99 protein-coding genes, 5 tRNA genes, 3 rRNA genes and 3 pseudogenes (2 of these 110 running past the window's edge) are annotated in these 115,343 nt (G+C 44.0%); 16 read left to right on the top strand and 94 right to left on the bottom strand.

All coding sequences use genetic code 11. From position 1 onward, the window contains the following. Window positions 1–7: the 5' portion of a MarR family winged helix-turn-helix transcriptional regulator gene (locus tag DYE66_RS03375; protein ID WP_002999270.1), read on the bottom strand. It extends 452 nt beyond the left edge of the window; the window shows 7 of its 459 coding nt (coding positions 1–7); it begins with the start codon at window positions 5–7; the stop codon falls past the left edge of the window. Between the two features lie 137 nt (window positions 8–144). On the opposite strand from DYE66_RS03375, the gene DYE66_RS03370 reads away from it, so the two are divergent. Beyond that, a complete protein-coding gene (locus DYE66_RS03370) occupies window positions 145–1,182 on the top strand; it encodes an SDR family oxidoreductase (RefSeq protein WP_002999388.1) in 1,038 nt (345 codons plus the stop codon). A 236-nt stretch (window positions 1,183–1,418) separates the two neighbouring features. Here the strand turns inward: DYE66_RS03370 and DYE66_RS03365 are convergent, their stop codons facing one another. From DYE66_RS03365 to rsgA, 11 genes are all read right to left on the bottom strand, one after another. Further along, the gene (locus DYE66_RS03365) at window positions 1,419–2,615 is read right to left on the bottom strand and encodes a phosphoglycerate kinase (RefSeq protein ID WP_002999384.1); all 1,197 of its coding nucleotides are present in this window, start codon (window positions 2,613–2,615) and stop codon (window positions 1,419–1,421) included. A gap of 199 nt (window positions 2,616–2,814) precedes the next feature. Next, complete coding sequence (gap, locus tag DYE66_RS03360; RefSeq protein ID WP_115324914.1) at window positions 2,815–3,828, bottom strand: type I glyceraldehyde-3-phosphate dehydrogenase; 1,014 nt, start codon at window positions 3,826–3,828, stop codon at window positions 2,815–2,817. A gap of 234 nt (window positions 3,829–4,062) precedes the next feature. Then, complete coding sequence (gene fusA, locus DYE66_RS03355) at window positions 4,063–6,144, bottom strand: elongation factor G (RefSeq protein WP_002999338.1); 2,082 nt, start codon at window positions 6,142–6,144, stop codon at window positions 4,063–4,065. Window positions 6,145–6,457: 313 nt separating this feature from the next. After that, entirely contained in the window at window positions 6,458–6,928 is a 471-nt protein-coding gene (rpsG, locus tag DYE66_RS03350) for a 30S ribosomal protein S7 (protein ID WP_002960941.1), read from the bottom strand. 20 nt (window positions 6,929–6,948) lie between these two features. Further along, window positions 6,949–7,362 carry a 30S ribosomal protein S12 gene (rpsL, locus tag DYE66_RS03345; protein ID WP_002999284.1) on the bottom strand — a complete coding sequence of 138 codons (414 nt, stop codon included), beginning with the start codon at window positions 7,360–7,362 and terminating at the stop codon, window positions 6,949–6,951. Between the two features lie 238 nt (window positions 7,363–7,600). Next, entirely contained in the window at window positions 7,601–8,416 is an 816-nt protein-coding gene (gene purR / locus DYE66_RS03335; RefSeq protein ID WP_002999420.1) for a pur operon repressor, read from the bottom strand. 96 nt (window positions 8,417–8,512) lie between these two features. Continuing rightward, window positions 8,513–9,451, bottom strand: a complete 939-nt coding sequence (locus DYE66_RS03330; RefSeq protein ID WP_002999212.1) for a 3'-5' exoribonuclease YhaM family protein — start codon at window positions 9,449–9,451, stop codon at window positions 8,513–8,515. Beyond that, window positions 9,441–10,718, bottom strand: a complete 1,278-nt coding sequence (locus DYE66_RS03325) for a DNA recombination protein RmuC (protein WP_002999394.1) — start codon at window positions 10,716–10,718, stop codon at window positions 9,441–9,443. Before DYE66_RS03325 ends, DYE66_RS03330 begins: the two co-directional genes overlap by 11 nt. Further along, entirely contained in the window at window positions 10,715–11,350 is a 636-nt protein-coding gene (locus tag DYE66_RS03320) for a thiamine diphosphokinase (protein ID WP_002999344.1), read from the bottom strand. Before DYE66_RS03320 ends, DYE66_RS03325 begins: the two co-directional genes overlap by 4 nt. After that, window positions 11,343–12,002: a ribulose-phosphate 3-epimerase gene (rpe, locus tag DYE66_RS03315; protein ID WP_115324912.1), complete on the bottom strand. Its 660-nt coding sequence runs from the start codon at window positions 12,000–12,002 to the stop codon at window positions 11,343–11,345. The genes DYE66_RS03320 and rpe overlap by 8 nt, the downstream gene beginning before the upstream one ends. Before the next feature lie 12 nt (window positions 12,003–12,014). Next, entirely contained in the window at window positions 12,015–12,887 is an 873-nt protein-coding gene (gene rsgA / locus DYE66_RS03310) for a ribosome small subunit-dependent GTPase A (protein WP_002999234.1), read from the bottom strand. Between the two features lie 473 nt (window positions 12,888–13,360). Here rsgA and DYE66_RS03305 point away from each other — a divergent pair. Both DYE66_RS03305 and DYE66_RS03300 read left to right on the top strand, forming a co-directional pair. Continuing rightward, window positions 13,361–13,443 (top strand) — tRNA-Leu (locus tag DYE66_RS03305). Window positions 13,444–13,571: 128 nt separating this feature from the next. After that, a tRNA-Ser gene (locus tag DYE66_RS03300) sits at window positions 13,572–13,661 on the top strand. Window positions 13,662–13,698: 37 nt separating this feature from the next. Here the strand turns inward: DYE66_RS03300 and DYE66_RS03295 are convergent. Genes DYE66_RS03295 through DYE66_RS03285 form a run of 3 tightly spaced genes read right to left on the bottom strand, consistent with a single transcriptional unit; the run spans window position 13,699 to window position 15,686 of the window. Further along, entirely contained in the window at window positions 13,699–14,106 is a 408-nt protein-coding gene (locus DYE66_RS03295) for a hypothetical protein (RefSeq protein ID WP_002999359.1), read from the bottom strand. 36 nt (window positions 14,107–14,142) lie between these two features. Next, window positions 14,143–15,018 carry a 16S rRNA (adenine(1518)-N(6)/adenine(1519)-N(6))-dimethyltransferase RsmA gene (gene rsmA / locus DYE66_RS03290; protein ID WP_115324910.1) on the bottom strand — a complete coding sequence of 292 codons (876 nt, stop codon included), beginning with the start codon at window positions 15,016–15,018 and terminating at the stop codon, window positions 14,143–14,145. 53 nt (window positions 15,019–15,071) lie between these two features. Next, entirely contained in the window at window positions 15,072–15,686 is a 615-nt protein-coding gene (locus tag DYE66_RS03285) for a nitroreductase family protein (RefSeq protein WP_002999415.1), read from the bottom strand. A 98-nt stretch (window positions 15,687–15,784) separates the two neighbouring features. Between DYE66_RS03285 and DYE66_RS03280 the strand changes: the two genes are divergently transcribed. Further along, window positions 15,785–16,099, top strand: coding sequence for a winged helix-turn-helix transcriptional regulator (locus tag DYE66_RS03280; protein WP_002999428.1), 315 nt, complete (start codon window positions 15,785–15,787; stop codon window positions 16,097–16,099). Between the two features lie 68 nt (window positions 16,100–16,167). On the opposite strand, the gene DYE66_RS03275 is transcribed toward DYE66_RS03280, so the two are convergent. The 3 genes from DYE66_RS03275 to DYE66_RS03265 all read right to left on the bottom strand — a co-directional run bounded on the left by DYE66_RS03275 (window position 16,168) and on the right by DYE66_RS03265 (window position 17,960). Then, on the bottom strand, window positions 16,168–16,761 hold the full coding sequence (locus DYE66_RS03275; RefSeq protein ID WP_002999378.1) for a glutathione S-transferase N-terminal domain-containing protein: 594 nt from the start codon (window positions 16,759–16,761) through the stop codon (window positions 16,168–16,170). Between the two features lie 131 nt (window positions 16,762–16,892). Then, entirely contained in the window at window positions 16,893–17,411 is a 519-nt protein-coding gene (locus DYE66_RS03270; RefSeq protein WP_002999320.1) for a methyltransferase family protein, read from the bottom strand. A 21-nt stretch (window positions 17,412–17,432) separates the two neighbouring features. After that, entirely contained in the window at window positions 17,433–17,960 is a 528-nt protein-coding gene (locus tag DYE66_RS03265) for a DUF1697 domain-containing protein (RefSeq protein ID WP_002999382.1), read from the bottom strand. Window positions 17,961–18,081: 121 nt separating this feature from the next. On the opposite strand from DYE66_RS03265, the gene DYE66_RS03260 reads away from it, so the two are divergent. Beyond that, window positions 18,082–18,360, top strand: a complete 279-nt coding sequence (locus DYE66_RS03260; RefSeq protein ID WP_002999354.1) for a putative quinol monooxygenase — start codon at window positions 18,082–18,084, stop codon at window positions 18,358–18,360. A 133-nt stretch (window positions 18,361–18,493) separates the two neighbouring features. Here DYE66_RS03260 and DYE66_RS03255 read toward each other — a convergent pair whose 3' ends face one another. The 17 genes and pseudogenes from DYE66_RS03255 to DYE66_RS03175 form a co-directional block, all read right to left on the bottom strand. After that, entirely contained in the window at window positions 18,494–19,114 is a 621-nt protein-coding gene (locus DYE66_RS03255; RefSeq protein ID WP_002999268.1) for a DJ-1/PfpI family protein, read from the bottom strand. Window positions 19,115–19,179: 65 nt separating this feature from the next. Continuing rightward, window positions 19,180–19,563 carry a DUF2513 domain-containing protein gene (locus DYE66_RS03250; RefSeq protein ID WP_019788005.1) on the bottom strand — a complete coding sequence of 128 codons (384 nt, stop codon included), beginning with the start codon at window positions 19,561–19,563 and terminating at the stop codon, window positions 19,180–19,182. A 34-nt stretch (window positions 19,564–19,597) separates the two neighbouring features. Next, window positions 19,598–20,374, bottom strand: a complete 777-nt coding sequence (locus DYE66_RS03245) for an abortive infection family protein (RefSeq protein ID WP_002999413.1) — start codon at window positions 20,372–20,374, stop codon at window positions 19,598–19,600. Further along, window positions 20,374–20,946: a ribonuclease M5 gene (gene rnmV, locus DYE66_RS03240; RefSeq protein ID WP_044123902.1), complete on the bottom strand. Its 573-nt coding sequence runs from the start codon at window positions 20,944–20,946 to the stop codon at window positions 20,374–20,376. Before rnmV ends, DYE66_RS03245 begins: the two co-directional genes overlap by 1 nt. Continuing rightward, complete coding sequence (locus tag DYE66_RS03235; protein WP_002999368.1) at window positions 20,939–21,709, bottom strand: TatD family hydrolase; 771 nt, start codon at window positions 21,707–21,709, stop codon at window positions 20,939–20,941. The genes rnmV and DYE66_RS03235 overlap by 8 nt, the downstream gene beginning before the upstream one ends. Before the next feature lie 641 nt (window positions 21,710–22,350). Further along, window positions 22,351–22,851: a DUF1307 domain-containing protein gene (locus DYE66_RS03230; protein ID WP_002999441.1), complete on the bottom strand. Its 501-nt coding sequence runs from the start codon at window positions 22,849–22,851 to the stop codon at window positions 22,351–22,353. 391 nt (window positions 22,852–23,242) lie between these two features. Next, window positions 23,243–24,511 (bottom strand): D-alanyl-lipoteichoic acid biosynthesis protein DltD, encoded by a 1,269-nt coding sequence (gene dltD / locus DYE66_RS03225; protein ID WP_002999231.1) that lies wholly within the window; start codon window positions 24,509–24,511, stop codon window positions 23,243–23,245. After that, a complete protein-coding gene (gene dltC / locus DYE66_RS03220; RefSeq protein ID WP_002962085.1) occupies window positions 24,504–24,743 on the bottom strand; it encodes a D-alanine--poly(phosphoribitol) ligase subunit DltC in 240 nt (79 codons plus the stop codon). The genes dltD and dltC overlap by 8 nt, the downstream gene beginning before the upstream one ends. 75 nt (window positions 24,744–24,818) lie before the next feature. Further along, window positions 24,819–26,081, bottom strand: coding sequence for a D-alanyl-lipoteichoic acid biosynthesis protein DltB (gene dltB / locus DYE66_RS03215; RefSeq protein ID WP_002999409.1), 1,263 nt, complete (start codon window positions 26,079–26,081; stop codon window positions 24,819–24,821). Next, window positions 26,078–27,604: a D-alanine--poly(phosphoribitol) ligase subunit DltA gene (gene dltA, locus DYE66_RS03210; protein WP_044123900.1), complete on the bottom strand. Its 1,527-nt coding sequence runs from the start codon at window positions 27,602–27,604 to the stop codon at window positions 26,078–26,080. The genes dltB and dltA overlap by 4 nt, the downstream gene beginning before the upstream one ends. Before the next feature lie 28 nt (window positions 27,605–27,632). Then, window positions 27,633–27,755: a teichoic acid D-Ala incorporation-associated protein DltX gene (locus DYE66_RS03205; RefSeq protein WP_040804393.1), complete on the bottom strand. Its 123-nt coding sequence runs from the start codon at window positions 27,753–27,755 to the stop codon at window positions 27,633–27,635. A 581-nt stretch (window positions 27,756–28,336) separates the two neighbouring features. Beyond that, entirely contained in the window at window positions 28,337–28,471 is a 135-nt protein-coding gene (gene rpmH / locus DYE66_RS03200; protein WP_002885866.1) for a 50S ribosomal protein L34, read from the bottom strand. A gap of 108 nt (window positions 28,472–28,579) precedes the next feature. Further along, window positions 28,580–28,993 carry a DUF3021 domain-containing protein gene (locus tag DYE66_RS03195; RefSeq protein WP_002999437.1) on the bottom strand — a complete coding sequence of 138 codons (414 nt, stop codon included), beginning with the start codon at window positions 28,991–28,993 and terminating at the stop codon, window positions 28,580–28,582. 8 nt (window positions 28,994–29,001) lie between these two features. Continuing rightward, entirely contained in the window at window positions 29,002–29,457 is a 456-nt protein-coding gene (locus tag DYE66_RS03190) for a LytTR family DNA-binding domain-containing protein (protein WP_002999258.1), read from the bottom strand. Between the two features lie 55 nt (window positions 29,458–29,512). After that, a pseudogene (locus DYE66_RS03185) lies at window positions 29,513–30,117 on the bottom strand (DUF998 domain-containing protein). Between the two features lie 41 nt (window positions 30,118–30,158). Further along, window positions 30,159–31,007 carry an ABC transporter permease gene (locus DYE66_RS03180; RefSeq protein WP_002999453.1) on the bottom strand — a complete coding sequence of 283 codons (849 nt, stop codon included), beginning with the start codon at window positions 31,005–31,007 and terminating at the stop codon, window positions 30,159–30,161. 14 nt (window positions 31,008–31,021) lie between these two features. Continuing rightward, window positions 31,022–31,876, bottom strand: coding sequence for an ABC transporter ATP-binding protein (locus DYE66_RS03175; RefSeq protein ID WP_002999228.1), 855 nt, complete (start codon window positions 31,874–31,876; stop codon window positions 31,022–31,024). Window positions 31,877–32,193: 317 nt separating this feature from the next. Here DYE66_RS03175 and DYE66_RS03170 point away from each other — a divergent pair, with 317 nt between their 5' ends. The 3 genes from DYE66_RS03170 to DYE66_RS03160 all read left to right on the top strand — a co-directional run bounded on the left by DYE66_RS03170 (window position 32,194) and on the right by DYE66_RS03160 (window position 34,705). Next, complete coding sequence (locus DYE66_RS03170; RefSeq protein WP_044123889.1) at window positions 32,194–33,057, top strand: IS982 family transposase; 864 nt, start codon at window positions 32,194–32,196, stop codon at window positions 33,055–33,057. Between the two features lie 268 nt (window positions 33,058–33,325). Then, window positions 33,326–34,252, top strand: coding sequence for a helix-turn-helix transcriptional regulator (locus tag DYE66_RS03165; RefSeq protein ID WP_002999392.1), 927 nt, complete (start codon window positions 33,326–33,328; stop codon window positions 34,250–34,252). A gap of 84 nt (window positions 34,253–34,336) precedes the next feature. Beyond that, on the top strand, window positions 34,337–34,705 hold the full coding sequence (locus DYE66_RS03160) for a nuclear transport factor 2 family protein (RefSeq protein WP_002999401.1): 369 nt from the start codon (window positions 34,337–34,339) through the stop codon (window positions 34,703–34,705). Between the two features lie 360 nt (window positions 34,706–35,065). Here the strand turns inward: DYE66_RS03160 and jag are convergent, their stop codons facing one another. The 3 genes from jag to rnpA all read right to left on the bottom strand — a co-directional run bounded on the left by jag (window position 35,066) and on the right by rnpA (window position 38,116). Then, window positions 35,066–36,196 (bottom strand): RNA-binding cell elongation regulator Jag/EloR, encoded by a 1,131-nt coding sequence (gene jag / locus DYE66_RS03155; RefSeq protein WP_115324908.1) that lies wholly within the window; start codon window positions 36,194–36,196, stop codon window positions 35,066–35,068. 127 nt (window positions 36,197–36,323) lie between these two features. Beyond that, the gene (locus DYE66_RS03150; RefSeq protein WP_002999237.1) at window positions 36,324–37,124 is read right to left on the bottom strand and encodes a YidC/Oxa1 family membrane protein insertase; all 801 of its coding nucleotides are present in this window, start codon (window positions 37,122–37,124) and stop codon (window positions 36,324–36,326) included. Window positions 37,125–37,780: 656 nt separating this feature from the next. Further along, on the bottom strand, window positions 37,781–38,116 hold the full coding sequence (gene rnpA / locus DYE66_RS03145) for a ribonuclease P protein component (RefSeq protein WP_019783749.1): 336 nt from the start codon (window positions 38,114–38,116) through the stop codon (window positions 37,781–37,783). 394 nt (window positions 38,117–38,510) lie between these two features. On the opposite strand from rnpA, the gene DYE66_RS03140 reads away from it, so the two are divergent. Next, the gene (locus DYE66_RS03140; protein WP_044123884.1) at window positions 38,511–41,018 is read left to right on the top strand and encodes a bifunctional 2',3'-cyclic-nucleotide 2'-phosphodiesterase/3'-nucleotidase; all 2,508 of its coding nucleotides are present in this window, start codon (window positions 38,511–38,513) and stop codon (window positions 41,016–41,018) included. Window positions 41,019–41,361: 343 nt separating this feature from the next. Here the strand turns inward: DYE66_RS03140 and argH are convergent, their stop codons facing one another. The 7 genes from argH to DYE66_RS03095 all read right to left on the bottom strand — a co-directional run bounded on the left by argH (window position 41,362) and on the right by DYE66_RS03095 (window position 50,819). Beyond that, window positions 41,362–42,741 (bottom strand): argininosuccinate lyase, encoded by a 1,380-nt coding sequence (gene argH / locus DYE66_RS03135; RefSeq protein WP_002999396.1) that lies wholly within the window; start codon window positions 42,739–42,741, stop codon window positions 41,362–41,364. 328 nt (window positions 42,742–43,069) lie between these two features. Next, complete coding sequence (locus tag DYE66_RS03125; RefSeq protein WP_002999356.1) at window positions 43,070–44,260, bottom strand: argininosuccinate synthase; 1,191 nt, start codon at window positions 44,258–44,260, stop codon at window positions 43,070–43,072. Window positions 44,261–45,369: 1,109 nt separating this feature from the next. Beyond that, on the bottom strand, window positions 45,370–46,119 hold the full coding sequence (locus DYE66_RS03115; protein WP_115324904.1) for a response regulator transcription factor: 750 nt from the start codon (window positions 46,117–46,119) through the stop codon (window positions 45,370–45,372). 411 nt (window positions 46,120–46,530) lie between these two features. Continuing rightward, complete coding sequence (locus tag DYE66_RS03110) at window positions 46,531–47,265, bottom strand: NUDIX hydrolase (protein ID WP_019770841.1); 735 nt, start codon at window positions 47,263–47,265, stop codon at window positions 46,531–46,533. After that, complete coding sequence (gene pnuC, locus DYE66_RS03105; RefSeq protein WP_115324902.1) at window positions 47,262–48,062, bottom strand: nicotinamide riboside transporter PnuC; 801 nt, start codon at window positions 48,060–48,062, stop codon at window positions 47,262–47,264. Before pnuC ends, DYE66_RS03110 begins: the two co-directional genes overlap by 4 nt. 670 nt (window positions 48,063–48,732) lie before the next feature. Further along, the gene (gene gltX / locus DYE66_RS03100; protein ID WP_115324900.1) at window positions 48,733–50,187 is read right to left on the bottom strand and encodes a glutamate--tRNA ligase; all 1,455 of its coding nucleotides are present in this window, start codon (window positions 50,185–50,187) and stop codon (window positions 48,733–48,735) included. An 86-nt stretch (window positions 50,188–50,273) separates the two neighbouring features. Beyond that, the gene (locus tag DYE66_RS03095; RefSeq protein WP_002999095.1) at window positions 50,274–50,819 is read right to left on the bottom strand and encodes a cysteine hydrolase family protein; all 546 of its coding nucleotides are present in this window, start codon (window positions 50,817–50,819) and stop codon (window positions 50,274–50,276) included. 111 nt (window positions 50,820–50,930) lie between these two features. On the opposite strand from DYE66_RS03095, the gene DYE66_RS03090 reads away from it, so the two are divergent. Beyond that, window positions 50,931–51,323 (top strand): Lrp/AsnC family transcriptional regulator, encoded by a 393-nt coding sequence (locus tag DYE66_RS03090; RefSeq protein WP_002999148.1) that lies wholly within the window; start codon window positions 50,931–50,933, stop codon window positions 51,321–51,323. Window positions 51,324–51,372: 49 nt separating this feature from the next. Here DYE66_RS03090 and DYE66_RS03085 read toward each other — a convergent pair whose 3' ends face one another. The 12 genes from DYE66_RS03085 to DYE66_RS03030 form a co-directional block, all read right to left on the bottom strand. Then, entirely contained in the window at window positions 51,373–52,026 is a 654-nt protein-coding gene (locus DYE66_RS03085; RefSeq protein ID WP_002999118.1) for a hypothetical protein, read from the bottom strand. A 390-nt stretch (window positions 52,027–52,416) separates the two neighbouring features. After that, window positions 52,417–53,163: a TIGR00266 family protein gene (locus DYE66_RS03080; RefSeq protein ID WP_002999170.1), complete on the bottom strand. Its 747-nt coding sequence runs from the start codon at window positions 53,161–53,163 to the stop codon at window positions 52,417–52,419. 113 nt (window positions 53,164–53,276) lie between these two features. Continuing rightward, window positions 53,277–53,771 carry a beta-class carbonic anhydrase gene (locus tag DYE66_RS03075; protein ID WP_115324898.1) on the bottom strand — a complete coding sequence of 165 codons (495 nt, stop codon included), beginning with the start codon at window positions 53,769–53,771 and terminating at the stop codon, window positions 53,277–53,279. 442 nt (window positions 53,772–54,213) lie between these two features. Further along, entirely contained in the window at window positions 54,214–55,926 is a 1,713-nt protein-coding gene (locus DYE66_RS03070) for a CHAP domain-containing protein (RefSeq protein WP_002999161.1), read from the bottom strand. A 108-nt stretch (window positions 55,927–56,034) separates the two neighbouring features. Then, window positions 56,035–56,472 (bottom strand): Fe-S cluster assembly sulfur transfer protein SufU, encoded by a 438-nt coding sequence (gene sufU, locus DYE66_RS03065; protein WP_002999093.1) that lies wholly within the window; start codon window positions 56,470–56,472, stop codon window positions 56,035–56,037. Beyond that, entirely contained in the window at window positions 56,459–57,685 is a 1,227-nt protein-coding gene (locus tag DYE66_RS03060; RefSeq protein WP_002999142.1) for a cysteine desulfurase, read from the bottom strand. Before DYE66_RS03060 ends, sufU begins: the two co-directional genes overlap by 14 nt. A gap of 21 nt (window positions 57,686–57,706) precedes the next feature. Further along, entirely contained in the window at window positions 57,707–58,969 is a 1,263-nt protein-coding gene (gene sufD / locus DYE66_RS03055; protein WP_002999188.1) for a Fe-S cluster assembly protein SufD, read from the bottom strand. Between the two features lie 134 nt (window positions 58,970–59,103). Further along, entirely contained in the window at window positions 59,104–59,874 is a 771-nt protein-coding gene (gene sufC / locus DYE66_RS03050) for a Fe-S cluster assembly ATPase SufC (protein ID WP_002999103.1), read from the bottom strand. Between the two features lie 806 nt (window positions 59,875–60,680). After that, a complete protein-coding gene (locus tag DYE66_RS03045; protein ID WP_002999179.1) occupies window positions 60,681–61,844 on the bottom strand; it encodes a glycosyltransferase family 4 protein in 1,164 nt (387 codons plus the stop codon). 3 nt (window positions 61,845–61,847) lie between these two features. Continuing rightward, complete coding sequence (locus DYE66_RS03040) at window positions 61,848–62,648, bottom strand: adaptor protein MecA (RefSeq protein WP_002999097.1); 801 nt, start codon at window positions 62,646–62,648, stop codon at window positions 61,848–61,850. 251 nt (window positions 62,649–62,899) lie between these two features. Beyond that, window positions 62,900–63,742 carry an undecaprenyl-diphosphate phosphatase gene (locus DYE66_RS03035; protein WP_002999109.1) on the bottom strand — a complete coding sequence of 281 codons (843 nt, stop codon included), beginning with the start codon at window positions 63,740–63,742 and terminating at the stop codon, window positions 62,900–62,902. Between the two features lie 212 nt (window positions 63,743–63,954). Beyond that, window positions 63,955–65,874 (bottom strand): DUF2207 domain-containing protein, encoded by a 1,920-nt coding sequence (locus DYE66_RS03030; RefSeq protein ID WP_115324896.1) that lies wholly within the window; start codon window positions 65,872–65,874, stop codon window positions 63,955–63,957. An 813-nt stretch (window positions 65,875–66,687) separates the two neighbouring features. On the opposite strand from DYE66_RS03030, the gene DYE66_RS03025 reads away from it, so the two are divergent. From DYE66_RS03025 to brnQ, 3 genes are all read left to right on the top strand, one after another. Beyond that, window positions 66,688–68,232: an ABC transporter permease subunit gene (locus DYE66_RS03025; RefSeq protein WP_002999167.1), complete on the top strand. Its 1,545-nt coding sequence runs from the start codon at window positions 66,688–66,690 to the stop codon at window positions 68,230–68,232. Then, window positions 68,232–68,972 carry an amino acid ABC transporter ATP-binding protein gene (locus tag DYE66_RS03020; RefSeq protein ID WP_002999176.1) on the top strand — a complete coding sequence of 247 codons (741 nt, stop codon included), beginning with the start codon at window positions 68,232–68,234 and terminating at the stop codon, window positions 68,970–68,972. Before DYE66_RS03025 ends, DYE66_RS03020 begins: the two co-directional genes overlap by 1 nt. A gap of 372 nt (window positions 68,973–69,344) precedes the next feature. Next, on the top strand, window positions 69,345–70,760 hold the full coding sequence (gene brnQ, locus DYE66_RS03015) for a branched-chain amino acid transport system II carrier protein (RefSeq protein ID WP_115324894.1): 1,416 nt from the start codon (window positions 69,345–69,347) through the stop codon (window positions 70,758–70,760). A 133-nt stretch (window positions 70,761–70,893) separates the two neighbouring features. Here brnQ and DYE66_RS03010 read toward each other — a convergent pair whose 3' ends face one another. The 5 genes from DYE66_RS03010 to polA form a co-directional block, all read right to left on the bottom strand. Continuing rightward, window positions 70,894–71,784 carry an SPFH domain-containing protein gene (locus tag DYE66_RS03010; RefSeq protein WP_115324892.1) on the bottom strand — a complete coding sequence of 297 codons (891 nt, stop codon included), beginning with the start codon at window positions 71,782–71,784 and terminating at the stop codon, window positions 70,894–70,896. Between the two features lie 291 nt (window positions 71,785–72,075). Beyond that, window positions 72,076–73,326 (bottom strand): threonine ammonia-lyase IlvA, encoded by a 1,251-nt coding sequence (gene ilvA / locus DYE66_RS03005; protein WP_002999106.1) that lies wholly within the window; start codon window positions 73,324–73,326, stop codon window positions 72,076–72,078. A 251-nt stretch (window positions 73,327–73,577) separates the two neighbouring features. Beyond that, window positions 73,578–74,033, bottom strand: coding sequence for a peroxide-responsive transcriptional repressor PerR (gene perR, locus DYE66_RS03000; RefSeq protein ID WP_002999111.1), 456 nt, complete (start codon window positions 74,031–74,033; stop codon window positions 73,578–73,580). Between the two features lie 520 nt (window positions 74,034–74,553). Then, a complete protein-coding gene (locus tag DYE66_RS02995; RefSeq protein ID WP_002999182.1) occupies window positions 74,554–74,994 on the bottom strand; it encodes a CoA-binding protein in 441 nt (146 codons plus the stop codon). A 149-nt stretch (window positions 74,995–75,143) separates the two neighbouring features. Then, entirely contained in the window at window positions 75,144–77,777 is a 2,634-nt protein-coding gene (gene polA, locus DYE66_RS02990) for a DNA polymerase I (RefSeq protein ID WP_044123879.1), read from the bottom strand. Between the two features lie 517 nt (window positions 77,778–78,294). Here polA and DYE66_RS02980 point away from each other — a divergent pair. Beyond that, window positions 78,295–78,480: a hypothetical protein gene (locus DYE66_RS02980; protein WP_044123880.1), complete on the top strand. Its 186-nt coding sequence runs from the start codon at window positions 78,295–78,297 to the stop codon at window positions 78,478–78,480. An 84-nt stretch (window positions 78,481–78,564) separates the two neighbouring features. Here DYE66_RS02980 and DYE66_RS02975 read toward each other — a convergent pair whose 3' ends face one another. The 20 genes and pseudogenes from DYE66_RS02975 to DYE66_RS02885 all read right to left on the bottom strand — a co-directional run bounded on the left by DYE66_RS02975 (window position 78,565) and on the right by DYE66_RS02885 (window position 101,202). Continuing rightward, window positions 78,565–80,301, bottom strand: coding sequence for an ABC transporter permease/substrate binding protein (locus DYE66_RS02975; protein WP_115324889.1), 1,737 nt, complete (start codon window positions 80,299–80,301; stop codon window positions 78,565–78,567). Further along, a complete protein-coding gene (locus DYE66_RS02970; protein ID WP_002963228.1) occupies window positions 80,302–81,498 on the bottom strand; it encodes a quaternary amine ABC transporter ATP-binding protein in 1,197 nt (398 codons plus the stop codon). A 325-nt stretch (window positions 81,499–81,823) separates the two neighbouring features. After that, window positions 81,824–83,350, bottom strand: a pseudogene (locus DYE66_RS02965) (IS1182 family transposase). Window positions 83,351–83,788: 438 nt separating this feature from the next. Continuing rightward, window positions 83,789–83,911: pseudogene (locus DYE66_RS02960) on the bottom strand (transcriptional regulator); the annotation flags it as partial. Between the two features lie 353 nt (window positions 83,912–84,264). Next, window positions 84,265–84,338: transfer RNA gene (locus DYE66_RS02955), tRNA-Asn, on the bottom strand. Window positions 84,339–84,343: 5 nt separating this feature from the next. Then, window positions 84,344–84,459: ribosomal RNA gene (rrf, locus tag DYE66_RS02950) — 5S ribosomal RNA — on the bottom strand. A gap of 156 nt (window positions 84,460–84,615) precedes the next feature. Then, window positions 84,616–87,516, bottom strand: a 23S ribosomal RNA gene (locus tag DYE66_RS02945). Window positions 87,517–87,711: 195 nt separating this feature from the next. Continuing rightward, window positions 87,712–87,784, bottom strand: a tRNA-Ala gene (locus tag DYE66_RS02940). 204 nt (window positions 87,785–87,988) lie between these two features. Continuing rightward, window positions 87,989–89,546: ribosomal RNA gene (locus tag DYE66_RS02935) — 16S ribosomal RNA — on the bottom strand. The 16S, 23S and 5S rRNA genes sit together here with 2 tRNA genes alongside, the layout of an rRNA operon. 549 nt (window positions 89,547–90,095) lie before the next feature. After that, window positions 90,096–92,597, bottom strand: coding sequence for a leucine--tRNA ligase (gene leuS / locus DYE66_RS02930; RefSeq protein WP_115324887.1), 2,502 nt, complete (start codon window positions 92,595–92,597; stop codon window positions 90,096–90,098). A 277-nt stretch (window positions 92,598–92,874) separates the two neighbouring features. Beyond that, on the bottom strand, window positions 92,875–93,897 hold the full coding sequence (gene ilvC / locus DYE66_RS02925) for a ketol-acid reductoisomerase (protein WP_019788521.1): 1,023 nt from the start codon (window positions 93,895–93,897) through the stop codon (window positions 92,875–92,877). 174 nt (window positions 93,898–94,071) lie between these two features. After that, the gene (ilvN, locus tag DYE66_RS02920) at window positions 94,072–94,554 is read right to left on the bottom strand and encodes an acetolactate synthase small subunit (protein WP_003000695.1); all 483 of its coding nucleotides are present in this window, start codon (window positions 94,552–94,554) and stop codon (window positions 94,072–94,074) included. After that, window positions 94,547–96,250 carry an acetolactate synthase large subunit gene (locus DYE66_RS02915; protein ID WP_115324885.1) on the bottom strand — a complete coding sequence of 568 codons (1,704 nt, stop codon included), beginning with the start codon at window positions 96,248–96,250 and terminating at the stop codon, window positions 94,547–94,549. Before DYE66_RS02915 ends, ilvN begins: the two co-directional genes overlap by 8 nt. Window positions 96,251–96,502: 252 nt before the next feature. Beyond that, window positions 96,503–98,173, bottom strand: a complete 1,671-nt coding sequence (locus DYE66_RS02910) for a DAK2 domain-containing protein (protein ID WP_003000705.1) — start codon at window positions 98,171–98,173, stop codon at window positions 96,503–96,505. Then, window positions 98,173–98,538, bottom strand: coding sequence for an Asp23/Gls24 family envelope stress response protein (locus DYE66_RS02905; protein ID WP_003000699.1), 366 nt, complete (start codon window positions 98,536–98,538; stop codon window positions 98,173–98,175). Before DYE66_RS02905 ends, DYE66_RS02910 begins: the two co-directional genes overlap by 1 nt. A 192-nt stretch (window positions 98,539–98,730) precedes the next feature. Further along, window positions 98,731–98,919, bottom strand: coding sequence for a 50S ribosomal protein L28 (gene rpmB, locus DYE66_RS02900; protein WP_002960104.1), 189 nt, complete (start codon window positions 98,917–98,919; stop codon window positions 98,731–98,733). 102 nt (window positions 98,920–99,021) lie between these two features. After that, window positions 99,022–99,282: a CPBP family intramembrane glutamic endopeptidase gene (locus DYE66_RS10960; RefSeq protein ID WP_003000727.1), complete on the bottom strand. Its 261-nt coding sequence runs from the start codon at window positions 99,280–99,282 to the stop codon at window positions 99,022–99,024. Window positions 99,283–99,305: 23 nt separating this feature from the next. Further along, window positions 99,306–99,701 (bottom strand): hypothetical protein, encoded by a 396-nt coding sequence (locus DYE66_RS10955; protein ID WP_244914162.1) that lies wholly within the window; start codon window positions 99,699–99,701, stop codon window positions 99,306–99,308. Between the two features lie 346 nt (window positions 99,702–100,047). After that, window positions 100,048–100,929 carry a class II fructose-bisphosphate aldolase gene (locus DYE66_RS02890; protein WP_003000703.1) on the bottom strand — a complete coding sequence of 294 codons (882 nt, stop codon included), beginning with the start codon at window positions 100,927–100,929 and terminating at the stop codon, window positions 100,048–100,050. Window positions 100,930–101,116: 187 nt separating this feature from the next. Then, a tRNA-Leu gene (locus DYE66_RS02885) sits at window positions 101,117–101,202 on the bottom strand. Window positions 101,203–101,600: 398 nt separating this feature from the next. Here DYE66_RS02885 and DYE66_RS02880 point away from each other — a divergent pair. Continuing rightward, complete coding sequence (locus DYE66_RS02880) at window positions 101,601–101,750, top strand: hypothetical protein (protein ID WP_003000664.1); 150 nt, start codon at window positions 101,601–101,603, stop codon at window positions 101,748–101,750. 428 nt (window positions 101,751–102,178) lie between these two features. Here the strand turns inward: DYE66_RS02880 and DYE66_RS02875 are convergent, their stop codons facing one another. The 3 genes from DYE66_RS02875 to tig all read right to left on the bottom strand — a co-directional run bounded on the left by DYE66_RS02875 (window position 102,179) and on the right by tig (window position 106,361). Continuing rightward, window positions 102,179–103,783 carry a CTP synthase gene (locus DYE66_RS02875; RefSeq protein WP_003000739.1) on the bottom strand — a complete coding sequence of 535 codons (1,605 nt, stop codon included), beginning with the start codon at window positions 103,781–103,783 and terminating at the stop codon, window positions 102,179–102,181. 292 nt (window positions 103,784–104,075) lie between these two features. After that, entirely contained in the window at window positions 104,076–104,657 is a 582-nt protein-coding gene (rpoE, locus tag DYE66_RS02870; RefSeq protein WP_003000729.1) for a DNA-directed RNA polymerase subunit delta, read from the bottom strand. Between the two features lie 420 nt (window positions 104,658–105,077). Beyond that, window positions 105,078–106,361: a trigger factor gene (gene tig, locus DYE66_RS02865; RefSeq protein ID WP_003000680.1), complete on the bottom strand. Its 1,284-nt coding sequence runs from the start codon at window positions 106,359–106,361 to the stop codon at window positions 105,078–105,080. A 424-nt stretch (window positions 106,362–106,785) separates the two neighbouring features. Between tig and DYE66_RS02860 the strand changes: the two genes are divergently transcribed. Next, window positions 106,786–107,634 (top strand): mechanosensitive ion channel family protein, encoded by an 849-nt coding sequence (locus DYE66_RS02860; RefSeq protein ID WP_003000741.1) that lies wholly within the window; start codon window positions 106,786–106,788, stop codon window positions 107,632–107,634. Window positions 107,635–107,796: 162 nt separating this feature from the next. Here the strand turns inward: DYE66_RS02860 and DYE66_RS02855 are convergent, their stop codons facing one another. From DYE66_RS02855 to hrcA, 9 genes are all read right to left on the bottom strand, one after another. Then, window positions 107,797–108,360 (bottom strand): TIGR01440 family protein, encoded by a 564-nt coding sequence (locus DYE66_RS02855; protein WP_003000752.1) that lies wholly within the window; start codon window positions 108,358–108,360, stop codon window positions 107,797–107,799. Beyond that, window positions 108,360–108,839, bottom strand: coding sequence for an ECF transporter S component (locus DYE66_RS02850; protein ID WP_003000692.1), 480 nt, complete (start codon window positions 108,837–108,839; stop codon window positions 108,360–108,362). The genes DYE66_RS02855 and DYE66_RS02850 overlap by 1 nt, the downstream gene beginning before the upstream one ends. Further along, on the bottom strand, window positions 108,829–109,590 hold the full coding sequence (locus tag DYE66_RS02845; RefSeq protein WP_003000715.1) for a bifunctional hydroxymethylpyrimidine kinase/phosphomethylpyrimidine kinase: 762 nt from the start codon (window positions 109,588–109,590) through the stop codon (window positions 108,829–108,831). The genes DYE66_RS02850 and DYE66_RS02845 overlap by 11 nt, the downstream gene beginning before the upstream one ends. After that, entirely contained in the window at window positions 109,583–110,329 is a 747-nt protein-coding gene (gene truA, locus DYE66_RS02840; protein WP_003000709.1) for a tRNA pseudouridine(38-40) synthase TruA, read from the bottom strand. The genes DYE66_RS02845 and truA overlap by 8 nt, the downstream gene beginning before the upstream one ends. 223 nt (window positions 110,330–110,552) lie before the next feature. Next, complete coding sequence (gene dnaJ, locus DYE66_RS02835; RefSeq protein ID WP_003000678.1) at window positions 110,553–111,692, bottom strand: molecular chaperone DnaJ; 1,140 nt, start codon at window positions 111,690–111,692, stop codon at window positions 110,553–110,555. Between the two features lie 215 nt (window positions 111,693–111,907). Next, window positions 111,908–112,150 carry a hypothetical protein gene (locus DYE66_RS10765; RefSeq protein WP_142744371.1) on the bottom strand — a complete coding sequence of 81 codons (243 nt, stop codon included), beginning with the start codon at window positions 112,148–112,150 and terminating at the stop codon, window positions 111,908–111,910. A gap of 17 nt (window positions 112,151–112,167) precedes the next feature. Then, entirely contained in the window at window positions 112,168–113,994 is a 1,827-nt protein-coding gene (gene dnaK, locus DYE66_RS02830) for a molecular chaperone DnaK (RefSeq protein WP_115324881.1), read from the bottom strand. Between the two features lie 369 nt (window positions 113,995–114,363). Then, window positions 114,364–114,915: a nucleotide exchange factor GrpE gene (gene grpE, locus DYE66_RS02825; RefSeq protein ID WP_003000713.1), complete on the bottom strand. Its 552-nt coding sequence runs from the start codon at window positions 114,913–114,915 to the stop codon at window positions 114,364–114,366. Window positions 114,916–114,936: 21 nt separating this feature from the next. Then, window positions 114,937–115,343: the 3' end of a heat-inducible transcriptional repressor HrcA gene (hrcA, locus tag DYE66_RS02820; protein WP_003000694.1), read on the bottom strand. The gene runs 628 nt beyond the window's last position; 407 of the gene's 1,035 nt are visible here — the last part of the coding sequence; its start codon lies beyond the right edge, outside the window; the stop codon is at window positions 114,937–114,939.

Below are 115,343 nucleotides of genomic sequence, written 5' to 3'. Positions count from 1 at the left end.
TTGACATAAGTTTTCCTTCTTTTTTGATCTCTTACTATTCTACACCAGAATCAGTAAATTATTGACAAAAACATACTAAAAGGCTAGACTAAGTTTTATTAAATGACAAGTCATTTAATAAAACTTTTCTAAAAGGAAAACTATATGAAGACATCACTCTCATCTTATAATATTAGCCACGCTTTTGTTACGGGCGCAACGGGTCTCTTGGGGAATAATCTTGTCCGCGCCTTATTAAAAGAAGATATCCAGGTTACCGCTCTTGTTCGGTCACTAGATAAGGCCAAAAAACAATTTGGAAATCTTCCAATTCACTTTGTCCAAGGAGATATTTTGGAGCCTAAAACTTACCAGTCTCATCTTTCCGGCTGTGATAGTCTTTTCCATACAGCAGCTTTCTTTCGTGACAGCCATAAAGGTGGCAAGCACTGGCAAGATCTCTACGATACCAATATTACAGGTACAAAAAATCTATTACAGGCTGCCTATAATGCCGGAATTCGCAGAATCGTTCACACTTCTTCTATTGCTGTTCTTACAGGCCAGCCAAATCAACTTATTGATGAGACCATGTCTCGTAGTCCTGATACCAAAATAGAGTACTACCGCAGTAAAATTCTAAGTGATCAAGTTGTTCGCGACTTTCTCAATAAACATTCCGACGTTTTTGTTACCTTTGTTCTTCCGGGCTCTATGTACGGCCCTGGTGATATGGGACCAACGTCCACAGGTCAGATGATTTTAAATTATATGCGACAAAAGCTTCCTGGGATTATCAAGGCCAGCTATAGCATAGTTGATGCTAGAGATGTGGCCGATATCCATATCCGAGCTATGAAATATGGACGCAAGGGGGAGCGCTATTTAGCTGCTGGTCGATACATGACCATGCAGGAATTAATGAATACCCTAGAGGCAGTTACCGGTATTCCTGCACCTAAAAGACAAATTCCTCAACCACTACTCCGAGCTTTCGCTTCTTGGAACGAATTTTACCATAGGGTTACTGGAAAGCCGGTCCTAGTTAGTAGGGATTTAGTCCATCTATTCGCTGAGGAATACCAGCGCACTCATTTTGACCCTACTAAGATGGAAAAAGAACTCGGTGGTCATTTTCGTGCCGTAGACGAGACAATGACAGATACCATCAAATGGTATCGCAACAATGGGTATTTGAACTAATAAAAACAGTATCAATTCACGATGGATTGATACTGTTTTTATTAGTGAATTCACTACCTCTATTACACAAAACAATGATTTTCAGAGACTGACAGACTTAGCTTATTTTTCAGTCAAAGCAGCGCTCCTCCAAATTTCTTAGGCAAATTCTTGCTAGAAAAGCTATGGTCAGCACTAGGCACTAAAGTGTCTTAGCAAGACCTGTCAATACTTTATACCTTGCTAGAGTTTCTAGTTTATTTTTCTGTCAAAGCTGCAAGTCCTGGAAGTTCCTTACCTTCAAGGAGTTCCATTGAGGCTCCCCCGCCGGTAGAAATCCAAGAGAACTTATCAGCACGGCCAAGGTTGATGGCGGCTGCTGCTGAGTCACCACCACCGATGATTGACTTCACGCCTGGTTGCTTAACAATGGCATCCATAACACCGATGGTACCAGCTTGGAAGTCAGGGTTTTCAAAGACACCCATAGGACCGTTCCAAACGACTGTTTTAGCACCAGTCAAGGCTTGGTCAAATTTAGCGATTGATTTAGGACCGATATCAAGACCAAGGAAACCAGGGTCTACAGCTTCACCTTCAGTATCTTTAACTTCAGTATAGTCTGCAAAAGCATTCGCTTCTTTAGAGTCAACTGGCAAGACTAATTTACCATTTGCTTTTTCAAGGAGAGACTTAGCGACATCCAACTTATCTTCTTCGACCAAGGAATCACCAATTTCAATACCCTGAGCCTTGTAGAAGGTATAGGTCATACCACCACCGATAAGGACCTTATCAGCCTTCTTAAGTAAGTTTTCGATAACACCGATCTTGTCTGAAACCTTAGATCCACCAAGGATAGCCACGAATGGGCGTTCTGGTGTTTCAACGGCTTCTTGGATGTAAGCAATTTCGTTTTCAAGAAGGAATCCAGCAACAGCCTTTTCAACATTAGCAGAGATCCCAACATTTGAAGCGTGAGCACGGTGAGCTGTACCGAAGGCATCATTGACAAAGATACCATCACCAAGGCTAGCCCAGTACTTACCAAGTTCTGGATCGTTCTTAGATTCTTTCTTACCATCAACATCTTCAAAACGAGTATTTTCTACCAAGAGAACTTGACCGTCTTGCAAACCATTAATAGCTTCTTCCAATTTAGGACCGCGAGTTACACCTGGGAAGACAACATCTTGTCCCAATTTTTTAGCCAAATCTTTAGCAACTGGTTCAAGAGACTTACCTTCCTTGTCTGCTTCTTCCTTCACACGACCAAGGTGAGAAAAAAGAACTGCACGGCCACCATGTTCAATGATGTATTTAATGGTTGGCAGAGCCGCAGTAATACGGTTGTCGTTAGTGATGACGCCATCTTTTACAGGTACGTTAAAGTCAACCCGAACGAGGACTTTCTTGCCTTTCAAATCAACATCTTTAACAGTTAATTTAGCCATTGATAGGACTCCTTAAAATTTATTTTTTACTCCATCATTATAACATAATTTCAAGCCTATATCTAAAATTGCTTGGAAAAAGTGAGGTTTATCACTAATTGATAATAAACCAATTCTTATCATTAAAGGGTTTCTCAGCTACCCAGGAGGACAAAAAAAGACTAGCCAAAGCCAGTCCTTTCAATCATTAAATAATAACTTATTTAGCGATTTTTGCGAAGTATTCAAGAGTACGAACCAATTGTGAAGTGTAAGACATTTCGTTATCGTACCATGAAACTGTTTTAACCAATTGAGTTCCATCTGCTGCTTCAGTTACTTCTGTTTGAGTTGCATCAAACAATGAACCAAATGACATACCAACGATATCAGAAGAAACGATTGGGTCAGTATTATAACCGTAGCTTTCAGTTGCAGCAGCCTTCATAGCAGCGTTAACTTCGTCAGCAGTCACCTTCTTGTCAAGAACTGAAACGAATTCAGTCAATGAACCTGTTGGAACTGGAACACGTTGAGCATGACCTTGCAATTTACCGTTCAATTCTGGCAATACAAGACCGATAGCTTTAGCAGCACCAGTTGAGTTAGGAACAATGTTTGCTGCAGCAGCACGTGCACGACGGAAGTCACCCTTACGGTGTGGACCGTCAAGGATCATTTGGTCACCAGTGTAACCGTGGATAGTTGTCATTGTACCAGCTTTAACACCGAAGTTCTTGTTCAAAGCGTCAGCCATTGGAGCCAAACAGTTTGTAGTACATGAACCAGCTGAGATAACTGTTTCAGAACCGTCAAGAACGTCATGGTTAGTGTTGAAAACAACAGTCTTAACATCTGATCCACCAGGAGCGGTGATAACAACCTTCTTAGCACCACCAGCATGCAAGTGCTTTTCAGCTGCTTCTTTAGTAGCAAAGAAACCAGTTGCTTCAAGAACGATTTCTACGCCATCGTTAGCCCAGTCAATTTGTTCTGGATCACGTTCAGCAGAAACTTTAACGAATTGGCCGTTAACTTCGAATCCACCGTCTTTGACTTCAACAGTACCGTTGAAACGACCTTGAGTAGTATCGTATTTCAACAAGTGTGCAAGCATTGCTGGGTCTGTAAGGTCGTTGATACGAGCAACTTCAACACCTTCAACGTTTTGGATACGACGGAATGCAAGACGTCCGATACGACCGAAACCGTTAATACCAACTTTAACTACCATGTGTGATTTCCTCCTTATGAAAATCATAAAAAATTTATTAAGGGCAAGCCCTTCTACGATTGTGAAAAGGTTAACTTGTGAGGTTCCACATACCCCTTCAACATGATTATTATATAACCTTTTTCTGTAAATTGCAACCACTTACCATTTTCAGAAAGTTACAAATTCTAGCTAAAAATAGAAAAAACTAGCAAGACCAGCTTACTAGTTTCTTTGTTTTCAAGTTAGCAATAATTATGCTTGGCCTGAATTTTTCTTAATGATTTCTTCTTGAACAGATTTTGGTACATCTTCGTAGTGGTCAAATACCATCATGAAGGTACCGCGACCTTGAGAAGATGAACGAAGGACGGTAGCATAACCAAACATTTCAGCAAGTGGCACGTAGGCACGAACGATTTGGCTGTTACCATGAGCTTCCATACCATCAACACGTCCACGACGAGCTGTTACGTGACCCATAACGTCACCAAGGTTTTCTTCTGGAACAGTGATAGTCACCAACATCATTGGTTCAAGGATAACAGGTTGGGCTGCCTTAGCTGCTTCTTTAAGAGCTAGGGAAGCTGCAATCTTGAAGGCTGTTTCAGATGAGTCGACATCGTGGTAAGAACCATCGTAAAGTTTAGCCTTAATGTCAACCAATGGATAACCAGCAAGGACACCATTAGCCATAGCTTCCTCCAAACCTTTTTCTACGGCAGGAATAAATTCACGTGGGACAACACCACCGACGATGGCATTTTCAAATTCAAAGCCTTTACCTTCTTCGTTTGGTGTGAATTCAATCCAAACATCACCAAATTGACCTTTACCACCAGATTGGCGTTTGAAGAAACCACGAGCTTGGGTAGAAGCACGGAAGGTTTCACGGTAGGATACTTGAGGAGCACCAACGTTTGCTTCAACCTTGTGTTCACGTTTGAGACGGTCAACAAGGACATCCAAGTGCAACTCACCCATACCAGAGATAACAGTCTCACCAGTTTCAGGGTTAGTTTCAACACGGAAGGTTGGGTCTTCTTCAGCCAGCTTTTGCAGACCGATAGCCATCTTGTCTTGGTCAGCCTTAGTCTTAGGTTCAACCATAAGTTGGATAACGGGTTCTGGAACTTCGATGGACTCAAGAATAACCTTGTGTTTTTCATCTGTCAAAGAGTCACCAGTTGTGGTATCCTTCAAACCAATAGCGGCAGCAATGTCACCAGAGTAAACCGTTTCGATTTCCTTACGGCTGTTGGCGTGCATTTGCAGGATACGTCCGATACGTTCCCGTTTGCCCTTGGTTGTATTCATAACGTATGAACCAGAGTTCATGACACCTGAATATACACGGATGAAGGTCAGACGACCAACGAATGGGTCAGTCATGATCTTGAAGGCAAGAGCTGCGAATGGTTCCTCATCAGATGCTGGACGTTCTTCTTCTTCGTCTGTATCTGGGTTCACACCCTTGATGGCTGGGATGTCAAGTGGGCTTGGAAGATAGTCAATAACGGCATCAAGCATCATTTGAACACCCTTGTTCTTGAAGGCAGAACCACAGAGAACTGGGAAGAATTCAACATTGATAGTTGCACGACGGATAGCAGCCTTCAATTCGTCGTTAGTAATTTCTTCACCTTCAAGATATTTCATCATCAGGTCTTCATCTGTTTCAGCTACGGCTTCAATCAGTTTTTCCCGATACTCTTGAGCTTGTTCAAGATATTCAGCTGGAATTTCTTCTTCAAAAATATCTGTACCAAGGTCATTGGTGTAAACTTCAGCCTTCATGGTAATCAAGTCAATGATACCTGAGAAGTCATCTTCAGCACCGATTGGCAATTGAATTGGGTGAGCGTTCGCTTGCAAACGTTCGTGCAAGGTTGACACTGAGTAAAGGAAGTCAGCACCAATCTTATCCATCTTGTTAGCAAATACGATACGTGGAACTCCGTATTCAGTAGCTTGACGCCAAACGGTTTCCGTTTGAGGTTCAACACCTGATTGAGCATCCAAAACGGTTACAGCACCATCAAGAACCCGAAGGGAACGTTGAACTTCGATAGTGAAGTCCACGTGTCCTGGGGTGTCAATGATGTTAACACGGTGACCATTCCATTGGGCAGTTGTTGCCGCAGATGTGATGGTGATACCACGTTCTTGTTCTTGTTCCATCCAGTCCATTTGTGAAGCCCCTTCGTGAGTTTCACCAATTTTGTGGATACGACCTGTGTAGTAAAGAATACGCTCTGTAGTAGTTGTTTTACCGGCATCGACGTGAGCCATGATACCGATGTTACGAGTTTTTTCCAATGAAAATTCGCGAGCCATGAATGATTCTCCTATAAATCTATAATTTTTTGAAAAAACGGATAGGCAGGGACCTACCCGTTTTATTTATTCGCTTAGGTTTGGATACGAGACTTAGCAAACTCGGGCTAAATGCCTTTGTTCCTTAAATAATTGAGCACAGGCTAAACGCTGTGTGAATCTTATTTAATTGAGTTCAGACTACATTGTTTTTAGCCGAATTGAACTCGACTCGAGAGCGACCAGTCCAAAAAGATATAAATTCCTAGAAACTGAAGTTTCTTCGTCATTTTTCCTATTTTGTCCTTGCTCTCTTCGTCTCTGTATCTTAATCTTACCAGCGGAAATGTGCGAAGGCACGGTTGGCTTCTGCCATACGGTGAGTATCTTCGCGTTTCTTAACAGCAGCACCTGTGTTGTTTGAGGCATCCAAAATTTCTTTTGCCAAACGGTCTTGCATAGTATGTTCACCACGGGCACGTGAAGCATTTACCAACCAACGAAGGCCAAGTGTAGTTCGGCGTTCTGGACGAACTTCAACTGGGACTTGGTAGTTAGACCCACCGACACGGCGAGCACGGACTTCAAGTACAGGCATGATGTTTTCCATCGCTGTTTCAAAAACTTCAAGAGCATCGTTGCTAGTTGCGTCTTTGATTTGGTCAAAGGCACCGTAAACGATGGTAGCAGCTGTACCACGTTTACCGTCAAGCATAACACGGTTGATAAGACGTGTTACAAGTTTTGAATTGTACAATGGATCTGGCAATACTTCGCGCTTAGGCGCTTGATTTTTACGACTCATTAGTTCTTATCCCCCTTCTATTATCCTTTAGGACGTTTAGCACCGTATTTAGAACGGCCTTGTTTACGGTCGGCAACACCTGCAGTATCAAGGGCACCACGGACGATATGATAACGAACCCCTGGAAGGTCTTTAACACGTCCACCACGGATAAGCACAACACTGTGTTCTTGCAAGTTGTGGCCGATACCTGGGATATAAGCTGTGACTTCGATCAAGTTGCTCAAACGTACACGAGCGAATTTACGAAGGGCAGAGTTAGGTTTTTTAGGTGTCATAGTACCAACACGAGTGGCAACACCACGTTTTTGTGGTGAAGAAACGTTTGTTGGAACTTTTTTGTGTGAGTTGTAACCAACGTTAAGTGCTGGTGAGTCAGATTTCTCAACTTTAGATTTACGCGGTTTACGTACCAATTGGTTGATTGTAGGCATCTACATTTTCTCCTGTAAAATTTTATTTTTGGTTGATAGAGCGCTTGGTGACAGTCTCCATCAGAGGTGTACTTTGCAACATTTGTCAGCACGTCTCTGTACACTTTGGAGAGACCAAAAGTAAAAAGTACCGTTTATTATAGTACCAATATTAACAGGCTTTGTCAACGAAAAATGGCTGTTTTTTCAGTCTTCAAAAGAAAAACTAACCCGCTTGAATCGAGTTAGCTTTGAGATTCTATTGAAAAATATTTCCTAGTTCTACCTTGACTAGGTTGTTTTTGACATCAATCTCTGAAACCGTCAAGAGGGACTTATAGTCAAAGAGGTGCTCGCGCTCCTTTTGTGAGTTCTCAGCAAAGACAGCGACACCGACCAAGTCACTTTCAAACTCTCTGAGCAGACTAATCATCCCACTGATGGTTCCACCACCCTTGAGGAAGTCATCAACAATTAAAACACGGCTCTTGGGTTTGAGGCTACGCTTGGACAGAAACATCTTCTCGATACGATCACTAGAACCGCTGACATAATTGACAGAGACTGTTGATCCTTCGGTAATCTTCAAATCCCGCCTTACGATAACGAAGGGAACATTGAGGACGTTTGCGACAGCATTGGCCAGAGGAACACCCTTGGTGGCCACCGTCATGACAGCATCAACCTTTTGACCAGCAAAGGCACTAGCAATAATCCGACCAACACTCTGTAAAATGCTAGGCGTGCTGAGAAGATCAGATAAATAGATATAGCCTCCTGGCAGAATCCGATCACTCTCTGATAAACGTTGGCAGAGCTCTTGGACAATACCTCTAGCCTCCTCTTGAGAGATGCTAGGGGTAAAAATAACACCGCCACTAGCCCCTGTTACCGTCTCAATATGGCCAATATTGCTATTTTCGAAGGCCCGCTTGATGATAGCAATGTCCTCGGAAATTGAGGATTTAGCAGCTTGGTACTTTTCGGCAAAGGTATTTAAACTGGTTAAGCTGTAAGGATTGTTAATCAGATAGTTGGAGATAACCACCATCCGCTCACTTCTTCTTAATTTCATTAGTCTTTCCATTTCTTATTGTTTTAAGAAAATTGTATCATAAAATACAGCAAAAAACGAACATTTACACCGTAAATATTCATTTTATCCCTTGTTTTATAAGTTTGGCTTGTAAAAAGAACGATTTTCTAGGGCAAAGACGCGACTGGTCATCTCACCCTCCTCCACCTGGGCCAGAGCCGTTGTCATCATCATCATTTCAGCATCAATATTATCAATCATGTGAATGATTTCTGCCTCCATGACTTGAGGGCGAACAGGGCTGCCATATTCTAATTGGCCATGGTGACTGAGCACCACATGGCGAAGAATAGTGACATCTTCTCGGTCATCCTCAATTCCTAACTCAATGATGGCCTTGGTGATTTCCTCATTGACCAGAGCGATATGACCGATAAGGTTGCCACGAACAGTGTACTCTGTGCCATCAACGCCAGAGAGTTCGATACACTTGGCTAAATCATGTAGCATAATGCCAGCAAAGAGGAGGCTTTTATTGAGATTGGGATAGATGTCACCAATACTATCGGCTAGGCGAACCATGGTCGCCGTGTGGTAGGCCAGCCCATTTTCAAAGGCATGATGGTTGGTCTTGGCGGCTGGATAGGTAAAAAAGGCCTTATCAAACTTACGGTAAAGGGTGCGGACAATCCTTTGCCAGGTAGCATTTTCAATTTTGAACATCATCCCTTCAAGGTAGTCACGAATTTCGGTGATATTGACTGGAGATTTTTCCCGAAAATCGGCTGGATCGCTGGGTTCACCCTCTTTGACATTACGCAGGGTGATTTGATTGACCTGAGGAGTACCATTGTAGACCTCGCGCCGACCTTGCATATGGACAACCTTACCAGCAGTGAATTCTTGGACATTGTGGGGCTGAGCGTCCCAAAGGTTACCTGAAATCTGGCCTGAGTCATCTTGGAAGGTCATGGCTAGATAGTCCTTGCCTGCCCGCGTTTTTCTCAGTTCAGCTTTTTTAATCAGGTAGAAACCTTCAAAAAGCTCATCTTTTTTCATTTGATTAATTTTCATGCGAGTCCTCGCCTTCTTCTATTTGCGGGATATTGAGTAGGGATTGCGTGTTAGAATCTTGATAAGCTTCAACCCTATCTAGGGCTCTGACGATGGCATTGGTCCTAGTTGTCAGGAGGCTATCAACGGTCTTGCTAGCGGTGTTGAGTTGCTTCTGAGCCTTGGTCAGCATGCCACCGAATTTAGTAAACTCAGTTTTGACATTGCCCAAAATTTTGGAAATATCGTCTGCATTCTTTTGGATATTAAGCGTCTTAAAGCCAACCGAGAGAGAATTGAGCAAGGCTGACAAGGTTGAAGGGCCTGCTACAACAATATTTTCCTCCCGTCTTAAGCCGTCAAAGAAGGCCGAATTTCGGACCACTTCCGAGTAGAGCCCTTCTGTCGGCAAAAACATGATGCCAAAATTGGTGGTTTCTGGTGGATTGAGGTACTTCTTTTGGATATCCTTGGCAAAGCGTTTGAGACTGGCCAGAAGCGACTTGCGATAGGCCTCAATCTGCTGGCTATCGCCAGATTCGTAGGCCTCTTCCAACCGATAGTAATCTTCCAAGGGAAACTTGGAGTCTATGGGCAGATAGACATATTGACCATCGTGGTTGCCAGGGAGTTTAATAGCATACTCGACCCGCTCACTAGAGCCCTTAACCGTAGCAAATTCCCGCTCATACTGGCTGTCGGTCATGATGTCTTCGATGATTTGGCCCAGCTGCAATTCACCCATAATTCCACGGGTCTTAGTGTTGGAGAGGACCTTGTTGAGGGTGCCAACATCTTGGGCAACTGTCTTCATTTGTCCAAGGCCTTGGTTAACCGATTCCAATTGTTGAGAGACTGTCGCAAAGGAGGCCTGCAGGCGAGTTTGCAGAGTTTGTTCCAGCTTTTCTTCAACGGTCTGCCGCATTTGGTCCAGCCGTTTTTCGTTGGATTCCTGCATCTCTTTGACGGCCTTGGTCAGAGTCTGGTTCATCAGCTCCAGTCGCTGATCCGAGCGGTCCCGATTATCACTGAGATTCTTGTGGAGGACATCGCGGATGTCAGCCAGTTGCTGGTAGGTTTCTGTCTTTTGTTGACCCAATTCTTGATTGAGGGCTAGAATCTGATCCTTCTTAGCCAAATCCAACTGATAGGAAACCTGCTCAGATAAATTGTCAGCATTGTCATCCAAGGCTTTCCTTAGCTGACTCTGGAGATCGGCTACCCTGATGACAAGATAGAAGGAGAGACCCAGGCTAGCTAGGCCAATAAGCATTAGAATGAGGCTCATGTTTTGTCCTTACTTTGAATAACGACGAGGTAGCCCTGATTTAGACTGACCTCTATCGCTTGATTGCTAAATTCATTGCTAGAATAGATTTTCTTTTGGAAATAATTGCCCGAGGTCAGCTCATACTTGGCACCCTTGATCGTTAGATTGGTAGCACCTTCGGTCATAAAGGAGACGTAAGTCATGCCTGGAATCGCTGAAATCTGGTGCCGACCAGCTGGCAAATAGTCAATGACATTTTGCTCATCCACTAGACTGATTTGCTTCATAAAAGGGGCAATCTCGGGGTCGCCAGGCAGGAAGACATTGCTGAGGGCATGATCTAAACGCCCGCCAAAGGCTCCAAAAATAGTTAGCTGAGCTTGGGGATACAAGTCTAGAACAGTCTTAAGAGCCAGCTCGGTATCTGTATCATTCTTCTGGCTGGAAGCCTGAATTAGCTGACTAGCCTGCTGACCAATCTGCTGTAGTTCTCGGTCTGTCACCGAATCAAAATCACCGATAGCTAAATCTAAAGGGAGACCCTGCTCAAGTAGCCAGAGACAGGCACGGTCAATACCGACATAAGCATCGAAATCTTGGGGAATTTCAACTCGGCAACCACCTGCTAAAAGAGCAATTTTCTTAGGCATCTAGAGCATCCCGTAGAGTTTGAACCTGACTAGCTAAGTCGTCAGCCTTAAAGAGATAAGACCCCGCAACAAAAACATTGGCTCCTGCATCCTTGCAGGCCTTGATGGTCTTGTCATCAACTCCGCCATCGACTTCAATGTCAAAATTATAGCCAGCTTCTTCTCGCCAAGTGGCTACTTTTTTCACCTTTTCTAACATCTCTGGAATAAAGGCTTGACCACCAAAGCCAGGATTAACCGTCATAATCAGCACCTGGTCAACTAAGTTGAGAATTGGTTCCAATGCAGAAACTGGCGTCCCTGGATTGATAACAACCCCTGCCTTGAGACCTGCTTTTTTGATTTTTTGCAAGGCTCCGTGAATATGCTGGGTGGCTTCAACATGGATGGTCATAATATCCGCCCCAGCTTGGGCAAAAGCATCCACATAACGTTCGGGTTCAACCACCATCAGGTGACAGTCGAAGACCAGCTTGCTGTGTTTCCGCAGGCTGGCAACGACATCAGCCCCGAAGCTGATGTTGGGAACGAACTGGCCATCCATAATATCAATATGAACGTAGTCGGCACTGGTTTCATCAATCCGTTTAAGTTCTTGGGCGAAATTAGCGTAATCAGCAGCTAGAATTGAGGGAGCAATTTTATTGACCATAGAAGCATAATCCTACTTTCTTTTGATGACTTTCTTATAGGTTTCTCGACGATTTTCAATCTCACTAAGGAAAACCAGGTAATCATCGTAACGACTGGCCCAAATCTGATTAGACTCTAGGGCAGCCTTGACAGCACAAGCTGGCTCATGGGTGTGGGTGCAGGAGCGAAATTTACAATTCTGGCTCAGTTTGCGAAATTCTGGGAAGGCTTGATTGAGCTGGGCACTATCCGAAACTTCATAATCAATGGAAGAAAAACCTGGGGTATCAGCAATCTTTCCTCCATGAACATTATAGAAGCTGACAGCCCGAGTCGTATGCCGGCCCCGTCCTAAACTATTAGAAATTGCCTTGGTTTCCAGTTCAAGCTCAGGAGCAATTTTATTGAGCAGGGTAGATTTCCCCACACCGGTCTGGCCCATAAAGACCGTGGTTTGGCCTTTTAGCTTGGGTAGGAGTTGATCTAACGACCAGCAAAATTCATAACCGATTGCTTGATAGTGCTGACCAATCGCTTTTATCTGATTCTCGTCTTCAAGGAGGTCGGTCTTGGAGATATAAACCAGCGGTTTAATTCCCTTGTGCTCCAAGAGCACCAAAAAGCGATCCAGGAGGTTGCTGTTAAAATCAGGCTCCTTGGCCGACATGATAACCACGGCCTGATCAATGTTGACAATGGGAGGTCGCACCAGACTGTTTTTGCGCTCATGAATCTTCAAAATATAACCTTGGGAATTTTCCTCGGCCGAAAAATCAACCCAATCACCCACATAGGGGGTCTGGCCTTTTTTTCGAAAATTTCCTCGAGCTCGCGTCTGAAAAATTTGACCGCCTGCTTCCACATAATAGAAACCCGCTAAAGCCTTGATAATTCTACCTTGCAAATGAACTCCTTTGTGAATTTTATGGGCTTATTATACCACAAAAGCAAGGGTCAGATGTGACTAAACTTTATTTGCCAAAGATTGTCCTGAACTTTGACAGGAAGAGCGAAATAGCAGGCCGTATAAAGGGAAAAATTGACAAGTTTTAATATCCACGCTTCCACCTACCTCGAATTTTTTTTGCTAAAAGAACCGCAGACTACCGCTAAATTCCCAGACAAAGTTCTAGTTTTGGACATTAGCTAGAACTTACTTTGAGAACTTAGATTTGTATTTTTGTGATGTCATGATGACCTCTTTCTAACAGAAAAGTCTCAGACTTAATTCCACCACAAAAACACGTTTCAGACTAACTTCTAGTTTTGTCACCTGACTGGAACTTACTTTGGGAATTAACAGGAAACTTAGAACCGCGGACTTCCTGCTAACTTAATCTTGCAATTTTCAGAAAATCCGCTATAATAGTCTTATATGCGGAGGTGGTGGAACGGCAGACACGCATGCTTCAGGCGCATGTGCCCGTACGGGTGTGAGGGTTCAAATCCCTTCCTCCGCATTAGTGACATCGAAACTGATGTCTTTTATTTTTCCTCAATGACAATTGGTCTTAGCCAAGGAGCCTAGTCACAGAGACATTGCCAGACAAAGCAACCAAGACTAGGACTAATTGTCAAGAGGACTTTTGGAAAGGTGGCCCAGCTTGGTACGGCACCGGACTCGAAATCCGGCAAGTGGACTTTTGTTCATGCGCGGGTTCAAATCCCGTCCTTTCCTTAGATAGACAAAAGCCAGCCCGCTTGGGTTGGCTTTTTTAGGTGTGAGTTCGCTGGGGCAAAGAAATTAGCCAGAGACTGAGCAAAAGAATAAAGGCCGTTAAACTTCCAGTCAGATATTTTTCCCAAGGACTGGTGCTAATAAAGAAATTGAAGACTGTTGCTAAGCCTATGAAAACAGTAGCTAATCGGACAATCCATTGGGCATAGCTAGCCTGCCAGCGGCTCTTAACAAGTCCTCCATAAACTAGGTAGGCATAACCAATTGTAGCCCAAACTAGAAACAAGGCAAGGTTGGCCGGCCGCAGCCAAAGCGGAAAGACCTCATAGGTACCTCCAAAGAAGAGCTTGCCTAGTGGAGCTCCAAATAAAATTAGCAGGTGCAAGATGGCTTGAGAAAACCAAACTAGGGCACAAATAAAGGATAAAATTTTTCGTCTTGTCATTAGACTCTCCTTTCTGAACATTACTGAGGTTGATGCCTATTTCACGCCCGCATCCAAGAGGGCATCGGCTAGACGGCCAAAGTCCTGAATGGAGAGGGCTTCGCCACGGATATTCGGTTTCAGCTCTGCCATTTCAAGGGCAGCTTGGAGTTTGGACTTGGTTGCTTCTTCCTTACCGAAGCGATTAGTCAGATTATTCCAGAGGGTCTTGCGGCGATGGACAAAGCTGGCCTTGGCCACATCAAAGAAGAAATCCTCATCCTGGACGGCAATCAGAGGAGCCGGACGCCTGGTCATCTTGAGAATGGCGGAATCGACATTGGGGGCTGGGACAAAGACCGTGCGAGGCACGATAAAAGCCACCTTGGCGCTCATGTAGTACTGGACGGCGATGGATAGGCTGCCGTAGGCCTTGGTGTTAGGTTCCGCCGAAATGCGATTGGCCACCTCTTTTTGCATCATGACCACAAACTCCGCAAAAGGAATCTTGCTCTCAATCAGATGCATGAGAATGGGCGTAGTGATATAGTAGGGCAGGTTGGCTACTACCTTGATGGGCAGGTTGGGATTGGCAAAATTCTTAATCTGGGTCTGCAAATCTGATTTGAGAATATCTTCATTGATGACGGTGACATTATCAAAATCCCGCAAAGTGTCTGCCAAAATCGGAATCAGGCGGTCATCAATTTCAAAAGTCATAACCTCAGCGGCCTGCTCCGCTAAAAACTCGGTCAAGGCTCCGATACCGGGGCCAATCTCAATAACATTGACATTTTGGTCAATCTCAGTCGTATCAACAATCTTCTGCAAAATATTGGTATCGGTCAGGAAATTCTGACCAAAGGATTTTTTAAAAGTGAACCCGTGCCGCTCCAAAATTGCCCGAGTCACACTGTAGTCTGCTATTTTCATACCTTGTATTATACCATAAAGATGGAGATAGGCTTGTCAGGTTGGGGCAGACTTTAATCAATAAATCTGGTAAAGTCTTTGACGGGACGTCTGGCATGGGGATACCCTGGTGTTAAGGCTTTTCCAACCGGCAACATTAGGATAGGTTCCCAATTCTCTGGAAGCTGGAGATAGGCCTTTATGGCTGTGAAATCAGCTCCTCGCATAGGAACACTATCATAACCAAAACTTCTCACCACATGCATAAGATTCATAGCAAAAAGACCAACGTCCAATCGAAGCCCTTCCAAGTCCTTATCCTCTGGATGAAGTTTAAAATAAGCCTCTATTCGGGATAATTTACCAGCAACTTCAGCCCTAGAGATGGCTCCTCGTTGAAGATGAAACTCTTGCCACCAATCTAAATCATAGGCCAATTTATCGCCAAAGACTAGAAAGACCGCTGAGGCATCTTTAACCTGAACCTGCCCTGCTGCTAATTGAGCTAAATGGGCCTGTTTTTCCTTGTCACGAACAACAACGACTCGCCAAGGCTGGAAATTGTTTCCCGACGGAGCCTGACTAGCGTGCTCCAAGATTGATTGTGCTAGGCTTCTAGGGAGAGTATCTCTAGGATTAAAGTGCCGAACCGAACGACGACCATCTAAAAAATCTAAAAAAGTTTCCATCTGATTTTCTCCTTGTCTTCTAAGATAAATTCATTATAATAGAGCCAAATACAAAAAAACAGTAGTCACTTTTTTATGACTATCAGGAAGAGATGCTTATGCAAACAAGAAACAACTGGAACTGCGGTCTGACGAGAGTCATGGACAGCCTAGCAGGAAAGTGGAAACTACAAATCTTTTGGATCATTTCCCAGAAGCAGCCCGCCCGATTTAATCAATTAAAACGGGATGTTAAGGGGATTACAAAAACCATGTTAACTCGCTCCTTAGGTGATCTTATCAAAGAGGATCTCATTATCAAAGAGGATTTTAAGACTTGGCCACTGCACACCCAGTATTCACTCAGCCCCAAAGGGCAAGAGCTTCTAAAACTCATGATGGGTTTAAATGACTGGGGCAGGGAAAATCTGTAAAGCAAACTGTATCCATTTTGGGAAATTTTCAGACAGCGTCTTCCATGTTATAGTCTGCACTTTTTCTCTTATGCTAATGGTGCCCAACTATCTGCCAATTCAGGATAGCGCTGGTTCATTTGGGCTGCCCACTTAATCAGGAACGGGTGCTCGTCTTCAAGGTTAACCCCCAGCACCGACTGTCGCAGCAGCCACCAATCAACTAAACAGACTGCCGTTAGCGTTCCCATATTCAAATCATCTTCAAAAGCATCTAGGTCTTTTTCTAATTGGGCAAAGCTGCGCAGACAGCGCTCTAAGAGCTGTTCTTGACGGCTATGCCACCAGTCTGATTCTTTTCTCATCATGCGCTCAGCAACCACAATCATGGCATTTTCCAAAATCCCATCAGCCAAGCGGCTCTTGGAACTTGGAATCAAGGGACTGTTCTGACCAAAATGATCCAGATAATCCGCAATCAGATAAGAACCGTAAAGCCACTGCCCGCTATCCGTTTGAAAAGCCGGTATACGCCCCAAAGGATTGTCGACATTGTGAGGAGCCTTGGCATCAAAGGCCATGGTTGTCTCAAGCAAACTAACTTTCTGTTCTAAATGATGATGCCTCAGCGTCACAATAGCCTTGCGGGCGTAGGGGCTTGTTTTTGAATACCATAATTTCATAAGTTTCTCCTTTGCCTTTATGATAAAAGTTCTCCGATAATCAGAGATTTCTAAAGTAAAAGCATGACACCCCCAAAATCTCGCGTCACACTCTAGTCTGCGATTCTCATGTATAATAAATTCCTCTATTTTCAAAAATACCGTCTGACAGCTTTCCTGTAGCGGTCATAAGCTTGACCAAACTGTTTCCTGCACCATCTTTCCTCCGACAAAATAATCCAATGGCCGGACACCTGAAAAATGAGCGTCAGCAGTCCGAAAATCAGAGACTGGGCCAACAAAGACATTCCGATCAAAATCACGAAATAGGACAGGTAAATCGGGTTGCGGGAAAATTTATAAATACCCTTTTGGTTAAAGCCTGCTTGATCAGGGAAGGCAAAGTGAACCATGGTAACAGCACACAAAATCAACCCCAAGATATAACTAAAAAGTCCTAGATAAAAGCAGACAGAACCGTCACTTTTGATTGGTAACAGCAGGGACATCACAGCAAGAGCCAGAGTCGCCAGCTGATAAACGATATAGGCAATTCGCTCATTTCCCTTGACAGGTGCAAAATGAGCAGCTCGCTTCAAAGCCTTTTTATTCACAAAAGAAAGCAGACCAAACCGAACCCCAATAAAAGGCAAGAACAAAATAGTTAACATATTTATTCTCCTTTAATCTAGCTACATCTCACTGAGTTTGCTTGTCACACTCAATTTGCGCATAGTAGCTCTGATACCCAATTTCTTTTCTAAAAAATTGGTATTGAGGCGTTTTTTCTTGGCTTCTCGTGGTAAATATAAATAAAGGCATTCGCTGCCAACCACAAAGGCTTCATCACCAAAATCTGTTTCTGTCAAATCTGCTAAAGTTTCTTTAGACCAGTCATCATTGGTAAAAACAAGGTGGATACGTGACGCATCATAAGTCGCATCAAAAGGATCCTCCTGAGCAGCTATCGTCAACTGTTCTGGTAATTTGATAATCACAGACAAGTCAGCACCAAGCTGCTTTAAAATTGTATCATGAACTAATCTTTTGATAGCCTCATCGGACAAGTCTGTATTCAAGATAATATTACCACTTTGAATATAGGTTTTAACTGATAAGAAACCGGCAGCCTCTAAGATTTCTACTAAGTCAGACATTTTCGGAATTCGATTTTTCCCCGTCGGTGTAACACCACGAAGTAAGATAATTTTCTTGGCCATAGTATCATCAACCTCTTTTCTCCCCTATTCTACCATACCCCTATTCAAAAAATTACCCTCATTTGACAGCGACCCCAGAAAGGTATACAATCCTAGCCAGATTAAAGAATAGGAGAATCCCATGAAAACCATCAATGCTACCTTTTTCATTAAAGAAGAAAGTCGCCAAGACTTCCTCCATGCTTTCGCACCTCTGATTGCTTCCTCTAGGCAAGAAGCTGGCAACCGCGGCTACCAACTCTATCAATCCCTTGATGATTCTAATCAATTCTTGATTGTTGAGAAATGGCAGGATCAAGCAGCTATTGATAGCCACAACCAAACATCTGAATTTGTTCACTTCTTTGAACAGTTACCGGATTTCTCATCTGCTGAAGCCATCGTCTCAGTGATGGAATAATTGATTTGAGGCTAAACTAAAACGCTCATTGGAGCGTTTTTTATATTACTGTCTAAAAATAGAGGCCTGTCATGAGGCTGACTTTTGGTAGGTAAGCAAAATCGTTTGCCACAGCCATCCTACATTCCTCCCCTTACTCCGATAGTGAGGCAAGGAGTTGCCCGTAATACTGGGGATCTCCTGTAGAAAAATAGCGATACCAAGCTTCAATCGTCGTTGCCGAATATAAATCCAGTTTTTCGATAATGTATTTGGCCCAGAGCAGAGAACCAGCCGAACTTGCCGTGATGAGATTGTTATCGCTGACTGCCAGATCATCTCGATAGTAGGCTTGTCCACTATAATTTTCACTCATACTGGATAAAAAGAAGGGGGCATTGCTGGTGTGAGGACGATTATTGAGCAAGCCCTTATCTGCCAAGCCCAAGGTAGCCCCGCAAATAGCCGCAACCAGCTTGCCTGACTGCAGAAAATCTACTGCCAAAGTCAGGACATTTTCTTGCTCCTCATCCAACCAAGTATCAGCACCGATGAGCACTAGAGCAGCTGCATCTTCCATAACCACTTCATCGAGGGTGACATCAGGAATAAGAGTCAGGCCACCCGCCGTTTTAATCGCCTGCTTGGTCTTGCCAACTGTTTTTACAGTTAACTGATGAGCTTCCGTCATATTTTGTAAACTTAGGGCTTGCAGGAGATAACCATGCTCCCAGTCAGCCATGGTGTCTAAGAGATAGAGATACATATATTTCATGAGGCCCTCCTTAACATATTAAGATGTAAGTTCCTGGGTGATGCCTTAATAGTTTTCAAGTGTTTTTATATTCTTCCTTTACTTATCTCAGCAATGACATTTGCAGCCGTTTGAGATATAAAATCAAGGGTAAATATACCAACCTTTTCAGCACGTGATTTTGTTTCTCTCCAAACCTTAGGACTCCTGACAGAATTTAAAAACTGATGACCTTGATACGTTAATCCATTTACAAGGCCCATTTGAAATTGATTATTCCCATAGATAGGTTCCCAGTTCAAAAATCCAGCCTCTTCTAACTTGTCACAATGATAAACAATAACGGTTAAATCGTACTTATTTGCTCTATTGAATTTATCAGATGAAGGAAACATAAATGGGGTATTTACTTGGTGTAACTCTTCAATATCTAACAATATATCTCTAGCAATTTCTGGATCGAATTTCATCACTACTCTTCTCCATATATTTTAATATGCTCAACTAAAAAGGTAAGCTCTCATCTTGAACCACTTCAAATTTTAAAAATTTATTTTCGTAAAAGTTTATCCAGAATAATCCAACAGTTACACAGGCATTAACAGCGAAATAAGCATACAGTGGTTGGCCAATGAGATACTTATCAGAATTTTGTCCATGAAATAAAGTTTTATCGCTCCGTAGATCTTCAATCGCTTTTGAAACTGTTGTAAGGGAACTTCCAATACTTTTCATTTCGTCAGGCATTCCTAAACTAGGATCAAGCCCAAACTTCTTTAAAATAGCTTTCACTAATTTCCCATTCGTTAAGTTAGAAGCATTGATATCCGAAAATCTACTATCCTTCAAAATTTCCTTCATGATACTCTCAAGAACTGAATTAGCATAACCTACTGATTCTGCAGGATCTTTTTCAATATTTTGAAAAGCCTTTTCAAAACTTACTGAGGCATTTTTATAATCAGCCTTCAACTTATTTCTAAAAGTTGGGATTGACGGAATAAAATCCGGAGTTTCAAGTCCTAAATCAATAGCTATTTTGATTAATTTATCAGGTATATCTATAGTAATGTTTTCTAGCGTTTTAGCCAAATTAATCTTATCCTTCTTATTTCCATCGGTAAAATAAGAAATATCAAAATCAGCATGTCCAAATCCATCATAAACTTCTTGATTCATTTTTACATATTGGTCAACTTTTTCGTAACTTTTAAATGTATTCCAAATTTCTTTTTCTACTTTTTCCAATAATTTCATTCTATAAACTGGTGAAATGTCCATTATTTGCTGTTAAATCCTTCCATGGCCTCTTCCACTTCTGCCAAGGTCACTCCAAAAAGTTCTAGGCGTTTGAGCAGCTGTTTGCCATTGCAATAGCCGATGCGTAGGCTTTGACCGAGATATTCTCGACGTTGACGACTATCCTGGCCCATAAGAAGGCCCAGTCGCACCAGGTCAAATTTAGAAATGTCAAAATTATTTTCGTCATCATAAGACCCCAGAACTCCTGTCAGGGCTTTCTGCAAATCGTCAAAAGAGGCATGCTCCACCCCTAGGGAGTGGCCTTTTGTTTTGGATTTGGGAATGGCCTCGTCACGATTGAGGAAGGCATGTTTGGCTGTCGGAACAGCCTGCATGATGATTTTGCGAATCCGCTCACCATTATAGTCTGGGTCAGTAAAAACAATAACCCCCCGTAGGTCGTTGAGATAGGAAATCCGCTCCAAATCTTCATCCGTGATGGCCGAGCCCTTGGTCTCATAGGTATCAACCTCGTAGAAGCGTCTCAGATTGGCGGTATCGCTCTTACCCTCGACCACCAGAACTTCTTGAATCTTAATCTTCTCAGTCAAGGTCAAAAATCCTCATAGCATTTGCGGTAGTAGCGTCAGCCACTTCCTGGCTGGTCAAGCCTCTTAGCTCCGCAATCTTGTCAACAACATAGCGAGTATAGGCAGTCTTATTTTCCCGCCCCCGCTTAGGAACAGGAGCCAGATAGGGAGCATCGGTCTCCACCAAAATCTTATCCAGGGGCAGACCTTGAGCCGCTTCTTGAACATCCAGAGCCTTTTTAAAGGTGACCACTCCCGAAAAGGAGATGGTCATGCCCAAATCAACAAACTTTTGAGCCATGTCCAGAGGACCCGAATAGGAGTGCATAATGCCACCACGAGGGCCAACGCCAGCTTCCTTGATGACCTCATAGGTGTCCTCAAGGGCATCGCGGGTATGAACAACAAAGGGCAGGTTGTGGTCTTTGGACAGCTGAATCTGCCGCTTAAAGACGTCAATCTGTACTTCTTTTGGGTCTTCCATCCAGTGATAGTCCAAACCAATTTCCCCCAAGGCAATAACCCGAGGATTAGCTAGATTTTGGACAATCATATCCTCAACCTCTTGGTTGTAAGAACCGGCCTCGGTCGGGTGCCAACCGATGGTTGAATAAAGCTCAGGAAACTGAGCCGAGATCTCCAAACTCCGCTTGATGGTGGGTGGGTCGAAGCCGACAATATTCATCCTTGTCACGCCAAGCTCACGGGCTAGAGCAATCTCTTCGGCTTCTTTTCCCACAAAATTTTCCACATTTAAGTGGGTGTGTGTATCAAAAATTTCCATGGCTCTATTTTAGCACAAACTTCAACAGAAAAAGAGCCCAAATCTTATCTGGACTCTGTCTTGCTAATCTTTATACTCTTCAAGAATCAAAACTATCCCACGGATAAAGTCACTCTATGATTTCTCATTAGAGTGACTACGAAAACTACGTGTAGTTTTCTATATCCCTGACTAATTTCATAAAAACTGTAATAGTGACAGTTTTTACTCCATGTCGCGTCGTTAACTCACTTTGCCGTACTTACTGAGGAAAGCGAAGCTTTCTGCATCTTCAACCTCAAAAGGTCTCCCAAACCTTTTGAGCTGTCTTCAGTTCGTGCGATGCGGAGCAAAGTTGGTCGATTTCACTAACTTTGTGAGGTTAGTAAGGGAGCTAGGCAATCTCCATAGCGATTGCCGTTTGGGAGTAAGACAGAAGGGCTTTGACAGCTGTCAAAACCCTTCGTCACCTCACACCTTTTTATTTTAAGGTGTCGGCTAAGACAGTCCACCGGACTGTCTTACTACCCCAGCAAGGGTGACTAGCTGTCTGCTGTGCCACGAAGTGGCGCAAAGATAGCAGATACCTACTGCGACATCAGTCACATTAGTGACTTGATGTCATTGCTCCTTGCCTCGGCTAGATTGATTTTTATTGAGTATTAATTCAACTTTTGGTAGTTACCATCTTTGACCTCGGTATAACCTTGAGCCTCGATATTTTGCTGAGATTGTTGAAAGCTAATATGGTCTAGCCTACCATTTTCCTTACCAACTATACCAAGGAGAGAAGCATTGGCATTGAGGTCAACCTTGGAGACATCAACACTCACCTTTTCGACTAAACGGTCATCCTGGTAATCAATCTTATGCTCAACGCCCTTAATGCCATCATACTTACTGGCTCCCTTTTGCTCCATCTCTTGTTTGGCCACATCCGCCGAATCAGCATGAATCGTTGAATAAAGGACGGTTGATGTACTGACAATCTTCGAGACCTTATCATCCTGATAAACCAAGTGAATCCGATAGTCGGACTTCCCTGCTGTCAATTTTTGAAAATCCGCCGTTTGGCTAGCATTATTCTTACTTGCATGGCAGGCTACTAGAAGGACGGTAGCAAAAACAGCCAGAACTCCAAGAAGGGCTTTCTTAATAGACATGTTAGAAACTCCTATTCTTTTTAATAAAGGATTTAAAACTATTATAAGAAGCTCCCAGCTTTTGTCAAGTTGACCCTTTTCGAAAAAGCTCCCCCCTAAGCGCTATGAGGTTTCCAAAACCAGAACCTTCCTACTAGATAACCATCAAGACTGAAAATTTATAGTTGTTCTTGGGATTGAAGATGAACGAAGTAAGCAAAACTTAGTGTTCTCGTCACAGTAGTATTATTAGCAATAAAGGTGCTGTTGCTCATAATGAATTTAGGGGCTTTCAATGTTAATACTCTTCAAAAGTTCCTAGATTTTCAGTTAAGAAAAAGCTCCCTACTAAGTAGAAAGCTTTGTCATAAATTTATTGGTCAGCCACTATTCCTAGATATAGGAGCAGGCTTCATTTGTTGAAATCATCAGGTTGACCTGTATAATTAGCCCAAGTTTGGCTAAGAAAGGCATCATTGATTTGATAGTTGGGTTGAGCTTGTTTCTGGGTCAAGAAAGGATTGATATACTTATCAGCCGCTAACCAACCATTCCAACCTAGGTGGATGGTATCCTGCATAAAGTAAGGGCGGTCGCCGTCCTTAGACAGGTCAGCAATATGGTTGAAGCCCTGACTTTGCAATTGATACTTGATTTTAGCGACTGACTCTTGGTACTTCTTGGTATCTAGCCCGGTATAGTCAGACCATTTCTTATTAACAGGCGGAATAATAAAGAGCACATCCGTGTCCATCTGAGCGAACTGATGGAGAACCAGTTGCAAGTCGTTGAATTCTGGCGACTGGGTATAGTCAAATTTCGTCTGCGATCCCTTTAAGGCCTTATAATTCCCCTTAAGACGGGTGTTAAAGAAGTTATTAGAAACCCTGAAAGGATTATTATCGGTTGCCTTAGCCGCCAATTGATCAGCCCGATTCGATAAGGTCTCGTAAGAAAAAGTCTTAGGCAGGCTCTCGGCCTTCTTAGCAATTTTATCGTCATAATTGCGACTGCTAACTGCAAACTGGCTATAGAAATTATCCTCTTTTTCCAAGACCTTTTGTCGCAATTTGAGTTGGCCCCGATCCGCCTTAGAAAGCTCCTGTCCCTTGGCTACCTTTTCCATCATCTGAGACAGAGATGATTCCGGATAAAGTTCAAGGAAGCGTTTCGCAGCATACTGATCATAGCTTGTCCCTCTTTGCCTACGCAAGAAAGAAACCATCTGGTCATTGCTAAAGAAACTTTGGAAGGCAGCAGCATTGGCCCCCTTCTTAACAAACCACTGGGGTGAAATGACATAGACCGCCTGCTTCTTAGTCATCTGAGGAATAATCTGCTGTATCCCAAAATATTGCGTCAGAGAAGCTGCTCCTCTTTGCCCCAATAGGTAGGGAGTGTAGCCTCGGTTGTAAGCTTCCGCCAAAACCGACGGGTGCATGGCATCCATACGAGACCATTCACTAGACCCAAAGAAGGGAACGAAGCGGTGGTTAGGATCACTAAGGGCCCTAACCTTTTTGGAGCGACTCTTAAAGCTGATCTTTGTCAAGGCCACAGCGTCATCTTTCTCTGCCTGGAAGGAATGTTCTCGCTTAGTCGGATAGAGAGCAATCAGGGCAACAACCAAGACCATGGCACAGACCAGAGGGCCCAAAATTTGCCATAAACGTTTAAGCATTACGTAACTCCGTTACCCCTTGAACAATCTTGTTGGCGGTATTCCAGTCATCGCGACCGAACTCAGATACGGGAACACTGATGTCAAAGTGATTTTCCAATTCCACAATCAATTCGACCGTTCCCATACTGTCAAGTACACCAGCATCAAATAAATCTTCATCCATCATGTCAGACACATCTTCCATGAAAAGATCATCAATAATTTCAATAACATCTGCTTTAATATCCATTTTCTTACCTCACTTATCAAGGAAAACCACACTCCTCTATGGTTGAGAGTGAATTTCCTTTCAAAAAAATTTTACTTACTGTTTAATCACCGGATTGTTGAACCACTGAGCATCTAGGAAACCAGAGAAGAGTAGGAAGGAAACCATAACCACATTGAAGGTGATGAAGATTCCCAGGGCCTGGGTCCACTTGTTATCAGGCAGAGGCTCTTGCCCCTTCTTCTTTCTTTCCTTGTTTATTTTTTTCTTCTTGCGGAACCAGGCATCATTGATGACCAGGCCGACTCCGTGAAAGAGACCATAGGCAATGTAGTACCAGGTCACCCCGTGCCAGAAACCCATGACCAACATATTGATGATATAGGCCACACTAGAGGTGACATTGCGGTTATCAAAGACCTTCTTTTGAATCAAAAGCTTGACCAGGCGCATAAAGATGAAGTCACGGAACCAAAAGGACAGACTCATATGCCAACGATTCCAGAATTCCTTCAAATCCCTTGAAATAAAGGGTTTGTTGAAGTTAATCGGGCTCTTAACCCCCATCAAATTTGAAATGGCCAGGGCAAACATGGAGTAGCCTGCAAAGTCAAAGAAGAGATCAAGACCATAGGCATACATCACACCCAAGGTATAACGGTTAAAGAGGCCACCCATCTGAAGGGCACTCTCCTTCATGGGATTGAGGAGATAGGTTTCATCCAGGTAGGCAATAATGAACTTGTAAAGGAAGCCCAGCATAATCCAATAGATAGCCTGCTCCAACATATTCAATAATTCATCACGCTCAGGGATTTTTTGGTAGTCATCATCAAAGCGTTTGAAACGATCAATTGGTCCACTTGAAAAGGTGGGCATAAAGAGCAAGAAACGCAGGAACTGCCAGAGGGTGAATTCCTTGAGCACGCCGTCTCGCATTTCAATAATCATCCCAACCGCTCGAAAGGTCAAATAGGAAATTCCCAAGAAACCAAAGAGAGAGGCAAAACCATGCGAAATGGTCGGCGCCACCTTGACAAAGGCTAGGGGAAGAACCGATAGGAAGCTCCAGAGATAAAAGACTCCAGAAGCGTTGGAACGCTTACGATAGGCCTTGTAAGTAAAGACCAAGGCTGTCTCCCAAATAACATATAGAAGAAGGGAGGTCAGCTGGTTAAGATTTTTCCCCGTCAACATCAGGACGATAAAGGCCAGGCTGACCAGGGCCTCATAAGGCGCAAAGCGTTTCTTGAAAAAGAGACCGATGAAAATAGGTAGAACTGCTAAGATGATATAGAGGAAGTACTGGGGATTGCCATAGGCCTCCAACTTAGGCAGAGAGGTAAAAAAGCCAATCATCGCTTGTTCACCTCATTCATAAGTCCCTTAATATCAATCTTGCCGTTTGGCGTCAGCGGCAAGTCATCACGATAGAGGAATTTTGAAGGCATCATATAGTCCATCATAATATCCTTGAGGTCTTCCTTGATGGCCTTAGTGATGTCTAAGGCTTTATCAAATTGCTCCTCAACACCGTCCTTGAGGACAATGTAGGCCAGAAGATTTTGCACCTTGTGGTCCTTATTGTAACGAGGAACCGCCACGGCTGAGTCAACATAGCGAGACTTATTGAGGTTCTGAGCCACATCTTCCAATTCAATTCGGAAACCATTGAACTTGATTTGGAAGTCCATCCGACCGCCGTATAGAAGTAGCCCCTCATCGGTCATTTTCCCTAGGTCACCCGTATGATAGGCAGGAAGACCCTGGTAGTCAAAGAAGGCTTCTGCTGTTTTCTCAGGATTATTGAGATAACCCTTGGATACGGCAGGCCCAGAAACAATAATTTCACCCTGCTGACCATTTGGCAAGGGGTTGCCGGCCTCATCAATAATATAGGTCGGCGAGTCCTCCTTAGTATAGCCAATCGGCAGACGTTTGCAAGTGGCTAACATTTCGTCAGTTACCGCAAGGGCCGACAGGGCAACAGTCGCTTCGGTTGGGCCATAGGCATTGACAATTCGAGATTGAGGGAAACGTTCCCGCAACTTCTGGGCCGTCTTAACCGTCAGCTCCTCCCCATCGAAATAGAAATGGGTCAGGCCAGGCAGAGTCTGGCTGTTAAAGTCATCCGATAACATAGCCATATCCACAAAGGATGGCGTTGAAGTCCAGACCCCAATTGGCAGCTCGTTGATGGTTGCGAAGAGCTTTTTAAAATCAGCGATAACTTCCTTAGGCAGAGCGAAGAGGGTTCCCCCTTTGGCTAGGGTTGGAGCCCAATACATAACCGACAAGTCAAAAGAATAAGGCGGTTGGGCCAACATCTGTGGATGCTCAGGAACACTGAACTGCTGGTCGCTAATCATCCAATTGGTAAAGCTGAGCAGGTTATCATGAGAAATCTGCACGCCCTTGGGCTTACCCGTCGTTCCAGAAGTGAAGATGATGTAGTAGTTATCGTCACCTTGAACAGGATGGGTCAGTTGATAGCTAGACTGCTTAGCAAAGGCTGCCTTGACCTGGTCCAGATTGAGAAGAGGGGCGTCCACCTGCTCCAAGGGGAAGTCCCCAATGGCAATAATTAGACTAGGTTGCGCCACTTCTAAGATAGCCTCAATTCGATCCAGAGCTGAATGTTGGTCAACCGGAATGTAGGCATGACCTGATTTTGAAAGGGCAAGAAAGGTTGCCAGCATTTCGTACTCTTGGCCCCCAAAGACCATGACTGGCGATTTAGCTGGCAGGTCTAGACTATCGAGCTGGGCAGCTAGGGCATCAGAGTCCGACTTCAACTCCCCATAGGTATGAACCTCTCCCAAAATATTATAAACAGGATAATCCGTCTGCGACTGAGCAAAGGCCTCAATCGTTTGAATCATATCTTTAATCACAGTAGTCTAACCTCTTCTAGAATTCGTTGTAAATAAAGTTGCCTTGGCCACGACCAAGATAACTAAAGAAATACAATAACATCAGAATAATAATAAAATACAAGGCTGTACGCCACAAGAATCGCCAATGGGCCTTCATGTCTGCCTTCCCTCTCATCTTTGAATTTGCAGTAGCAGACAGCTAACCCTGCCACCAGGACAAATAGCCAGCAAAAGCCAGACCTAGCCTCTCACTGCAAGTTTTAGTCTTCTTATTTTACCATATTATTGCAAATTGGCGACAGTTAATCGTTTTCAGATTAAACAAAAGCCCAAAATCAGCCCTGAGACCTAGCTGATAGGGAAAAGAGGGCCAACAAACTGTCAATACTGTGGGGCAAACTAGTCTTCCTAGCACTCTAATAAAAACTGGAGCGCTTCTTTATAAACGAGGCTTTAGAGGAGTTTCCCCCCCTCCACTTATAATCATGGAGCTGGGCAAAAGCTCAAAATCTCACTAATTTTCTCAGGTTTTAAAAATAAGAAATCGCATGAAACCAGCGTTTTTAAACGAAAGATTTCATGCGATTTTGTTAATTCAGGACTTTTTGCCCAGCCCCTATTTGTTTCGCACCTGCGGAGCGAAACGGACTAAAGTCACTAATAAAGCTAGGGGATAATTTTAGCATCAAAAAAATCAGCCCCCTCGAGTAAGGGCTGATTTTTAGTGTTTTTATGTCATTAAGCAGACAAGACTTTACGTCCTTTGCGACGACGTGCTGCAAGAACACGACGACCGTTCTTAGTTGACATACGATGACGGAATCCGTGCTTACGTTGACGACGGATCTTACTTGGTTGATAAGTACGTTTCACCTGGAATACCTCCTCATAGATTTTCGTATTCGTTTAGCCGGCTATAATGTGATCAGTTACTAAACATACCAGACTATTTTATAACAAACCGGTCAGGCTTGTCAAGGTCTACTGTTTCTCTCTTTTTTCAGCCAACCTTTGATTAATCCTTCCTAGGCGTCGAGTTAAAAAGAAGTAAACGATTGTCCAAATAATGAGATAGGAAACCATAAAATTTCCCAGTAACTCAAAAGAAAGAATCGGCCAGTAATAGTGGTTCAAATTATTCATCAGGCAGACAAGAGCATATACTAGGAAAAAATGCAGAATCAGTCGAAAGAAAAAAGGGGGCCTTTCTAACTCAAAAATCATGGAAATAATACCGATAAGACCGCTAACCCAGATAACATTAGTAATTTGCGGGACCGTCTGACTTTGTGTTCCTTCCAACCACAAGGTAGCCACAAAACTCAGACTGCCAAAACCAATGCCAATCAAGAAATACCAAACTAATTTTCTGAAATTTATTTTCACAGTAATCACACTTTCTCTTACAAGCCCAGGCGTTTTTCTAAATTCACCAAATAGCGGCGACTAACATCCAGTTTGCGTTTGCCTGTCAGGATAGCCAGCATATTGCCCGAAAAGCTGGCTTCAAGGGCTTCAAGATGGTTGATATTGAGCAGGGCGTGCTTGGATACCTGGACAAAATCGGGATTGTTCAGCCGCTGTGAAAATTTGTAGAGGCGGTCATTGGTCAAAATGCGCCCCTTGCTAGTCTCCAAAATTAGGCTATCGCCTTCAACATCAGCATATATCAAGTCATCCACCTTGAGCATTTCAATGCGATCACTGGTTTTGATGGGAAGGACTGTCACCTCGCCCTGGTCGTAAGCTCCTAGATAATCTAGTATTTCCTGAACTTCCTTGGTCCTTTTTTGACTTTGAACCAGAACCTGCACCTCGTCTAACTTCAGGTTCTCCTTTTCTTCAAAGTAGTACTGCATAGACTAACTCCTCGTTTTTCTCTATCTTAACCTTTTTGACCAGCTTATGCAATTGTCAATTGGACCAAAGGATAGCAAGAGCTATCAAAAGGAAATAAAGATTACTGGAGAAAAGAAAGCCTCTCTCAAAAAAGCCAAAATACTTCTTCAAAAAAGGAAGAACCCAGGCAGCCACCAAACCATAGAGACCTATTTGGATCAAAATTTTTAAAAGCTGCGCAAGTTGATAAAAATTATGTCCCAGGGGAAGAAAGGCATCCTCAAAATTCAAGAGCACTAGGGCGATAGCTGTAAATTGAACAATTGCAAACAAGAGGTGGAGACGGCCCTTGAGCGTCCGCTTTTCCCCTTCAATATCTGTCGGAAAACTGCTACGCCAAGATAGCCAATTAAAGCTAACAAGAGCAAGAGAACGGCCGACTGTTTAAACTGAAAACGATAGGACCAAAAGCCCAGAGCCAAAGTTAGGGCAATTGTTCTCAAAGAGACGACAAGACCGGCTAATTGGAAGTAACGCCTATGCTCTCCCACCCCGTAATCACTGACCGCTTGAGAAATCGGGTGATAAAATTTTCTATTTTTAATATGTAAGACAGCTAATAGATAATAATAGGCTAAGCAACAAAGTATTACTATCAGCGCAAAACTGGCGACCAACATTACTTCAACCTCCTTTAACCCCTTTACACGAAATATATCCCTTAAACCCGCTTGGACTTTCTGGCAAGTACACTCAACCCAAGAAGCAAGAGACCAGCCAACAGGCTAAGACCTACTACCAAAAATTCTTGCTTGAGGCTGGTTAATTCTTTCCATTTAAGACCAATGCCTAAGTATTCTTGAACACTAATCCCTGGTCGATGCCAATCAACAACCTGATCACCAATCAAGATCTGGCGATAGGCAGAGGCTACATAGGCCCAAGGAGTAGCCTTCATAAGTTTTTGAGCAAAGTCTGGCATGGTTCCAATCGGGACATAGACACCTACCAAGAAGCCAGAAGCCGTCCCAATAATTACACTAAGACGCTCAGCTACTTCTAATGCCTTAATAAACTGCACGACCACCAAGCCAATAATAGCACTCATGAGACTACTTGCAATCATGAGGCCAAGTAATTTCAGACCTTGTTCCAAAGAGATAAAAGCCAGGCTGTCCTGCCAGCTAAAATAGAGGGCCATAATCAGATAGACCAGCACCTGCATAATCACTCCAATGACTGCGCTGGAGATGACATAACCAAGATTCAACTGGAAAAGCGAGGTATCCGTCAAAAGAAAGTCATCCAATTTATGACTCTCACGATCTCTGACCAGACGAACAATGCCGGTCCAAACTGTGGTAATTGAAGCCACCGCTAGAGTTCCTCCCATAATCCATTGATCCAGCATTTTCTCTGGATGGCTGGTACCTGACCAGGCATCCTGCATATTTTTTTGCAAGAAAATCAGATAGAGGCCAAAGGCAATCCAGGCTCCCATTAAAGAGAAGAAGACTGTTGCCTTGTTATGAAAATAAAGTCGTAAATTTCTTTTTGCCATCGTAAACATCGCTAAACTCCTTCTTAGTCTTTAAATACAGTACCTGCTACTGCCATAAAGACAGCATTGATGTCACCCTTTTGGAAATCAAAATCAGAAATCACCGCTTGATGACTTGCTAAAATTGTTAGAGCCTCTTGTGGGCTTAAGTCCTCAATGGCCAGCCAGCCAGCTTCTCGCTCTTGATAGGCTTGGTCAGACCAGGCTTCCCTCTTATCAGTCTTAACTAGGAGGCGGTTTTTAGCATACTTGGCCTTCAAATCTTGGGCTGAACCCTGGGCTAAAACGCGACCGTGGTCAATAATATAGGCCATGTCAGCATTTTCAGCCTCTTCCAAATAGTGAGTCGTTAAAAATATGGTTAGACCCTCTTCCTTTTGTAAGCGACGCAGGAGCTTCCAGATAGAGCGACGACTCTGAATGTCCAGACCGGTAGTCGGCTCATCAAGGAAGAGCAGGTCTGGCTTGGTCAGGAGAGCTCTAGCAATATCCACTCGGCGCTTCTGACCACCTGAGAGGGTGCCATACTCCTGTTTCAAAATATCGGAGATTTCCAAGCGGACAATCAAGTCATCCAACCAGGCCTGATCCTGTTGATGATAAAGGCCTGCTCTGCTCTTTAGATTTGCTTGAACGCTCAATTCATCGTCCAAAACGCTGTCTTGAAAGACCATGCCAATCTTGAGGTCGGGGGCCAATTTGACTTGGCCTGAACTAGCCGCCAGGAGTCCTGTCAAAATCTTAATCGTAGTTGACTTGCCAGCACCATTGGTCCCGATATAGGCCAGGAGCTGTCCTTTTTTCACCTCAAGATTGAGGTTCTCTAGAACAGTCTTTTTGCCATATATCTTGGTTAAATTCTTGGTTTCAATTAACATAACTTTTTCCTCCTGACCCTATCTTAGCAGAGACCCTAACCCTTATGGACGAAATTTAGCCAAGCGGTAAAAATCGCAAGGTAAGCGGAGAAAAGACAATCCAAAAAACATCTCAGAGTGCGAAGTTCCTAAGATCTGGTCTAGATGCCGATTAACCAATTCTTAAACTCAATAAAAAAGTTTGCCTTTCCGGTTAAGCTCACTATGTTCGCTAATAAAGCCGAACAAGGGACACCCGTGGTGCTAGTTAAAAAGTTACGAAAAAAGCCCAATTGGACTATACTGTAAGTGCAAAAATCAAACAGGAGGTTGTCCAAATGAGCCACTTACAGTATACCGCTAATTGTCATCACTTACAATACAAGGTGAAGCAATTGTCCAAAATTTGTCATTGGTTCTATCACAATTATTGCCCAAAAGCCATTAAACAAAGGCACAATGTCAAATTGGCTCGTTGTTCTGATGAATCTATCCTAATCCTGCTTGTTTTGCAGGCAGAGTTGGGAATTAAGTCACAACGTCACTTTTACCAGATGTGTCATCTATTTTGCTTGGGAAAGAGACTCGAAAGAAGTCGCTTCAATCGTCGATCCCCAAATCTGATTTGGCTCATTCAGTTGATTCGACAAGGCCTGAACCAACAAATACCAGCAGATTCTATTGTCATTATTGATAGCTTTCCCTTGCCTCTTTGTCAACCCGTTCGCAATCATAGGGTCAAAATCCTCAATAGCCTAGCAGATATTGGTTACAATGCGTCTAAACAGATGTGGTTTTATGGCTTTAAGGTTCATATGTTAGTGACCTTATCCGGCTACATTTTGAACTACGTTGTCACTCCAGCCTCCGTTCATGATATCAGAGCTGTCGACGACTTACTTGAAGACTGTCGGCAACCCTTTATTCTAGGAGACTTAGGTTACCTTAGTAAGTCTCTCAAAGAGGAATTAATCAAGAGGGGGTATCACTTATGGACTCCTTGGCGACAAAATATGCAAGGAGCAGCCCAGCATAACAGTTGGGAGTTATTAGCTATGCGTAGAACCATTGAAACACGTTTCTCTGAACTCTGTCGCTTATTTGGAATTGAACAAACATTAGCCAGAGGCTTAGCTGGGCTTCAACTAATGCTGGAACAGATTATACTAACCTATAACTTGGGATATTTTAAGTATAACTAGCACCACGGGTATTTATTAACCTAAAAACCTAGGATTGCAGTTCGGAAAATAGCAATCTTCACATAATTCGGTTGGATAAATTTAGGCAAATTTCTTGATTGCTCTGCCTAATTACTTCTGGACCATTCTTTTTCTAACATTTTAATCCTTAATATTCTAAACTCTACAGTCCTTCTTTTTGAATTGCTAGGTTTCTTATTGTACAATATAACTGAAATAGTTTCTTTTAGTTTGTGCTATTTGAAATTAAAAAAGAGGATTTACTACAATGAAATTAGAAAGACTAATCTATATTTTACTTTCTCTTTTAAACAAGAAGAGAATAACAGCTAAAGAGATTGCAGAGAGGTTTGAAATATCTACTCGAACAGTATACAGAGACATGGATACGCTCAGTCTAGCGGGAATCCCAATCTATTCAGAACGTGGAGATAAGGGAGGTTTCTATATACCAAGCGACTATAAGATAGACAGAAACTTTTTCACTGAGGAAGAGAGACAGTTTATTATTAATATGAGCCAAAATGTTAGTAAAATCGTTGGTCATTCAATTCTTGACAGTATCGAACACAAGCTTTCTTCTCAAGAAATTACAAGAGCAAACAGTCCTTTTTACTTTGATCTCAGTTCCTGGACTCTTAATACAAATTTTTTACTAGAAATTGAGGAAGCGATACAAACTGAACAGATGATTTCTTTTTCTTATTATTCGAAAAAACAAGAGAAAAGTCAGCGAACAGTTATCCCATACAGATTAATCTATAAACTGAATGTATGGTATGTTATCGGCTACTGCTTAGAAAGATTAGATTTTCGTATTTTTAAATTAACTCGAATTCGTGAACTAAAACTAGTGGAGATAAATGAAAAATCATTCAATTATCCACATTTATCTCAAGAAGTGTTAGAGCTTTTTTTAAATCCCCCCAAAAATAAAGTGGAGGGGCAAAGAGAAGAAATCGAACTAGTTTTTACAAGATTTGCACTTCCAAAAATCTACGATCACTTCACGGAAGAAGAAATCAGAGTCGAGGACGAAATAATAAAAGTTCAGGCATTCAGAGCTTTAACTCCTGCATTTTTTGATTTACTATTAAGTTTTGGTTATCAAGTAAAGGTCGTATCTCCAAGTCACTTACAAACTCTACTGGTCAGTACTCTCAAAAAAAATCTTCAGCAATATGACAACCTGTAGTCATATTTCCTTTTGTATACTCTTAAGTGGGCAAAATATTTCGTGATATTCATCTTAGCCCAATTATTTTACAGGAGGTTCCAAATGGATACAAAAACACTTGCAGAAAGCTATTTTACGGCAGTAAATGAGGGAGGCTGGGAAGATTTCGTAGCTGAAAACTTTGATTATGGCATGTGCGATAGTATAGAAATTCGACAAGGACGTGATGTTTATTTGCAAGGCGCAGGCCAATTCTATGCTTTGAGCCAGCATCTTGAAGTGAAGCAATTACTTGTTGATGGTCGAACAGTCTCAGCTATAAATCGCTACCGTCTACATTCTCCTCAAGGAAAAGAACTAGAACTGGATGTCGCAGAATTTCTGAAATTCGATGAGTTTGATAAATTAGTTGCATCCAATATTTATTTCGACACCTATCGTTTCCAAAAATTTATCCAAGGAATTGAATAACAAAAATCTAGCTTCAAATTTACTCTTCAATTTCAAACCTTGTTTTTAGTTGTTATGAAAAATTCCAAGAACTCTAAATCGATTAGTCTTCTTTCTTCTTTCTAGCAAGCAAGCCATATCCGGTTAAGCTCACTCTGTTCGCTAATAAAGCCGAACAAGGGACATCTTTTGTTAGCCTGGCTTTCAGGTTTTATACTCTTCGAAAATCAAAATTTTCCATCGTTAACTCACCTTGCCGTACCCCAGTACTGTCTTCGGTTCATTGCCTCGGCTAATTTCGATTTTCATTGAGTATTAGATTTGACTCAGGACCCCCTTGAGCAAAAAAATAAAAGCCGAATCTTTTCGACTTCTTTTAATTTATTCATGTTGGCTTGGAACGACCACAACGTAGCGTTTAGGGTCTTGGCCTTCTGAGTAGCTGTCCACACCTGAAATTTTAGCAATCGTTTTGTGGATAACCTTGCGCTCATCGTTGGACATACTGTCCATGCGATAAGGTTGATGGCTGTCTAGTACACGCTCAGCAATCTTATGGGTAAAATTAATCAAGGTTTCGGTGCGACGTTCCACATAATCATGGACATTGACAGTGACCGACAAGGAGCGAGAATAATGGTCATGGAGATAATTTTGAGCCAACACTTGAAGAGATTTGAGGACCTTGCCATGGTAGCCAATCACTCTGCCTGCTTCTGGCGTTTCAATCTGAATGGTAATCTGACGGCTGGTATGGCTAGCTTGCAGACTAGCCTCCACATCCATCTCGTAGATAATTGATTCTAGGTAGGCTGTTACAGAGCCTGTTGCCTCTTCAATATCCTTATGATCCCTTGATTCAGCATTTTGCTGCTCACTAGGGGAAGGGGTCTGAGAGGCCTCGGATTCTGATGCTTCATGGCTAGCTTGGGCGGAATCCTCTTGGTCAGCTGAAGCGACTTCCACAGGTGCAGTCGCCCTTTCTTGGACAGTCTGGTCAGCCTGGCTAGATTCCACATCAGACTCGATGGCATCTTCTTCTAGCTCATCTTCCCAATCCAGCCCTTCCTTATCCAACTCTTCCTTCTTGCGACGATACTCCTCAACGATTTCATCGGGCAGTAGGTCGCTGAGTACGGAAGTGATGGACCGTCTAGCATCCAACATTTCTGATTTAACATTATCATTAACGATTCGACCACGTTTTTCCAAATAGTTAATAATGCTGGTTACCTTACGGGACTCGGCCGCCTCTTGCTTGAGGGCCTCCTCCGAAGCTTCTCGCTTGCTCAGGGCCTGCGGTAAACTTCTGACAATCTCTTGATCGGCTTGGGAAACGGTTGTCCGACTAATGATTTCGAGATCTACCTGGGCTGGCTTCTTACCGAAGCCCAAAAAGCCCTTCTTGCCACGCGACAGCACCCTAATTGAGGCCTTGGTCCGTGTAATCCCTAAATCACTGAGCCCTGTTTGAATTGCTTCTTCAACAGTATCACCTGTGAATATTACCATAATATCTATACTCCTTGGCTAACAGCTAAACACCTCTCCAATCAAGGACCGAGGTAGACTAGGTTTCCTTTAAAAGCTATTCTTATTTTTCTTTCTTAGAATCCTGTGTTCTTTTTTTCTGTTGCGTTTACTTACGTTTCTTATGAGCCTTTTTCTTAGCCTTACGAATCTTGGCCGCCCTTTCCTTTTCCAAGGCCTCCTTGCGTTCGCGTTCAGCAATAATCTTAAAAGGATTGTGGAAAATCAGGACTTGGGCGACCTGGAAGGCATTCCCAATCGCCCAGTAAAGGGCAATACCACTCGTAAAGCGGGTCCCAATCCAGAAGATAAAGAGGGGCATAATGATGCTAGTCGCTGTCATAAAGGCGTTCTTTTCCTTGGTTGCCTTATTGCTAAGCCACATGGACAAGAAAGTAAAGAAGGCTGCTAAAATTGGCAGGATAAAGGTGCCATCATTTTTGCCTAGATTCCAAATCAAAAAGTTTCCCTGGCTGAGGGCTGGAACCCGAATCAAGGCTTGATAGAGGGCCATCATGACCGGCAATTGAATCAGGATGGGCAAAAAGGCTGCCCACTGGTTAACACCATTTTCCTTATAGAGCTCCTGTGTTTTAGCATACTGGAGATTGCGGTCATCCGCATACTCTTTCTGAATGCGCTTGAGCTCAGGCTGCAACTCTTGCATTTCTCGGCTGGACTTCATTTGTCGGTTATAAAGTGGCACCAAAGCCAGTCGAACAATCAGGGTAATGAGAATAATCCCAATCCCGACTGAGCCACCAAAGGAAAGCCATTGAATGGCACGACCAAAGCCATAAACCAACTGATCCCAACCTGTTGATGAGCTAGTCACAGGGCCACGGCCACAGGCAGATAAGAGAACCAAAGCCCCTAGAGCTAGGGAACTTAATCTAATTTTTTTCTTCACAAAATTATCCTTTCAGGCATCACACTAGTCAGAGGTTAAAAGAAAGACCCTAACCTCACCGTTTTTTTATCAATTCAATACTTTCAGAGACTGACATAAGGGCTGGAGGGAACTCCTACTCAATAAAAATCAATCTAGCTAAGGCAAGGAGCAATGACATCAAGTCACTAAAGTGACTGATGTCGCAGTAGGTGTCTGCTATCTTTGCGCCACCTTGTGGCACAGCAGACAGCTAGTCACCCTTGCTGGGGTAAGACGACGAAGGTTTTGACAGCTGTCAAAGCCCTTCTGCCTTACTTCCAAACGGCAATCTCTATAGCGATTGCCTAGCTCCCTTACTAACCTCACAAAGTTGGTGAAATCGACCAACTTTGCTCCGCATCGCACGAACTGCAGACAGCTCAAAAGGTCTGGGAGACCTTTTGAGGTTGGAAATAGGGAAAGATACGCTTTCCTCAGTAAGTAGTTAACGATGCGACACGAGGTACAAACTGTCGTTGCCACAGTTTATACAGGGTTAGCCAGGGATATAGAAAACTACAATCGTAGTTTTCGTAGTCACTCTAATGAGAAATCTTAGAGTGACTTTATCCGTGGGATAGTTTTGATTTTTGAAGAGTGTTAAGCCATTAAACCTAAGCATTTTCCCCAAGCCCTTATTTCTCGTAGAGGCCAGCCAAACTGAGTACGTGACGCAGATTCTGCTTAACCTCCTGGTAGTTGAGCTCTTCGACACCCTTTCTAGCAATGACAACGAAGTCATGCGTGGTCAGAAAAGGAGCCAACTCCATTAAGACATGACGCAGTTTGCGCTTAATCCGATTGCGGACTACCGCATTTCCCAGTTTTTTACTGACGGATAGACCGACACGGAAATGTTTTTGCGACTTTTCCAAACTGTAAACAACAAATTTTCGGTTGGCAACACTTTTACCCTGGCCAAAAATAACTTGAAAATCTTGATTCCGCTTTACGCGATAGGTCTTTTTCAACTCGGTCTCCAAATGTTCTAAATTATCCCTTATTATATCATAAAAGACGAAAAAGCCCAAAATCGCTTGAATTTTGGGGCTTAGAGCGGATAAAATAAAATAAGACCAAACTGCCAAGCATCTCTAGTCGGGGAATTCCTAGTATTGGCCTGACTCCATTGAAGGTTGGCTTCAGAGAATTAAAAGGAACTGTTATACGTTAGAAATTGGCGTTTCAAGGAATAAAGTTCGGAAAAACCACTTGTTTTGGCTTGTTTTCCGTGTATAATAGCAGTTAAAAACTTTTATAGACGAACGTTCAAGGGTCTTTGAAATGTGACAGCAATTTTTCCAATTAATTAGTCATCCCCTTGAAGGGGTCTATAAAAATTAGAATTTTCACAAGGAGTTTTCTATCTCCCAATACTATTTCCGAAAGAGTGCCCTACTGCTATCTCTAGTCAGAGCTGGCTTGCTTGCCAACAAAGTCAAGGCTGATGAGCAAGTGGCCCAAGATTACAGTCAGGACCCTGCCCAAAACCAGGCCGTCTTAAGCCAAGACACTGAGCAGCAAGCCACTTCAACTGAGCCAGCTACTAGCGACCAGCAAACACCTACCAGCAATCCAGCCCCTAGTAGCAAGCAAGAGACCTGCAATCAAGGTCCAAGCACCTCATCTGAACAAGATTCAAACCAGCCAAACCAGCCTATCACTCAAACCAAGGCTCCAAAGACCGTCGCTCAAGCCGAGCCTGCTGACACTAAGCCGATTAAAGGGGAAAAGGTTGATCTGCAAATTCTATCAACTACTGACCTGCACACCAACCTGGTCAACTACGACTACTACCAGGACAAGGCTGCCCAAAATATCGGCCTGGCCAAAACCGCTCTCTTGATTAACCAGGCAGAAAAAGAGAATCCCAACGCTGTCCTCGTTGATAATGGGGACACTATCCAAGGGACCCCTCTCGGCACCTATGAAGCCCTGATAAATTCTGTCAAAAAAGGTGATCAGCACCCTATGTATAAGGCCTTCACAAACCTCCACTATGACGCTGCATCCCTAGGTAACCATGAATTTAACTATGGCCTAGACTATCTCAACCAGGTGATTAGCTCAGCAGATCTTCCTATTGTCAATGCCAATGTTCTTGATGCCAAGACAGGCCAACATTATTTTAATCCCTATATCATTATTCCCAAAACCTTTACCGATACCAACGGGCGGCAGGTAAGGGTCAATATCGGTATCACCGGTATCGTCCCTCCCCAAATCATGAACTGGGACAAGGCCAATCTGGAAGGAAAGGTCAAGACCATTGATGCCCTTCAGGCGGTTGAAGCTATCGCTCCGGAAATGCGTTCCAAGGGTGCTGACCTGGTTATTGTCATGTCCCACTCAGGCATCGGTGATAACGACTATCTTCAAGGTGAAGAAAATGTTGGCTACCAAATCGCCAGCGCCAAGGGCATTGATGCCGTTGTAACAGGCCACTCCCACGCCGAATTTCCTTCTGGAAATGGGGCAGGTGTTTATGAGAAAATCCCCGGGGTTGACGGCATTAACGGCAAAATCAATGGTATCCCCGTCACTATGGGTGGAAAATACGGTGACCACCTGGGTGTCATCCAACTTAACCTCCTCTACCAAGGCGGTAAGTGGAAGGTAGACCAAAGCCATACTGAAATCCGAAAGGTTGATGAGAACTCTAATTCAGCAGACCCCAACATCCTCAAACTCGCTGAGCAGGCCCACCAAGGAACCATTAGCTATGTTCGCCAAGAAGTGGGACAGACGACAGCTCCAATCAATAGCTATTTCGCCCTCGTCCAAGACGACCCTTCGATTCAAATCGTCAATAATGCCCAAATCTGGTATGTTAAAGATCAATTAACCGGAACTCCTGAGGCTAACCTGCCCCTACTGTCAGCTGCCGCACCTTTTAAGGCTGGGTCTCGTAATGACGCTTCTGCCTACACCGATATTCCTGCAGGTCCTCTAGCCATTAAGAATGTTGCTGACCTCTATCTCTACGATAACGTCACAGCCCTTCTTAAAGTGACCGGTAAGGATTTGCGAGAATGGCTGGAAATGTCCGCTGGTCAATTTAATCAGATTGACCCTAACAAGCCCCAAGCTCAAGACCTAATTAACACCGACTACCGCACCTACAATTTCGATGTCATTGACGGCATCAACTACAAATACGATGTCACCCAGCCCAATAAATACGACCGTGATGGCAATTTGGTCAATCCTGACGCCCACCGCGTCCAAGACCTAACCTACCAAGGAAAACCGATTAGCGATGACCAAGAATTTATGGTGGTCACCAATAATTATAGGGCCAGTGGCAACTTCCCAGGTGTCAGAAATGCTAGCGAAAATCGCCTGCTCAATTTGGAAAATCACCAAGTCCTTATCAACTATATTACAGCTGTCAAGACCATCAACCCTACCGCTGACCAGAATTGGGGCTTTACGGATGCTATCAAAGGGCTCGATATCCACTTCCGCACGGCCGAACGGGCTAAAGACCTTCTGTGCGACCGCTCAAGTATTCAGTTCGTTGCCAGCGACCCTAGCAACAAGGGCTTTGGTGACTTCAAATACATTTACAGCGACCAAATCAATCAGGCCCAGGATCTTAACCCTAAGAGCCAAGAAGTCAAAGGGCAAGAGGTCTCCAGCCAGGCTAGCCTATCTCTTGAACAAAGGCAAGCCATCCTACAAATGGTGACCGAGAATGATCAGGCTCTCCAAAATCAACCAACCAGCTCAAAGAACGCTCAGACCACTCAAAGTCAATTACCCAAGACAGCCAGTCAATCAGGTTGGCTCTTGAGCCTTCTCGGCCCCCTCATCAGCACTTTTGCTGCCAGTCTTCTACCTAAATCTAATACTCATAAAAATCAAAATTAGCCAAGGCAAGGAGAATGACATCAAGTCACAAAGTGACTGATGTCACAGTAGCTGTCTGCTATTTTTGCGCTAGATGTGGCACAGCAGACAGCTAGTCACCCTTGCTGGGGTAGCAAGACAGTCCGATGGACTGTCTTAGCCGACACCTTAAAATAAAAAGGTGTGAGGTGATGAAGAGAGCAGGACAGACAGTCGATTTTGTCGTCCCGCTCTCCTTCTGTCTTACTCCCTAACGGCAACCTCTATAGAGCTCCCTTTAAGCGACTAGTCCGCCAACACAAAAGCTCCTGTTAGAACTTGCTAACGGGAGCTTTTGGAATTCAAGATAAAAAGTTATCACTAATTAAAGATTGTCTCTGGCTTCAACAATCTGCCAGCGAACTTGGTCAAACCCAGTTCCACCCAGAGAATTGCGACGTTGGACAGCCGTCTTAGATTGAAGGGTAGTATAAATATCCTCCTCAATCAAGTCAGAGATTTCTTGGTAGCGCTCCAGAGGCACATCTTGAAGATAATGGCCATTCTTGGTGCATTCCAAAACCAATTTTCCAACAATTTCATGGGCCTGACGGAAAGGTAGACCCTTGACAGCTAGGTAGTCTGCCAACTCTGTCGCATTAGAGAAATCTTTTTCAGTTGACTCAGCCATATGGTTACCGTTGACAGTCATGCTAGACAGCATTCCAGCTAAAATATCAAGGGCCACCGTGATCGTTTCGACCGTGTCAAACATACCCTCCTTGTCTTCCTGGAGGTCCTTATTATAGGCCAAGGGTAGGGATTTCATGACCGTTAGGAGACCTGTCAGATTTCCATAGACCCGACCGGTCTTGCCACGAATGAGCTCCGCCATGTCAGGATTCTTCTTTTGAGGCATGATAGAGGACCCTGTTGAAAAGGTGTCAGACAGGGTGACAAACTTATACTCGTTGGAGCACCAGTTGATAATTTCTTCACAGATACGACTCATATGCATCATGAGAATGCTGGCATTGGAGAGAAATTCCAAAATGAAATCACGGTCCGATACCGCATCCAAAGAATTACTGTAGGGACCATCAAAGCCCATCAAGTCAGAGGTCAGTTGGCGGTCAATGGGAAATGTCGTTCCCGCCAAGGCTGCTGCCCCAAGGGGCGAAAGGTTGGTGTGCTTTTGATTGAATGCGAAGCGCTCGCTATCTCTGGTAAACATATTGTAGTAGGCCATGAGATGGTGGCCAAAGGAAATGGGTTGGGCGTGTTGCAGGTGGGTATAACCTGGCATAAGGGTCTCCACATGCTGATCCGCCAAATCTACTAGGGTCTTTCTAAGATTGTACAACTTATCCAGAACATCAACCAGCTTTGCCTTGAGGTAGAGGTGCATATCAGTTGCCACCTGGTCATTCCGTGAGCGGGCTGTGTGAAGTTTACCCGCTACGGATCCAATTTTCTCTGTCAGAAGAGATTCCAGATTCATGTGAATATCTTCATTAGAAACATCAAAGACCAACTGGCCAGCATGAAATTCTTGCAGGAGTTCTTCTAGTCCTGCCTTGATTTGGCTAGCTTCCTCAGGACTGATGATACCGGTTTGCCCTAGCATGGTCACATGGGCGATAGAACCCTTGAGGTCAAATTCTGCCATCTTTTGGTCAAAGGAAATGGACGCCCCAAATTCCTCCACCCATTTTTCTAGGCCTGCCTCAAAACGACCGCCCCAAAGTTTATGATTTTCTGCCATAGTTTTACCAGGTTCGCCCAAGAGACGAACATTCCCTTTCTTTATTGTCAGACATTTATGAGAGACCAAGCACAGTCATTGGCTGGCGCTTTTTTCTTCCTTATCATATCAAAAAAACTAGCCTATGTCATAGCTAGTTTTGATGGTCTCACAGAACATTTTCCTGAAAGGAAGAATGCCTCTACCTCTCAGGCCCGTCAGTCGGCTCACAGGACGACCTGGTCAGGCTTTAAGTTTAAAGAAAAGAGGTCCAGATGGGGCTCTCTGACCCCTTTTATCTGAAGATTTTTCTCGGCTTTCAGGTCTGCGATTTAGTCTTCGCACTAAATTATTTGTTATTAACTTGCGAATTGACTTGAGTAGGTAGACCCCAAAGCTTGATGAAGCCTACTGCTGCATCTTGGTCAAAGCTATCAGCTGTCGTATAGGTCGCTAAGTTTTCATCATAGAGGGAATTTGGTGACTTCCTTGCAACTACCTTGACTGAACCCTTGTAAAGTTTAACCTTGGCAGTCCCGTTGACAACCTTTTGCGTTTCCTTGATATAGGCCAAGATAGCATCGGTTGCTGGGCTAAACCAAAGGGCATTATAAATCAGATTGGACAATTCATTTTCCAGAATTGGCTTAAAGTGGGAAACTTCCCGAACCAAGGTCAAATCTTCAATTTCCTTGTGGGCTGTCAAGAGGGTAATAGCACCAGGACATTCGTAGATTTCCCGTGACTTGATACCGACCAAGCGATTCTCAACGTGGTCAATCCGACCAACACCATGCTTACCAGCCAAGTCGTTCAATTTTTGAATCAGGTCAGCCAATTTCATTTCTTGACCATCAATGGCAACCGGTTTACCAGCCTTAAATTCAATGTCAACAAATTCAGGAGTATCAGGAGCTTCTTCAACCGAGTTGGTAATGCCAAAGGCTTCTTCAGGAGCTTGGTTCCAAGGGTTTTCTAGGACACCACACTCATTGGCCCGACCCCAAAGGTTTTGGTCAACAGAATAAGGGTTGTCAAGGTCTGCAGGAACTGGCACACCATTTTTCTTGGCATAGTCAATTTCTTCTTCCCGAGACCATTTCCATTCCCGAACTGGGGCAATGACCTTGAGTTCAGGAGCCAAGGCTGCGATAGCCACTTCAAACCGAACCTGGTCATTTCCCTTACCTGTACAGCCATGGGCAATGGTAGTAGCTCCGGTCTTGTGGGCAATTTCTACTAATTTCTTAGCGATAACTGGCCGACTAAGGGCAGAAACCAAAGGATACTTTTGTTCATAGTAAGCATGAGCCTGCAGGGCTGGCAGAACGTATTCTTCTGCAAATTCGTCCTTAACATCAAGGACATAGGATTCAATTGCACCAACGGTCAAGGCCTTGTCGTGGATGAATTCCAAATCCTTACCTTCACCGACATCCATGCAGACGGCAACGACATCGTAATCTTTTTTCAACCAAGTAATGGCAACGGAGGTATCAAGACCTCCTGAATAAGCAAGAATGACTTTTTCTTTTGACATAATTATTTTCTCTTTTCTTTCTTTTTTGGTTGTTTTTGTATATCTCAACCTTACAAGACCCATTATAGGGTATTTTTATTCAATCGTCAAGCATTTTTTGTATTTTTTTCCGATTTTTTTATATTTTTTTGGTTTTTATTCATTTCAAAGCTGAATATGCAGAAAAATATTCATTTCAGCCTAAAATCCAAAATCAAATCCCTTCCAGAAATTCAAAAATCCAAACAAGCATAAACCTCCTAGATGCCAAGGCCGTTTCTCCCACATAAGTCAGGAATAATTTTTTACAATGCTGGCTTTGTATCGTCCATAAAAAATTTGACAACGATATTTGGAACCCAAAAAACGATATAATAGAACAATTTTTTATTTTATGTGATAGAATTTGATTATCCTCTCTCGTGAGGGACCTCCTGGATGATTTTGATGAGTGGCAGGGAAACCATCTCTATCTGATCATCTTTGGAGGTTTTTTTGATGCTAGGCCGAAAGCTCTACGGAACCACTAGCATTTCTAGCGGTTCCAGAAAGCAAAAAAAGAACCCGCCGTCGCGAGTTCCTTTCCATTTCACAGTATATTGGGAGAGAGATGAGAAATGGGTTTCGAATAAATAAGAAGTTCGGGATAAGTTTGCGTCTGTTTTCTACTAGTTAAAGTTTGGGAGAGAGAATCTAGTAGAAAACTTTCATCCCTACGCTGAATAGTATATCTCAAATCAAAGATATTTGAAGTGCAATATCCTGAATTGTCATTTTTTTATCTTGAAATGTCAAATTTTCTCTTGAAATGTCTATTTTTTCCCTGAAATGTCTTCTTTTTTCCAAAAGTGACAAATAGTAAGAGGAGTTCAATTTTTAAAGAAGACAGCTTACTGTGGGCGAACATCAAGTCTAAATCAGTCATTGGTGATGAAACTAAAAGGGAAGCGTAATTAAGTTCCTCAACCATCAACGTCGCCAATGCCTTAGACCATATTCCAAAAAGTTTAAAGTTTTCTTCTTAGACCAATAGACTTACTGGCACCAGGTTCAAAATCCTTTTGGGTAGACTTATCTTGGATGATTAAAAATCCTTTCACCAGCTGGGAAAGGATTCTTTACTATTATAATCAAACTTTTTCTCGCCTAGCTTCCCATTCTTTCATCAAGGCCTTCATCTTTAAGCGCGAAACGGGACAGAAATCTCCATTTTCAAAGTAGACCAGTAAGTCAGACTTATCTACCCGACTAATATTGTCTAAATTAATCAGGAAGGAGCGGTGACAAGAAAAGAGCTTGGAATTGACTGCCGCAATCTCTGATAGGTTTCCATAGAACTCTAGGCGTTCGTTCTTGGTAATCAGCATGACCTTGTGGGGGGTCGGAGACGTTGCAAAATAGAAGATGTCCTTAAAAGGAAGTTGCACACGAGCCTGGGCCGATTCAAAGGTAAAAACCTCGTCAACCTCTTCTGAACGGTGCATATTATTAGCCGTATAGCTGATAACCTCTCGTAGATCTGACTTAAACTGCTCATCAGGAGCTGTCTTGTCAATAAAGTCCAGGGCAGAAACCTTGTATTTGAAACTAATAGGAGCAAACTCCGAATGGGTGGTCACAAAAACAATAATAGCATTGGGATCAATCTGGCGAATGTCCGCAGCGGTTTCAAGACCTCGCTTTCCCTCCCCCTTGATTTCAATATCCAAAAGGAAGAGCTGATGATTCCCTTTTTCAGTAATGGCATCTAAGAGGGGCTGCGACTTTGAAAAAACATCAAATTGTCGAGCAGATATGCCATCCTCTCGCAATATCTCTGTCACCAGAGTTTTAATCCGCGTCTGCTGGATTAAATTATCCTCTAAAATAAATATATTCATAAACTTTTTCCATTTCTAGTCATCACTCTGTAACAATTATTATTATATTATTTTACACTTAAAATAACAAAAATTATCTTCAATTATTAATAAAAGCCCTCCGACTCATCGGGGGGCAATCGTATTCAGTGAACAGCATGTTCTTATGGCTGGCTATAGATGAGGAACACTGATTGGCACCCTGAGAAATCTCTCTCCCCCATTCTCAAGGACAGAGCTCCGTCGTCAGACCAGCTTCAACAGCAAGCAAACTTATCACTAATTCCTATTTAGTATATCATAACCTTTCCGTAATAGAAAGTAAAATAACCGTAAATTTAGCAAAAACTTTCGGATTCTCCTTTTTGAGAAGCTGCAACAGTGAAAAAGCTTGTGCAATGGTAACAAAAGGCTATCCTTTATTCAAAAAAATTAATCAATTTGCCAGGTAAATAAGGCTGCCTGACGCTTGCTAGTTTTGACCTTCTGGTCGGTCTTAGTAAAAAAACGCTTGTGTTTACGCCAAAAATCTGTCGAATTCATCATCTTATACCCAGGCCAAAAGCAAGCGTAAAATTTCCGATAAGCTGACATGGTATTCTTAGCTGGCAAGATGGACAGTACTGTGGGCTGGTAGGAAAGACGTCCCTTGATGCGAAGCAGGGCTGTCTGCAAAATATGAAAGTGATCAAAGGCCAGATCCTCTTTGAGCAGGACCTGCCCATTAGCTTCCAACTGCAGCTCCCCTCTCTGATTCAGCCAAAGATTGACCCAGACAAGCTCGTCTGTCAAATTAGTCGGTACAGCCTGTTTTTGGCCAACCTGCAGATAAGCCAAAAAAGCCACAGACACCACCCATAACTGACTGTCTTGTTCAGGCTCCGAAAAGGTAGCCAGCTGTTCAAACTGGCTAGCTTCAAGCTGGAAACCCGTCTTTTCAAAAATCTTCTGGATAAGATTATCCTCTAGGGCTAAACCATTAGGCTGAAATCCTCCGACTAAGGCTAATTTCCCCGCCTGATCATCTCCGTCAAACCGTGCCGTCCGCCTTAAGAGCAGGACCTGCAGTTTTTCTTCATGATAGCGCAACAGAACACTGTCTACTGCTAAACTGGGACGTTCGTATTTCCATTTTGTTTTATCCTGATAGTCTTGACGACTGATCATACACTTCCTCCGTCTTTTTTGGCGGCCTTAGACCACTGGTACCAGCCGACCAAACTGTTGATGAGATAGATAAAGTATTTTCCCTGTATTTGCAGACTTTCTCCCCACCAAAGGTAGATGGAGAAAATATTGGTAGCAGCCCAGAAAATCCACTGTTCACGATAGACAGCAGTCATCAGGAGCTGACCCACTCCATTGGTAGCATCAGTAACGCTGTCTCTGAAAGGCCGCCTAGCCCCGATAGACTGATAAATTAAGCCAAATCCCAGCCACCAGACGGCAGTAATCAGAAGGTACTTAAGCCAATTGCTAAACGTTAATTTACGGGCAACGAATTCCTGCTCCTTCTTTTTAAACTGGGATTGATAGATCCAGACAAAGAGACCAATGGGCTGCATGGCCGTAAAATAAAGGGTTGTCAGTACTTCACCATAAAATCCTTCCTGCAAAGCTAAAATCAGGTAAATGACGGAATTAATCAAGCCAAAGAAATAGTTGCTGGCCCGCCCCTCCGATACAAAAATGACACAGATAATGCCGGTCAGACTGCAAGTCATGCCGACCCAGTCCCTCACCTGATGATTATAATAAAGTTCTAACCAAAGCGGAAAACTGCCCAAAACAAGCAAGTAGAGCCATTGGGACAGGCTGCGATTGGCAAAAAGGTCATCCCAGAAGAGCTTGAGGCTCTCTGCCAGAGGCCGCTCCTTCAATCCTTTAACAATCATCTGTAAGCCCTGTGACATTTCTTGCCAAGTTGTACGGATACCTTTGATTTTTCTTTCAAAATAATTCATGATTACTCCTTTTGTTTTTAGAGAGCCGTGTCCAGTGACTTGCGGATGCAACGCTCTATTTCTATTATAATGAAGCAGCCAATCTGCTGACTTATTAGTTCTCAATAATAGTAAATTTACTATTATTGAGAACCATTATAATCCTCGAATAAGCAGATGTCAATCGTTTATTAAATTTTTAACTAAATTTCCCGAAATAATGTCATGGATGAATATTGAGAGCATGATAAAAGGGCTGAGCCTTCTTACTCAGTCCTTTTGGGTTTATACTCAATGAAAATCAAAATTAGCCGAGAAAGGGAGCAATGACATCAAGTCACTAAAGTAACTGATGTCGCAGTAGGTGTCTGCTATCTTTGCGCCACTTTGTGGCACAGCAGACAGCTAGTCACCCTTGCTGGGGTAAGACGACGAAGGTTTTGACATCTGTCAAAGCCCTTCTGTCTTACTCCCAAACGGCAATCTCCATAGCGATTGCCTAGCTCTCTTACTAACCTCACAAAGTTGGTGAAATCGACCAATTTTGCTCTGCATCGCACGAACTGAAGACAGCTCAAAAGGTCTGGGAGACCTTTTGTGGTTGGAGATGCAGAAAGCCTTGCTTTCCTTTCCTCAGTAAGTACGGCAAGGTGAGTTAACGACGGTAAATTTTGATTTTCGAAGGGTATTACTATAAGCTTTTCAGCATATTTTCAATATGTTGGATTGATTTTTCCTTGCCTAGGAGGTAGATGGTATCTGGTAATTCTGGCCCATGCATTTCACCAGAAACAGCAATCCGAATTGGCATGAAGAGGTTTTTACCCTTGATACCCGTTTCCTTTTGGACAGCCTTGATTTGAGGGAAGATATTCTCCACCTGGAAATCTTCATCAGACATAGCTTCCAACTTGGCCTTGAAGGCTGTCAAGACAGTTGGCACGGTCTCACCAGCCATGAAGTCCTTTTCTTCCTGGGTCAATTCTGGGAAATCTTCAAAGAAAAGGTCAGTCAGAGGAACAATCTCATCCGCTGACTTGAGCTGAGGCTTGTAGAGTTCCACCAACTTTTCAGCCTTGTCAGTTAGGCGTCCAGCTTTTTCCAAGAAAGGTTTGCAGAGGGCAAAAATGGTGTCAAAATCAGCCTTCTTAATATAGTCGTTGCTGACCCAATCCATTTTCTTTTGGTCAAAGGCCGCTGGCGACTTGCTGAGGCGAGTCTCATCAAAGAGCTTAATCAATTCCTGACGAGAGAAGATTTCCTCTTCACCACCTGGGTTCCAGCCCAAGAGGGCAATAAAGTTGAAGACAGCTTCTGGCAGATAGCCCTTCTTGCGGTAATCTTCGATAAATTGCAGGGTGTTGGTGTCTCGTTTGGACAGCTTCTTACCAGTTTCAGAATTGATAATCAGGGTCATGTGACCAAATTGTGGCGGCTCCCAACCTAGGGCTTCATAGACCATGAGTTGTTTAGGCGTGTTAGCGATATGGTCATCCCCACGGATGACATGAGAAATCCGCATATCATGGTCATCAATGACAACAGCGAAGTTGTAGGTCGGATAACCATCGCGCTTTTGGATGATCCAGTCACCACCGATATTGCTGCCTTCAAACTCAATCTCACCCTTGACCATATCGGTCCATTTGTAAATACCGGCTTCGTTAACAGCCAAGCGAACCGTTGGAACGATACCAGCAGCCTCGCGCTCAGCGATATAGGCTGTCTTTTCTTCTTCGCTCATCCCTAGATATTCATTGACGTAACGAGGTGTTTCTCCGGCAGCTTCTTGGCGTTCCCGCTCTGTCGCTAATTCTTCTTCGGTCACGTAAGACTTGTAGGCCTTACCTTCTTCTAAGAGTTGGTCAATATACTTTTGGTAAAGCTCCAAACGCTCAGACTGGCGGTAATGTTCGTGAGTTTCAGGACTTTCATCCCAGTCCATCCCCAACCAGCGCAGATTTTCTAACTGGGAACGTTCCCCATCTTCGACATGACGCTTACGGTCGGTATCCTCAATCCGAATGACAAAGGTTCCCCCATAGTGGCGGGCATAGAGGTAATTAAAGAGGGCCGTCCTGGCATTTCCAATGTGGAGTAGACCCGTTGGACTTGGTGCATAGCGCACGCGAATTTCATTAGACATAGTCTTTATCGTCTCCTATTTCAAAATGATTCAATCCTTATCATTATAGCACTAAATAAGGAAAAAAGGGAGAGAACAAGAGGACATCAATTTTCATTCAAAAACTCGTTAGTCAATTGAAGCAAAGCAAAATTTCTAAGAGCAGATAAAAAACTGGTTTGAACAGCTTCAGCATCTACAGAACTATCAAGATATGATAAATCTTTGGTTGCAGTACAGTCAGAAACCACAATAGGACTAAAACCCTTTTCTTTAGCTGCTCTAGTTGTCGAATCAATACACATATGTGTCATCATACCAACAATAACAAGTTGCTCCACTTTCAATTCTTTCAATATACCATAAAGATTAGTTCCTAAAAAACTATTTGGAAATTTTTTCGTAACAAGCCTGTTGTTTTGGGCCATCCTTAAATCTCTATGTAACTTGACTCCATCGCTATTTCTGGCAAAGAAGTCTGCATTTTCATCATCTTTAATATGTTGGATATAAATAACTGGTGACCCTTTTTGGTTAAACCTCTCTACTAACAGATTGATATTTTCTAGAGCTTTTTGTGATTGAAATAACTCACATTTTCCACCCGAGAAATAGTCGTTTTGTACATCTATCACTAATAGTCCTTGCTGCATCTTACATCTCCTTAAATTATGATATGATTAGTATAATGCTAAATATATTAATCGTATATAAGTTGATGAAATTATATTGATAATCTGACTTTCAATTTGAAAAAGGTAAACATGGATAAAATTGACAAAGAGATTTTGAAACTTCTAAAAGCCAATAGCCAGCTAACCAACAAAGAAATCGGCAAACAAGTGCATTTGACCGGCCAAGCTGTGGGACAACGCATTATGAAATTAAAAGAAGACGGTACGATTGCCGCCTTCTCTACCACTATTAACTATCCCAACCAACAATTTATTATGGTTTACATGGACAGTAATGATTTCAAAAACTTCGAGAACTTCATCACAAAATCCCCTCAAATTGATGAATTTTATAAAATATCTGGCCATGCTTGTTATCTAATTAAAAGTCATTTTGCCAGCCCTGAACTCAGAGACTTCCTTGAAAATTTATCAATCTGGGGAAGATATAATGTGGAAACAGTCATTAAAAATTTAATCTAAATAGGTTCACAGCTTAAAGTGAACCTATTTTTTAATCATAAATAATTAACTAAAGATAAATAACCTCTAGATTTCCGAACGACACACTGCCGGTCAACTCCAAGGTCTTGCTCCCTTTAGAAGATTGGCTAGGCAGGCTGATGGAACCTAGAGGACTTGAAACCTTACAAACAACCGACCAATCTCTAGGAATATAGAGAACCATACTGGCAAAGGAAACTGCAACCTCAAAGTTGGCAATGTCCCCCAAAATAACAGCCTCATCAAGATAGATTACCTTCTTGCCAAAGGATACTTCTGCCCTACCTGAGATAAAATTGTCATCCCTGATGTGACTGTCATCGCTATTATATGGCTTATAGGTATACTTATAATCTTTCTTGGCCCACCATCTAGAGCCCCAGTTTTTCCTTCCCCCAAATAAAATATCCAGACCCAGACCGACCAGGAAGGCAACAAGACAAATCGTCGCATTGGGGAGATTTAGAAAATGCCATTGACTATTTAAGATAATCAAGAAGAAGGCTAAACCTAAAAAACTACTGGTAAAGGCAGCAGATAGGAGACTTCCCAAAAACCAGATAGCCGTAAAGGAGAGACCTAAAAGAGCCCAGCCATCAATTAGGGCTGGAACAAACAAGGCTTGAAAGAGGATGAGGAGGGCTAGCAGAATCAAAAGGATTCCTAAAATTGACTTTCGCATGGGGAGCCTTTCTAGAGATGGGCTGAGGGAAATTTGGGAGATTAAGAAGAAGGAATGAGGGCTGAGATGGCAAGTTTTGTCTTTATACTCAATGAAAATCGAAAATAGCCGAGGCAACGAACTGCAGGTAGCTCAAAAGGTCTGGGAGACCTTTTGAGGTTGGAAATAGGGAAAGCTTCGCTTTCCTCAGCAGGTACGGCAAAGTGAGTTAACGATGCGACACGAGGTATAAAACTGTCGTTACCACAGTTTATACAGAGTTAGTCAGGGATATAGAAAACTACAATCGTAGTTTTCGTAGTCACTCTAATGAAAAACTATAGAGTGACTTTATCCGTGGGATAGTTTTGATTTTCGAAGAGTATTAGGGAATTAGAAGGCCAACTCACCCTATAATAGATCCATCACACCAGAGCCCTTGCTGCTGGTGGATGGGCTGGCCAAGTGACCACCAATGACTTGAGCAAAGGTCTCAATATTGAGGGTCTGCACATAGACTTCCCCTGTCCCACGGAAGGTATTGACGATACCTTCGCCGTTACCAATTGATTGTAGGAAACCATTTTCTAGATGAATCTGATAGTCCAAGTCTTTGGACCAGGCGACTACATGGGCATTATCAATGGTCATTTCCTGCTGATTGAGCTCAATTTTCTGGATGGAGCCAAAACTATTGACCAGGAGAGTCCCCTGCCCTTGAGTTGACATAACAAAGAGTCCACCTTGACCACCAAAGAAAGCCCGACCAAGGGATTGCCTTTCCATAGTGTATTGGGTCGAACCGTCCAGAGCTAAGAAGGCTCCATCATTGAGGCGGTATTGCTTGCTTCCTAACTCTAGGGCAATAATCTGTCCTGGCATGGAAGGCGCAATAGCTAGGCGCCCACCGTCTGCATTAGAGAGGGCTTGTGTGATAAAGGCTGACTCGCCTGAGGTCATTGAGCGACCAACTGCCCTGAAGAGTTTTCCAAGACCATTTCCCTTGGCATTCAGTTGGGTATTTAAGGTAACCGATGGGGTATGAAATACCATACTACCACGTTGAATATAGGCCGACTGCCCCGCCTTTAGAAAAATCTCCACTAGCGGGAACTGCATCTTACTGTCAATGCGATAAGTCATGTGATTATCTGGCATAAAACCACCTCACTTTCTCTGGGATTTCTTATGAGCCTAGTATAACCGTCAACTTTCTTTCTTGTCAATACAATGAAGAAAAAATCAGCCCCTAGACTGAGGCTGAAACGAATTTATTGAACCGGTGAAATCCGTCCTGTATCAACATCGTAGACGGCCCCAAAAATGGTAACATCCTCAGGAATTAAGGGGGAGGATTTTAAAAGGGCAACATCTTGGCGAACACTTTCTTCTACATCCTTAAAGGGGAGAAAATCCTGATTTTGTAAATCCACTTGAAAGCGGCCCTCCAAGTCTGCCACAAAATCAGCATTCTCAAAGGTTTGCGCTCCACAATCGGTATGGTGGAGAACAATAACTTCCCGTGTTCCCAACTGCTGTTGAGAAATAACCAAGGAGCGAATCATATCCTCGGTTACTCGACCACCAGCATTTCGCAAAATATGGGCATCCCCCAGGGCCAATCCCAGGGCAGGAGCAACATGAAGGCGGGAATCCATACAGGTGATAATGGCCACCTTGGTCTTGGGTTTGATAGGAAGGTGGGCCCTTCCATGCAAATTGACATAGGCCTGATTAGCCTTGATAAAATTTTCAAAATAGGACATAAGGTCTCCTTTAACTGAGAGCGGGACAAACATTCACGATGGCTTTGCCCTCACCCACAAGAACGTGTAATCTTGGAAAATTACGTACAAAAAATCGTGATTCCGACGAAATCGATTTACCTCGCTCTTTAATTTCAAGGTTCAAGAGAGCTGCTCCAGTAGTCGCTATTTTGCGAACTACTGGGCTCTCTTACTAGGGTAAAAACGTAAGGGGTTAAGGACTTTTGTCCCTAACTCTAAGTTTTCAACCATTATAGCACGGGCAGGGGAGAAATACTAATGGGCACCTCTAAAAACCCCAAACTTTTAAATTAAAGTGTTGATTTAGCAACAATTGTAACGACAAAATCGCAATTTTATTAAGTATTTAGAGGTGCCCTAATGAAAGCGTCTAAAGCTAAAGTTGACCAGGTCCAAGGGAGAACTCCTAGTTTAGAGATAATCAGGAAGGTCTTTTACCAATCACATAGGTTAACTCAGCGGCTTGTTCTGCCGAAAAGGTTCGATAGGAAATGACACCAGGCCCTAGAGCATTGGCTTCAGAAATCAAAATAGACCCGTCCTTTTTGACCTGCTCAACGATAGCCACATGGCCATAATCTGGATCAGCACCGGCCTGACCTGGCGCAAAAGAAATAGCATAGCCCTCCTTAGCCTGGTGGCTGAGGTCGTAGCCTGACTTAAACTGCCAGTCGCCACCATTGCCCATGTAGGGATCAAAGTCGTAACCTAATTCATGAGCCCGATTATAGACATACCAGGTGCATTGACCCCAAGGGTAGGAACTAGCAAGATAGGTCTGCGGGTTCATGGGACGAGACAGCTGATAGCCTACTGGCAAATCCACCTGAGCTGGCGCATTCAAGTGCCTAAGTTTTTCTGGGATTTTTGGGGTTCCACCATGCTGATCAATCCAAGTATCAATATCCTGCATGGTTTGGGCCCGCCGTTTGCCAGTCCCTGAGACATCAGTAAAATAGACACCTCCCTCTCGAAAGACATCCAGCCTTCCTTGGGCATACTTTAGGGCCTTGTCATCCTGAATTTTGAAGGTCCAATTTTTATTTTGAATCAGGGTCTGACCAACCATTTTAGAAATAGCTTGATCATCATTGAAATGACTGGCATTGGCTGGATTATTGTCAAAGGCTCCATAACCAAACATATTGGAACCTGGCAGGCTTGCTACTCCTGCCGTTCCTAGGGAGCTTTCATGAAGGGCTATGGCAATAATGGCCCGAACATCAAGGCCAGTCTCCTTCTCCCATTGAAGCAGGAGCTTACCATTGATACGGTGGGAATCATAGGCTAGACCCAAGGAGTTTAAGTAACCATCCAACTGTTCCGCCTTAATACCGTAACGGTGAGAAAGAAGGTTGTGGGTGTAGGCATCCTGTCCAGACCAATGGTCAACGTAGGTGGTGTAGGTCAGAGGCACCTTGGTTTCCTGGTCCTCATGGCTAAAAGAGGTCTCTTGAGGCTGACTCAACCAATAGGCATCGAAAAAAGGACTGACCAAAATAGAAGATTGGTCAGATGCTACTGAACTTGACTGCTGGTCAAAAGCTGGGAGCGAAGACTTGGGGAGCTTCTGGTCAGAAAGCCCTGTTCCTGAATATTCCGTTTTTGCTGGCTGTTCAGCGGGTGCCGACTCTTTAGGCTGATTGGGGTTAGGTTCTTGAGCAGTCGGACTTTCTTGCTTATCAGCCGAATAATCATCTGGCATTTCTTTCTGATTTTGCTTAGTTGAGGGCTCTTTAGTTGGATTGCCTACTTCTTGATGGCTCTGTGGCTGGCCGTCACTAGGTTCCTCTTGGGAATCGTCAACCTTATTTGAGGGTCTATCAGTTTCAGTTTCCCTAGAATCTACTGACTGATCCTCCTTATGATTCTGATCAGAAGTCCTTTCTTGAGAATCCTGAGAGGATGCTGGGCCACTCTTTTCTTTTTTGCTTTTGTCATCCTGGTCTGCCGATTTTTCCCCTGCCTTTGCTGAATCCTCTTCATCCGCCTGACTACTTCTTGATTCTCCCTGTTCTTCTCTAGGTTTTCGGGCGGATTTGCTGACAGTTTCTGTCAGAGCTACTCCTGGCGCTAGGTAAGAACCCGACAGAAGAAAGAGGAGGGTTAGAGATAAAAATTTCTCTTTTTTCAAGATGAACAACTCCTTTCACGAATAAGTCTTACCTATTTATTCGTAAAAGGATAAGAAAAAGGATCCGACGAGATCCTTTCTCAACTATATTACCTACCTTGAATAAGGTTATCTTTGGCTATCTCGCTCAATGGCTTTTTTCAGGGCATTCCAAGAGAGAGTAGCACATTTGATGCGTTGGGGAAATTTGGCGACGCCAGCCATGAGTTCGGCTTCCCCCAGATCTTTTTGCTGGTCATCTTTTTGACCTTGAACCATCTCAGAGAAAATTTCTGCTAGATGCAGGGCCTCTTGTTTGGTCTTACCGATAACGGCATCGGTCATCATGCTAGAAGAAGCCGTTGAAATGGTGCAACCATCGCCAGCAAAAGCAATATCCTCAATGACATCGCCATCAAATTTGACAGACAAATTGATGACATCCCCACAGGTGGGATTGTTGAGTTGGAGCTGTTCCACCCCTTCAAGAAAACCATGGTGATGAGGACTTTGCGAATGCTCAGCAATCACCATTTTATAGAGATTATTCAAACTAGAGAGTGCCATGGAAAAACTCCTTTGCTGCTAGGATTGCTTCGACCAATTTATCACAATCTTCCTTATCATTATAGAGATAAAAACTGGCCCTTGCCGCCGAATGAATGCCCAGATGGTTAATCAGGGGCTGGGCACAATGATGACCTGCCCGAACAGCTACCCCTTCATAATCTAGGGCGGTCGCCAAGTCATGGGGGTGAACTCCCTCTAGATTAAAGGCAACGACCCCTGTGTGCTGGTCAGGATTCTTAGGTCCATAGACCGCCAGGCCTTCAATGGCTTGTAATTTGGGCAGGACATAAGACACTAGCTCTTGCTCGTGGTTGTGAATTTCCGCCAGGCCAATTTCATCCAGATAATCCAGAGCCGCACCTAGGGCAATGGCCCCAGCAATGTTAGGGGTACCCGCTTCAAATTTCCAGGGAAGCTCCTTCCAATTAGCCTCTTGCTCATAGACGAAATCAATCATTTCACCACCGAATTCAACAGGCGACATCCGATTAAGAACTTCTTCCTTACCGTAGAGAACTCCGATACCAGTTGGCCCCAGCATCTTGTGACCTGAAAAAGCAAAGAAATCGCAATCCAAATCCTGTACATCAATCGGCATATGGGGAGCCGACTGGGCGCCGTCAACCACCAGGTAGGCCCCGACCTGGTGGGCCAGGCTAGTAATTTCCTTGATTGGATTGAGGCAACCCAGAACATTGGAAGCCTGAGCCAGGCTGACAAACTTGGTCTTCTCAGTCAATTTGGCCTTGAGGTCGTCTAGGTCCAGCTGACCATCCTTGAGATAGGCGTAGACCAGCTCAGCCCCCGTCGCTCGACAGGCTTCCTGCCAGGGAATGATATTGGAATGGTGTTCCATAATGGAAATCAAAACCTGATCACCAGGTTGCAGAACCTCTTTAGCAAAATTCGCCACCCAGTTGAGGCCTGTGGTCGTCCCTCTGGTAAAGAGGACTTCCTTGCTTGAGCGAGCATTGATAAAGGCCCTGGCCTTTTCTCGGCTAGCCTCGTAGGCTTGTGTTGCCCGCTCCGCCAGAGTATGAACACCGCGGTGAACATTGGCATTGTCAGTCTCGTAATAAGCACGCAAAACCTCAAGGACAGCTTGAGGTTTTTGCGTGGTGGCAGCATTATCTAAGTAAACTAGGGGTTCATCATTAACCAGCTGATTTAAAATTTTAAAATCTTTTCTAAGTGTTTTTGTATCTAGCAAGGACAACCTCCTTGAATCCAGTTAGCCTTGATCTAATTTACTATCAAGGACGGCAATCATTTCATCACGCACATCCTTGCTTGGAATTTCTGTGATAACCGCTCCCAAGAAACCAAGAATAACCAACCGTTCTGCCTCATCATGCTTGAGACCCCGACTCATCAGATAATACATGTCATCAGGGTCAATCTGGCCGATAGAAGCAGCGTGACCTGCGGTGACATCATTTTCGTCAATCAAAAGGATAGGGTTGGCATCCGAACGTGCCTTGTCTGAGAGCATGAGGACCCGACTTTCCTGTTGGGCATCGGCACCCTTAGCCCCCTTGACAATATGGCCGATACCATTGAAGGTCAGGGTTCCTTTTTCCAGGATAACCCCGTGTTGGAGGATATGACCGACCGAATTGCGACCATAGTTGGTCACACGAGTATCAATCCCTTGCACCTGACGACCACTAGAAGCAGCCACCACCTTGAGGTCTGCATGACTACCGTCACCAATCAGGTCGCTGTCAAAGTCGCCGATTACATTGCCTTCATTCATGACTCCCAGAGCCCAATCAATGCTGGCATCACGCTCAAGTCGACCGCGACGGCTCATGTAGGTGGTCAGGTTTTGACCCAGGCGGTCAATGGCTGAGAATTTAACCTGACTGCCAGCGCCAGCAATAACTTCTACGCTGATATTGGCTGTCGCCTTGGCAGATCCACTACCGATGGACTCGAAGCGTTCCAGATAGCTAAACTTACTGTTGCGACCAGCAATGATTAAAATATGCTTATTGAAGGGGACATCCGAATCACTATCCTGGTAGAAAAGGCCTTCCAGAGGCTGGTCCATCTCAAGATTATCAGGAACATAGAGAACCGCACTACTGTTGAAATAAGCATAGTGGTAGGCCGCTAACTTATCTTCATCAAAAGGAAGGGCTTTACCAAAATTAGCCTCCAGAACCTCTGGAATAGTTTCCAGAGCGCTAGCAAAATCACTAAAGACTACACCCTTTTCAAGCAGGTCAGGACTCAATTGTTCCAGAAGGGTCTGTGTGCCGACTTGAACTAGCTTAGGATTTTGGCTCAGGGCCGTAAAATCAGGAACATTGGCACTAGGCTCGTTTTCAGCCAGACTACCATCTCCTAAATTCCAACGGTTAAAACGAACCTTTTCGATTCGAGGTAGCTCCAAATGGTCAATTTGTTCAAAGGCTGCCAGACGACGCTCTTGAAGCCAAGCTGGTTCAGCCTTGAGCTGAGAAAAATTTATAATTGCTTCTTTTGTCATAATGATGTTTACTCCATTTCTAGTCAACTATTTTGAGTAATAGTTATTAGGCTTCAAGTTTGGAAAAAGCAGAACCAAAAGTCGGTCTTCTCTCACTGCTCGCATACTTGCCCTGCTTTTCACCCTTGCCATCATTAGACTTCTTCTTGATAGTCAATACCCAGTTCTTCAGCCAGCTGAGCATAACCTTCTTTTTCCAGACGGGCTGCCAATTGGGCATCTCCTGTCATGACAATGCGACCATCCATCATAATATGAACCACATCAGGTTTGATATAGTTGAGCAGGCGTTGGTAGTGGGTGATAATCATGGCACCGAAGCCCTCACCCCGCATGGCATTAACCCCCTTGGACACGACCTTGAGGGCATCAATGTCAAGACCTGAGTCAATTTCGTCAAGAAGGGCAAACTTAGGCTCCAACATGAGGAGCTGAAGAATTTCATTGCGCTTCTTCTCACCACCGGAGAAACCTTCATTGAGGTAGCGCTCTGCCATCTCTTCCTTCATTCCTAAAAGCTCCATTTTTTCATCCAGCTTCGTAATGAACTGGCGAATCGAAACCTTCTCATCGTCTTCCTTCCCAGCATTCATAGCTGCACGGATAAACTCGGCATTGGTAATTCCTGGAATTTCGGCAGGATATTGCATGGCCAAGAAAAGTCCCAAGCGAGCCCGTTCATCGGTCGCCAACTCAAGGATGTCTTGACCATCAAAGAGGATTTGCCCCTGAGTCACCTCATAGTTGGGATTGCCCATGATGGCTGCAGACAGGGTCGATTTCCCAGTCCCATTTGGCCCCATGATAGCTGCAACCTCACCTGTTTTAAGGGTTAAATTTAAACCCTTGAGAATTTCCTTGCCCTCAATAGACACGTGCAAATCTTTAATTTCGAGTACAGACAAACTATTCCTCCTCCATCTATAAAAACAGCTTCAAAAAGAAGCTCACTAACAATCTTAAGGGCCACAAGAAAAAACAAATCCCGACAGCTCTACAGAGAGCTATCAGCATCCTCAAACCAAGACAGCTAATACTCTTCGAAAATCAAAACTATCCCACGGATAAAGTCACTCTATTATTTCTCATTAGAGTGACTACGAAAACTACGATTGTAGTTCTCTATACCCCTGGCTAACTCTGTGGAAACTGTGGTAACGACAGTTTCTACCTCGTGTCGCATCGTTAACTACTTACTGAGGAAAGCAAAGCTTTCACTATTTCCAACCTCAAAAGGTCTCCCAGACCTTTTGAGCTGTCTGCAGTTCGTGCGATGCGGAGCAAAGTTGGTCGATTTCACCAACTTTGTGAGGTTAGTAAGGAAGCTAGGCAATCGCTATGGAGATTGCCGTTTGGGAGTAAGACAGAAGGGCTTTGACAGCTGTCAAAACCTTCGTCACCTCACACCTTTTTATTTTAAAGTGTCGGCTAAGACAGTCCACCGGACTGTCTTACTACCCCAGCAAGGGTGACTAGCTGTCTGCTGTGCCACAAAGTGGCGCAAAGATAGCAGACACCTACTGCGACATCAGTTACTTTAGTGACTTGATGTCATTGCTCCCTTCCTCGGCTAATTTCGATTTTCATTGAGTATAAAACTCAGATTTCCAAAGTCTAGCTTTGAAGGCATACCAAGCCTTTCACGCTCAATCCTTGTGGCTCAATACCCTCTCATTATAACAAAAATCCGCCCACTAGGAACGGATTTGAACTACTTTTTACGCTTTTGCTTCCACCTCTCCAGAACAGCCTGGCGATAAGAACTATTCCCAATAAATTTAAGGCAATCAAAGAGGGGGGTTCGGCCCACGCCCCAAATCTGCAGGCCTTCAATCAGGACTTCTGCCGTAAAGAGGAGACCAATCATGAGGAGGACACCCCCAAGACGACTGGAAACATTTAAAAGCAGGGAGGTCAAAGAGAAAACCATGGCGATCCCATAGACCACCAAGACGGCTCCCCGATGGGTGAAGCCCATAGCTAAGAGACGGTGGTGCAGGTGCATCTTGTCAGCCTCGGTGGCAGGGCGACCAGATAATTTCCGACGAATAATGGCCACAAAGGTGTCCAAAATAGGCACCCCCAGAATAATAACCGGTGTAATAACCGCTACCGCCGTTGAATTTTTCAACCCTTGAAGAGACAGCACCCCAATCATAAAGCCAATGAAGAGGGCTCCGGTATCACCCAAATAAATAATGGCGGGATTGTAATTATAAGGAAAGAAGCCAACAATAGCAGCAATTAAGAGAAAGATGGTCAGCGTGGTATAGATGTTACTATCAAAAAGGAAGAAATAGGAAATCAAGCCCATGGTGGTCAAACTGATGAGAGAAACACCACAGACTAAACCATCCAGACCATCAATGAGATTGATGGCGTTGGTGATAGCGACAATCCAGAGGACCGTGAGAAAGAAACTCAGAACCGGCCCAAAATAAAGCATGGGACCCCCAAAGGGAATCTTGAAACTATCAAAACGATAGTCGGTAAAGGCCCAGACCACTATAGCCCCAAGGATAATCCCCAGCATTTTGGTTCTCGGTTTAAGCTCTATAACATCATCAACAAAGCCCGTCATGGAGGCAATTAAACCGCCCATAGCTACAGGCAGAATATAGTCAAAGTAGGACATGAAATAATGATTTTTCTCTGTGATGATGGGCATCAAAATCAGCGTTCCCACTAAAAAGGCAATTAAGATTCCTAGGCCCCCACTTGAAGGCATGGGAACCTTATTAACCCGCCTAGCATTAGGATTATCAACTGCTCCAATCCGAAAGGCAAGAAAGCGCACCAAGGGTGTCAGAACTAAAGGAATCAGAAAGACCCCAATCAAGACGAGAATATATTGTAAGCGAAACTGACTAATCATTCCCTACACCAAATCTATCCGTCTCAACTGCTTCAGCGCTGTATGGTCTAACAGTTTAACGGCATGCTCCAAGAGATAGGCCCTCGTATGCTTAGCAGGGTCCCCATATTCTAAGAGATGAGCCTGCAGTTGCTTAGCTCTGAGCTTGTCCTCATCTTCAATATTAAAGAGCACCGCCATATGGTAACCTTCTTCAGATTTAAAAAGCTCCGAGGCTTCTGTTGGCACCGCTAAAGCCTTGGCAGCTACAATTGCCGAGCGCAAATCCGGAAAATCCGCTACATAGTGAGTATAGCTGGTCACAGGAATCAGGTCTTCTTCCTTAAATTTAAAAGGCTGACTGTCTGTGTCATCTTCTGAGCTGACTGTATCTGGCTGGTCATTAGGAGCAAATTCACTGATGGCATCATCTAGCATGGCTTCCAAATTTTTCAATTTCTCATGGGCTTCTGTATCGCCATGAGCCATCATATTCTTTTCCAGATTTTTGAAGAAATCCTCAGGATTCATTTCTGACAGGTCGCCCATATCTTGAGCCAGCTGCTCAAAATCCAAATTGTCCCCGAGTTCAGACTTAGTCACAAAGACATCAACCCGATCCTTGCGGGGAGTCACTCGAAAGCTCAGCATCCCTGTTGATTTGAAGCTATCAGGAATATCCAATTCATCCAAAATCGTATAGAAAAATTCTTCTGTCTTTTCTTGAGGCATGAGGAAATCTTTTAGTTCCATGCCGTATGAGTCCAAATCTTCAAGACTTACGGAAATCTTGAGGGTTAACTCATTTATCTGTTTCATTTCCATCTTTTTTACCTCGCACGAGTAGTTACTACATTATACAAGAAAAGGCCCAAAAGTTCAACGAAACAAGAGGGTTGAACAATAACAATAGCGATTTAGATTAGGCTTTCCAAGCCAATTACACAAGTCAATTCCTTTCATCTGGGACAAACGCCTATGATGGCTTTGCCCTCACCCACAAGAACGTGTAATCTTGGAAGATTACGTATAAAACAAAAAGACCAAAAGTTTCCTTCCAGTCTTTAACTTATGCTTTAGGCCGGCAAAACCCTTGCCGCTGCGTACAGAAGTAGGACAATCCCTAGAACAATGCGATACCAACCAAATACTGTAAAATCGTGCTTCTTGACAAAGTTGGTCAAGAACTTGATTACGACCATGCTGACCGCAAAGGCCACCATGGAAGCCACCAGAAGTACCAGCCACTGGGCAAAAGTCAAGTGATGGCCCTCTAGGAGAAACTTGACAAACTTGAGGCCGCTATAGCCAAACATAGTGGGAATCCCTAGGAAGAAGGTGAAATCCGCTGCTACACTCCGACTGGTACCAACCAGAATGGCCCCTAAAATCGTCGCCCCAGACCGACTGGTCCCAGGAATAATACTGAGAACCTGGAAAAGCCCGATATAGAGGGCCGTCTTGTAATGCATTCGAGCCAAATCAGTCACCTGGGGCTCCACATTGCGGTTGCGACGCTCAATCCAGATAAAGGCAATCCCATAAACAATAAGCATGGTTGCCACGCTGGTAAAATTGCTAAAATGGGCATCCATCCAATCGTCCAAGAGCAGACCAATGATGGCAGACGGGATGCAGGCAATCACCACCTTCATCCAGAGCTGCCAGGTCAGGCGAACCTCCTTGGTCGTCTTGCCTTTTTGGAAGGGATTGAGGCGTTCAAAGTAGATAACCATAACGGCCAAGATAGCTCCCAGCTGGATAACGATGTTGAAGAGCTCATTGAAGGCATGGCCTTGGTTGAGCTTGACAAATTCCTGGACCAAAATTAGGTGACCCGTACTGGAAATGGGTAACCATTCGGTGATTCCTTCGACAATCCCCAGAAAAACGGCCTTAATCAATTCGATAACTAGCATAATATCTCCTGTTTTAAAAATCAATTAGCCTCATTATAGCAAAAAACAGAAGCTTTTAAAATGGCTCTTGAAGAGAAAATCGCTGGGGAAAGGGGCTTACTTTTGCCAATAGATTTTGTGAGTCTTTCTTTGAGGAGCATTGGCTAGTTACCAAAAAGAGCCAGCCACTGGGGCCGACTCTATAATTCAAAGGTCCTGTAGTGTATGGATGGTTAGAAGGCTCCGCCCCCACCGCCTCCTCCGCCACCGGAGAAGCCACCACCACCAGAGAAACCGCCTCCTGAGGAAACGTGAAAACTCTGAGCAGCTTGGGCCTGATGGCCAAAGTTAGCAAAGTTTTGGGAGGAAAGGTAGAGATAGGAGAAAAGGTTGCCGTTTAAATATTGATTAACTTGATGAGGAAGCTCAATATCGTAGAGTCTAAGCACCTTTTCAACCTGCTTAGCATAGCCAAAAAGCGTTGCGTAAACGAGGATTCGATTCCAAACGACAATGGACTCTAACTGAGCCTTGTCAAAGCGTTTGATGTCCTTAATCATCCGATGGAAGGCCTGCCAAGCCTGATAATCACTTTCTACTTCTTTTCGTGGAGTTCCATCCTGCTTATCAAACCAACTAACTAGAGAGAAGGCAATTATAAAGGCAAGGGTCAGTAGAAACAGAGCAAGATACCCCAAAATCATAAGCCAATTTAAGCTAGTCAATAAGCCTGTACTTCCAGCATAAACAAGAGAAACAAAGGAGCTAAACATGGCTAAAGATAGAAGGATGAAACTTAGAGAGCGTCGCCCATTTTCACCAGAGCTTAAGGGCCTATAGTAGTCATCTAGGCCTAAGGCCTCCTTATCCTCTACTACAGCTCGGGTCAATTCCGCTAAATCTCTTTTGAAGGTAGAAGTCATTCGACGACCATAGCGATTGACCTCTTCAACACTATAGCCATTTTTGACACTAATTTTTTTATCAACTCGATAAGCAGGGAATAAATCAGCCATCGCCAGTTTATCACCTATATGAGCTCCCATAGCCATTTCTAAGAAAGTTCGTTCAGCAGATGATAAATGTTCAGAATGGACATGGCGAAGCCATGGCTCACCTTCAAAGTACTCAACCTCCAAATGGCCACGATCAATTAAATCCAGCAGACTGGCTTGTACCATATTTTCAAATTTCAGCCTTCCCCTACTACCCGTAATAGTAGGATTTACCTCAGACCAATCCGTACTATAGACGACTGAGGCAACCAGCTGGGGTGACCAATCATCTGGTGCTTCATAGAGCCACTTTAAACCACTTTTTTTAGGACGAATTGACCACTTATAATAGGTAAAAATTAGGAGGCCAAGGAGGAGCAAAAGGGTCAGAGAAAGCGGAATGATAAAATAGAAAACCTTTTGATAGCCCTTAGTCTTTTGCTTAATCCTAACTTCAGTAGCTTGGAAGCTAGCCAAAGCCTTCTTCTGGTCATCCTTAGCTCCTGTAAAACCAGCCACATCCCAATAAGCATGCAACTCAAAAGGCTGACCCTGACCGATATAATCGGCGCTAACCTTATAGCCAACTTCGTCTTTAGAAATGGTTGGCTTAGGCTGTAAATACCCTAGATGGGCAAAAAGATCTGTCTGCTTAGTTTGAGGAGCCTTCACCTGAAAACTGACATGGTGTAGGGGAACATCCCAGTCGGTGATAGGTTTCCAGTTCAGTTCAGCAATATCCTGGTGGAGGCGCAGGAGATGCTTGAGATGCCAGGTCACCTTGACCTTGACACGATCCCCATCCTGACCACCATTGTAAATTTTAAGACGATAACCATCGTTTATCTTTTCTAAGCTAGTCTTTGGACTAAAGATCGAACCATTGTTTTTGGTGACTTCAGCCCCTACCTGCTTTTCATCAATTGAAAACTCCCTAGGCATCTGGCCAGCATGACCTAAGCTGACATATTGACCATTGTAACTAGAGTCAAAATCATAGGTTATCGTTTGCGTAAAGGTTGCTGTATTATCCTTCTGAATTTCCAAGAGGCCGTCATAACGGCTGATTTTATAGTCAACCTCGTCTGCATAAGTCTTAGGAGCCAAGACCAAGAGCGACAGAAACAAGGCTATAGCCAGTAGAAATTTCTTTGTCATCAGATTAAGTATCTCCTTTCCTCTTGACAATTTCCCTTATTCTACCACACTTTTTAACCTTCTTTAAGTAGAATTCGTATAAAATAGCCCCTGGGTCACGTTCTCTAGCAAGTCGAGGGTCCCCATCCTTGCTAGTAGGACAAATGGCAAGTACTAGTTTGCTTCTGCCCAGCTTGGCCCAGACAGAGCCCACCTATTTTTCCTTGCCCAGGGCAATACAAGTCTCAATAATACTCAATAAAAATCAAAAATAGCCAAGGCAAGGAGCAATGACATCAAGTCACTAAAGTGACTGATGTCGCAGTAGGTGTCTGCTATCTTTGCGCCAGATGTGGCACAGCAGACAGCTAGTCACCCTTGCTGGGGTAGTAAGACAGTCCGGTGGACTGTCTTAGCCGACACCTTAAAATAAAAAGGTGTGAGGTGACAAAGGTTTTGACAGCTGTCAAAGCCCTTCTGTCTTACTCCCAAACGGCAATCTCCATAGCGATTGCCTTGCTTCCTTACTAACCTCGCAAAGTTGGTGAAATCGACCAACTTTGCTCTGCGTTGCACGAACTGCAGGTAGCTCAAAAGGTCTGGGAAGACCTTTTGAGGTTGGAAATAGGGAAAGCTTCGCTTTCCTCAGTAGGTACGGCAAAGCAGCCCAGCCTTGGGCCTATAAAGTATTTTTTAAGGCGAAAAACTGGGCACCTAGCATGGCTGAAAAAACCAAGCACCTCCCATTGAAATACTCCCTTATTTCCTGTAAAATAGGGTAGTATGTATATTTATGCCTTGATTTATGTTTCAAGCTATTCATAGGAGTAAGAGATGAATCACATTAAAAAAATAAGTTTCAGTCTGATTTTAGCTCTGGCCATCCTCTTTGGAGGACTGTCTACAGCTAAGGCTGATGAGTACCTGCGTGTCGGGATGGAAGCCGCCTACGCCCCTTTCAACTGGACTCAAAATGACGACTCCAACGGGGCCGTCCCTATTGAAGGTAGCCAGCAATATGCCAATGGCTACGATGTCCAAATTGGTAAAAAAATTGCCAAGGGCATGGGCAAGAAGCTTCTGGTGGTCAAGACCAAATGGGATGGCCTCCTACCTGCCTTGACTTCCAAGAAAATTGACCTCATTATCGCTGGGATGAGCCCAACCGAAGAGCGCAAGAAAGAAATTAACTTTTCTAATAGCTACTATACCAGTGAGCCTGTCCTTGTTGTTAAGTCTGATAGTAAGTATGCCAGTGCGACCAAACTCTCTGACTTCAGGGGAGCTAAGGTCACTGCCCAGCAAGGGGTTTATCTCTACGGTCTGATTGACCAAATTTCAGGGGTCAAAAAACAAACGGCCATGGGAGACTTCTCGCAAATGCGGCAGGCCCTCTCATCAGGCGTTATCGATGCCTATGTTTCTGAAAGGCCAGAAGCCAAGACAGCTATGGCTTCTAGCAAGGATTTCAAGATGGTTTCCCTCAAAGAGGGCTTCAAAACCAATCCTTCAGACACCGCCCTTTCTGTTGGTCTGCGCAAGGATGACACGGCAACCCAAGAAAAAGTCAATCAAATCCTGGCGACCATTCCAGAAAAAGAACGGCTCAAGCTCATGGATAAGATGATTACCCAGCAGCCGTCTAACAGCAAGAAAGAAACCGGCTTCCTCGGTCAAGCCTGGACCATTCTCAAAAACAACTGGCACCAATTCTTGCGTGGAACTGGAATTACCCTCCTCATTTCGATTGTCGGTACCTTGGTCGGCTTGGTCATTGGCCTCTTAATCGGTGTCTACCGAACAGCGCCACAAGCAGGCAACAAGGCGCTAGCCCTCCTGCAAAAGGTCTTCGGCTGGATTCTCAATGTCTATATTGAAATCTTCCGCGGTACCCCAATGATTGTTCAAGCCATGGTTATCTACTATGGGACTGCCCAAGCCTTCGGAGTCAATCTGGACCGGACCTGGGCCGCTATCTTCATTGTTTCCATCAATACAGGTGCCTACATGAGTGAAATCGTTCGTGGTGGTATCTACGCCGTTGATAAGGGACAATTCGAGGCGGCCACCGCCCTTGGATTCAGCCACGGACAAACCATGCGCAAGGTTGTCCTGCCTCAGGTAGTGAGAAATATCTTACCAGCTACAGGGAACGAATTCGTCATCAACATCAAGGATACCTCAGTCCTCAATGTTATCTCCGTTGTCGAGCTTTACTTCTCTGGTAATACCGTGGCCACCCAGACCTACAAGTATTTCCAAACCTTCCTCATCATCGCTGTTATCTACTTTATCCTGACCTTCACAGTAACCCGTATCCTGCGTTATCTGGAACACCGTCTGGACCAAGATAATTACACCCAAGGAGGTGCCCACTAATGGCAGATCCAATTTTAGAAATCAAGCATTTAAAAAAATCCTATGGACAAAATGAAGTCCTCAAGGACATCTCTCTCAGCGTCAATAAGGGAGAAGTTATTTCCATCATTGGGAGCTCAGGTTCAGGGAAATCAACTTTCCTGCGGTCTATCAACCTTTTAGAAGACCCAACCGAAGGACAAATTCTCTATCATGGCCAAAACGTCTTGGAAAAAGGTTACGACCTGACCACTTACCGCGAAAGACTGGGCATGGTTTTCCAATCCTTCAACCTCTTTGCCAACCTCAATGTCTTAGACAATGCTATTGTCCCTCAGACAACCGTTCTCAAGCGTGATAAGGCCGAAGCCACCAAGATTGCTCATGCCAACCTAGAAAAGGTCGGCATGAGCGAGCAATACTGGAAGGCCAAACCAGCCCAGCTCTCAGGGGGACAAAAGCAAAGGGTGGCCATCGCACGCGCCCTGTCAGTCAATCCAGAAGCTATCCTTTTTGACGAACCGACCTCAGCCTTAGACCCTGAGATGGTCGGTGAAGTTCTCAAAACCATGCAAGACCTAGCCAAATCTGGTCTGACCATGCTGATTGTAACTCACGAAATGGAATTCGCCAAAGAAGTTTCTGATCGGGTCATCTTCATGGACAAAGGTGTCATCGCCGAGCAAGGCACGCCCCAACAAATCTTTGAAAATCCCCAAGAAGCCCGCACCAAGGAATTCCTACAACGCTTCCTAGGCTAAAACAAAAAATTCAACTCACCTCCACAGAAAAAATCAACCTTGTGGAGGTTTTCTTTATACAAGAGCATCTAATGACCAAGCAAGGAGAACCGCAAGACCCCTACCGGATTTCAAAGCATAGCCTGAGGCCTTATCTTGGTGGCTTTCCTAGCCAGTCTTGATGAAAAGGATAGACTGGCTTGGTCCCTTGACGACGGGAGGCTCAAGCGGTCGATAATAGCGCTTGAGCAAACCTAGTTGCCCTTGATTTTTTAAACTAGGGCAACTTTACCAATTGACAGCCTCAACTTTTGCCTGCTATAATGAACTGTCAAACAATTTTACACAATTATAGGCAATTTTAATTTTGCCCAAATTCTATTGGAGGAAATTATGCAAAAAAAATCCACCTACTGGACCATTGGATTCATGCTCTTCGCCCTCTTCTTTGGGGCCGGTAACCTAATCTTCCCTGCTTATCTGGGAATTTACTCTGGAACAAACTTGGCTTTGGCTATCCTTGGCTTCTGTATTACTGGAGTATCTCTGCCCCTGCTAGGGGTTGTGGCCGTAGCTTACTCAGGCAAAAGCGATGTGGAGTCCATCGCCAGACCGGCTTCTAAGGCTTATGCCCTCTTCTTTGCCATTGCCCTCTACCTGACCATCGGCCCCTTCTTTGCCATCCCTCGGACCGGAGCCGTTTCCTATGAGATTGGGATTAAACCCTTCTTTGGTAGCGGTCAAGTCGCCCACATCATCTACGGTCTGGTCTTCTTTGGACTCTCCTATCTGATTGCTGTTCGGCCAAGTAAGATTGCTGACCGGATTGGGAAATATCTGACCCCTGCCCTCTTGATTTTTTTAGGCATCTTGATCCTTGCTTCCTTTATTTCCCCTGCTGGTCATATCGGCGCTGCCCACAATGCTTCTCCAGCTGTCAGTGATAGTTTCAAGAGCCTGCCCTTTGTCACTGGCTTGATTCAGGGCTATAGCACCATGGATGCCTTGGCTTCTTTGTCCTTCGCTATCCTGGTTATTGACGCTGCCAAGGGACACGGGGCTAAGACCGCAAACGAAGTTGCCAGTCTGACCCTCAAATCGGGTATTATCTCAGCCATTATTTTGGCAGCCATCTATATCTTTGTTGCCCGTATAGGAGCAAGCTCTCAGTCTCTCTTTGAGCTCTCAAAAGGCATCTTTACCCAAGACTCTGCCCCAATTTCTGATGGTGGACCTGTCCTCATTCAATCAGCCGCCCACTATATGGGTAACCTAGGGCAAATCGTTCTAGGGATGGCCATTTTCTTGGCTTGCCTGACAACAGCTACCGGCTTGATTACCGCTTGTGCTGAATATTTCCACAAGGTCTTTCCTAAGGTTTCTCACATTGTCTGGGCAACTGCTTTCACCCTGATTGGCATTATCCTTTATTTCGGCGGCCTTGATCAAATTATCAAATGGTCAATTCCCGTTCTTTATCTGCTATACCCACTGACTATCGTAACCGTCATTCTCATCTTCTTGAAAAAATGGATTGGTTACAACCCTCTAGTTTACAAGGCAACTCTCGGGTTCACTGCCATTGCAGGACTCTTTGATGCCTTCAGTACCTTGTCAGCTCAAACCCAGCTCTTCATCTTGCCAAGTGCTCTGACCAACTTCTTCACTAAGACCCTACCATTAGGTAGTTACAATATGGGCTGGATTAGTTTTGCAGTCATCGGCCTGGTTGTCGGTCTTAGCCTGACAGGCTTCAAGCCACTAAAGAATTCTGAAAACAAGACTAAACCCAAGGAGAAATCTCTCTAACTAGGGGTATTTTTCAATCTAATCAATCAAAACCTCTTCAGTTAAGAAAATTTTCTCATTACAAACGAATACCGAATACCTAGACAAAGACCCACCCCCATTAATGGGAGCGGGCCTTTTAACTATTCAAATCCTATTTAGCCTTGAGGGCCGAGAGGATTTGCGTGCGGATATCTTCTATCCCTTCTGGATTATTTGGCAAGAAGAGGGTTTGATTACCGTGGTTAGCGAAGGTATTGAGAGTATCCAAGTATTGGTTGGTCAAGAGGATGGACATGATTTGCTCCTCAGTCATACCAACATTAGCTTGCTTGAGTTCAGCGATAGATTCAGCCAGACCATCAACGATAGCCTTCCGTTGTTGGGCGATACCAACCCCATGCAGGCGGTCTTTTTCAGCTTCGGCAGACGCGGCAGTCACGATTTTAATCTTATCGGCTTCGGCCAATTCTTGGGCAGCCACACGTTTCCGTTGAGCCGCATTAATTTCGTTCATGGATTGTTTAACTTCTCCATCGGGCTCAACTTTAGTAATCAAGGTCTTAACGATGATATAGCCGTAGGTGGACATTTCTTCAGCTACTTGATGCTGCACTTCCAATGCGATTTCATCCTTCTTCTCAAAGAGTTCATCCAAGGTCAATTTGGGAACAGAAGACCGCAGAGCATCTTCAATATAAGACTTAATTTGAGCTTCTGGCCGCATCAGTTTGTAGTAGGCATCAATAACATTTTGCTCATTAACTCGGTACTGGGTTGCCACATTCATCATGACAAAAACATTATCCTTAGTCTTGGTCTCAACGACAATCTCACTTTGCAAGAGTCGCAACTGGACCCGAGCCGCAATCTTATCCATCCCAAAGGGCAGACGCATATGAATTCCACTGCCAGAGGTCATTTGGTAGCGACCAAAGCGTTCAATAATAGCAACTGATTGTTGCCGAACCACATAGAGGGAGCTGACCAAAAAGAAGATAAAGACAATCAAACAAAATAATAAAAATACTAAAAATACACCCATGAGACTTTCCTTTCAAATAAGATACTAAGCAGTTAAGCACCACACAGGAAATAGGGAAGGAGACGCAGATGCAACTAAGCATCTAGGAAGCTTCTTCTTTTTCCACAGTGATGTAGGCGAGTTCATTCAATAAGTTAAGGAAATAGGCCATTAAAATGCCTCTATTTCCTACGGCAACCACTAGGGTGGCTGGCCTAAACTTCTTACTATATCAGATAATCAAGCATTATAGGCTCGCTTATCTGACTGTCACATTAAATCTGGGGTAATCATAAGCTAATCCGACTGAAGTCAGACCAACATATTATAAAGGCTTTCATTCCCGTGCAAGTTGATATAATCAGGGTCAAAGCCTGCCAAGCGATTGAGCAAACCATCATAATCACATTTATCAGACAAGGTCACCCCCACCAGACAAGGCCCCGTTCCCTTGGCGGCCCGCTTGATGTACTCGAACCGAGTAATATCATCATGGGGACCCAAGATATTATTCACAAATTCCCGCAGAGCACCAGGCCTTTGAGGGAAGTTGACAACAAAATAATGCTTGACGCCATCGTAAATCAGAGCTCTTTCTTCCATCTCCTGCATCCGGTTGATATCATTATTACCACCCGAGATGATGCAGACTAGGGTCTTACCCTTAATCTCATCCTTGAGTACCTCCAGAGCCGCAATTGACGCCGCCCCCGCAGGTTCAGCGATGATCCCTTGGCGGGAATACATATCAATCAAGGTTTCGGAAATCAAGCCCTCATCGACACCAATCAACTGGTCAACTGTCCGTCGGGCCACTTCATAAGTCTTTTGGCCAACCTTCTGAACAGCAATCCCATCTGCAAACTTATCAATATGCTCCAACTTAACCGGATGGCCCTTATCAAAGGCAGCCCGCATACTGCGGGCTCCATTGGATTCAACACCAATTACCCGAATGTCAGGCGATACGTCCTTCATATAGGTGGCAACACCAGCAATCAGGCCACCGCCGCCAACAGGTACGAGGATGCTGTCAAAATCAACCCCTTCGTCCTTAGCTTGTTCATAAATTTCGTAGGCAACTGTCCCCTGACCGGCCTGAACATTGTCATCATCAAAAGGAGGAATAAAGGTACGGCCCTGTGCCTTGGTAAACTCTTGAGCTGCTTGAGAGGAAGCATCAAAGGTGTCACCGACTAGCTGAATATCCACATAAGCCCCACCGAAGAACTTAACCTGTGTAATCTTTTGCTGAGGAGTCGTAATCGGCATAAAGATCGTGGCCGAAATCTTCATTTCGTTACAAGTGTAAGCAACCCCTTGAGCATGATTCCCAGCTGAAGCACAGACAACGCCATTAGCCTTGTCTTCATCCGACAGTTGGTGGATAGCATAATAGGCCCCCCGCAACTTAAAGGAACGAACCTTTTGCATATTTTCTCGTTTGAGGTAGATTGTGGCCTGATATTTTTCCGACAGGTAGCGGTCAAATTCCAGCGGTGTCCGCTCAACCACATTTTTAAGGACCTCGTGAGCCTTGACAACATCAGTAGCTGTTAGCATAAACTCTCCTTTTCCTTATTGTCTAAATTTTCTGTAGATTCATTATAACATAAAAGCTAACTGAAATTAAGGGAATTCCAGAAATCATCAGGATAAGCAGAAAAAGGTTCTGATTTTAGAAATTCCTCCTTCTTAGACTTGATAAAAAATAAAAGCGAATAAGGTAGAATGCTGAATGGCAGAAAGCCAACTTAATTCGCTTTTTATAATTAGGGTTGAACTTTTATAAAGATGGGAGCCTCATTTGCATCCTAGCCTCTTTCCTTAGCCTGACAATCAGGACAAAGACCATAGAGCATAACCTGACTGCGGGTCACCTTATAGCCCGTCTGCTGACTAGCTTCCTGGTACATATCCCGCAAATCGCCATCTAAGAAATCAGTAATCTTGCCACATTTCTCACAGGCAATGTGAACCTCATGGTGGCCCAGAAAATCATAATAGGTCGTACTGTAGTTGCAGAGCTTGAGCTCCGTCACAAAACCCTCATCAACCAAAACCTTGAGATTATTATAAACTGTGGCCAAACTCATGCTTGGAAAATCTGGCAGCAAATCCTCATAAATCATCTCGGCACTTGGATGACTTTTGGTAGCAATCATGTAACGGATGATAGCCTTGCGGGTTTCTGTAATCCGAATATGCTTGCTTCTCAGATGCTCCAGAACAGTCTCATATGCTTCCAAAGCCATGCGATCTTTTTCCATCGCCACCTCCCATTTTCTCTAGTCTTATCTCAACGAAAATCAAAAGTCGGAAGGAGCATAGACCTCAGCCTCTAAAGTAACTGATGTCGCAATAGGTGACTGCTGTCTTGATATCATCTCGTGATACAGCAGACAGATAGCCACCCTTGCTGGGAGGTCAACGAAGATTTGATTGTCAAAGTCCTTCTGTCCTACTCCCTAACGGCAATCTCTATAGCGATGTCCTAGCTCGCTCACTAATTCAGGTAAAATAGGAAAACGACCATTCTATCTGAGTGTCGCCTGTTATCCGAACTGCAGGTAGTGCTAAGGTACGGCAACGTGAGTTAAGGACGGATCTTTTGATTTTCGAAGAGTCTTATTTATTCTCATTATAGCACAAACTACTACTAGGTCTCTAAAAGAGCGCTGTTTGAGGGAAGAATAAGGTCTGAGCACTAACGTGCTTAACCTTAAAGGCCAGCCACTAAAGTTGGACTGGCGATTTTCCTTACTAACTCCCTTTAATTAGGGATACCGCTCAAGCATCAGAGCCTAGGAGGCGGTTGTATTCAATCTTGATGCAACGATTCATGACAATCTGATCACGCCCAGACTGGCGTAAAAATTCTTCAGCATCCTGAGCTTCCAAGCCCAATTGAGCCCAGAAAACACGGGCATCCGTTTGAACAAAATCACGGGCCACATCAATCAAAAATTCACTGCGTCTGAAGACATCCACAATATCAATAGGAACTGGAATATCCTGCAAGGAAGCATAGACCGTCTGCTCCAAAATTTCTTGACCGACCAGCTTGGGATTGACAGGAATAATCTGATAACCAGCCTCCTGCAGAATCTGGGCCACCTTATAGGCAGCTGTCTCAGTTCGATTGGAGAGACCGACGACCGCAATGATCTTTGCTTCTTGCAGATAGGATTTGATGGTGGCATCACTAGGATTTTTAAAGTGATAGGTCATAAGAACCTCCTTTATAAGCTACTAGCCCCTTATAACAACTCAAAGAATTTTAAGAAAATCATTGGGGCTACTGCAGCTAGATGGTTGTATCAAATTTTACAGAGTGGCAGACAGATTCAGTTTTTTGAATATCATTAATTAGTATTGACTTATTTAGCCTCATACCAAGTCTTGCCGGAATTTTCATCTGCCAGAAGGGGAACAGCCAGCACAATAGCTGATTCCATGGTCTTCTTGACCAGTTTCTTAATGGCAGACAGTTCTGCATTGGGCACTTCCAAAACAATTTCATCATGCACCTGCAAAAGCATCTTGGTCTTGAAGCTGCCTGCTTCCAGAGCCTGGTCCAGATTAATCATAGCAATCTTGAGAATGTCAGCGGCACTCCCTTGGATTGGGGAATTGATAGCTGTCCGCTCTGCAAAATTACGAATATTGAAGTTGCGTGAGTTGATATCTGGCAAGGTCCGCCGGCGTTTAAAGAGGGTCTCAACATAGCCCTTGTCCTTGGCCTCACGGACCACTCGCTCCATATAATCCTTGATACCAGGGAAGCGTTCAAAGTAGGTGGCGATATAATTCTTAGCCGCCTTTCGGCTAATGCCTAAATTTTGAGATAGGCCGTAGTCCGAAATACCATAAACAACGCCGAAGTTGACTGCCTTAGCATTGCGACGGTCATTCGGTGTGACATCCTCAGGTCTAGCAATATTGAAAACTCGCATGGCTGTCGCCGTGTGAATATCCTCTCCATTTTTAAAGGCAGCAATCAGATGCTCATCTCCTGAAATATGAGCCAGCACTCGCAGCTCAATTTGCGAGTAGTCCGAGCTGAGCAGGACACTATCCTCCCATTCAGGTGTGAAGGCCTTACGAATCAGCCGTCCCTGCTCCAGCCGAACAGGAATATTTTGCAGGTTGGGATCAACACTGGAAAGCCGTCCAGTCTGGGTCAAATCTTGCAGGTAACGAGTATGGATCTTTCCATCATCCAAGATAAAGTCTTGCAAGCCAACTACATAGGTAGATTGCAATTTTGCAATTTGCCGATATTCGAGAATCTTAGCCACAATCGGAGCATGAGGAGCTAGACGTTCCAGAACATCAACAGCTGTTGAATAACCTGTCTTGGTCTTCTTGGTCATGGAAGTAGGTAGGCCCATCTCTTCAAAAAGAATGGTCCCTAGCTGTTTAGGTGAATTGATGTTGAACTCCTGACCAGCCATATCATAGATTTCCTGGGTCAAAGCATCCAAGGTCACCTGGTTTTCTACTTCCATATCCTTGAGGGTCTGGCGATTGACCTTGATGCCAGTAATTTCCATCTTAGCTAGGACATTAGCCAGAGGCAATTCCATATCAAAGAGCAGGTCGGACTGACCATGCTCAGCCAATTTTTCCTTGAGAACTGGTTCGGTCTCCACTAGGACCTGCAACTTGGTTGCCAGGTGTTGGAAGAGAACTTGGTCCTCAGGCACAGCCTTCTTGGCCCCCTTGCCATAGACTTCTACATCCTTGGCTAGTGGGGTCTGTCCATAGAGGCTGGCTATGGTAGAAAGCTCATTGTCTTCCACCGTTGACAGCAGATATTTAGCCAAGCGACTATCAAAATCAGCTGTTGGCAGCTCAATTCCTAAATGACTCAGGAGAACCTTGCTCCGCTTAAAATCATAAGTCTTGATGGGCTTAGAGAGAGCCTCAACGAAAAGCCGATCTTTAAGCAGGTCTAGGTTCTTGCTGACATAGATGGCCTCTTTATTACCCCAAGAAAAAGCCAGAATATCTTCACGGTGGTAGTTATCGTTAAAAACCTCAAAATAAAAGAATTGGTCAGGCTCAAACATAGCAGACTCAAGTCTATCAACAACTTGATACTTGATTTCAACCTGCTCAGCCTCTTCCTTGAGACCCAGACCAGCCTTGAATTGTTTGAAATCCATCTCATCATAGAACTTAGCTAACTCATCTAAACGAGGACCTTTATAAAGGGTGTCATCCAAGCCAATTTCAATCGGTGACTGGATATTAATGGTTGCCAAAGTTTTGGACAAAAAGGCCTGTTCCCTATCATTAATAAGGTTCTCCTTCATCTTAGACGGCTTGAAGCTGTCGATATGATCGTAAATGGCTTCCAAACTACCGTGCTCTAACAGGAGCTTGAGCCCCGTCTTCTCACCAATCTTAGTCACACCAGGAATATTATCCGACTTATCCCCCATCAGAGCCTTGAGGTCAATAAACTGGGTCGGCGTAATCCCCATTTTCTCCATCAGGTGCTGGGGCGTATATTCCTCAAATTCCGCCACACCCTTGCGGGAAATTTCCACGACTGTATTGTCATCAGCCAGCTGAATCAGGTCCTTGTCCCCGCTGACAATGGTTACATCAAACTCTCCATTTTCAGCCAATTTGTCCAAGGTACCGATAATATCGTCGGCTTCGTAATTTTCTAAATCATAGTAGGCAATCCCCAGATGGTCCAACATTTCCCGAATATAAGGAAACTGCTCGCGGAACTCATCTGGGGTCTTGTCTCGACCGCCCTTGTAATCGGCGTACATCTCCGTCCGAAAAGTGGTCTTGCCCGCATCAAAAGCTACCAAGACATGAGTCGGTTCAATCCGCTTCATCATGTGATCCAACATGAGGTGAAAACCATAGATGGCATTGGTATGCAGACCTACAGGATTTTTAAACCGATCAATCTGATTATAGAGGGCAAAAAATGCCCGAAAAGCGATAGATGAACCATCAATCAATAGTAATTTATTCTTATTAGCCATGCTTTTATTATACCACAGAACCCCCATTGATAAGTGAGCCCAAGTAGGTTCAGCTAATACTCATTTAAATTCAAAATAGCAGTTGTTACAAAGAATATCCACTGTTTTAATCTCAGTTTATGTAAACAGAATAGACAATTGGGATACTTTCGCCCTTGTGGTATTATTCGTAACAGTTGCGCTGTTATGAATAACGGAAATTTTGAGACCCTTAATAGAGACTCATCTTAAGCAATGAAACTCCGGAGGAGGTTGCTTGCATCCGCCCTTTTTAACGATATTTCATTTTCAACATCGATGCTATTTTGAAAATGGAATGAGTAGGGTGGCTAGGGAACTCGCTTTAGCGATTACCCTAGTTTATCAGTGACTTTTAATTACTAATACTCTTCTAAAATCAAAAAGATACTTCGTTAACTCACTTTGCCGTACGTCAGTACTGTCTGCAGTTCGTTGCCTCGTCTGTTTTTGATTTTCATTGAGTATAATAAACTGGCTAGGGTAGAAAGTATCAAAATTGAAAGTTCTGATTTTAATTCAGTATAAACCCACAGCAGCCCAGACCAACGAACCCTTGTACAGCAAAGTACCACCAGAGAAAGTTGATACCCTTAAAAACAAAAAAGAAGAGGCTCAGACTAGACCGAACCACTTCTCGGAGATTATGAAAAAGAAAAGTTTATTTAGGATGACTATAGTATAACCAGAGCTACTTAAATAGCACTTAAATTCTTAACTTAATTCTCTAAAAAATCAACCTCACACATGAAAGGTTGATTTAAAGTACTTATTTGGACCACTCGGCTACTTGACTCTTATGATTTTTAATCCATTTTTGTGCAGCCTTTTCTGGAGAAGTTCCTTTATTGATGTCTAGCATAACAGATTCCATATCACTAGAACTCCAATGGAAGTTATTAATAAGTTTATAGGCACCTGGATTCTCATCCTTAAGTCCCTTCTTAGCAATAGTGTGAATATTTTCAGACTTACCAAAGACACCTTTAGGATCCTTTAGAAATTTCAAGTCATACTTAGCAAACATCCAGTGAGGTTTCCAGGCCGTTATAACAATCTCATCCTTGTTCTTAATCGCCTGCTCCAGACTGGTAGTCATAGCACCCGTTGATGAGGAGGAAACTTTCCAGCTGGACAAATTAGAGTATTCCTTCTGCGCTTTTTCAGCACCAGACATAATTCCAGCACCCGGTTCAATACCTGTAATCGTTGAATCCGCTTGATCTGAAAGATCCTCAATGGAATTAACACCCTTCATATAAGAAGGAACGGCTAAACCAAGTTTAGTTCCCTTGAGATTCACACCAAGATCATCCAATTGCCCCTTATACTTGTCATATTGAGCTTTATGAGTAGCTGGCAGCCAAGCTGAAACAGAAGCGTCAACGCTGCCATCAGCAACTGACTTCCAAGCAACTGCATTGTCCAAAGGTTTAATGTCAACATCATAACCTTCTTGCTTCAGTGCCTCGGCTAAAACATTAGTCGAAGCAACTTCCGAATCCCATTCTACATAAGCTAGAGTAACCTTTTCCTTATGGGAGCCCGTATGACTGACAACCGCTTGAGTAATCCCTGTAGCCAGAAAGGCTAGGATCAAAGCAGGAGCCAACCATTTCTGCCATTTAGGCTTGTTGGCTTGTTTTTGACCGACTGGTGCATTCAATTTTTGAGTAAAGCGGTCAATGATGATGGCCAAAATAACCAGAGCCAAACCATTGACAAAACCATTACCAATTTCAGCGTGCTGCAAGGCTGAAAGGACACCGTTACCGAGACCAGGAGCTCCAATCATAGAAGCAGTCACTACCATGGATAGAGACAGCATGATAGTCTGGTTAATCCCAGCCATAATCGTGTTTTTAGCGAGTGGCAATTCAACACCGAAGAGCTTCTGCTGACTGGTACTACCAAAGGCATCGGAAGCTTCAACTAATTCAGTAGGAATTTCTCGAATTCCAAGATTGGTCATTCGTACCGTTGGAGGCAAAGCAAAGATAACAGAGGCAAAAACCCCCGGTACCATGCCAATACCAAAGAAAGCAACCGCCGGAATCAAATAAACAAAAGCCGGCATAGTTTGCATAAAGTCCAGAATAGGGTTGATAACCTTCTTAGCCGTCTCATTCTTAGCCATCCAAATTCCCAGCGGAATCCCGATCAAAATCGAAATCAAACTGGATAAAAGAACTAAGGTGAAGGTATTAATTAAATCTCCCCAAAGCTCCTGATTATAAATATAGAGCAAACCAATAGCTGTTAAAATCGTAAAGCTCCATTTTTTGGAAATCAGGTAAGCCAAAGCCACAATGAGAAGCATTAAAATCCAAGGATTGATGAAAGTCAAGGTACTGGAAATAAATCCCATAAGACCATCACCAATGATTTTCAGAACACTAAAGAGACCTGAGAAAGTTTTAGTCAGCCAGTCAACAAAAGAATCCATATAGTTAGAAATTGGTAATTTCCCAATCCCTGCTAATAATAAGCTTTCCAAATTTCTCACCTACCCTTCTACTTCAATACCCTGTTTGGTAAGGGCTTCAATCACACGACCCTTGATAATAACACCAACAGGACGCTTATTTTCATTCAAAACAGCAATCGGAGCTGCTGAGTCATAAATCAAAGGCAGAATATCCGTCAACACCATATCCTGAGGCACAGTCCGAATATTAGGATCAACAACATCAGCCAGTTTCTTGCCTGCCTTACGAGCATCATAAGCTGCATCAGCAGAAATAACCCCTAAAAGCTGCCGTTTCCGATTGGTAGCGACCAACATGGACACTTCTTCTACATCCATCCGCTTCAGAGCTACATTAGGGCCGTCACTGTCAACATTTGCAGTAATTGGCTTAATCATAATATTTTGAGCCGTTAATACTTTAGAGCGATCAACGTCTTCAACAAACTCTCGAACAAAATCATTGGCTGGTTGGGTCAAGATTTCTTCACCCGTACCAATTTGCATGATTTGGCCATCCTTCATCAGAGCGATTCTGTCACCAATCCGCAAGGCTTCATTAAGATCATGAGTGATAAAGATAATAGTCTTTTGAACTCGATCTTGTAAATCCAAGAGCTCATCCTGCATCTCCTTACGAATCAAAGGGTCCAAGGCAGAGAAGGCTTCGTCCATCAAAAGAATATCAGGATCATTAGCCAGAGCCCTAGCCAAACCAACCCGTTGTTGCATCCCACCGGATAACTGATCAGGATATTGATCTTTAAAAGGCAATAAGTTCGAATTATCCAAGGCTTGTTCAGCCGATTTTTCTCTTTCCTCCTTAGGAACTCCTCGTAATTCCAAGCCATACTCGGTGTTTTCCAAAATCGTCTTATGCGGAAAGAGACCAAAATTCTGAAATACCATATTAACAGAGTGACGGCGAATCTCACGCAGCTCATTGGCAGTCATTTCAGAAACATCCTGACCATTGATTTCAATAGTACCAGAAGAGGGTTCGATTAGACGGTTAATCAAACGAATCAAGGTTGACTTCCCGCTTCCTGATAGCCCCATGATAACAAAGACTTCACCTTCTTGAACCTCAAAATTAGCATCATAAACACCGACTGTACAACCGGTTTTCTCTAAAATTTCGGTCTTACTTTTTGCCTCTTTGACCATCTGTAAAGCAGCTTTCCGCTTTTTTCCAAAAATCTTGGTCAAATGACTAACTTTTAAAATTGTCCCCATATATATCCTTTCTTTTTACAATAACCATGAATTAACATGCATTAAATTAATAAACATCTACACCATTATACCAAAATCATAATTTATTATTAAATAAAAAAGCGTTACAAGTTAGTTACTAATATCCAGAAAGCAAATAAAAATTCATGCAACAAACTTAAAAAAAGGAATTCCCCACTCTTTCCATCCCTATACTCACTAAAAATCAAAAGTAATAAGGAACAAAGACCTCAGCCACTAAAGAGGCAAAGTTCTAACGAGTCTGGGACAGAAATCCGTTTGAGCTCGAAAAATAGAGGATCGCTTGTTGGTGACCCTCTGTTTTTTAGGTTCGGTTGCTTCTCCTGTTATATTTGATGAGATTATTGGCCATAAGGGCCAATCCCATGTCAATCTTGACCTGTCGTTTCCCCCGCAGATTACACCTTTTGTAACCCAAACAAGCCTTTATCTGCCCAAAGACAGGCTCCACATCAACCTTGCGTTGTGCGAAAACTTGACTGCCCTCAGGAGATAAAAGCGCTTGAACTTCTTTTTGCTTTAAGTATTGGTACCGTTCATTGATGTAAAGCCCCTTTTGAGGAGCTAATTCAGGCTCCTCAGCCTGGTAGACCTTAATCTCTTGTTCAAAACCTGTTTGCGTTTTCTGGTGTTTGAGATGATGAAACACCTATTTCCAGCCCTCTGGATGGGTGTAGCTATCCTCTTTTTCATTATAGTGCCAATTGGCTAGATTCTTGTCAGACTTTCTGTAGGTTCTCTTTTGTTCCTTATCAAACCGACCATACTTAATCAAGTGATTAATTTCCTCTTGGTCAAGAGTTAGTAGGTTCTCTTCACTACCATAACCAGCATCTGCGACAATAGTCTTGGCGTCATGGGGATAGGAGTCTAAAAATGGTAAGAGGGTCTTGGTGTCTGTCGGATTTGGGAAGATATCATAGTGGAGAACAAATTGATTCTCAGTAGCGATTTGGAGATTGTAGCCAGCCTTCAGTTGACCATTTCTCATGTGGTCGTCTTTCATCCGCATAAAAGTGGCGTCTGTATCTGTCTTTGAAAAACTATTGCGACCAGTGAAAGTGGCTTGATAGGTCTCATACTTTTGTGCACGGGCTGAAAAATCATCCCTTACCTTTCGAAGGACTTTCTTGAGTTTCCGACGCTTTGTTTGACGCTCATCCTTTCCTTTGACAGGATTTTCTTCGATGGCTTGGTTAACTGATTTCAATTCTTCCTCAAGGATTTGAGAAAACTCTGTCAATTGTTCAGAAGTTACAGGCTCTTGGTCATCTAAGACAATGGCCTCTTGAATCAAAGGATTAATTTCCTCTTGAAAATAGGTTTTTAGAGTCGCTTGAAGTTTGGCAGAAAATTTATCAACAGCCTTCCGCCAAACAAAACTGTACCTGTTAGCGTTAGCCTCAATCTTAGTCCCGTCAATAAACAAACACTCTAAGGACACTAATTCCTCCATTTTCAACTGAAGGTTGAGGTCAATAAAGAGATTACGAATCAGCTCCTCCATCCCAGGAGCCACACGAAAACGATTGATTGTCCGATAAGAAATCACCAGCTGACCTGTTAAGTATTGCATGGCAAGATTTTCCACCATCATTTTTTCTATCTTTCGTCCGGAAAAGATCCCTTGAGAATAAGCAAATAAAAGGGCTGCTAGGAGTAATTGGGGATGGTAAGAAGGCCGCCCAACCTCATGATAAAAGTTTAGAAAGGCATTATCATCTAGTTTATTGACCACCTTTTCAATCGTAAAAACGAGATGGTTGTGGGGTAAGAATGCGCTTAATTCTAGTGGCAGAGTCGTTTGATTTGTGTTATAGTGACTGTACATGAGGTAGCCTTTCTATTATTTTTTTGTCAACGATATTTTATCAAGACTACCTATGTCAAGCAAAAAGCAACGGCATCAAAACCGTTGCTTTTTCGTTGGCTGAGGGATGGTTTTGTCCCAAGCTCTAGCACCCGCACTAACCCGAATAAAATCGTAGAACAACTGTTTTATAACGATTTGAATTTAGGTTAGGCTGTCGTTAACGCGTCTTGATGAATCAAGTAGAAAGCAGAGCTTTCTCTATCCCCAGCTCAAACAGGCTACTAGACTGTTTTGACACTTGCTACGCAAGTTTCACTTCCAACCTTTGACAGTCCCCAGACTGTCAAAGCTATCTGCAACGCCTTGCCTAGTCCTAGTCCTAAATCAAACCACTGATATTCTCGTGTCATTAGGCAACACCTTATTAGCTTTACCCATCGGAAACTTTTGATACTCTTCGTCTGCATTGGTCAATTCCAAATCAGATTGGCAGTGGCCCAAGAGCAACTCATTTTGATGTTCCGCCAAGACAAGAATCCTATTGAAAAAAACATCCAATTCCTTTGCTAATTTAGACATAAGACAAACTCCTTAACTAGTTAACAAAAACCATCTTACCATTTAAAAAAGACCAGGTCAAGTGAAGTAGATGAAAAAAGAATACTAAAGGCCTAATTTAAAGAGTAATTTCCTAGAGTAAATCGGAAAAGATTAGAAACATTAAGTAAAGGCACCCCAAATCATACTAGGCAGACTCTAAAACGAAAACTACAAAACAATCAAGTGTTTGGGCGCATAGCTCAGCTGATTAGAGCACACAAAGGCAATGTCCATCAACTACAGTCAAGTACCGCCCTATGCCCCACTTTCGGTCCTTCAGAAAAAAACAAAAAGAAAGAGCTCTCCTAGAACTCTCTCAAATCTCTTGTCTACTCCACCAGTAGGACTCGAACCTACGACATCATGATTAACAGTCATGCGCTACTACCAACTGAGCTATGGTGGATAAAGGCTAAGCGACTCCCATATCTAACAGGGGGCAACCCCCAACTACTTCAGGCGTTCTAGGGCTTAACTGCTGTGTTCGGCATGGTTACAGGTGTATCTCCTAGGCTAGCGTCACTTAACTCCTTGAGTGTACTCACTCAAAATTGAATACCTATCTATTGTACCAAGTCTCACCAAAACCTGTCAATGACTTTTGAAACCTTACTTATGAATTGTACGTCGGCACCTTCCTAATTTTCTGTTGCTTTCTTATTTGGTGCCTCTCGTAACTTATCTTGGATAAGTCCTCGAGCGATTAGTATTAGTCCGCTCCATGTGTCACCACACTTCCACTCCTAACCTATCTACCTGATCTTCTCTCAGGGCTCTTACTAACTTAACGTTATGGGAAATCTCATCTCGAGGGGGGCTTCACACTTAGATGCTTTCAGCGTTTATCCCTTCCCTACATAGCTACCCAGCGATGCCCTTGGCAGGACAACTGGTACACCAGCGGTAAGTCCACTCTGGTCCTCTCGTACTAGGAGCAGTTCCTCTCAAATTTCCTTCGCCCGCGACGGATAGGGACCGAACTGTCTCACGACGTTCTGAACCCAGCTCGCGTGCCGCTTTAATGGGCGAACAGCCCAACCCTTGGGACCGACTACAGCCCCAGGATGCGACGAGCCGACATCGAGGTGCCAAACCTCCCCGTCGATGTGAACTCTTGGGGGAGATAAGCCTGTTATCCCCAGGGTAGCTTTTATCCGTTGAGCGATGGCCCTTCCATGCGGTACCACCGGATCACTAAGCCCGACTTTCGTCCCTGCTCGAGTTGTAGCTCTCGCAGTCAAGCTCCCTTATACCTTTACACTCTGCGATTGATTTCCAACCAATCTGAGGGAACCTTTGGGCGCCTCCGTTACCTTTTAGGAGGCGACCGCCCCAGTCAAACTGCCCGTCAGACACTGTCTCCCTAGACGTTTAGCCTAGTGGGTTAGAGTAGCCATAACACAAGGGTAGTATCCCAACAGCGCCTCATTCGAAACTAGCGTCCCGAACTCAATGGCTCCTACCTATCCTGTACATGTGGTACAGATACTCAATATCAAACTGCAGTAAAGCTCCATGGGGTCTTTCCGTCCTGTCGCGGGTAACCTGCATCTTCACAGGTACTAAAATTTCACCGAGTCTCTCGTTGAGACAGTGCCCAAATCATTACGCCTTTCGTGCGGGTCGGAACTTACCCGACAAGGAATTTCGCTACCTTAGGACCGTTATAGTTACGGCCGCCGTTTACTGGGGCTTCAATTCATACCTTCGCGTTACCGCTAAGCACTCCTCTTAACCTTCCAGCACCGGGCAGGCGTCACCCCCTATACGTCATCTTACGATTTCGCAGAGAGCTGTGTTTTTGATAAACAGTTGCTTGGGCCTATTCACTGCGGCTGACTGAAAGTCAGCGCCCCTTCTCCCGAAGTTACGGGGCCATTTTGCCGAGTTCCTTAACGAGAGTTCTCTCGCTCACCTGAGGCTACTCGCCTCGACTACCTGTGTCGGTTTGCGGTACGGGTAGAGTATAGATTAACGCTAGAAGCTTTTCTTGGCAGCGTGACATCACTCACTTCGCTACTAAACTTCGCTCCCCTTCACAGCCTGGCGTTACAGGTATAAGCATTTGACTCATACCACGCCTCACTGCTTGGCCAGACACTTCCATTCGTCTGGTTGAGTTAGCCTTCTGCGTCCCTCCTTCACTCTATACTCTAGTACAGGACTATCAACCTGTTGCCCATCGGATACACCTGTCGGTCTCTCCTTAGGTCCCGACTAACCCAGGGCGGACGAGCCTTCCCCTGGAAACCTTAGTCTTACGGTGGACAGGATTCTCACCTGTCTTGCGCTACTCATACCGGCATTCTCACTTCTATGCACTCCAGCACTCCTCACGGTATACCTTCTGCGTACATAGAACGCTCTCCTACCATCCCCTAAAGGATCCACAGCTTCGGTAAATTGTTTTAGCCCCGGTACATTTTCGGCGCAGGGTCACTCGACTAGTGAGCTATTACGCACTCTTTGAATGAATAGCTGCTTCTAAGCTAACATCCTAGTTGTCTGTGCAACCCCACATCCTTTTCCACTTAACAATTATTTGGGGACCTTAGCTGGTGGTCTGGGCTGTTTCCCTTTCGACTACGGATCTTAGCACTCGCAGTCTGACTGCCGACCATGATTACTTGGCATTCGGAGTTTATCTGAGTTTGGTAATCCGGGATGGACCCCTTACCCAAACAGTGCTCTACCTCCAATAATCTAAATGTCGACGCTAGCCCTAAAGCTATTTCGGAGAGAACCAGCTATCTCCAAGTTCGTTTGGAATTTCTCCGCTACCCACAAGTCATCCAAGCACTTTTCAACGTACTCTGGTGCGGGCCTCCAGTGAGTCTTACCTCACCTTCACCCTGCTCATGGGTAGGTCACATGGTTTCGGGTCTACGTCAATGTACTATTCCGCCCTATTCAGACTCGGTTTCCCTACGGCTCCGTCTCTTCAACTTAACCTCGCACATTAACGTAACTCGCCGGTTCATTCTACAAAAGGCACGCTCTCACCCATTAACGGGCTCGAACTTCTTGTAGGCACACGGTTTCAGGTTCTGTTTCACTCCCCTTCCGGGGTGCTTTTCACCTTTCCCTCACGGTACTGGTTCACTATCGGTCACTAGGGAGTATTTAGGGTTGGGAGATGGGCCTCCCAGCTTCCGACGAGATTCCTCGTGTCTCGCCGTACTCAGGATCCTGCTAGGTATATAGACTATTTCGAATACGAGGCTCTTACTCTCTTTGGCTGTCCTTCCCAGAACATTCTTCTATAATCTATACGTCCACAGCGCAGTCCTACAACCCCGAAGTGTAAACACTTCGGTTTGCCCTCCTGCCTCTTCGCTCGCCGCTACTAAGGCAATCGCTTTTGCTTTCTCTTCCTGCAGCTACTTAGATGTTTCAGTTCACTGCGTCTTCCTTCTCATGACCTTAACAGTCATGGATGACAACCATTAGTTGTCGGGTTCCCCCATTCGGACATCTCTGGATCAAGGCTTACTTACAGCTCCCCAAAGCATTTCGTCGTTCGTCACGTCCTTCTTCGGCTCCTAGTGCCAAGGCATCCACCGTGCGCCCTTATTAACTTAACCTTATTTCTCTTTGGTCTCTTTAAAATATAACAGCGTTTCGGTTTATTTTCTTGTTACTATTTGATAGATATTCAATTTTCAATGAACAATTGGCAACTTCGTTGCTTCTTAGGATAAGGGGGCACTGCTCTTTGAGAATAGTTGAACTCCGGACTAACGTCTTAGGAAAAAAGCGAATCGTCCTCCGTATCCTAATGGAGCCTAGCGGGATCGAACCGCTGACCTCCTGCGTGCAAAGCAGGCGCTCTCCCAGCTGAGCTAAGGCCCCACAAAACCTCTGAAAACTAAATAGCGTCCCCAAAACGTGCTTCCGGTACTAAGCTTCAGGTACTTCTATTAACCACTTTGGCTAAATTGTACTCGGGCTAAAAGCTTGTGATTTAGATGACTGCCCTAAGAAATCAGGATTTCTTGGTCAGTCCCTAAAATCAAGTCGCTTTTTAGCGCCCTCTGTTACTTAGTTTATCCTTAGAAAGGAGGTGATCCAGCCGCACCTTCCGATACGGCTACCTTGTTACGACTTCACCCCAATCATCTGTCCCACCTTAGGCGGCTGGCTCCTATAAGGTTACCTCACCGACTTTGGGTGTTACAAACTCTCGTGGTGTGACGGGCGGTGTGTACAAGGCCCGGGAACGTATTCACCGCGGCGTGCTGATCCGCGATTACTAGCGATTCCGACTTCATGTAGGCGAGTTGCAGCCTACAATCCGAACTGAGATTGGCTTTCAGAGATTAGCTTGCCGTCACCGGCTTGCGACTCGTTGTACCAACCATTGTAGCACGTGTGTAGCCCAGGTCATAAGGGGCATGATGATTTGACGTCATCCCCACCTTCCTCCGGTTTATTACCGGCAGTCTCGCTAGAGTGCCCAACTCAATGATGGCAACTAACAATAAGGGTTGCGCTCGTTGCGGGACTTAACCCAACATCTCACGACACGAGCTGACGACAACCATGCACCACCTGTCTCCGATGTACAAAAAGTAAAACTCTATCTCTAGAGCGGGCATCGGGATGTCAAGACCTGGTAAGGTTCTTCGCGTTGCTTCGAATTAAACCACATGCTCCACCGCTTGTGCGGGCCCCCGTCAATTCCTTTGAGTTTCAACCTTGCGGTCGTACTCCCCAGGCGGAGTGCTTATTGCGTTAGCTGCGGCACTAAGTCCCGGAAAGGACCTAACACCTAGCACTCATCGTTTACGGCGTGGACTACCAGGGTATCTAATCCTGTTCGCTACCCACGCTTTCGAGCCTCAGCGTCAGTGACAGACCAGAGAGCCGCTTTCGCCACCGGTGTTCCTCCATATATCTACGCATTTCACCGCTACACATGGAATTCCACTCTCCCCTTCTGCACTCAAGTCTAACAGTTTCCAAAGCATACATTGGTTGAGCCAATGCCTTTAACTTCAGACTTACTAAACCGCCTGCGCTCCCTTTACGCCCAATAAATCCGGACAACGCTCGGGACCTACGTATTACCGCGGCTGCTGGCACGTAGTTAGCCGTCCCTTTCTGGTAGCGTACCGTCACTGTGTAAACTTTCCACTCTTACACGCGTTCTTCCGCTACAACAGAGCTTTACGATCCGAAAACCGTCTTCACTCACGCGGCGTTGCTCGGTCAGACTTTCGTCCATTGCCGAAGATTCCCTACTGCTGCCTCCCGTAGGAGTCTGGGCCGTGTCTCAGTCCCAGTGTGGCCGATCACCCTCTCAGGTCGGCTATGTATCGGTGCCTTGGTAGGCCGCTACCCTACCAACTAGCTAATACAACGCAGGTCCATCTGATAGTGATACAATGGTATCTTTTAAGTCTCTAACATGTGTTAAACACTCTCATGCGGTATTAGCTATCGTTTCCAATAGTTATCCCCCGCTATCAGGCAGGTTACCTACGCGTTACTCACCCGTTCGCGACTCATTAATATCAGTGGAGCAAGCTCCGGTGATATCAATGCGTTCCACTTGCATGTATTAGGCACGCCGCCAGCGTTCGTCCTGAGCCAGGATCAAACTCTCATTTAATCTTTACTCAATCCGTCTCTGACAGATTTATGGCTTTTCTTGACAGGTTAATTCCTTAACCCGCACGTCTTGGTTGCTTCGCTATTCAGTTCTCAAAGGTCTTTCGTCCCCTCTCGAGGACAGCTTCTTTATTCTAGCAAACACCTTCACCCTTGTCAATAGGTTTGTCGGGATTTTTTTATTTTTTGAAACTTGGAGAAAATCTTAGTGGAGACTAATATTAGCATCTTTTTATCGGGCTAAGGAAAAAGCTTGTTTCTAACAAAAAAAGGACGAACAAAACTGAATTCCGAAGGTCAGAAATAGCAATTTCGTTCGTCTTTTTGATTTAAAAATTTTTTATATCTTTTTGCGCTTTTCAGACTCAAAAGGCTTTCAAAAAGAACAAAGGCTTTTCTTAAGTCTGATAATTTTAGCAAAAAGTGATAAAAATTTCTCTTCGATTATAATAATATTTTTCAAAGCCAGAGAGTCTTCCTCAACAATTACCATGCCCACTCTGTCACTACTATAAAAAGTAGACCCCTTACAGGAATCTACTTCAGATACTTATTTTGCAACAATATTAACCAGCTTATTAGGAACGGCGATTACTTTGACGATTTCTTTTCCTTCTAGCTCCGTCTTAATCTTATCATTCGCTAAAGCCAGGGCCTGCATGTCTTCTTGCGGAAGATCCTTTGGAATCATTAGTTTCGCCCTAACCTTACCCTTGATTTGAACGACAATCTCAACTTCTTCTTCAACAAGCTTACTGTCATCCCAAGTTGGCCAGGCAACATAGGAAATGGAGTCCCCTGAATTTGTGAGTTTTTGCCACAATTCTTCAGATAAATGTGGCGCAAAAGGAGCTAAGAGTTGAACAAAACCTTGAGCGTAATCGACAAAGAGGGCCTTTTCCTTATTTGCGGCATTAACGAAGACCATAAGTGAAGCAATAGCTGTATTGAACTTCATAGCCTCAATTTGTTCCGTTACAGACTTAACGGTTTCATTATAAACCTTATCTAACTTTCCATCATTATCCGCTGTAATATCCTTGGTGGTCAAAAGGCGATAAACACGATCCAGGAATTTCCGAGAACCTTCTAGGCCTTCTTCTGACCAAGCGATAGAAGCATCAAGGGGCCCCATAAACATTTCATAGACACGCAGAGTGTCCGCACCGTACTGCTCAACGACATCATCTGGGTTGACAACATTTTTGAGGGATTTAGACATCTTGGCTGGTGCTTGCTCCAACTCTTCGCCCGTTTCGATGTTGAAGAATGAGCCGTCACGTTTTTCAACCTTGTCAGTCGCAACAAGGGCACCACGGCTGTCGCGGTAGCTGGTTCCCAAAATCATCCCTTGATTGAAGAGCTTTTGGAAGGGTTCTTTGGTTGGTACAACGCCTAAATCATAGAGAACCTTGTGCCAGAAGCGGGCATAGAGCAGGTGAAGAACGGCGTGCTCAGCCCCACCAATGTAAATATCAACCGGCAACCAAGCCTTGAGAAGCTCTTCGTCCGCCAATTTTTCATCATTATGTGGGTCAATATAGCGCAGGTAATACCAACTAGAACCTGCCCATTGTGGCATAGTATTGGTTTCGCGACGTCCTTTGACACCATCCTCACGAACAACTTCCAGCCAGTCGGTTAAGTTGGCCAGCGGACTTTCCCCCGTACCAGAAGGACGAATATCCTTGGTCACTGGAAGAACCAATGGCAATTCATTTTCAGGTACCGCACTTGAAGTGCCGTCTTCCCAATGAATAATTGGAATTGGCTCTCCCCAATAACGTTGACGACTGAAAAGCCAGTCGCGGAGACGATAGTTGATTTGTTTTTTACCGAATTCTTTTTCTTCTAGAAATTCGATAATCTTATCAATCGCATCTTCCTTGTTGAGGCCATCAAGGAATTCTGAATTGATGTGGAGTCCGTCTTCTGTATAGGCCTCCTCCTCAACATTCCCACCCTCAAGAACCGGAATAATCTCCAGACCAAATTCCTTAGCAAATTCCCAGTCACGTGTGTCATGAGCCGGGACAGCCATGATAGCACCCGTTCCGTAGCTAGCAAGGACGTAGTCTGAAATCCAGATAGGAATCTGACGACCATTGACAGGGTTGATGGCGTAGGCACCCGTCCAAACACCAGTTTTTTCCTTATTGAGGTCGGTCCGAGCCAAGTCAGATTTGAGACTTGCTTCACGCTTGTAGTTAGCAACTGCCTGAGCCTGTTCAGGACTGGTAATGATATCAACTAAGTCATGCTCGGGTGCCATAACAGCATAGGTAGCTCCGAATAAGGTATCAGGACGAGTGGTGAAGACGGTGAATGACTTGTCCGTATCCACCACCTTGAAGTCAACATGGGCACCAACTGACTTACCAATCCAGTTGCGTTGCATTTCCTTGATAGACTCAGGCCAATCGAGGTCTTCCAAATCTTCCAAAAGGCGTTCGGCATAGGCCGTAATTTTCAACATCCATTGGCGCATAGGCTTGCGGACAACAGGGTAGCCTCCGCGCTCAGAAGTCCCATCTGGTAGGACTTCTTCATTGGCGATAGCTGTTCCCAATTCCTCTACCCAATTGACAGGCACTTCAGCTTCATATGCCAAGCCTTTTTCGTAAAGCTTCGTAAAAATCCACTGAGTCCACTTGTAGTAGTTAGGATCTGTCGTGTTGACTTCGCAGTTCCAGTCATAAGAAAAACCTAGACTGTTGATTTGACGTTTAAAGTTGGCAATATTTTCTGCGGTAAATTCGGCAGGGTCATTTCCCGTATCCATGGCATATTGTTCAGCAGGAAGTCCGAAAGCATCCCAACCCATAGGGTGCAAGACATTGTAGCCTTGAGCGCGTTTGTAGCGGCTGAGAATATCTGTTGCTGTGTAGCCCTCAGGGTGCCCAACGTGTAGACCTGCTCCTGATGGATAAGGGAACATATCGAGGGCGTAAAAATTAGGCTTAGACGCATCTGTTCCCGTTTTAAAGGTTTCATGCTCCGCCCAGTACTTCTGCCACTTTGTTTCAATTTCTTTATGATTATAGAAAGTCATTGCACACTTCTCCATTTTATATAGTCCTATCCATTATATCATTTTCACCTTATTTTTAAAGGTAAGTTTCAATCATAGGCCCAGCACGTATTTTACAGCGTGTATTTTACCACTGAGTTCAGACTAAATTCCAGATTACGAATAGGTGGAACTTACTTTGGGAATTTACCCGCGTATTTTATTCTAAACTTTTTAGGTTAACCCAGCTAATAGACTTGGTGACCTAGTCACGAAAAAAGAAGGCTTCCGCCTTCTTTCATCTCTTAATCACATCTGCTTATTCGTAAATCTTGAAGGCATCATCATCATTTTGACTGACGAACGGCATGGCTTTACGCAATTCAGCACCAATCTTTTCAATTTCAAGATTTTCTGCTTCTTCACGATAAGCCTTCAAGCGTGGGAAGCCAGCATCGTGGTCTTCAACAAATTCTTTAGCGAATTTACCTGATTGAATATCAGTAAGAGCAGCCTTCATATTTTCCTTAACCTCAGGTCCAATAACACGCGGACCAGTGACGAAGTCACCAAATTCAGCAGTATTTGAACATGATTGGCGCATCTTCTTGAAGCCACCTTCGTAGATTAGGTCTACAATCAATTTCATTTCATGGAGCACTTCAAAGTAAGCCAATTGTGGTGCATAGCCAGCTTCGGTCAAAACTTCAAAACCAGCTTCGATCAAGTGTGTCAAGCCACCCATAAGGACTGCTTGTTCCCCAAAGAGGTCTTCTTCGGTTTCTTCCTTGAAGCTTGTCGTCAATAGACCCACACGAGCTGATCCAAGTCCTTTAGCCCAAGACATAGCAATCTCTTGTGCATGTCCCGTTGGATTTTGGTAAACAGCATAGAGAGCTGGTACCCCAAATCCTTCTGAAAAAGTACGACGAACCAAGTGACCTGGTCCCTTAGGTGCCACCATGAAGACATCAACATCTTCTGGTGCCTTGATATAACCGAAATGAATGTTGAAACCATGAGCAAAGCCAAGAGCATTACCCGAAGACAGGTTTGGGGCGATTTCCTTAGCGTAAATATCTTTTTGGATTTCATCTGGTGCCAAAACCATGATGACATCGGCTAATTTAGTTGCTTCGCCAACCTCATAAACATCAAAGCCATCTTCTTTAGCCTTATCAAAGGACTTACCGTGACGAACACCAATGATGACATCATATCCTGAATCACGCAAGTTTTGGGCATGAGCATGGCCCTGAGAACCATAACCAACGACGGCAAGTTTTTTACCCGCAAGGGCATCAACTGTTACATCTTTTTCATATTCCATTTCTACTGCCATAATTACAACACTCTTTTCTAAAAATTATAGTTTAGCCTTACGGCTAGGGTTAACTTGATTAAGAGAGATTTTTATACTCTTCAAAAATCAAAACTATCCATCGTTAACTCACTTTGCCGTACCCAAGTACAGCCTGCAGTTCGTTGCCTTGGCTAGATTGATTTTTATTGAGTATTAGGATAAATCTCGAGAGAAACCTGTTGCTCCTGTTCGGGCAACATTCTGAATACCATAGGGTTCGACAACACGCAAGAGGGCATCAATCTTGCTAGCATCCCCTGTAACCTGAACCGTAATTGATTTCAAGGCAACATCAATAACGCTAGCCCGAAATGGCTGAATGACTGCCAAAATCTCAGCACGCTTGTGAACTGGAGCCGCCAACTTAATCAAGATGACTTCCCGCTCTAGGTGAGGAACATCTGTAATATCACGCACTCGGATGACATCAATCAAGCGATTGAGTTGCTTGATAATCAAATCAGCCTCTTCTAAACTGGCGACATCAATGATGACGGTAATCCGAGTCACACCCTCTTCTTCCGTATGTCCTGCCGAAACTTCCTCAATATTGATTTGCTTTCTCAGAAGGACTCCGGTGAAACGATTGAGAACTCCAGCTGTATTGCGAAGCCTGGCTGTTAACATTCTACGCATCGAAGCTCACCCCCATCATTTCAGCATTGGATTTTCCAGAAGGAACCATAGGATAAACATGTTCACGATTAGAGATATTGACCTCAATCAACATGGGCTTGTTTTCTGTAATGACTTGCAAATCCTCTTGCAGAGTCTTGGGGTCAGAAAACTGATAATGGACAATCCCATAGGCCTCAGCCAAAAGTTGGAAATTGGGTTCATCATCAAAGGTCGATTCACTACGACGTTCATCATAGAAGGACTCCTGCCATTGACGAACCATTCCCAGAGAATGATTATTAATGAGGACGACCTTGATAGGAAGACCATAACCGTTGAGAATGGCCAGTTCCTGGTTGGTCATCTGGAAGCCACCATCACCAACAAAGAGAACAACTTCCTTGTCTGGATTTGCCAACTTGGCCCCAATAGCTGCCGGAATACCAAAGCCCATAGTCCCTAGTCCCCCTGAAGTAATAAGCTGACGCTCATTTTTGAAAGGGTAGAACTGAGCTGCCCACATCTGATGTTGCCCAACGTCGGTCACAACAATGGCTTCCCCATCCGTCAGCTGACCAATCCTTTCAATGGCCTCTTGAGGTTTAATGACTTCTTGGTCATGCTTGTAAGAGAAAGGTGCTTTAGCCTTATTAGCTAGAACTTCCTCAGTCCAAGCATCATGACGAGTTCTGACCTTTTCCTCGGCCAAAAGTAAGCTCAGGGTTTCCTTGGCATCTCCAACTATGGGAATAGCCGTTGGGACAACCTTACCAATCTCAGCAGCATCAATATCAACATGAGCTACCACTGCATTCTTTGCGAAGGTCTTAGGATTTCCTGTTAGACGATCGGCAAAGCGCGAGCCAAAGTTGATCATCAAGTCACAATGGGTCATAGCCATATTAGAGGCATAAGAACCATGCATGCCTCCCATTCCTAAGGCCAGAGGATGATCGATAGGAATAGTTCCTAGACTCAGAAGCGTTGAAACAACCGGAATATTATACCTTTCTGCAAAGGCAATCAACTCCTTAGAGGCCCCCGCGTAATTGACACCACCACCTGCAATAATTAAAGGCTTCTTGGAGCGCTTGATCTGGTTGAGGAGTTTTTTAATCTGTAGGCCATTCGGCTCAACCTTGGGTTGATAGCTAGGCAAATCCAAGTTAGGGTCATTGTAGCTAGTAACCCTAGCTGCTGCAATGTCCTTGGGGAGGTCAATGACAACAGGGCCAGGACGACCAGTCGTTGCAATATGAACGGCCTCGGTCACAATCCGTGGAATATCAGCGGCATCTCGAATCTGATAATTGTACTTGGTAATTGGCATGGTAATCCCAACAATATCAGCTTCCTGGAAGGCATCTTTACCAATCCCCGCCATACCAACCTGACCTGTAAAAATCAGCATAGGCACGCTATCACTCATGCCATCCGCAATACCCGTAATGGCGTTAGTAGCACCGGGTCCACTGGTCACAAGGGCAACACCGATTTTTCCTGTTGACTTGGCAAAACCTTCTGCCTCATGAAGCGCTCCTTGTTCGTGACGTGCCAGAATATGATGGATGTCATCATGTTGGTAAATAGCGTCGTACAAAGGAAGAACAGCCCCACCGGGGTAACCGAAAATAGTCTGAATTCCCAAATCCACCAGAGTGTCTAAAAGTAAATCAGAGCCCGTCTTGGCTTTTTCTAATCTTATTTGGTTCATACTACCTCCTTTGTCTGAATCTTGCGGATTTTTCTAAAAATTCAAAAATCTTGTGTCTATAATAACATTTTCAGAAAATATTGCAAGTCAAAATGAGAAAATTCTCCAACTGTCTCCAAAGACGCCTCAAAAATCAAAAGGGTGACAAACAGTCCCTTTTTCCACTACTGCAAGCCCCAAATTAAGCCAACCTCTATCCGATAAACAAGAAGGCCTAGACTCCGAAAGAGCCTAAGCCAACTTGTTAAACACTTATTCAACACTAAATAGATAAGGATAGACGGGTTGGTCACCTTGGTGAACCTCTACTTCAATTTCCTCATACTTATCAGTCAAGGCTTGCGTTAATTTCTCAACAAGATCTTGCTGACCATCTTGACCAATATAGAGGGTGACAATTTCACTATCCTCATCAATCATCTTTTCTAGAGTCGCTAGCAGGGCCGTCTCCATATCCGGATTTGAGACAAGAATCTTGCCATCGACCATGCCCAAAATATCATCCTTATGGATTTCCAAGCCGTCAATGCTGGTATCACGGACTGCTAAGGTGACACTACCACTAACAACATCTGCTAGGCTATCCGTCATAGCACTAAGGTTATCCTCTAAGCTTTGCTCTGGATTGAAGGCTAAAAGGCTGGTCAGGCCTTGAGGGATGGTGCGGCTTTCGACGACCGCTGCGGGAATGTCCACAACGTCAGCAGCTGATTGGGCCGCCATAAAGATATTCTTATTATTCGGCAGGATAATCACATTCTTGGCATTAAGGGACTCAATAGCCTTAACAATATCTTCGGTAGATGGATTCATGGTTTGGCCACCTGAAATAACCACATCAACACCTTGTGATTTGAAAATTTCTGCCAAGCCATCACCAGCAACCACTGCAATGAGGCCAAAGTCCTTAGCCGAACTGGCTGGCACAGGCTCTTGAGTTGCTTCTTTTTCTAATTGCGCCTCGTGTTGGCCTCGCATATTGTCCACCTTTACCTTGACCAAGGCACCGTACTTGAGCCCTTCTTGCATGACTAAACCAGGATCTTCGGTGTGGACATGGACCTTGACAATCTCATCGTCATTAACGACTAGAAGGGAGTCCCCCAGTTCATTGAGATAATTTCGGAAGCTTTCGTAATCAAAGTCTTTGACATAGGTAGGGCCTTTACGAAGGGCAACCATGATTTCTGTACAGTAGCCAAACTTGATATCCTCAGTAGCCACATGTCCAGCAACAGACTTATGGTGCTCGGCATTGATCATCTCGCTCATATTAGCTGGGGTTGCTTGAAACTCTTCTGAGGTAAGATAATCACCCGTCAGAGCAGATAGGAAGCCTTCATAAATAAAGACCAAGCCTTGGCCACCAGAATCAACGACACCAACCTCTTTCAAAACGGGTAACATCTCCGGTGTCTTAGCCAAGGCAGCCTTGGCTCCGTCAAGAGCAGCTCGCATAACCTCAACCGCATTATCGGTTGATTCTGCCTTTTTGAGGGCTGCAGTTGCCGCCCCACGCGAAACCGTCAAAATGGTTCCTTCAACAGGCTTCATAACCGCCTTGTAGGCAACTTCGACCCCTGCTTGAAAGGCTTCTGCCAGAGCTTTACCATCTAATTCTTCCTTATCCTTGATGGCCTGACCAAATCCGCGGAACAACTGCGAAGTGATAACACCTGAATTTCCGCGTGCCCCCATCAACAGTCCCTTAGACAAGACCTGACCAACTTGACCAACAGTTGAAGCTGGTTGATCAGCGACTGCCTTCGCACCATTTTCAATGGTCATTCCCATATTAGTTCCAGTATCACCGTCAGGAACAGGAAAGACATTCAAAGAATTGACATATTCTGCCTGATTACCAAGACGGGTTGCAGCCGCCTGCACCATCTCTTGGAAGAGGCTGGGTGTAATATTTGCCACTAATCTTCTCCTACAACTTTAATATTTTGAATATAAACATTAACCACATTAGCATGGATACCAAGCTGATTTTCCAGATTAAACTTCACACGCTCTTGGATATTTTTAGAAACTTCGCTGATTTTAACACCGTAGCTCATGACCGTGTAAACATCAACTGTAATCCCATCATCCAAGGATTTAACAACAACACCCTTAGAATAGTTTTCTTTGCGCAGAAGAGCTTGAAAATTGTCCTTAATGGCACTCTTGCTAGCCATCCCGACCACTCCAAAAATTTCTGTCGCTGAACCTCCGACAACTGTTGCAATAACGTCATCAGATAGCTCAATTTGACCATCTTTTGTATTAATCTTTACAGTCATCTTGCCACCTCTCAAGTTTTTATCATCTTATTCTATCATAAACCAAAGCCAAAGTACAAAAATACAAGAAAGGAAATCACCTAAGTGCTAAAGCGCTTGGTGATGTACACCCGTCACTAGAAGCGGCCTGGCTACCTCCTCTACTAATTCCAAAGGAGAAGAAAAAAAGAGCCAATCGGCTCCATTTAGTTATTAAACACGTTCAACTTTCCCTGATTTAAGGGCACGAGCTGAAGCCCAAACTTTTTTAGGCTTACCATCAACAAGGATCGTAACTTTTTGTAAGTTTGGTTTAACGGCACGTTTAGTTTTGTTCATCGCGTGTGAACGGTTATTAGCTGATTTTGTTTTACGGCCTGTAAAATAACACACTTTTGCCATCTTGATTTCATCCTCCTATTTTTATTTTTTACGGATGTGCTAGCACCACATACCTTAGTAGTCTATCAGAATTCAATAAGCTTGGCAAGCTATTTGAAGAATTTAATGTAAAAGTTGAAGGGAGGCGGTCAAATTGGTTAAGATATGCACCAAGATTGGAAGTTCAATTCGCTTGGATAACCAATAGGTCAGGGTAAATACGACACCTGGCACAAAAAAGTAGCACCAGCTCAAGAAGTCAGTTGGGGTATGAATAAAGGCAAAAAGTAGGTTGACAAGGACCAAACCTAGCCAAGACCGTTTGGAAAAAACATATTTGAAGAGAAGCCCTCGAAAGAGAATCTCCTCAAAAATTGGTCCCATAAGATTGACCGAAACCGGATAGGCTACTGACTGAGCCCCATTGATAGCAGATTTTTGCGCTTCCTGATTCTGAGTCGATAAGTCGCTCCTTTAATGTAGGACCCAAGTGAGACAGCCACAAAATCACTGAGCCAAATCAAAGAGCAAGCCCCAACTAAAATAAGCATAAATTTTTGGCTAAAAAGATCTCTCCCAGATTCATTCAAACGGAAGCCTCGCCTAAATAGATAAGTAAGGAGAAGGACTAAGACAAGAAGATCTGACAAGAGGCCTTTCTGTTCACTTGTCAGGCCATCAAGAACTGCTAAGGCATTCAGACAAGCAGGCATAAAGAAATTTCCAATATAAAAGACCACAACTGCCAGAAAGGCTTCTAGCGGACGACCGCCGTCCTTCCAAGGCAAGAAATATTTTTTCATCTTAAACTCCCAGCTCTCTCCAATTCAATCACAATTAACCTCATTTTACGATAGCAAGGGAAAAAGAGCAATCCCCTCCATGCCTCAAATCAAAGGATCGAAATTTATTTGCTAAACAAGCTTCTCAGTTTAACTAATTTCACGCCTTCTTTACAAGCCATCGAAACAGACTACCCCACTTACAGGCAGTCGCCGACCTTGGACGATTAGATAATCGCGGAAACCTAGTTTTCGCTCTGGCTCAAACTGCATGATAGTCCTAAATTCATCTTTGGCATTCTGGCCCGCTCCATTGAGAGCTATAAAAAAAAGACCCACCCAAGGTGGATCTCTTCATTAAACTTTATTAAGCTTTGTTTTCTGAACCGAATACATCGATACGTTCTTCAACAGCTTCTGTGATAGCTTCAAAACCAGGTTTCAAGAATTTACGTGGGTCGAAGAGCTTCTTCTTCATGTATTCAGCTTCGTTGGCATCAAATTCATGAACGAATTCACGAGTTGCCTTACAGAAGGCCAATTGACATTCCGTATTGACGTTTACCTTAGCAACACCAAGTTTGATAGCTGCTTGAATTTGATCGTCAGGAATACCTGAACCACCATGCAAGACGATTGGGAAGTTAGGCACAGCCGCAACTAATTTTTCAAGGTGATCAAGATGAAGGCCCTTCCAGTTTTCTGGATAAGGACCGTGAATGTTACCGATACCTGCTGCCAAGAAGTCTACACCGGTAGCAACCATTGCTTTAGCATCGTCAATTGGTGCCAATTCACCATCACCAATGATTCCGTCTTCTTCACCACCGATAGTACCAACTTCAGCTTCGACAGATACGCCTTTAGCATGAGCCTTTTCAACAACAACCTTAGCTTTTTCAAGGTTTTCATCAATTGGCAAATGTGAACCATCAAACATAACAGAAGTGTAGCCAACTTCGATACATTCCAAAGCGTCTTCGTAGTGACCGTGGTCCAAGTGAATAGCAACTGGTACAGTGATACCCATTGATTCTACAAGGTTTTCAATCAAGTTCTTACATACCTTGTAACCACCCATGTATTTAGCAGCACCCATAGAAGTTTGGATAAGCACTGGGGCTTTCTTAGATTCTGCGGCACGCAAAATAGCTTGAGTCCATTCAAGGTTGTTTGTGTTAAATCCACCAACTGCATAACCATTGTCACGAGCTGCTTGGACAAATTTTTCTGCTGAAACGATTGCCATTATAAAGGCCTCCTATTTATTTTTCGGGTTGAACCCGTTTACAATGTTAATTCTAGCACAAATCCTTACAAAAAACTAGCCTTAATCAGACTTGGAAGCGTTTTTCCGAAACTGGCAAATTTCTTTGCCGAGACGCTAGCTTCCCCAAATTTACAAAAAAAGAACCGACCTCAGTCGATTCTTAGCATGCGGAAAGAGGGACTTGAACCCTCACAGCCTTAAGCGGCCACAGGATCCTTAGTCCTGCGCGTCTGCCAATTCCGCCATTTCCGCAATAACAAGATAAATTATATCAACTAACTAAGGCAGTGTCAAGAGTTTTTTTGTTTCATTGGAAGGCCCTGAAGTAAAATCTACAAAAAAGTAACTACAACACTTATCTCATCAATACTTCCTACTTAAATTCCTCTCCTTTTATAATTATGTATGACAATTTTTATTAAAATATTAATATGAAAATAAATTAAAATATCAGAAGAATTATTGACTGATTTCTATAAGATAAATAATTACAACAATTATAAAAATTTTCTTGATTTTTCCTTTTAAAAGGCTTAAACTATAAACGTATTTGTTTTGTTAACTACTTTTATAACACAACGAATGTAAAAATTATACTTATTTAAAGGAGTTTCAGTATAAATACTTTAGCTTTTGAGGAGTTTGAGTCTTTGGATGCCGATTACCTTGCACAAGTTCAAGGTGAAGGTTGGATTGGTGCCATCGCTGGAGGTGTCACTGGAGCTCTTGCTGGTGCTAAAGCTGGTGGAGCTGCTGGCGCTGTACTTGGTGCTGGAGTTGGTTATAATACACCATTATAAAAAGATTGACTGACTATATGATGTATACTATTTATGCATTAATACTATTAAGTTTCGCAATATTAGTCTTAATTTCCAAACGCAGCCGCAGCGGTATTGTCAAGGTTATCTGTTTTGGAGTTTTTTTACTGGAATGTATTTTAATAATAGCTAATATGTTTTTGTCATTTTGGAATTGATCAATTATACCAATGGTTGGAACAAAAACATGTTTGTCATTCGGGTAGTTTATTCGTTTGATTCTTTGCTACACTGAAAAAATGTCCCATGCGGCTATAATGATGGCTCTATTGCTGTTTATTATAGTCATATGGGACTTTTTTGATACATATAAAAAACCCATAATATCCGAGATGGAGCTAAGCCACTCTAGATATTATAGAGCCTAGTAAAATCAGATTTTCTGTTTAAATCTTCTTTTTTTATTCTTAATGACTGTTTTCAACTGCGGCAGTGACAAAGGCTGTATAAAGTTCTTCGGCACGATTAGGACGACTTTGCAATTCTGGGTGGTATTGAGCTGCCACGAAGAACTTCTTATCTGGTAATTCCACCACTTCCATCAGACGATTATCTGGTGATACCCCTGAAAAGACAAAGCCAGCAGCTTCAAAGGCTTCCCGATATTTGGTGTTAAATTCGTAGCGATGACGGTGGCGACGCTGAATAACCTCTTGGTTGTTATAAGCGGCTGCTACCTTAGAACCTGGTTTCAGCTTACATGGGTAGAGGCCTAGACGCAGAGTCCCCCCCATATCTTCAACATCCACCTGGTCACGCATCAGATCAATAACAGGATAAGGAGTATCAGAATCTAATTCCGATGAATTAGCCCCTTCCATATTAAGAACATGACGGGCAAATTCAACACAGGTCAACTGCATACCCAGACAGATGCCCAGCATTGGGACATCGTTTTCCCGAGCGTAGCGAAGGGTTTGAATTTTCCCTTCCGTTCCACGGTGACCAAAACCACCAGGGACAATGATACCATCAACATCTCCAAGCAGGTCTGCCACGTTTTCAGCTGTCACATCATTGGCATTGACCCACTTGAGATCAATAGCCGAATCATTGACATAACCAGAATGCTTAAGGGCTTCCACAACAGAAAGGTAGGCATCCGGTAGTTCAACATATTTCCCAACCAGGGCAATTCGAGTAGATTTCTTGAGGTTGAGGACCTTGTTAACCATGGCTGACCACTCGGTCATGTCCGCCTTAGGCACATCCAATTTCAGGTGGTCACAGACAATTTGGTCCATGCCTTGAGCCTGCATATTGAGCGGTACTTGATAGATGTGGTCAACATCCAGTGATTCAATAACAGCTTCTGGTGCCACATCACAGAATTGAGCCAGTTTATTTTTGACTCCTTGGGTAGCTGGTTGTTCGGTCCGAATGACCAACATATTAGGCTGAATACCCAGCCCCCGCAATTCCTTAACAGAGTGCTGAGTTGGCTTGGTTTTCATTTCGCCGGCTGCCTTCAGATAAGGAAGGAGGGTCGTGTGGATATACATGACATTGTCAGAACCCACATCAGCCTTCATTTGTCGCAGGGCTTCTAAGAAAGGCAGGCTTTCAATATCACCAACGGTCCCACCGACTTCTGTAATGATAACATCGGAATCTGTCGTTGTCGCCGCCCGTTTGATTTTTTCCTTGAGGGCATCAGTAATATGGGGAATAACCTGAACAGTTGCTCCTAAATATTCCCCCTTACGCTCCTTACGAAGGACCTCGCTGTAAATTTTACCTGTTGTAACATTAGAATATTTGTTGAGGTTGATGTCAATAAAGCGTTCGTAGTGACCCAGGTCAAGGTCCGTCTCAGCCCCATCATCAGTAACATAAACTTCCCCATGTTGGTAAGGGCTCATGGTTCCTGGGTCAATATTAATGTAAGGGTCAAACTTCTGAATGGTCACCTTGAGACCACGATTTTTCAAAAGGCGACCCAAACTGGCTGCGACAATCCCTTTACCGATAGAAGAAACCACGCCACCTGTCACAAAAATGTACTTTGTCATACAAACTCCTTCAACTCTATCATTAAAACTAGGACCTAAGACCAAAAGTCCAAGTCAAGCAAAAACAAGACGGTTGGCAGTATTTTCGCTTGCTAGGGGGTAAACCTCCCCCAGCCCAGTGCAAAATACCCGAATGCCCAAGACTATCAGACTTAGAATCTGGGATCCTAAGCCTTTAGTCCCTGAACAAAAATAAAAATAGCCCCCTATTCAAGTAGGGAGCTTTCCGACCTCTAAAAGAGGTGCCCGATAATTAGTATAGATTAACTAAGGGGGTTTGTCAATCGGAAAATCAGTCGTTCTCAGTTTCTTCTTCCTCGTCATCATCGTCCGATTCATTCAAGTCAACATCATCATCGTCGTTGACTTCATCATCAGGGATAATTTCATTGATTTCAGAATCGTAGGACTCGACTTCTGACTTCTCATCATCAGGATTTTCTTCGTCATATTCAACATCTGTTGGCGTGAAGTTATCTTCATCTTCTGGATCATCATCATTATAGTCAATGGCATCTTCATCACCATCCATAAAGGCATTGACCCGTTTACGCTTACGTTTTGGTGCATTTTCCCCATTTTCTTCAAGGGTGATGACTTCTTCATCGATTTCATCAATGGCATACCAAGAACGCAGACCCCAACGATTCTCTCCAAGCGGAATGAAGCTACCGTCGGTGTTCAAATCAGAATAGAAAAATGGGAGGGCCTGACGGATGTCTGCATCGGATTTTCCTAAGTAATTTTGAATCTCATTAACCAAGTCGCTAAAGTACATTTCGTGATCACGCCCACGTGATTCCAAAATAGCACGGGCAACTTCAATCATTGACAGTTCGCTTTTTTCTTGTCCAGCAAATACTTCTAATTCCAAGGTGGTCTCCTCATCTTATCTTATTAAATTAGGCCAGCTGCCACTTTTCACCAAAAAGGATAGCTTTTACGGCAGAAAACTCCTTCAGGTGAAGAAGATTGATAGACCTAATCAGAAATAGCAAAGGCCAAATAACCAAAACCTGCTATCTGACCTATTTTTCAGTACTTATTATTTTACGCTAAAAATCACCTTTTGTCTATTACTAATTTTTAAGGGAATCATATCTTTTTCTGATGAGTCTGTCAGTCCCTTCTTAAAGAGCGTCCCTCGGAAGTAGCTTGGCTTTTCCTTACTAAGGACCAAAAGGAGGTAGTGCAGACAACTTTTTCAGCTTCAATGGTCAACGGGACAGTCAAAACTTTTTAATGCGATAAAAAAGGCCACCAATGGCGGTCTTTTTATCAGCTAGTTCTAGCCTTATTTGACTTTTGCTGAGCTTGTGATGGCTTCGATAGCCTTCTTCATAGTGATGTCATGCTTGAGCATATCAGCTGAAAGAAGGGAACGCACTTGATCGGCTGGCATGTTGTATTCAGTCGCCAAATCTGTGATTTCTTTTTCGATTTCTTCATCAGTAGCATCGAAACCTTCTGCTGCTGCGATAGCTTCGATGACAAGGTTAGTACGAACGCGCTTGTCAGCATCTGCTTCGTATTGTTTATGCAGGTCTTCTTCAGTCGTACCAGTCAATTGATAGTACATTTCAGGAGAGATGCCTTGGCGTTGCATATTGCTCAAGAATTCATTCATAGTACGGTGAACTTCATCGTGAACCATTTCTTCTGGCAATTCAACGATTTCAGCATTTTCAACAGCTTTTTCGATAGCAGCCCCTTCGACAGCATCGTCGTAGGCAATTTCCTTAGCAGCTTCTAATTCCTTGCGGTACTTAGCCTTCAACTCATCAAGTGTTTCCACTTCTTCGTCAATATCTTTGGCTAATTCATCATCAAGGTCTGGAACTTCCTTAGATTTAACTTCGTGAACCTTGGTTGCAAAGACAGCATCTTTTCCAGCTAGGTCTTCTGCTTGGTAGTCAGCTGGGAAGGTTACCTTAACCTCAACCTCATCACCAGCCTTAGCACCAACCAATTGTTCTTCAAAACCTGGGATAAATTGACCAGAACCGAGTTCAAGAGAGAAGTTATCTCCCTTACCACCGTCGAATTCAACGCCATCAACAGTCCCAAGGAAGTCGATAACAACGGTATCACCGTTTTCAGCAGCAGCATCTTTGATGGTCAACTCTGCCAAGTTGTTGCGTTCCCGCTCAACCTTATCGTCTACTTCTTGATCAGAGACTTCCTTGCTTTCATCAACAGAAACTTCTAGGTTCTTGTAGTCACCCAATTTAACTTCTGGCTTGGTAACGACTTTTGCCTTAATAGACCAGTCTTGACCTTTTTCCATTGAATCGACATCAATTTTTGGCTGCGCCACAACATCGAGGCCACTTTCAGCCAGGGCTGCTTCATAGGCTGCTGGCAAGATAGCGTTCAAAGCATCTTCGTAGAGAGCCTCTTCCCCGAATTTTTGGTTGAAGACCGCACGTGGCATATGACCCTTACGGAAACCTGGGACATTCAAATTCTTTTTGACTTTATTGAAGGCTGTGTCAAGGGCGGGTTTGATTTGTTCTTGACTGATGGTAAATGTAAGCACGCCACGATTTGTAGCAGTGTTTTCAAATGATACAGACATCTTTTTCTCCTTAAAAATCGTAATACACCTTAGTCTATCATAAATAAAGGCTTTTTAAAAGGATTACCTGATTATTCTAGGGAAAAAATAGGCAGCTTCCCGTTTTTTTGTTAGACTAAAAGAGTCACTAGTCTAAAAAATGGGCCAAGCAAAGTCAGCGACACCTTTATCGTTTAAAAATCTCAGATTGGGTGCACTTGGCGGACTGAGAGATCCAAAGTAGTAGTGACCCATCTTCTTCTGGAAGTTGCTAGTCCTGAACCTGACTCCATCACAACTGATAATAGTGGACTAACTGAAAAACTGAGACAAACACCTATGATGGCTTTGCCCTCACCCACAAAAATGTGTAACCTTGGAAGACTGCGTATAAAAACCTCCGCCTTGAATAGGCAAAAGCTCTGAAACCTCGAAAGGAATGACGATGTCAATTTTAATCAAATACTGGGAATCCCTCCATTTTGAGGATTTAGCTGTTAATTTACTGGCTAAGGCCATCGAACTAGTCCTGCTTATCTTTGCCTTTATCATTGGCAAACAGATTGCTAACTGGGCCTTTGATAAATTCTTTAGCCATTCTCCAAGGCTTTTGGGCCAGACTGAAGGCAGGCGAAAGACATTAATCAGGCTCTTTCATAATGTTATGGACTATTTCCTCTACTTCCTACTCATCTATTGGATTCTCGCGATCTTAGGTCTACCGGTTTCCAGTCTCTTAGCCGGTGCTGGAATTGCTGGTTTGGCTATTGGGCTTGGGGCTCAAGGATTCCTGTCGGACTTGGTTAACGGTTTCTTCATCCTGATTGAGAGACAATTTGATGTGGGAGACTCTGTCACAGTAGATAAAGTCTCTGGTATTGTCTCCAGCGTAGGAATTCGAACCACTGAAATCCGTGACTTTGATGGGACCCTGCACTTCATCCCCAATCGGGAAATATTATTAGTTAGTAATAAATCACGTGGCGATATGCGAGCCCAGATTGACATTCCCATCTATGCCTCAACAAATCTGGACAGGGTGACCCAAATCATCAAAGACGTTAACGAAACTGAGGTCCCTAAGTCCCCAGAAATCGTTGGTGTCCCGAATGTTCTGGGCCCACGCACAGCCACTAACGGCCAATTTATCTTTCGAGTTGACATCTTTGTCCAAAATGGTCAACAGGCCAAGATTTATTCGCAATTCTATCGCCTCTATCAAGAGGCCCTGCTCAAAGCCGACATCAGCTTACCAACACCCAATACTCATAGCCTGCCAAGACAAAAGAGTTGAGCTCCTGCCCAACTCTTTTTAAACGATGTTAAAATCAGAACCTGAAAGCTATATCAAGTTTTGAGGTTTGCTAACGAACCAAGTAGTTTAAACGGGCGAAGCAAGTTTAAAAACAAAGGATGGACTTGCTGTCCCCTTAGAGAATTTCGCTTTTGACGATACTCAATTCTTACGAATGGGGTCTGCCTTATACTTGGCCCTGGCTCCCCCAATCAATTTAGGCCGACTGGCTAGGGCGGTGACATGAGCTCCACCCAACTCTCGCTCAAGAGGAAACAAGGGAACCTGGACTCGCTTGACGTGCATGCCGATAAAGGTATCGCCAATATCAAGACCAGCATGGGCTGTTACTTCTTCGACCTCAACAGGATTTTCCATATAGTCAAAGGCGGCTAATTGACCACTACCGCCCGCATGGAGACTAGGCAGGACATTAACAATTTCCAAATTCTTGCTTTCTGCTACCGCCTCTTCGACAACCAGAGCGCGGTTGAGGTGCTCACAGCCTTGGACAGCTAGGTGGACTCCCTTGGCCTGGGTCTCTTGGAGAATGGTCTTAACGATGACCTGGCCAATCTCTAGACTAGAATTCTGACCGATACGACCACCTGCAACCTCGCTTGAAGAGAGGCCCAAAACAAAGATTTGCCCTTTCTTGATGGCTGAGCGATCCAAGATGTCCTTAACGATAGCCCGCGTTTTCTTTTCTAATAGTTGCAAATCCATTAGCTTCCTCCCTTTCTCGGAAAGGCCTTATTAAAGGCTCGATAAAAGATTGCCCCTAGAAGGAGGCCCAAGAGGTTTTGGCAGAGGTTGCCCCAGATACCAGCAAGAGCCGCTCCCCAACCAAAGCCAAGAATCAGGGCAGCTAGAATGTATATCCCTACCATGGCAAGACTAGCAAGAACCACACCAATATAACGACGAGCGCCAGTCCAACCGGCAAAATAACCCTGAAGGCCATGAGCTAGGAGACTAAAAATCATATACTGGGGATAGCCTAGGAGATAATCCAAAAGAAAGGCTGATAGACCACCAACCACGGCACCCGAACGACTCCCCAGATAAAGGGCTGTAAAAAAGATACCTGTATCAAGTAAGGTTAAAAAGCCTGTCAGGGTTGGAATATTTACAAAACCCAAAGCCAAACTCAGAGCCGTCAATAGAGCTAAAAGTGTCAGCTGGCTTGTCCGATTATTTCTCATAGGCCTGCACCACCCCATAATCATCCGAATGCAAAATTGCCTGATAGACAAAGTCCTTGGCCAATTTGACAGCTTCAAATGGCTCTTTCCCCAAAACCAGTTGGCTAGCAATACTAGAGGCAAAGGTGCAACCAGCCCCGACATTATTTTTGTCTGACAGGGGTGCAGATAGAACCTCTAATCTTTTTCCATCGTAAAAAACATCCAATGTCTGATCTGAATCCAAACGCTTACCGCCCTTAACGATAACCGCCTTGGCTCCCATGTCATAGAGCTGCTTAGCTGCTAAGTTCATATCCTCAAGCCCCTTAATAGAAAGGCCTGTAAGAATTTCTGCCTCCGCCAGATTTGGGGTCACGATAGTGACATGAGGCAAAAATTGTAGGAGCTCATCTCGCAGGGCACTAACGGCCACATCGTGCTTTTCCTTACAAACAAGAACCGGATCTAAGACGATGGGCAGGCTGTCATGGGACTTGACGAAGGCTAGGGCTGCCTCAGCGACCTCAACATTAGGCAGGAGGCCCAGCTTAATTCCTGAAAAATCAATCGTTTTCAGGCTATCCAGTTGAGCCTGAAAAACCTGGGAATCCGTCGCAAAAACTTGAAAGCCTTGCTCGGTCATGGCCGTCAGGCAGGTCACCGCCAGAAAGCCCCTCAGACCATTGAGGGTATAGGTGGTCAGGTCGGCGTAGAGACCGCCACCGCTAAAAACATCGTTACCTGAAATCGCAAGTATCTTTTTAGTCATAAGTAATCTCCTTTAAATAAAGGCCATTGCCTGCTGCTGTAGGGCCAGCTAAATTTCTATCCTTGGCCGCCAAGATGGTTTTAATCTGACTGACCGGCATTCGACCATTGCCAATCTTCAAGAGGGTACCGACCATATTTCTGACCTGCTTATAGAGGAAACCATTCCCAGAAAAAGTGAAGACCAGAAAACCCGTTTTGGGATCACGTTCAACCTTGGCCTGGCTAATGGTTCGGACCTTATTTTCTACCGAAGTCCCAGAGGCTGTAAATCCCGTGAAATCATGAGTTCCAAGCAAATCAGCTATGGCTTCCTGCATGGCTCCTAAGTCTACTGGATAAGGAAAATGGGTGGCATAGGCTCGCATCATGGGATTCTTAGGACGGCCCGTATCCACCAAAAACTCATAGGTCTTGCTGTGGGGGTTGTAGCGGGCATGAAAAACTTCAGGGACCTGCTCAACGCTTACCACATCAATATCCTCAGGGGACTGGGTATCCAAACCGAAGCGAAGCTTCTCCTCATCACGGGTCTGGGGCAAATCAAAATGAATAACCTGTCCATAAGCATGAACCCCGCTGTCAGTTCGACCAGCCCCGTGCACCTTGACAGGATTGCCACTATTTAGTCGCTCTAAGGTTTTTTCCAATTCCTCCTGAACCGATCGCTCCTTGCTCTGGCGTTGAAATCCAGCAAAGAGGGTTCCATCGTAGGAAATAATAGCCTTATATCTTACCATGGCCCTATTTTAGCATGATATATTTGGCTTGCCCAGAGAAAAAGAAGGAATCTGTCCCCAGACAGATTTTATCAGACAAGGCATAAGCGACAGAACTAATAGCCTACTTGGAGATGAGCCCAAGAGTTTGCTCAGGGCCGTCAAGCAGAAGTTGAGTCTTGATGCCAGTAAATTTAGCGCCAAAAAAGGAGCAGACCCCTAATCTGCTCCTTACTTTATGATTCTATTCGCCATCAAAGGCATCTTTGACCTTATCGAAGAAGCCTTTTTTCTTAGGTTGAATGCTATTTTCACCACTAGCTGCCGCTAAGGCCAGGAGGGCTTCTTTTTGAGCCTCATTAAGCTTGGTTGGGGTCACAACATTGATGGTCACATGCTGATCACCTTGGCCATTGCCTCTCAAACGAGGGGCACCCTTGCCCTTGAGACGGAAGGTCTTACCTGTTTGGGTTCCTTCTGGAATGGTCATTTCAACAGCACCATGAACAGTTGGCACCTCTACGGTATCACCAAGCGCTGCCTGGGCAAAGCTGATATTGAGGGTGTAGTAGATGGTTGAGCCATCACGCTCGAACTTCTTGCTGGGCAGGACATTGATGATGACAAAGAGGTCGCCATAAGGACCGCCATTGAAACCAGCTTCCCCTTGATTTTGCAGGCGAATTTGTTGACCAGTTTCCACACCAGCAGGCACCTTAACAGAAACCTTGTGAGCCTTCTTTTCATGGCCAGTACCATGACAGGTGTTACATGGTTCCTTGATTTCCTTACCAGTACCGTGACAGACATCACAGGTCACTTGGCGACGCATCATGCCCAGAGGTGTTTGGGTATCAACATTGATAACCCCTTGACCATGACAGCGACTACAGGTAACTGGACTGGTTCCTGGCTTAGCTCCTGAGCCATGACAGGTTTCACATTCGGCTTCACGGTTATAGGTGATGTCCTTTTCAGCACCAAAAATCGCTTCTTCAAATTCAAGGTTGAGGCGATATTGAAGGTCATCCCCTTGGCGAGGGGCACTAGGGTTACGGCTGGCCCCACCGCCTCCAAAGAAGCTTGAGAAGATGTCTTCAAAGCCACCAAAACCGGAGCCATCAAAACCACCGAAGCCGCCTGCACCGCCGCCAAAGCCACCATTAGCTCCCGCTGCACCGTATTGATCATAGGCTGCCCTCTTTTGCTCGTCGCTCAGCGTTTCATAAGCCTCTTGGACTTCTTTATATTTGTCCTCCGCCCCAGCTTCCTTATTAATGTCGGGGTGGTACTTTTTAGATAATTTCCGATAGGCTCTCTTGATCTCATCCTGAGAAGCATTCTTAGAGACACCTAGACGGTCATAATATTCTGTATTGTTCATGTAAGATACCAAGACCGTAAAATTCGACTGAAAAATAGGAAATCAGGCGACGGAGCGATGCTCCTAAGCTGATTTCTCTTTTTTCCGAGAATTTAGGTCGGGTTCAGTTCCTTTCTAGCTTAGTAAAAGAAAGAACCAGAAATTTCCGTTCCAATTCGTTTCTTACCGAAAAATAGAGGCTGGGTTGCAACCTCTGGATTTCCATACTTTATGATTTATAGCGGAGTCGCATAGCCTTTCCGTTCGCTAACATCATATTTAGCTTTACAATTGTCACAATAGCAAAATGCATCTGAAAAAGTTGCTTGATAGCCGTAACCACTGCCATTCGGACGGTCTTTAGACCAGACAACAGTTCCTTCTCCACAAGGACATTTATAAGTTCTCACTCTCTCATCATATGTACCATTTTCATGTGTTTCATCAGAGATGAGTTCCAATTCAATTCTATCGTTCATATTAATACCTCAACATCTTACTTCTCAGTAAACTCACCATCTACGACGTCGTCGCCTGAATCTTTGGAATTAGCATCGTTAGCTTGGTCTGCACCTTCTGCTCCTTGTGAAGCAGTTGCTTGTTGGTAGAGCTTAACGGCTAGAGCTTGGGCCTTTTCGTTAAGGGTTCCCAATTTTTCACGCATGTCATCAGTGTCGCCTGATTCTTGAGCCTTCTTGAGGTCATCAAGAGCAGCCTGAGCAGCATCACGTTCAGCATCGAAGTCCTTGCCTTCGGTTTCTTCCAAGGTCTTTTCAGTTGAGAAAATAGCTTGGTCAACTTCATTCTTAAGATCAACTTCTGCCTTGCGTTTAGCATCAGCATCAGCGTTAGCTTCCGCATCCTTCATCATGCGTTCAATTTCGTCTTCGCTGAGACCATCGTTAGACTTGATGACAATGTGTTGTTCCTTTTGAGTACCCAAATCTTTAGCCTTAACAGAAACGATACCGTTCTTGTCAATGTCAAAGGTAACTTCGATTTGTGGCACACCACGAGGAGCGGCTGGAATATCGGTCAATTGGAAACGACCCAGGGTCTTGTTGTCCGCTGCCATTGGGCGTTCCCCTTGGAGAACATGGATATCAACGGCTGGTTGGTTATCAGCGGCAGTTGAGAAGACTTGAGACTTAGAGGTTGGGATAGTGGTGTTGCGGTCAATCAGTTTAGTGAAGACGCCACCCATGGTTTCAATACCGAGAGACAATGGGGTAACATCAAGCAAGACAACGTCTTTGACATCACCAGTGATAACACCACCTTGGATAGCAGCACCCATGGCAACCACTTCATCAGGGTTTACAGATTTATTTGGTTCCTTACCAGTTTCAGCCTTAACAGCTTCAACTACGGCAGGAATACGTGTTGAACCACCGACCAAGATAACTTCGTCAATTTCTGACAGGGACAAACCAGCATCAGACAAGGCTTGACGAACTGGGGTCTTGGTGCGATCAACGAGGTCACGGGTCAAATCATCAAATTTCGCACGAGAAAGGGAAACTTCCAAGTGGAGAGGACCAGCATCACCAGCAGTGATGAAAGGCAGGCTGATTTGTGTTTGGGTCACACCTGACAAATCTTTTTTAGCTTTTTCAGCCGCATCTTTCAAGCGTTGCAGAGCCATCTTGTCGTTTGACAAGTCGATACCGTTTTCTTTCTTGAATTCGTCAACTAGGTAGTCAATAATCTTTTGGTCAAAGTTATCCCCACCGAGTTTGTTGTCACCGGCAGTTGCCAATACGTCAAAGACCCCATCACCTAATTCAAGGATAGAAACGTCGAAGGTACCACCACCAAGGTCAAAGACCAAGATCTTTTCATCTTTTTCAGTCTTATCAAGACCATAAGCTAGGGCAGCTGCAGTTGGTTCATTGACGATCCGTTCGACTTCAAGACCAGCGATTTTACCAGCGTCCTTAGTCGCTTGACGTTGAGCATCGTTAAAGTAAGCAGGAACTGTGATAACAGCCTTTTCTACTTTTTCACCAAGATAATCTTCAGCGTAGCCCTTCAAGTATTGCAGAATCATAGCTGAGATTTCTTGTGGGGTATATTCCTTACCGTTTACAGAAACTTTTTCAGAAGTCCCCATCTTCGATTTGATAGAGATAACGGTATCTGGGTTAGTTACTGCTTGACGCTTGGCTGCATCACCTACGATGATTTCACCGTTTTTGAAGGAGACAACAGAAGGGGTTGTACGGTTACCTTCTGGGTTGGCAATAATTTTACTTTCAGTTCCTTCAAGAACTGCAACTGCTGAGTTTGTTGTCCCTAAGTCAATACCAATGATTTTAGACATGTTTTTTACCTCTTGTTTACTTTTTAATTTAATATTTTCCTTAGGTGGTGGGGACGGTAACAGTCACCTTCGGTGTCTCATACCTTAACTTTGAGCCTAAAGTCTCAAAGTTCCCCTACCTCAGAATAGATACTATTCTGAGGTTGTCACCACGGCGGAAAATATTGTTTCAGGCTCACTTCGTTCTCTTTTGTGAGCCGTTTTTCCTTTTTCCTAGTTTTATGTCGTTGCGGACAAGTTAGGGTTGCTAATTAGGCCATTTTCTATACCAATCGTTACTATTCGTGTGGAAAATGAGTAAGGTGCCTAGGCCATTCGCCAGAGCGATTGGCCTTTGCGGATGACTCGCTTAGCAAGCAAGAACATGGGCTAGTTATAAACCACGACCATAGCTGGTCGAAGTAGGCGGTCATGCAACTGATAGCCCTTTTGCAAAACTTGGGCAATGCTGTCAGCTGGATGGTCATCATCCGCTGGCAGGGTTTGAACGGCCATGTGGAAGTTGTGGTCGAAGCTCTCCACAGGGACCTCTTCGACTCCTTCTTCCTTCAGGGCCTGCAGGAGACTTTCCTGCACCATTCCAATCCCTTTTTTGACATCATCCGTCAAACCTTCAACGGCCAAGGCCCGCTCCAAGTTATCTAAGCTAGGAAGAACACCCTTGGCTAGGTCTTGTGAGCGATACTTTTGCAATTGTTGGCGTTCCTCATTAGCCCGTCGCTGAATATTTTGCATCTCAGCGTGAGCTCGTAAGAATTTATTTTCAAAATCCTCGGCCTTCTCCAAGGCTACTTCCAATTCACTCTTTTCAGAGAGCTCCTCGGGAGTTTTTTCTTGTGCCTCCTGCTCTTCTTGCGCTTCAGAAGTTTGAGCCTCTTGGGACACTTCCTCTTTTTCTTCTTTTTTAATATCCTCTGACATAATGCCTCCTTTTCAAAGAGTCTAATTGACTTCGTAATGGTTACTGCTCAAATAGCGATAAAAATCGGCCAACTTTATGGTTAAGACCCGACTGACAATATTCAGGAGTCCCATGGAGCGTTTATAGTCCATGGTTACAGGTCCCAACAAGGTCAAATTGCCAAAGCCCCGATAAGGAATCAAAAACTTATAAGAGAGTTGACTCAGAGCCTCAAACCCTTGCTTATCTTCATCAGCCAACCTAATCACATAGGCTTCTTCCTCATGGAACTGTTGCCGAATCATTAGGGCCAATTCCTGGATCTTATCCATGAGCCGATAGGTCTGATCATCCGAATACTTGAGCAAGTTTTCCTTTCCCGAAAGAAAAATCTTTTCGACAAACATTTCCTTGAAAATATGCTCAAAAAGTTCCAAAACATTATCGG

Source organism: Streptococcus downei MFe28 (assembly GCF_900459175.1).
In the GTDB taxonomy this organism is placed as follows: domain Bacteria; phylum Bacillota; class Bacilli; order Lactobacillales; family Streptococcaceae; genus Streptococcus; species Streptococcus downei.
This window is presented reverse-complemented; position numbering and strand designations above follow the sequence as displayed.

Coding starts and splice junctions, on each gene's coding strand:
- ilvN (WP_003000695.1), bottom strand. CDS start 94,554: ATGCGTAGAATGTTAACAGCCAGGCTTCGCAATACAGCTGGAGTTCTC.
- ilvC (WP_019788521.1), bottom strand. CDS start 93,897: ATGGCAGTAGAAATGGAATATGAAAAAGATGTAACAGTTGATGCCCTT.
- DYE66_RS03285 (WP_002999415.1), bottom strand. CDS start 15,686: ATGGAAACTTTTTTAGATTTTTTAGATGGTCGTCGTTCGGTTCGGCAC.
- DYE66_RS03085 (WP_002999118.1), bottom strand. CDS start 52,026: ATGCGAAAGTCAATTTTAGGAATCCTTTTGATTCTGCTAGCCCTCCTC.
- DYE66_RS03245 (WP_002999413.1), bottom strand. CDS start 20,374: ATGGACATTTCACCAGTTTATAGAATGAAATTATTGGAAAAAGTAGAA.
- dnaJ (WP_003000678.1), bottom strand. CDS start 111,692: ATGAACAATACAGAATATTATGACCGTCTAGGTGTCTCTAAGAATGCT.
- DYE66_RS03235 (WP_002999368.1), bottom strand. CDS start 21,709: ATGGAAATTTTTGATACACACACCCACTTAAATGTGGAAAATTTTGTG.
- grpE (WP_003000713.1), bottom strand. CDS start 114,915: ATGTCAGAGGATATTAAAAAAGAAGAAAAAGAGGAAGTGTCCCAAGAG.
- DYE66_RS02850 (WP_003000692.1), bottom strand. CDS start 108,839: ATGAGAAATAATCGGACAAGCCAGCTGACACTTTTAGCTCTATTGACG.
- DYE66_RS02905 (WP_003000699.1), bottom strand. CDS start 98,538: ATGACTGTAAAGATTAATACAAAAGATGGTCAAATTGAGCTATCTGAT.
- DYE66_RS03025 (WP_002999167.1), top strand. CDS start 66,688: ATGAATCACATTAAAAAAATAAGTTTCAGTCTGATTTTAGCTCTGGCC.
- rpmB (WP_002960104.1), bottom strand. CDS start 98,919: ATGGCAAAAGTGTGTTATTTTACAGGCCGTAAAACAAAATCAGCTAAT.
- leuS (WP_115324887.1), bottom strand. CDS start 92,597: ATGACTTTCTATAATCATAAAGAAATTGAAACAAAGTGGCAGAAGTAC.
- fusA (WP_002999338.1), bottom strand. CDS start 6,144: ATGGCTCGCGAATTTTCATTGGAAAAAACTCGTAACATCGGTATCATG.
- ilvA (WP_002999106.1), bottom strand. CDS start 73,326: ATGCTAACAGCTACTGATGTTGTCAAGGCTCACGAGGTCCTTAAAAAT.
- rpe (WP_115324912.1), bottom strand. CDS start 12,002: ATGGTCAATAAAATTGCTCCCTCAATTCTAGCTGCTGATTACGCTAAT.
- DYE66_RS03040 (WP_002999097.1), bottom strand. CDS start 62,648: ATGGAAATGAAACAGATAAATGAGTTAACCCTCAAGATTTCCGTAAGT.
- DYE66_RS03280 (WP_002999428.1), top strand. CDS start 15,785: ATGCAAACAAGAAACAACTGGAACTGCGGTCTGACGAGAGTCATGGAC.
- DYE66_RS03230 (WP_002999441.1), bottom strand. CDS start 22,851: ATGTCTATTAAGAAAGCCCTTCTTGGAGTTCTGGCTGTTTTTGCTACC.
- rpsL (WP_002999284.1), bottom strand. CDS start 7,362: ATGCCTACAATCAACCAATTGGTACGTAAACCGCGTAAATCTAAAGTT.
- DYE66_RS02995 (WP_002999182.1), bottom strand. CDS start 74,994: ATGACCTATCACTTTAAAAATCCTAGTGATGCCACCATCAAATCCTAT.
- DYE66_RS03020 (WP_002999176.1), top strand. CDS start 68,232: ATGGCAGATCCAATTTTAGAAATCAAGCATTTAAAAAAATCCTATGGA.
- DYE66_RS03125 (WP_002999356.1), bottom strand. CDS start 44,260: ATGTCAAAAGAAAAAGTCATTCTTGCTTATTCAGGAGGTCTTGATACC.
- DYE66_RS03295 (WP_002999359.1), bottom strand. CDS start 14,106: ATGACAAGACGAAAAATTTTATCCTTTATTTGTGCCCTAGTTTGGTTT.
- pnuC (WP_115324902.1), bottom strand. CDS start 48,062: ATGAATTATTTTGAAAGAAAAATCAAAGGTATCCGTACAACTTGGCAA.
- sufD (WP_002999188.1), bottom strand. CDS start 58,969: ATGACAAAAGAAGCAATTATAAATTTTTCTCAGCTCAAGGCTGAACCA.
- DYE66_RS03090 (WP_002999148.1), top strand. CDS start 50,931: ATGGATAAAATTGACAAAGAGATTTTGAAACTTCTAAAAGCCAATAGC.
- gltX (WP_115324900.1), bottom strand. CDS start 50,187: ATGTCTAATGAAATTCGCGTGCGCTATGCACCAAGTCCAACGGGTCTA.
- DYE66_RS03320 (WP_002999344.1), bottom strand. CDS start 11,350: ATGCCTAAGAAAATTGCTCTTTTAGCAGGTGGTTGCCGAGTTGAAATT.
- DYE66_RS03095 (WP_002999095.1), bottom strand. CDS start 50,819: ATGCAGCAAGGACTATTAGTGATAGATGTACAAAACGACTATTTCTCG.
- DYE66_RS03175 (WP_002999228.1), bottom strand. CDS start 31,876: ATGTTAATTGAAACCAAGAATTTAACCAAGATATATGGCAAAAAGACT.
- DYE66_RS03205 (WP_040804393.1), bottom strand. CDS start 27,755: ATGAAGGCCCATTGGCGATTCTTGTGGCGTACAGCCTTGTATTTTATT.
- DYE66_RS03370 (WP_002999388.1), top strand. CDS start 145: ATGAAGACATCACTCTCATCTTATAATATTAGCCACGCTTTTGTTACG.
- DYE66_RS03365 (WP_002999384.1), bottom strand. CDS start 2,615: ATGGCTAAATTAACTGTTAAAGATGTTGATTTGAAAGGCAAGAAAGTC.
- brnQ (WP_115324894.1), top strand. CDS start 69,345: ATGCAAAAAAAATCCACCTACTGGACCATTGGATTCATGCTCTTCGCC.
- polA (WP_044123879.1), bottom strand. CDS start 77,777: ATGGCTAATAAGAATAAATTACTATTGATTGATGGTTCATCTATCGCT.
- DYE66_RS03165 (WP_002999392.1), top strand. CDS start 33,326: ATGAAATTAGAAAGACTAATCTATATTTTACTTTCTCTTTTAAACAAG.
- gap (WP_115324914.1), bottom strand. CDS start 3,828: ATGGTAGTTAAAGTTGGTATTAACGGTTTCGGTCGTATCGGACGTCTT.
- dltC (WP_002962085.1), bottom strand. CDS start 24,743: ATGGATATTAAAGCAGATGTTATTGAAATTATTGATGATCTTTTCATG.
- DYE66_RS03265 (WP_002999382.1), bottom strand. CDS start 17,960: ATGGCCAAGAAAATTATCTTACTTCGTGGTGTTACACCGACGGGGAAA.
- DYE66_RS03170 (WP_044123889.1), top strand. CDS start 32,194: ATGAGCCACTTACAGTATACCGCTAATTGTCATCACTTACAATACAAG.
- DYE66_RS03275 (WP_002999378.1), bottom strand. CDS start 16,761: ATGAAATTATGGTATTCAAAAACAAGCCCCTACGCCCGCAAGGCTATT.
- DYE66_RS03250 (WP_019788005.1), bottom strand. CDS start 19,563: ATGAAATTCGATCCAGAAATTGCTAGAGATATATTGTTAGATATTGAA.
- DYE66_RS02915 (WP_115324885.1), bottom strand. CDS start 96,250: ATGAACCAAATAAGATTAGAAAAAGCCAAGACGGGCTCTGATTTACTT.
- sufU (WP_002999093.1), bottom strand. CDS start 56,472: ATGGCACTCTCTAGTTTGAATAATCTCTATAAAATGGTGATTGCTGAG.
- DYE66_RS02970 (WP_002963228.1), bottom strand. CDS start 81,498: ATGGGGACAATTTTAAAAGTTAGTCATTTGACCAAGATTTTTGGAAAA.
- DYE66_RS03115 (WP_115324904.1), bottom strand. CDS start 46,119: ATGAATATATTTATTTTAGAGGATAATTTAATCCAGCAGACGCGGATT.
- DYE66_RS03330 (WP_002999212.1), bottom strand. CDS start 9,451: ATGAAAATTAATCAAATGAAAAAAGATGAGCTTTTTGAAGGTTTCTAC.
- DYE66_RS02845 (WP_003000715.1), bottom strand. CDS start 109,590: ATGACTAAAAAGATACTTGCGATTTCAGGTAACGATGTTTTTAGCGGT.
- DYE66_RS10765 (WP_142744371.1), bottom strand. CDS start 112,150: ATGAACGATAGAATTGAATTGGAACTCATCTCTGATGAAACACATGAA.
- DYE66_RS03260 (WP_002999354.1), top strand. CDS start 18,082: ATGAAAACCATCAATGCTACCTTTTTCATTAAAGAAGAAAGTCGCCAA.
- DYE66_RS03030 (WP_115324896.1), bottom strand. CDS start 65,874: ATGACAAAGAAATTTCTACTGGCTATAGCCTTGTTTCTGTCGCTCTTG.
- DYE66_RS03160 (WP_002999401.1), top strand. CDS start 34,337: ATGGATACAAAAACACTTGCAGAAAGCTATTTTACGGCAGTAAATGAG.
- DYE66_RS03035 (WP_002999109.1), bottom strand. CDS start 63,742: ATGCTAGTTATCGAATTGATTAAGGCCGTTTTTCTGGGGATTGTCGAA.
- dltB (WP_002999409.1), bottom strand. CDS start 26,081: ATGATTGGCTTTTTTACCTCTCTGCCTAAGTTGGAGGCCTATGGCAAT.
- argH (WP_002999396.1), bottom strand. CDS start 42,741: ATGGCAGAAAATCATAAACTTTGGGGCGGTCGTTTTGAGGCAGGCCTA.
- DYE66_RS03110 (WP_019770841.1), bottom strand. CDS start 47,265: ATGATCAGTCGTCAAGACTATCAGGATAAAACAAAATGGAAATACGAA.
- DYE66_RS03270 (WP_002999320.1), bottom strand. CDS start 17,411: ATGTTAACTATTTTGTTCTTGCCTTTTATTGGGGTTCGGTTTGGTCTG.
- perR (WP_002999111.1), bottom strand. CDS start 74,033: ATGGAAAAAGATCGCATGGCTTTGGAAGCATATGAGACTGTTCTGGAG.
- DYE66_RS03080 (WP_002999170.1), bottom strand. CDS start 53,163: ATGCCAGATAATCACATGACTTATCGCATTGACAGTAAGATGCAGTTC.
- dltA (WP_044123900.1), bottom strand. CDS start 27,604: ATGATTCAAACGATTGAGGCCTTTGCTCAGTCGCAGACGGATTATCCT.
- DYE66_RS03045 (WP_002999179.1), bottom strand. CDS start 61,844: ATGATTAGTCAGTTTCGCTTACAATATATTCTCGTCTTGATTGGGGTC.
- DYE66_RS03255 (WP_002999268.1), bottom strand. CDS start 19,114: ATGAAATATATGTATCTCTATCTCTTAGACACCATGGCTGACTGGGAG.
- DYE66_RS02890 (WP_003000703.1), bottom strand. CDS start 100,929: ATGGCAATCGTTTCAGCAGAAAAATTTGTCCAAGCAGCTCGTGACAAT.
- DYE66_RS02855 (WP_003000752.1), bottom strand. CDS start 108,360: ATGGATTTGCAACTATTAGAAAAGAAAACGCGGGCTATCGTTAAGGAC.
- DYE66_RS02875 (WP_003000739.1), bottom strand. CDS start 103,783: ATGACAAAGTACATTTTTGTGACAGGTGGCGTGGTTTCTTCTATCGGT.
- DYE66_RS02860 (WP_003000741.1), top strand. CDS start 106,786: ATGTCAATTTTAATCAAATACTGGGAATCCCTCCATTTTGAGGATTTA.
- DYE66_RS10960 (WP_003000727.1), bottom strand. CDS start 99,282: ATGGGACCAATTTTTGAGGAGATTCTCTTTCGAGGGCTTCTCTTCAAA.
- DYE66_RS03075 (WP_115324898.1), bottom strand. CDS start 53,771: ATGTCCTATTTTGAAAATTTTATCAAGGCTAATCAGGCCTATGTCAAT.
- DYE66_RS10955 (WP_244914162.1), bottom strand. CDS start 99,701: ATGAAAAAATATTTCTTGCCTTGGAAGGACGGCGGTCGTCCGCTAGAA.
- rsmA (WP_115324910.1), bottom strand. CDS start 15,018: ATGAAAATAGCAGACTACAGTGTGACTCGGGCAATTTTGGAGCGGCAC.
- dltD (WP_002999231.1), bottom strand. CDS start 24,511: ATGCTTAAACGTTTATGGCAAATTTTGGGCCCTCTGGTCTGTGCCATG.
- DYE66_RS03190 (WP_002999258.1), bottom strand. CDS start 29,457: ATGCAGTACTACTTTGAAGAAAAGGAGAACCTGAAGTTAGACGAGGTG.
- DYE66_RS03325 (WP_002999394.1), bottom strand. CDS start 10,718: ATGAGCCTCATTCTAATGCTTATTGGCCTAGCTAGCCTGGGTCTCTCC.
- tig (WP_003000680.1), bottom strand. CDS start 106,361: ATGTCTGTATCATTTGAAAACACTGCTACAAATCGTGGCGTGCTTACA.
- dnaK (WP_115324881.1), bottom strand. CDS start 113,994: ATGTCTAAAATCATTGGTATTGACTTAGGGACAACAAACTCAGCAGTT.
- DYE66_RS03010 (WP_115324892.1), bottom strand. CDS start 71,784: ATGGGTGTATTTTTAGTATTTTTATTATTTTGTTTGATTGTCTTTATC.
- jag (WP_115324908.1), bottom strand. CDS start 36,196: ATGGTAATATTCACAGGTGATACTGTTGAAGAAGCAATTCAAACAGGG.
- truA (WP_003000709.1), bottom strand. CDS start 110,329: ATGGTAAGATATAAGGCTATTATTTCCTACGATGGAACCCTCTTTGCT.
- rpsG (WP_002960941.1), bottom strand. CDS start 6,928: ATGAGTCGTAAAAATCAAGCGCCTAAGCGCGAAGTATTGCCAGATCCA.
- DYE66_RS03180 (WP_002999453.1), bottom strand. CDS start 31,007: ATGTTTACGATGGCAAAAAGAAATTTACGACTTTATTTTCATAACAAG.
- purR (WP_002999420.1), bottom strand. CDS start 8,416: ATGAAATTAAGAAGAAGTGAGCGGATGGTGGTTATCTCCAACTATCTG.